The 113,795-nt window shown below is 64.7% G+C and carries 112 protein-coding genes (2 of these 112 running past the window's edge); 33 read left to right on the top strand and 79 right to left on the bottom strand.

From position 1 onward, the window contains the following. The 3 genes from SE91_RS25185 to SE91_RS25195 form a co-directional block, all read left to right on the top strand. Window positions 1-42, top strand: the final stretch of a protein-coding gene (locus SE91_RS25185) for a transporter substrate-binding domain-containing protein (protein ID WP_061849526.1). 795 nt of this gene lie to the left of the window's left edge; the window shows 42 of its 837 coding nt (coding positions 796-837); the start codon falls outside the window, past its left edge; its stop codon occupies window positions 40-42. 180 nt (window positions 43-222) lie between these two features. Further along, window positions 223-912 (top strand): aspartate/glutamate racemase family protein, encoded by a 690-nt coding sequence (locus SE91_RS25190; protein WP_061849527.1) that lies wholly within the window; start codon window positions 223-225, stop codon window positions 910-912. Window positions 913-929: 17 nt separating this feature from the next. After that, the gene (locus SE91_RS25195) at window positions 930-1,577 is read left to right on the top strand and encodes a TetR/AcrR family transcriptional regulator (protein ID WP_061851303.1); all 648 of its coding nucleotides are present in this window, start codon (window positions 930-932) and stop codon (window positions 1,575-1,577) included. A gap of 51 nt (window positions 1,578-1,628) precedes the next feature. On the opposite strand, the gene SE91_RS25200 is transcribed toward SE91_RS25195, so the two are convergent. The 6 genes from SE91_RS25200 to SE91_RS25225 form a co-directional block, all read right to left on the bottom strand. Next, window positions 1,629-2,414 carry an ABC transporter permease gene (locus SE91_RS25200; protein WP_061849528.1) on the bottom strand — a complete coding sequence of 262 codons (786 nt, stop codon included), beginning with the start codon at window positions 2,412-2,414 and terminating at the stop codon, window positions 1,629-1,631. Continuing rightward, complete coding sequence (locus SE91_RS25205) at window positions 2,411-3,223, bottom strand: ABC transporter permease (protein WP_061849529.1); 813 nt, start codon at window positions 3,221-3,223, stop codon at window positions 2,411-2,413. Before SE91_RS25205 ends, SE91_RS25200 begins: the two co-directional genes overlap by 4 nt. A 68-nt stretch (window positions 3,224-3,291) precedes the next feature. After that, a complete protein-coding gene (locus SE91_RS25210; protein WP_061851305.1) occupies window positions 3,292-4,341 on the bottom strand; it encodes an ABC transporter substrate-binding protein in 1,050 nt (349 codons plus the stop codon). 28 nt (window positions 4,342-4,369) lie between these two features. Continuing rightward, window positions 4,370-5,677, bottom strand: a complete 1,308-nt coding sequence (locus tag SE91_RS25215) for an NAD(P)/FAD-dependent oxidoreductase (RefSeq protein WP_061851304.1) — start codon at window positions 5,675-5,677, stop codon at window positions 4,370-4,372. A 16-nt stretch (window positions 5,678-5,693) separates the two neighbouring features. After that, window positions 5,694-6,410 (bottom strand): HAD family hydrolase, encoded by a 717-nt coding sequence (locus SE91_RS25220; RefSeq protein ID WP_061849530.1) that lies wholly within the window; start codon window positions 6,408-6,410, stop codon window positions 5,694-5,696. 50 nt (window positions 6,411-6,460) lie between these two features. Continuing rightward, window positions 6,461-7,540 (bottom strand): ABC transporter ATP-binding protein, encoded by a 1,080-nt coding sequence (locus tag SE91_RS25225; protein WP_061849531.1) that lies wholly within the window; start codon window positions 7,538-7,540, stop codon window positions 6,461-6,463. A gap of 210 nt (window positions 7,541-7,750) precedes the next feature. Between SE91_RS25225 and SE91_RS25230 the strand changes: the two genes are divergently transcribed. After that, complete coding sequence (locus SE91_RS25230; RefSeq protein WP_061849532.1) at window positions 7,751-8,689, top strand: LysR family transcriptional regulator; 939 nt, start codon at window positions 7,751-7,753, stop codon at window positions 8,687-8,689. A 143-nt stretch (window positions 8,690-8,832) separates the two neighbouring features. Here the strand turns inward: SE91_RS25230 and uxuA are convergent, their stop codons facing one another. From uxuA to SE91_RS25260, 6 genes are all read right to left on the bottom strand, one after another. Then, entirely contained in the window at window positions 8,833-10,023 is a 1,191-nt protein-coding gene (gene uxuA / locus SE91_RS25235) for a mannonate dehydratase (protein WP_082813798.1), read from the bottom strand. Window positions 10,024-10,095: 72 nt separating this feature from the next. Further along, window positions 10,096-11,145 (bottom strand): L-idonate 5-dehydrogenase, encoded by a 1,050-nt coding sequence (locus tag SE91_RS25240; RefSeq protein WP_061849533.1) that lies wholly within the window; start codon window positions 11,143-11,145, stop codon window positions 10,096-10,098. Continuing rightward, window positions 11,142-12,548 (bottom strand): TRAP transporter large permease, encoded by a 1,407-nt coding sequence (locus SE91_RS25245; RefSeq protein WP_061849534.1) that lies wholly within the window; start codon window positions 12,546-12,548, stop codon window positions 11,142-11,144. Before SE91_RS25245 ends, SE91_RS25240 begins: the two co-directional genes overlap by 4 nt. A gap of 4 nt (window positions 12,549-12,552) precedes the next feature. After that, the gene (locus tag SE91_RS25250; RefSeq protein ID WP_061849535.1) at window positions 12,553-13,131 is read right to left on the bottom strand and encodes a TRAP transporter small permease; all 579 of its coding nucleotides are present in this window, start codon (window positions 13,129-13,131) and stop codon (window positions 12,553-12,555) included. Between the two features lie 131 nt (window positions 13,132-13,262). Then, window positions 13,263-14,171 (bottom strand): sialic acid TRAP transporter substrate-binding protein SiaP, encoded by a 909-nt coding sequence (locus SE91_RS25255; protein ID WP_502687178.1) that lies wholly within the window; start codon window positions 14,169-14,171, stop codon window positions 13,263-13,265. A gap of 138 nt (window positions 14,172-14,309) precedes the next feature. Further along, window positions 14,310-15,122 (bottom strand): FadR/GntR family transcriptional regulator, encoded by an 813-nt coding sequence (locus tag SE91_RS25260; RefSeq protein ID WP_061849536.1) that lies wholly within the window; start codon window positions 15,120-15,122, stop codon window positions 14,310-14,312. A 143-nt stretch (window positions 15,123-15,265) separates the two neighbouring features. Here SE91_RS25260 and SE91_RS25265 point away from each other — a divergent pair, with 143 nt between their 5' ends. Continuing rightward, entirely contained in the window at window positions 15,266-16,750 is a 1,485-nt protein-coding gene (locus SE91_RS25265) for a mannitol dehydrogenase family protein (protein WP_197489512.1), read from the top strand. Between the two features lie 85 nt (window positions 16,751-16,835). Continuing rightward, window positions 16,836-17,243 carry a nuclear transport factor 2 family protein gene (locus SE91_RS25270; protein WP_061849537.1) on the top strand — a complete coding sequence of 136 codons (408 nt, stop codon included), beginning with the start codon at window positions 16,836-16,838 and terminating at the stop codon, window positions 17,241-17,243. Window positions 17,244-17,308: 65 nt separating this feature from the next. On the opposite strand, the gene SE91_RS25275 is transcribed toward SE91_RS25270, so the two are convergent. Further along, complete coding sequence (locus SE91_RS25275; RefSeq protein WP_061851309.1) at window positions 17,309-18,025, bottom strand: HAD family hydrolase; 717 nt, start codon at window positions 18,023-18,025, stop codon at window positions 17,309-17,311. A 142-nt stretch (window positions 18,026-18,167) separates the two neighbouring features. Here SE91_RS25275 and SE91_RS25280 point away from each other — a divergent pair, with 142 nt between their 5' ends. Together SE91_RS25280 and SE91_RS25285 are read left to right on the top strand one after the other, a co-directional pair. After that, entirely contained in the window at window positions 18,168-19,016 is an 849-nt protein-coding gene (locus SE91_RS25280; protein WP_061849538.1) for an SDR family oxidoreductase, read from the top strand. Between the two features lie 123 nt (window positions 19,017-19,139). Then, a complete protein-coding gene (locus SE91_RS25285; RefSeq protein WP_061849539.1) occupies window positions 19,140-20,405 on the top strand; it encodes a serine hydrolase domain-containing protein in 1,266 nt (421 codons plus the stop codon). 55 nt (window positions 20,406-20,460) lie between these two features. Here SE91_RS25285 and SE91_RS25290 read toward each other — a convergent pair whose 3' ends face one another. Next, complete coding sequence (locus tag SE91_RS25290) at window positions 20,461-21,348, bottom strand: dienelactone hydrolase family protein (protein WP_061849540.1); 888 nt, start codon at window positions 21,346-21,348, stop codon at window positions 20,461-20,463. Between the two features lie 684 nt (window positions 21,349-22,032). Here SE91_RS25290 and SE91_RS25295 point away from each other — a divergent pair. Further along, window positions 22,033-22,611, top strand: a complete 579-nt coding sequence (locus SE91_RS25295; RefSeq protein ID WP_061849541.1) for a MarR family winged helix-turn-helix transcriptional regulator — start codon at window positions 22,033-22,035, stop codon at window positions 22,609-22,611. A 13-nt stretch (window positions 22,612-22,624) separates the two neighbouring features. Here the strand turns inward: SE91_RS25295 and SE91_RS25300 are convergent, their stop codons facing one another. Further along, the gene (locus SE91_RS25300; RefSeq protein ID WP_061849542.1) at window positions 22,625-23,569 is read right to left on the bottom strand and encodes a hypothetical protein; all 945 of its coding nucleotides are present in this window, start codon (window positions 23,567-23,569) and stop codon (window positions 22,625-22,627) included. An 823-nt stretch (window positions 23,570-24,392) separates the two neighbouring features. On the opposite strand from SE91_RS25300, the gene SE91_RS25305 reads away from it, so the two are divergent. Further along, complete coding sequence (locus SE91_RS25305) at window positions 24,393-25,163, top strand: response regulator transcription factor (RefSeq protein WP_061849543.1); 771 nt, start codon at window positions 24,393-24,395, stop codon at window positions 25,161-25,163. A gap of 150 nt (window positions 25,164-25,313) precedes the next feature. Here the strand turns inward: SE91_RS25305 and SE91_RS25310 are convergent, their stop codons facing one another. The 37 genes from SE91_RS25310 to motA all read right to left on the bottom strand — a co-directional run bounded on the left by SE91_RS25310 (window position 25,314) and on the right by motA (window position 55,961). Then, window positions 25,314-25,772: a hypothetical protein gene (locus SE91_RS25310; protein ID WP_008560267.1), complete on the bottom strand. Its 459-nt coding sequence runs from the start codon at window positions 25,770-25,772 to the stop codon at window positions 25,314-25,316. After that, window positions 25,769-26,278, bottom strand: coding sequence for a hypothetical protein (locus SE91_RS25315; protein WP_061851310.1), 510 nt, complete (start codon window positions 26,276-26,278; stop codon window positions 25,769-25,771). Before SE91_RS25315 ends, SE91_RS25310 begins: the two co-directional genes overlap by 4 nt. A 39-nt stretch (window positions 26,279-26,317) precedes the next feature. Beyond that, window positions 26,318-26,797: a rod-binding protein gene (locus tag SE91_RS25320; protein WP_061849544.1), complete on the bottom strand. Its 480-nt coding sequence runs from the start codon at window positions 26,795-26,797 to the stop codon at window positions 26,318-26,320. After that, window positions 26,794-27,213: a hypothetical protein gene (locus SE91_RS25325; protein WP_061849545.1), complete on the bottom strand. Its 420-nt coding sequence runs from the start codon at window positions 27,211-27,213 to the stop codon at window positions 26,794-26,796. Before SE91_RS25325 ends, SE91_RS25320 begins: the two co-directional genes overlap by 4 nt. 6 nt (window positions 27,214-27,219) lie before the next feature. Further along, a complete protein-coding gene (gene fliR / locus SE91_RS25330; RefSeq protein ID WP_061849546.1) occupies window positions 27,220-27,972 on the bottom strand; it encodes a flagellar biosynthesis protein FliR in 753 nt (250 codons plus the stop codon). Continuing rightward, on the bottom strand, window positions 27,969-30,050 hold the full coding sequence (gene flhA / locus SE91_RS25335; RefSeq protein WP_061849547.1) for a flagellar biosynthesis protein FlhA: 2,082 nt from the start codon (window positions 30,048-30,050) through the stop codon (window positions 27,969-27,971). The genes fliR and flhA overlap by 4 nt, the downstream gene beginning before the upstream one ends. Before the next feature lie 166 nt (window positions 30,051-30,216). Next, window positions 30,217-30,483, bottom strand: a complete 267-nt coding sequence (gene fliQ, locus SE91_RS25340) for a flagellar biosynthesis protein FliQ (RefSeq protein WP_027572776.1) — start codon at window positions 30,481-30,483, stop codon at window positions 30,217-30,219. Beyond that, window positions 30,480-30,893 (bottom strand): flagellar hook assembly protein FlgD, encoded by a 414-nt coding sequence (gene flgD, locus SE91_RS25345; RefSeq protein ID WP_060735094.1) that lies wholly within the window; start codon window positions 30,891-30,893, stop codon window positions 30,480-30,482. The genes fliQ and flgD overlap by 4 nt, the downstream gene beginning before the upstream one ends. Window positions 30,894-30,908: 15 nt before the next feature. Then, window positions 30,909-31,319, bottom strand: a complete 411-nt coding sequence (gene flbT / locus SE91_RS25350) for a flagellar biosynthesis repressor FlbT (RefSeq protein ID WP_008560289.1) — start codon at window positions 31,317-31,319, stop codon at window positions 30,909-30,911. Beyond that, on the bottom strand, window positions 31,319-31,663 hold the full coding sequence (gene flaF, locus SE91_RS25355; RefSeq protein ID WP_061851311.1) for a flagellar biosynthesis regulator FlaF: 345 nt from the start codon (window positions 31,661-31,663) through the stop codon (window positions 31,319-31,321). Before flaF ends, flbT begins: the two co-directional genes overlap by 1 nt. A 50-nt stretch (window positions 31,664-31,713) precedes the next feature. Then, complete coding sequence (locus SE91_RS25360) at window positions 31,714-32,760, bottom strand: flagellar hook-associated family protein (RefSeq protein WP_008560293.1); 1,047 nt, start codon at window positions 32,758-32,760, stop codon at window positions 31,714-31,716. Window positions 32,761-32,763: 3 nt separating this feature from the next. Further along, window positions 32,764-34,242 (bottom strand): flagellar hook-associated protein FlgK, encoded by a 1,479-nt coding sequence (flgK, locus tag SE91_RS25365; protein ID WP_061849548.1) that lies wholly within the window; start codon window positions 34,240-34,242, stop codon window positions 32,764-32,766. A 34-nt stretch (window positions 34,243-34,276) separates the two neighbouring features. Beyond that, window positions 34,277-35,509, bottom strand: a complete 1,233-nt coding sequence (locus SE91_RS25370) for a flagellar hook protein FlgE (RefSeq protein WP_060735093.1) — start codon at window positions 35,507-35,509, stop codon at window positions 34,277-34,279. An 82-nt stretch (window positions 35,510-35,591) separates the two neighbouring features. Then, window positions 35,592-36,173: a transglycosylase SLT domain-containing protein gene (locus SE91_RS25375; RefSeq protein ID WP_061849549.1), complete on the bottom strand. Its 582-nt coding sequence runs from the start codon at window positions 36,171-36,173 to the stop codon at window positions 35,592-35,594. After that, window positions 36,124-37,452 carry a flagellar hook-length control protein FliK gene (fliK, locus tag SE91_RS25380; protein ID WP_061849550.1) on the bottom strand — a complete coding sequence of 443 codons (1,329 nt, stop codon included), beginning with the start codon at window positions 37,450-37,452 and terminating at the stop codon, window positions 36,124-36,126. Before fliK ends, SE91_RS25375 begins: the two co-directional genes overlap by 50 nt. Continuing rightward, window positions 37,449-38,630 (bottom strand): chemotaxis protein, encoded by a 1,182-nt coding sequence (locus SE91_RS25385; RefSeq protein ID WP_061849551.1) that lies wholly within the window; start codon window positions 38,628-38,630, stop codon window positions 37,449-37,451. The genes fliK and SE91_RS25385 overlap by 4 nt, the downstream gene beginning before the upstream one ends. Further along, the gene (locus tag SE91_RS25390; RefSeq protein WP_061849552.1) at window positions 38,627-39,886 is read right to left on the bottom strand and encodes a MotB family protein; all 1,260 of its coding nucleotides are present in this window, start codon (window positions 39,884-39,886) and stop codon (window positions 38,627-38,629) included. The genes SE91_RS25385 and SE91_RS25390 overlap by 4 nt, the downstream gene beginning before the upstream one ends. A gap of 6 nt (window positions 39,887-39,892) precedes the next feature. Continuing rightward, the gene (locus SE91_RS25395; protein ID WP_061849553.1) at window positions 39,893-40,588 is read right to left on the bottom strand and encodes a hypothetical protein; all 696 of its coding nucleotides are present in this window, start codon (window positions 40,586-40,588) and stop codon (window positions 39,893-39,895) included. Beyond that, the gene (fliF, locus tag SE91_RS25400) at window positions 40,585-42,210 is read right to left on the bottom strand and encodes a flagellar basal-body MS-ring/collar protein FliF (protein ID WP_061849554.1); all 1,626 of its coding nucleotides are present in this window, start codon (window positions 42,208-42,210) and stop codon (window positions 40,585-40,587) included. Before fliF ends, SE91_RS25395 begins: the two co-directional genes overlap by 4 nt. A gap of 291 nt (window positions 42,211-42,501) precedes the next feature. Continuing rightward, on the bottom strand, window positions 42,502-43,413 hold the full coding sequence (locus tag SE91_RS25405; RefSeq protein WP_008560347.1) for a flagellin N-terminal helical domain-containing protein: 912 nt from the start codon (window positions 43,411-43,413) through the stop codon (window positions 42,502-42,504). A 266-nt stretch (window positions 43,414-43,679) separates the two neighbouring features. Continuing rightward, on the bottom strand, window positions 43,680-44,585 hold the full coding sequence (locus SE91_RS25410) for a flagellin N-terminal helical domain-containing protein (RefSeq protein WP_008560349.1): 906 nt from the start codon (window positions 44,583-44,585) through the stop codon (window positions 43,680-43,682). 242 nt (window positions 44,586-44,827) lie between these two features. Next, window positions 44,828-45,568, bottom strand: a complete 741-nt coding sequence (gene fliP / locus SE91_RS25415) for a flagellar type III secretion system pore protein FliP (protein WP_060735087.1) — start codon at window positions 45,566-45,568, stop codon at window positions 44,828-44,830. After that, window positions 45,565-46,008, bottom strand: a complete 444-nt coding sequence (locus tag SE91_RS25420) for a flagellar basal body-associated FliL family protein (protein WP_061849555.1) — start codon at window positions 46,006-46,008, stop codon at window positions 45,565-45,567. The genes fliP and SE91_RS25420 overlap by 4 nt, the downstream gene beginning before the upstream one ends. Window positions 46,009-46,050: 42 nt before the next feature. After that, entirely contained in the window at window positions 46,051-46,746 is a 696-nt protein-coding gene (gene flgH, locus SE91_RS25425) for a flagellar basal body L-ring protein FlgH (RefSeq protein ID WP_502687179.1), read from the bottom strand. A gap of 12 nt (window positions 46,747-46,758) precedes the next feature. Then, complete coding sequence (locus SE91_RS25430) at window positions 46,759-47,508, bottom strand: MotE family protein (RefSeq protein ID WP_061849557.1); 750 nt, start codon at window positions 47,506-47,508, stop codon at window positions 46,759-46,761. Window positions 47,509-47,575: 67 nt separating this feature from the next. Beyond that, entirely contained in the window at window positions 47,576-48,706 is a 1,131-nt protein-coding gene (gene flgI, locus SE91_RS25435) for a flagellar basal body P-ring protein FlgI (RefSeq protein ID WP_060735084.1), read from the bottom strand. Further along, entirely contained in the window at window positions 48,703-49,155 is a 453-nt protein-coding gene (gene flgA, locus SE91_RS25440; RefSeq protein WP_061851312.1) for a flagellar basal body P-ring formation chaperone FlgA, read from the bottom strand. Before flgA ends, flgI begins: the two co-directional genes overlap by 4 nt. Window positions 49,156-49,192: 37 nt before the next feature. Next, window positions 49,193-49,981, bottom strand: coding sequence for a flagellar basal-body rod protein FlgG (flgG, locus tag SE91_RS25445; RefSeq protein WP_008560375.1), 789 nt, complete (start codon window positions 49,979-49,981; stop codon window positions 49,193-49,195). A gap of 18 nt (window positions 49,982-49,999) precedes the next feature. Further along, window positions 50,000-50,329: a flagellar hook-basal body complex protein FliE gene (gene fliE / locus SE91_RS25450; protein WP_061849558.1), complete on the bottom strand. Its 330-nt coding sequence runs from the start codon at window positions 50,327-50,329 to the stop codon at window positions 50,000-50,002. Between the two features lie 2 nt (window positions 50,330-50,331). Then, window positions 50,332-50,748 (bottom strand): flagellar basal body rod protein FlgC, encoded by a 417-nt coding sequence (flgC, locus tag SE91_RS25455; protein WP_061849559.1) that lies wholly within the window; start codon window positions 50,746-50,748, stop codon window positions 50,332-50,334. 11 nt (window positions 50,749-50,759) lie between these two features. After that, the gene (gene flgB, locus SE91_RS25460; RefSeq protein WP_008560380.1) at window positions 50,760-51,140 is read right to left on the bottom strand and encodes a flagellar basal body rod protein FlgB; all 381 of its coding nucleotides are present in this window, start codon (window positions 51,138-51,140) and stop codon (window positions 50,760-50,762) included. 86 nt (window positions 51,141-51,226) lie between these two features. Next, window positions 51,227-52,312 (bottom strand): flagellar biosynthesis protein FlhB, encoded by a 1,086-nt coding sequence (flhB, locus tag SE91_RS25465; protein WP_061849560.1) that lies wholly within the window; start codon window positions 52,310-52,312, stop codon window positions 51,227-51,229. 13 nt (window positions 52,313-52,325) lie between these two features. Beyond that, entirely contained in the window at window positions 52,326-53,366 is a 1,041-nt protein-coding gene (locus SE91_RS25470; protein WP_008560383.1) for a flagellar motor switch protein FliG, read from the bottom strand. Between the two features lie 2 nt (window positions 53,367-53,368). Next, the gene (gene fliN / locus SE91_RS25475; RefSeq protein ID WP_061849561.1) at window positions 53,369-53,758 is read right to left on the bottom strand and encodes a flagellar motor switch protein FliN; all 390 of its coding nucleotides are present in this window, start codon (window positions 53,756-53,758) and stop codon (window positions 53,369-53,371) included. Window positions 53,759-53,834: 76 nt separating this feature from the next. Continuing rightward, the gene (locus SE91_RS25480) at window positions 53,835-54,146 is read right to left on the bottom strand and encodes a hypothetical protein (protein WP_008560386.1); all 312 of its coding nucleotides are present in this window, start codon (window positions 54,144-54,146) and stop codon (window positions 53,835-53,837) included. Next, window positions 54,127-55,068, bottom strand: a complete 942-nt coding sequence (locus tag SE91_RS25485; RefSeq protein WP_008560388.1) for a flagellar motor switch protein FliM — start codon at window positions 55,066-55,068, stop codon at window positions 54,127-54,129. Before SE91_RS25485 ends, SE91_RS25480 begins: the two co-directional genes overlap by 20 nt. Continuing rightward, complete coding sequence (motA, locus tag SE91_RS25490) at window positions 55,065-55,961, bottom strand: flagellar motor stator protein MotA (RefSeq protein WP_060735081.1); 897 nt, start codon at window positions 55,959-55,961, stop codon at window positions 55,065-55,067. Before motA ends, SE91_RS25485 begins: the two co-directional genes overlap by 4 nt. Window positions 55,962-56,103: 142 nt before the next feature. Between motA and SE91_RS25495 the strand changes: the two genes are divergently transcribed. The 4 genes from SE91_RS25495 (at window position 56,104) to SE91_RS25510 (ending at window position 60,503) form a co-directional block, all read left to right on the top strand. Continuing rightward, window positions 56,104-56,892 (top strand): DUF1217 domain-containing protein, encoded by a 789-nt coding sequence (locus SE91_RS25495; protein ID WP_061849562.1) that lies wholly within the window; start codon window positions 56,104-56,106, stop codon window positions 56,890-56,892. Window positions 56,893-56,895: 3 nt separating this feature from the next. Then, window positions 56,896-57,624, top strand: coding sequence for a flagellar basal-body rod protein FlgF (flgF, locus tag SE91_RS25500; protein ID WP_061849563.1), 729 nt, complete (start codon window positions 56,896-56,898; stop codon window positions 57,622-57,624). Window positions 57,625-57,660: 36 nt separating this feature from the next. Continuing rightward, entirely contained in the window at window positions 57,661-58,986 is a 1,326-nt protein-coding gene (gene fliI, locus SE91_RS25505) for a flagellar protein export ATPase FliI (RefSeq protein WP_061849564.1), read from the top strand. A gap of 881 nt (window positions 58,987-59,867) precedes the next feature. After that, on the top strand, window positions 59,868-60,503 hold the full coding sequence (locus SE91_RS25510; protein WP_061849565.1) for a MarR family winged helix-turn-helix transcriptional regulator: 636 nt from the start codon (window positions 59,868-59,870) through the stop codon (window positions 60,501-60,503). A 1,170-nt stretch (window positions 60,504-61,673) separates the two neighbouring features. On the opposite strand, the gene SE91_RS25515 is transcribed toward SE91_RS25510, so the two are convergent. Beyond that, a complete protein-coding gene (locus SE91_RS25515; RefSeq protein WP_060735077.1) occupies window positions 61,674-63,245 on the bottom strand; it encodes a porin in 1,572 nt (523 codons plus the stop codon). A gap of 521 nt (window positions 63,246-63,766) precedes the next feature. Between SE91_RS25515 and SE91_RS25520 the strand changes: the two genes are divergently transcribed. Further along, entirely contained in the window at window positions 63,767-64,246 is a 480-nt protein-coding gene (locus SE91_RS25520; protein WP_008560426.1) for a MarR family winged helix-turn-helix transcriptional regulator, read from the top strand. 150 nt (window positions 64,247-64,396) lie between these two features. On the opposite strand, the gene SE91_RS25525 is transcribed toward SE91_RS25520, so the two are convergent. Next, entirely contained in the window at window positions 64,397-65,476 is a 1,080-nt protein-coding gene (locus tag SE91_RS25525) for an alpha/beta hydrolase family protein (protein ID WP_061849566.1), read from the bottom strand. A gap of 853 nt (window positions 65,477-66,329) precedes the next feature. Here SE91_RS25525 and SE91_RS25530 point away from each other — a divergent pair. Then, window positions 66,330-67,394 carry a ketopantoate reductase family protein gene (locus tag SE91_RS25530; RefSeq protein ID WP_061849567.1) on the top strand — a complete coding sequence of 355 codons (1,065 nt, stop codon included), beginning with the start codon at window positions 66,330-66,332 and terminating at the stop codon, window positions 67,392-67,394. 25 nt (window positions 67,395-67,419) lie between these two features. Here the strand turns inward: SE91_RS25530 and SE91_RS25535 are convergent, their stop codons facing one another. Next, window positions 67,420-68,004 (bottom strand): LysE family translocator, encoded by a 585-nt coding sequence (locus SE91_RS25535; RefSeq protein WP_061849568.1) that lies wholly within the window; start codon window positions 68,002-68,004, stop codon window positions 67,420-67,422. A 463-nt stretch (window positions 68,005-68,467) separates the two neighbouring features. On the opposite strand from SE91_RS25535, the gene SE91_RS25540 reads away from it, so the two are divergent. Beyond that, window positions 68,468-69,286 carry a hypothetical protein gene (locus SE91_RS25540; protein ID WP_061849569.1) on the top strand — a complete coding sequence of 273 codons (819 nt, stop codon included), beginning with the start codon at window positions 68,468-68,470 and terminating at the stop codon, window positions 69,284-69,286. Between the two features lie 105 nt (window positions 69,287-69,391). Then, window positions 69,392-70,906 carry a helicase HerA domain-containing protein gene (locus SE91_RS25545; protein ID WP_061849570.1) on the top strand — a complete coding sequence of 505 codons (1,515 nt, stop codon included), beginning with the start codon at window positions 69,392-69,394 and terminating at the stop codon, window positions 70,904-70,906. A 21-nt stretch (window positions 70,907-70,927) separates the two neighbouring features. On the opposite strand, the gene SE91_RS25550 is transcribed toward SE91_RS25545, so the two are convergent. The 9 genes from SE91_RS25550 to SE91_RS25590 all read right to left on the bottom strand — a co-directional run bounded on the left by SE91_RS25550 (window position 70,928) and on the right by SE91_RS25590 (window position 80,058). Beyond that, window positions 70,928-71,986: a HoxN/HupN/NixA family nickel/cobalt transporter gene (locus tag SE91_RS25550; RefSeq protein ID WP_245318522.1), complete on the bottom strand. Its 1,059-nt coding sequence runs from the start codon at window positions 71,984-71,986 to the stop codon at window positions 70,928-70,930. Between the two features lie 218 nt (window positions 71,987-72,204). After that, entirely contained in the window at window positions 72,205-72,945 is a 741-nt protein-coding gene (locus SE91_RS25555) for an ABC transporter ATP-binding protein (RefSeq protein WP_060735074.1), read from the bottom strand. Continuing rightward, window positions 72,942-73,781, bottom strand: coding sequence for an ABC transporter ATP-binding protein (locus SE91_RS25560; RefSeq protein ID WP_061849571.1), 840 nt, complete (start codon window positions 73,779-73,781; stop codon window positions 72,942-72,944). Before SE91_RS25560 ends, SE91_RS25555 begins: the two co-directional genes overlap by 4 nt. After that, the gene (locus SE91_RS25565) at window positions 73,781-75,604 is read right to left on the bottom strand and encodes an ABC transporter permease (protein ID WP_061849572.1); all 1,824 of its coding nucleotides are present in this window, start codon (window positions 75,602-75,604) and stop codon (window positions 73,781-73,783) included. The genes SE91_RS25560 and SE91_RS25565 overlap by 1 nt, the downstream gene beginning before the upstream one ends. A 53-nt stretch (window positions 75,605-75,657) precedes the next feature. Further along, a complete protein-coding gene (locus SE91_RS25570; RefSeq protein ID WP_061849573.1) occupies window positions 75,658-76,815 on the bottom strand; it encodes an ABC transporter substrate-binding protein in 1,158 nt (385 codons plus the stop codon). Between the two features lie 59 nt (window positions 76,816-76,874). Further along, the gene (locus SE91_RS25575) at window positions 76,875-77,453 is read right to left on the bottom strand and encodes an alkylhydroperoxidase domain protein (RefSeq protein ID WP_061849574.1); all 579 of its coding nucleotides are present in this window, start codon (window positions 77,451-77,453) and stop codon (window positions 76,875-76,877) included. Between the two features lie 13 nt (window positions 77,454-77,466). Continuing rightward, window positions 77,467-78,066 (bottom strand): CMD domain protein, encoded by a 600-nt coding sequence (locus SE91_RS25580; RefSeq protein ID WP_061849575.1) that lies wholly within the window; start codon window positions 78,064-78,066, stop codon window positions 77,467-77,469. 37 nt (window positions 78,067-78,103) lie between these two features. Beyond that, a complete protein-coding gene (locus SE91_RS25585; protein ID WP_061849576.1) occupies window positions 78,104-79,138 on the bottom strand; it encodes a putative FMN-dependent luciferase-like monooxygenase in 1,035 nt (344 codons plus the stop codon). A 137-nt stretch (window positions 79,139-79,275) separates the two neighbouring features. Further along, a complete protein-coding gene (locus SE91_RS25590; RefSeq protein WP_008560476.1) occupies window positions 79,276-80,058 on the bottom strand; it encodes a MetQ/NlpA family ABC transporter substrate-binding protein in 783 nt (260 codons plus the stop codon). Window positions 80,059-80,365: 307 nt separating this feature from the next. Between SE91_RS25590 and SE91_RS25595 the strand changes: the two genes are divergently transcribed. Together SE91_RS25595 and SE91_RS25600 are read left to right on the top strand one after the other, a co-directional pair. Further along, window positions 80,366-80,896, top strand: a complete 531-nt coding sequence (locus SE91_RS25595; protein WP_008560478.1) for a YciE/YciF ferroxidase family protein — start codon at window positions 80,366-80,368, stop codon at window positions 80,894-80,896. 149 nt (window positions 80,897-81,045) lie between these two features. Beyond that, window positions 81,046-82,836: a peptide ABC transporter substrate-binding protein gene (locus tag SE91_RS25600; protein WP_061849577.1), complete on the top strand. Its 1,791-nt coding sequence runs from the start codon at window positions 81,046-81,048 to the stop codon at window positions 82,834-82,836. A 57-nt stretch (window positions 82,837-82,893) separates the two neighbouring features. On the opposite strand, the gene SE91_RS25605 is transcribed toward SE91_RS25600, so the two are convergent. The 4 genes from SE91_RS25605 to SE91_RS25620 all read right to left on the bottom strand — a co-directional run bounded on the left by SE91_RS25605 (window position 82,894) and on the right by SE91_RS25620 (window position 85,264). Further along, window positions 82,894-83,751, bottom strand: coding sequence for an SDR family oxidoreductase (locus SE91_RS25605; protein WP_061849578.1), 858 nt, complete (start codon window positions 83,749-83,751; stop codon window positions 82,894-82,896). A 123-nt stretch (window positions 83,752-83,874) separates the two neighbouring features. Then, on the bottom strand, window positions 83,875-84,114 hold the full coding sequence (locus SE91_RS25610) for a DUF3551 domain-containing protein (RefSeq protein WP_156489783.1): 240 nt from the start codon (window positions 84,112-84,114) through the stop codon (window positions 83,875-83,877). 119 nt (window positions 84,115-84,233) lie between these two features. Further along, window positions 84,234-84,443 (bottom strand): hypothetical protein, encoded by a 210-nt coding sequence (locus SE91_RS25615; RefSeq protein ID WP_008560498.1) that lies wholly within the window; start codon window positions 84,441-84,443, stop codon window positions 84,234-84,236. Next, window positions 84,440-85,264 (bottom strand): AraC family transcriptional regulator, encoded by an 825-nt coding sequence (locus SE91_RS25620; protein WP_060735071.1) that lies wholly within the window; start codon window positions 85,262-85,264, stop codon window positions 84,440-84,442. Before SE91_RS25620 ends, SE91_RS25615 begins: the two co-directional genes overlap by 4 nt. Before the next feature lie 440 nt (window positions 85,265-85,704). Between SE91_RS25620 and SE91_RS25625 the strand changes: the two genes are divergently transcribed. The 7 genes from SE91_RS25625 (at window position 85,705) to SE91_RS25655 (ending at window position 93,569) form a co-directional block, all read left to right on the top strand. Further along, window positions 85,705-87,615 carry a PAS domain-containing sensor histidine kinase gene (locus SE91_RS25625; RefSeq protein WP_061849580.1) on the top strand — a complete coding sequence of 637 codons (1,911 nt, stop codon included), beginning with the start codon at window positions 85,705-85,707 and terminating at the stop codon, window positions 87,613-87,615. After that, window positions 87,612-88,283 (top strand): response regulator transcription factor, encoded by a 672-nt coding sequence (locus tag SE91_RS25630; protein ID WP_061849581.1) that lies wholly within the window; start codon window positions 87,612-87,614, stop codon window positions 88,281-88,283. The genes SE91_RS25625 and SE91_RS25630 overlap by 4 nt, the downstream gene beginning before the upstream one ends. Window positions 88,284-88,384: 101 nt before the next feature. Next, complete coding sequence (locus SE91_RS25635) at window positions 88,385-88,765, top strand: response regulator transcription factor (protein WP_060735069.1); 381 nt, start codon at window positions 88,385-88,387, stop codon at window positions 88,763-88,765. A gap of 163 nt (window positions 88,766-88,928) precedes the next feature. Further along, window positions 88,929-90,818 (top strand): FUSC family protein, encoded by a 1,890-nt coding sequence (locus tag SE91_RS25640; RefSeq protein WP_061849582.1) that lies wholly within the window; start codon window positions 88,929-88,931, stop codon window positions 90,816-90,818. Next, window positions 90,815-91,018 (top strand): DUF1656 domain-containing protein, encoded by a 204-nt coding sequence (locus SE91_RS25645; RefSeq protein WP_061849583.1) that lies wholly within the window; start codon window positions 90,815-90,817, stop codon window positions 91,016-91,018. The genes SE91_RS25640 and SE91_RS25645 overlap by 4 nt, the downstream gene beginning before the upstream one ends. An 11-nt stretch (window positions 91,019-91,029) precedes the next feature. Further along, window positions 91,030-92,310, top strand: a complete 1,281-nt coding sequence (locus SE91_RS25650) for an HlyD family secretion protein (protein WP_061849584.1) — start codon at window positions 91,030-91,032, stop codon at window positions 92,308-92,310. A gap of 245 nt (window positions 92,311-92,555) precedes the next feature. Continuing rightward, window positions 92,556-93,569, top strand: a complete 1,014-nt coding sequence (locus SE91_RS25655; RefSeq protein WP_061849585.1) for a helix-turn-helix domain-containing protein — start codon at window positions 92,556-92,558, stop codon at window positions 93,567-93,569. Window positions 93,570-93,780: 211 nt separating this feature from the next. On the opposite strand, the gene SE91_RS25660 is transcribed toward SE91_RS25655, so the two are convergent. The 9 genes from SE91_RS25660 to SE91_RS25700 all read right to left on the bottom strand — a co-directional run bounded on the left by SE91_RS25660 (window position 93,781) and on the right by SE91_RS25700 (window position 101,751). Continuing rightward, the gene (locus SE91_RS25660) at window positions 93,781-94,719 is read right to left on the bottom strand and encodes an ACP S-malonyltransferase (RefSeq protein ID WP_061849586.1); all 939 of its coding nucleotides are present in this window, start codon (window positions 94,717-94,719) and stop codon (window positions 93,781-93,783) included. Between the two features lie 9 nt (window positions 94,720-94,728). Further along, complete coding sequence (locus SE91_RS25665; RefSeq protein WP_061849587.1) at window positions 94,729-95,676, bottom strand: AEC family transporter; 948 nt, start codon at window positions 95,674-95,676, stop codon at window positions 94,729-94,731. Beyond that, window positions 95,673-96,554 (bottom strand): triphosphoribosyl-dephospho-CoA synthase MdcB, encoded by an 882-nt coding sequence (mdcB, locus tag SE91_RS25670; RefSeq protein ID WP_061849588.1) that lies wholly within the window; start codon window positions 96,552-96,554, stop codon window positions 95,673-95,675. Before mdcB ends, SE91_RS25665 begins: the two co-directional genes overlap by 4 nt. After that, the gene (gene mdcG / locus SE91_RS25675) at window positions 96,551-97,231 is read right to left on the bottom strand and encodes a malonate decarboxylase holo-[acyl-carrier-protein] synthase (protein WP_061849589.1); all 681 of its coding nucleotides are present in this window, start codon (window positions 97,229-97,231) and stop codon (window positions 96,551-96,553) included. The genes mdcB and mdcG overlap by 4 nt, the downstream gene beginning before the upstream one ends. Next, window positions 97,206-97,928, bottom strand: a complete 723-nt coding sequence (gene mdcE / locus SE91_RS25680; RefSeq protein WP_061849590.1) for a biotin-independent malonate decarboxylase subunit gamma — start codon at window positions 97,926-97,928, stop codon at window positions 97,206-97,208. Before mdcE ends, mdcG begins: the two co-directional genes overlap by 26 nt. Then, the gene (locus tag SE91_RS25685; protein WP_061849591.1) at window positions 97,915-98,850 is read right to left on the bottom strand and encodes a biotin-independent malonate decarboxylase subunit beta; all 936 of its coding nucleotides are present in this window, start codon (window positions 98,848-98,850) and stop codon (window positions 97,915-97,917) included. The genes mdcE and SE91_RS25685 overlap by 14 nt, the downstream gene beginning before the upstream one ends. Beyond that, a complete protein-coding gene (gene mdcC / locus SE91_RS25690) occupies window positions 98,847-99,164 on the bottom strand; it encodes a malonate decarboxylase acyl carrier protein (RefSeq protein WP_008560568.1) in 318 nt (105 codons plus the stop codon). Before mdcC ends, SE91_RS25685 begins: the two co-directional genes overlap by 4 nt. Window positions 99,165-99,173: 9 nt before the next feature. Beyond that, complete coding sequence (gene mdcA, locus SE91_RS25695; RefSeq protein ID WP_061849592.1) at window positions 99,174-100,820, bottom strand: malonate decarboxylase subunit alpha; 1,647 nt, start codon at window positions 100,818-100,820, stop codon at window positions 99,174-99,176. A gap of 145 nt (window positions 100,821-100,965) precedes the next feature. After that, a complete protein-coding gene (locus SE91_RS25700; RefSeq protein WP_061849593.1) occupies window positions 100,966-101,751 on the bottom strand; it encodes an alpha/beta hydrolase in 786 nt (261 codons plus the stop codon). Between the two features lie 183 nt (window positions 101,752-101,934). On the opposite strand from SE91_RS25700, the gene SE91_RS25705 reads away from it, so the two are divergent. From SE91_RS25705 to SE91_RS25725, 5 genes are all read left to right on the top strand, one after another. Then, entirely contained in the window at window positions 101,935-102,276 is a 342-nt protein-coding gene (locus SE91_RS25705) for a hypothetical protein (RefSeq protein WP_061851314.1), read from the top strand. A 276-nt stretch (window positions 102,277-102,552) separates the two neighbouring features. After that, window positions 102,553-103,032: a hypothetical protein gene (locus SE91_RS36505; RefSeq protein WP_156489784.1), complete on the top strand. Its 480-nt coding sequence runs from the start codon at window positions 102,553-102,555 to the stop codon at window positions 103,030-103,032. A gap of 20 nt (window positions 103,033-103,052) precedes the next feature. Further along, window positions 103,053-104,228, top strand: a complete 1,176-nt coding sequence (locus SE91_RS25715) for an efflux RND transporter periplasmic adaptor subunit (protein WP_061849595.1) — start codon at window positions 103,053-103,055, stop codon at window positions 104,226-104,228. Continuing rightward, window positions 104,225-107,368 carry an efflux RND transporter permease subunit gene (locus tag SE91_RS25720; RefSeq protein WP_061849596.1) on the top strand — a complete coding sequence of 1,048 codons (3,144 nt, stop codon included), beginning with the start codon at window positions 104,225-104,227 and terminating at the stop codon, window positions 107,366-107,368. Before SE91_RS25715 ends, SE91_RS25720 begins: the two co-directional genes overlap by 4 nt. A gap of 209 nt (window positions 107,369-107,577) precedes the next feature. After that, window positions 107,578-108,918: a PAS domain-containing sensor histidine kinase gene (locus SE91_RS25725; RefSeq protein WP_245318524.1), complete on the top strand. Its 1,341-nt coding sequence runs from the start codon at window positions 107,578-107,580 to the stop codon at window positions 108,916-108,918. Between the two features lie 34 nt (window positions 108,919-108,952). Here SE91_RS25725 and SE91_RS25730 read toward each other — a convergent pair whose 3' ends face one another. Then, window positions 108,953-111,250 carry an FdhF/YdeP family oxidoreductase gene (locus tag SE91_RS25730; RefSeq protein ID WP_082813801.1) on the bottom strand — a complete coding sequence of 766 codons (2,298 nt, stop codon included), beginning with the start codon at window positions 111,248-111,250 and terminating at the stop codon, window positions 108,953-108,955. A gap of 252 nt (window positions 111,251-111,502) precedes the next feature. Between SE91_RS25730 and SE91_RS25735 the strand changes: the two genes are divergently transcribed. After that, complete coding sequence (locus SE91_RS25735; protein WP_061849599.1) at window positions 111,503-112,750, top strand: oxalate decarboxylase family bicupin; 1,248 nt, start codon at window positions 111,503-111,505, stop codon at window positions 112,748-112,750. A gap of 99 nt (window positions 112,751-112,849) precedes the next feature. Here SE91_RS25735 and cydB read toward each other — a convergent pair whose 3' ends face one another. Further along, window positions 112,850-113,795, bottom strand: partial view of a cytochrome d ubiquinol oxidase subunit II gene (gene cydB, locus SE91_RS25740; RefSeq protein ID WP_061849600.1) — the 3' portion only. Its footprint extends 41 nt past the window's final position; the window shows 946 of its 987 coding nt (coding positions 42-987); its start codon lies beyond the right edge, outside the window; its stop codon occupies window positions 112,850-112,852.

The following is a 113,795-nucleotide window of genomic DNA, read 5'->3' on the forward strand; positions in this document are numbered from 1 at the left end:
GGTCTCGGCGCGGACGACATTCCCGGCGAAGTGCAGTTCTGAGCCGGCTGTCGTCGATCCAGGGCACAGCCTCCAGGCATCATGACGTCGCGATCAGCGGCCTCGATGATCTGATGTCCACATACCCGCAGCCATGATCGACGGGGGCGCCGCCCCCCTCAGCGTGCAAACTTCGGTTTCTTCCACTACGATCCGGTCGAACCAATCCTTGGGAGCACCGGAATGCGGACCATCGGCCTGATCGGGGGCATGAGCTGGGAGAGCACCGCGCTCTACTACAAGCTCATCAATGAGCGCGTCCGCGACCGCATGGGCAAGCTGCATTCGGCTCCGCTGCTGATGTATTCCTATGATTTTCAAGGGATCAAGGAGATGCAATATGCCGGCCGGTGGAGCGAGGCGGCGGCCAGCCTGGCGGAGGTGGCAGGGCGACTCGAAAACGCCGGCGCGCGTGCGATCGTGCTGTGCACCAACACGATGCACAAATTGGCCCCCGAGATCATTTCGAGCCTGACCGTTCCGTTCATCCACATCGGGGATGCAACGGCGCAGCGGATTCGGTCGAAGGGTTATCGGCGGGTCGGGCTGCTCGGCACCAAGTTCACGATGGAGGAGCAATTCTACATCGACCGGCTGCGCGCGCATGATCTCGACGTCCTGATTCCTCCCCCCGACGCCCGCGCCGACGTGAACCGCATCATCTACGACGAGCTGTGCCTCGGCCTGGTTGCCGATCCCTCGCGCCGGCGCTATCAGGACGTGATGGCAGCGCTCGTCGCCGCGGGCGCGGAGTGCATCATTCTCGGCTGCACCGAGATCACGATGCTGGTCGGCGCGCACGACACGTCGGTCGAGACATTCGACACGACCGCGATCCACGCCGAGACGGCGGCCGATTTCGCCATCGGATGACCTCCAACCAGACAGCGATGCTCGAACGCATGCCGCTCCCATCGAAGCGCACCAACGATCCCGAGCGCACCAAGCGCGACATCCTCGAGGTGGCGATGCAGGAATTCGCCCGCGAAGGCTATTCCGGGGCGCGGGTCGACGCGATCGCCGCCCGGACACGCACGTCGAAGCGGATGATCTACTATTATTTCGGCGGCAAGGAGCAGCTCTACCTCGCGGTGCTGGAGGAGGCCTATCGCAGCATCCGTGCGCTGGAGGAGCAGCTCGACATCGAAAGCTGCGATGCCCGCGAGGGCTTGCGGCGCCTGATTGAAGCCACATTCGACCATGACGAACGCAATCCGAGCTTCATCCGCCTCGTCAGCATCGAGAACATCCACCACGGCAAGCATCTGAAGCAGAACCTGCAACTGCGCCAGCTCAACGCCAGCGTGATCGCGACGCTCGACGGCATCCTCAAGCGCGGCCGCAGCGAAGGCGTCTTCCGCGACGACGTCGATGCCATCGATTTGCACCTCGCCATCAGCTCCTACTGCTTCTTCCGCGTCGCCAACCGCCACACCTTCGGCGCCCTGTTCGATCGCGACCTCAGCGAGCCCGGCGTGCTGGCGAAGAGCCGGACACAGATCGTGGAGATGATATTGGCTTGGCTGGGGGCGAAGTGAGACGGCACCGGCCCAGTGTCGTCCTGGCGAAAGCCAGGACGTCGATCATTCTCAACCACCCTTCTTCTGCCGCGCGCTCGCCAGCAGCACCAGCATGAAGGAGGTCGCCGTCATGAGCGTCGAGATCGCGGCAATGGTCGGATCGATCTCGTCGCGGAGCGCGGTGAACATGCGCTTGGTCAGCGGCTGGTACTGGCCGCCGGAGATGAACAGCGCGACGATGGTCTCGTCCATCGCCGAGATGAAAGCGAAGATGCCGCCGGCAACCACGCTCGACTTGATCTGCGGCAAGGTCACCGCGAAGAAGCTGCGCAGGCGGTTCATGCCGAGGCTGCGCGCCACCATCTCCTGCGCCGGATCGAAGCTCTGCAGGCCCGCCAGCACCGAGATCACGACGTAGGGCAGGCCCAGCATCACGTTCGCCAGCACCAGGCCGGGCATGGTCGCGACCAGGCCGACCTTGGCGTAGACGAAGAAGATGCCGACCGCGGTGATGATGATCGGCACCACCAGCGGCAGCAGCAGCGTCATGTGAATGATTCGCATGATGCGCAGCTTCGACTGGCTGATGGCATAGGCCGCGGCGACGCCACAGGGCGTTGCAATCACGACCGTGAGGAACGCGACCGTCAGCGTCACCCGCGTCGCCTGCATCCAGGCCGGATTGGCGAAATATTGCTGGTACCAGCGCAGCGAGAAGGACGGCGGCGGGAAGGTCAGGAAGCGCGCGCTGGAGAACGAGATCGGCGCGATGATCAGCACGGGCAGGATCAGATAGACCAGCACCAGCGCGCTGATCACGTAGAGGGCGATCCGTGCGGGCGAGGCGCGCATCATTTCTGTCCCAGCACGCGATCGAGCGAGATGAAGCGGCTGACGACGAAGAAGATCGCGAGCACGCTGACGAGCAGCACCACCGCGACCGCACTCGCTGCGCCGAACTGGTTGTAGAGCTCGACATTGCGGCTCACCAGCATCGACACCATGACCGTGCGGCCGCCGCCGAGCAATTCCGGCGTGATGTAGAAGCCCAGGCAGAGCACGAACACCATGGTGCAACCCGCGAGCACGCCCGGCATCGACAGCGGCAGGAACACGCGGAAGAATGTCAGCGACGGGCTCGCGCCAAGGCTGGCGCCGGCCTGCATCAGGTCGGCCGGGATCTTCTGCATGGTCGCATAGAGCGGCAGCACCATGAACGGCAGCAGGATGTGCACGGTCGCAACCACCGTGCCGAACGTGTTGTGGACCAGCGCGAGTGGCTCCGAGATGATATCGAGGTAACGCAGGAACTGGTTGATCACGCCGGTGCGCTGCAGCAGCGCCAGCCAGGCATAGGCCCGCACCAGCACGCTGGTCCAGAACGGCAGCACGACCAGCGACAGAATGAGAATGCTCCAGCCCTTCGGCACCGAGTTGGCGAGGTAGGCCACGGGATAGCCGAGCAGCAGCGCGATCAGCGTGACCGCGAGGCTGATCTCGAATGTCAGCGCAAAGCTGCGCCAGTAGATGTCTTCCGTGAAGACGCGGCGATAGTTCTCCAGCGTGAAGCCGTCATGATAGACCGACTGCCAGGCCAGCCATCCGACCGGCAGCACGATCAGGAGCAGAATCACGAGCAGCGCCGGCGACACCAGCGCCAGCATCAGGCCGTGCTCGCGGCGCTGATGCCTTTGCGATGAATCGGGCGCGGATGTGGTCAACGCCGCCTCGCTCACTTCTGCATGAACGACGCCCAGCGCTTCTCGGCGGCCTCACCGGCCGGCGAGGACCACCAGGCGTAGGACATCAGCGCCTGCTTGGCCGCATTGGACGGCTCGCTCGGTAATTGCGCAGCGCGCTCGGGCTTGATCACATTGGTCTCGAATGCCTTGGGATTGCCCGGGCCGTAATCGATGTGGAGCGGCAAATTGGCCTGGTGCACGGGATCGACGGCTTCGTTGAGGAATTTCACCGCCGTGTCGCGGTTCGGCGCGCCCTTGAGGATACAGAGCGAGGTGCTCTGCAAAATGCCCTGGTTGTAGGTGAAGGACACTTTTGCGCCCTCCTTGGCGACCGCACTGACGCGGCCGTTCCAGGCCATCTCCATGTCGACCTCGCCGTCGTTGAGCAGCTGTGCCGACTGCGCGCCCGAGGTCCACCACACCGTGATATGCGGCTTGATCTCCTCCAGCTTCTTGAAGGCGCGGTCGACGTCGAGCGGATAGAGCTTGTCCGGCGCGACACCGTCGGCCATCAGCGCGGCCTCAAGCGTTGCGAAGGGATGGTTGCGCAGCGCGCGGCGGCCGGGAAACTTCTTCACATCCCAGAAATCCGCCCAGCTGTTCGGCGCGTCCTTCGGAAACGTCTTCTGGCTGAAGGCCAGCACGCTCGAATAGAACTCGTAGGAAACCGAATAGGGGCTGCGATACGCCTCCGGCATCGCCGCGCCGTTCGGAATCTTCGAGTAGTCGAGCTTCTCGATCAGCCCCTGCTCGCCGCCACGCAGGCAGTTGCCGGTCGGGGTGTCGACGACGTCCCAGATCGGCTTGCCGCTGCCGACTTGCGTCTTGATCGCGGGCCAGGCATCGGGAATGGAATCCTGGTTGATGGTGATGCCGAGCTTTTTGGCGGAGGGATCGAGGATCGCCACCGTCTGCGCCTGCTGATAGGCGCCGCCCTGCGAGACGAAGGTGATCTGTTCGGCGGCGCCGGCCGCCGTGCCGCCACATGCGAGCGCACCCAGCAGCGCGCAGCCAAGTCCAACATTCCGTGTCGTCATCATCCTTGCCTCCTCCAGCGTCAAAGTGAACTCACCGACCGATCGCATCGAGAAACTGGTACCAGCCGGCGACCATGCGGACGGCCGGCTCGCGCAGCGGATAGAACGGAATGGACTTCATGCGGCCGACGTCGAGCAGGCCGACGTCGGGGCTCTCGCCGCGCACGAAGGCTGCGAGATAGCGGCCCATCAGGCTGGACATTGCAACGCCGGCGCCGTTGTAGCCGAGCGCAACCAGCGTGCGGTCGTCGATCCGACCGATATGCGGCACCGAGTCCAGCGTCATCGCGACGAGGCCCGACCATTTGTAGTCGAGCGGGACCTCGGCCAGATCGGGGAAGATGCCGACCATCGCCTTGCGTAGCGCGTCGAAGGCGGCTTGCGAATCCTGCTTGCCGAAGGCGCCGCGGCCACCAAAGATCACCCGGTTGTCGACCATACGGAACCAGCGCATCATGCGCTTGGTCTCGGTATAGGTTCGCCCGCTGGGCATCAGCTTTCCCGCGAGATTGCGCGGCAGCTGCCCGGTCGCGACCATGGCGCTGCGGAACGGGATCAGCGTGCGCTGCATGTGCGCGGTCGCGCCGGTGAGATCCGAATAGCTGTTGGTGGCGATGATTGCCTGCTTGGCGCGCACAGCGCCTTGCGGCGTCTCGGCGACGATGCCGCCGTTTTCGCGCCTGAGCTTGACGACCAGCGACTCCTGAAAGATCGGAACGCCGCGGCTTGCAACGCCATTTGCAAGGCCGCGCAGATAGTTTAGCGGATGAACGCCGCCCGAGCCGGGATTGAGCACGCCGCCGACGAAGATGTCCGAGCCGGTCTCCTCCCGCACGCCGCGCTTGTCGAGGATGCGGACCTCGGCAGAGCCCATCTCGCGCGTCATCCAGTTGGCTTCCTCGATCGCCGCCTTCAGCGTCGTTTCGTTATGGGCGGCCTTGACCTGGCCGCTGCGCGTCAGATTCGCGCTGGTGATGCCGAACTCGGACACCAGTTCCTCGACCATATCGGTCGATTCATGCGCGATCTCGTACATGCGCCGCGCCATGGCGCGGCCGTGCACGGCATCGATCTCACGGAACGAGATACGGAATTTTGCGGTGATCACCCCGCCATTGCGGCCGCTCGCGCCCCAGCCGGGCCGGTTGGCCTCGAGCACGACCGGCGACAGGCCGTCCTTGGCAATGTGATGCGCGGCGGAAAGTCCGGTGTAGCCGGCGCCGATGATCACCACATCCGCCTGCTGCTCGCCCGACAGCACGGGAAACATGCGCGCCGGCTCTGCCGTGGCTTCCCACAGCGAGTTGACCGATGGCAGTGCGCGCCAGTCCCGTGCCATGTCCGCCTTCACGGATTTACGCCGCCGGCCCGATCGCCGCGTCGGCGAGCGCCTTCAACGTCGGATAATGGAAGTCCGGCTTGGTCAGCGTCTCCACCGCAGGCGTGCCGCCGAAACCGGCGATGCCCTGACGGCGCTCGATCCAGCACACCTTGTAGCCGAGCTTCCGCGCGATCCCGATGTCGTGATACTGGCTCTGCGCGACGTGCAGGATGTCGGACTGCTTGTAGCCGAAGGCGGACTGGCGGCCCTTGTTGTAGGCGAAGAACTCAGGGTTCGGCTTGGCGACGCCGGTGTCATCCGCGCAGACCGTGTCGTCGAAGGGATCGCCTAGCGCATGCGCGTAGCAGGAGAGCGCGACCCGGTCGGCATTGGTCATCGCCACCAGGCGGAATTTGGTGCGCAGGCGCTTGAGTGCCTCGACCGAATCCGCGAACGGCCCCCAGCGCAGCACCGAGAGCTGAAACGCATCGCAGGCCGCGTCGTCGGCGGGCAGTTCGAGCTCGGTGGCGAGATGGCGATAGACATGGAACATCGCCTCGCTGGAGCGCTCGTAATGCTTGTCGCGGCCGCGCTTGTAGGGTTCGAAGATCTGGTCGTCGCTGAGCTCGGCTGGCGTCCTTCCCGAGATCTTGCGCACCGCGGAGATCACGCCGGTCTCGAAGTCGATCAAGGTGCCGACGACGTCGAAGGTGAGAACCTTGAAATTGCTGAACGAGGCTGCTGACGACATTTTTGGCTTCTTCTCTCGGTTGAACAAGGCTTGAGTTCAGTCCACCCTCTTCAGTCCACTCTCGGCACGACGATGGTGTCCTCGGGGTGAAGGGTGACGGTGAGGCTGCCGCCAAGCGGCGGGATGCGCCTGTAGGCCTGGTGATAGCTCGGCTGGCGCAGGCTGAGCGCGATACCGTCGGCCAGTGCCAGGAAGATGCGCAGGCTCTCGCCCTGATAGACGATGTCGGTGACCGTCCCGGTCAGCCGGTTGCAGGCGGCATCCTGCGCACCGTCGTCGATCAGAAGCTTTTCGCTGTGCACGGCGAGCATGAGGGCGTCGCCTGAGGGAATGGCGCGGGCACTGCGCAGCAATGCATTGCCGAGCGCGACGCTGGAGGCATCGACGCGGCGGACCGGCAACATCGTCGCCTCGCCGATGAAGCTCGCGACGAAGGAATCGGCGGGATGATCGTGCAGCCGTTCGGGCGCGTCGATCTGGATCAGCCGGCCATCCTTCATCACCGCGACGCGGTCGCTCATGGTCAGCGCCTCGCGCTGGTCATGGGTGACATAGATGATGGTGGCGCCGATGCGCCTGTGCAGCGTGCGCAGCTCGATCTGCATGGATTCGCGGAGCTGCTTGTCGAGCGCGGAGAGCGGCTCGTCCATCAGGATCAGGCGCGGCTCGAAGATCATGGCCCGCGCCAGCGCCACGCGCTGGCGCTGGCCGCCGGAGAGCTGGGCGATGCCGCGCTCCTCATAGCCAGCGAGGCCGACCATCGAGAGCGCGGCGCGCACCTTGTCGAGCCAGCCGGCCTTCGGCAGGCGACGCGCACGCAAGGGGAAGGCGACGTTCTCGCCGACGCTCATATGCGGGAAGAGCGCGTAGTTCTGGAAGACGACACCGATGTCGCGCTTGTGGGGCGGCATGTAAGTGACATCACGGCCGCCGAAGAGAATCGTGCCCGACGTCGGAAGGATGAAGCCGCCCAAAATGCCGAGCAGCGTGGTCTTGCCGGAGCCTGACGGGCCGAGCAACGAGACGAACTCGCCCGCGCCGACATTGAGGGAGACGTCGTCGAGGGCGCGAACGGCGCCATACGCCTTGCTCGCGGACCTGATCTCGACGCTTTCCGCTCGTTTGTCCAACGATCGACCTCGCCATGTCCCTAGCTGGCGTGCCTCACTGCGCGCCATAAGCCTGCTTTATAGACAGGGAAATTGGCCATTCGCGATCGAAGCGTGCACCGCACCATCTCTTCTCGCGCAAGCCCTGTCGCTAGGCTGTCATGCCAATGACACCAGACTTGCCAAAACCCGGCAATTGCCAAATTCTCACCGGCCTCATAACATGAGATTATGCCTGAGCTGCGCCGCATGTTGCCGTCCAGCAACGCCCTGTTCGTCTTCGACGCAGCGGCGCGCAACGGCAGCTTCACGGCAGCCGCCGCCGAGCTGAACGTCACGCAGCCGGCCGTGAGCCGGATGCTCGGCCAGTTCGAGGAGCATCTCGGCGTCCGCCTGTTCGACCGCAAGGCTGGCCGCGCCGTGCTCACCGAGGAAGGCGAGTTGCTCTATCGCCGCGTGCTCGAAGGCTTTCGCAGCATCGAGAGCGGCCTCGTCGAGATCGAGCGGCGGCGCAAGGGCACCGAGACGGTGACGCTGTCGGTCTCCTCCGCCTTCACGACGCACTGGTTGATGCCGCGCATCGACAAGCTCCAGAAGCAATTTCCGCAAGTCGACCTGCGCTTCCAGCTGATCTCCGGCGCGTTGCGCGGGCCGGTGGAGAATGTCGACCTCGGCATGCGCTTTCGCGACCGCGACGAGCCGTCGTCCGGCGGCACGCTGATCATGAAGGAGGTCATGCTGCCGATGTGCAGCCCCGCCTATCTCGGCGAGACCGATTCCGCCGAAGGCAACACCATCATCCGCCTCGCCGAGACGCCGGGCGACTGGGCCGCCGACTACGCATCGCTCCTCACCGGACGCCGCGGCGCCGCCAAGGCGCTGAGCTTCACCGACTACGCCGTCGTGGTGCAGGCCGCGCTGCTGGGTCAAGGCATCGCGCTCGGCTGGCTGACCGTTGCCTCGCACTGGCTCCTCACCGGCGCACTGGTGCCTGCCTCCGACAGGCTCACCACCACACGGCGCCTGTGTGAATTCCTGCCGCCGCGCAACCGCGCAATGCGCCCCATCGCTGCCGAGATCCGCGACTGGATCATCGCGCAGATGAAGAGCGAGATCGCCGCGATCGACCGGCTCTATCCGAAGCTCGGCGCGATGGCGGCGTGTTATTGAGGGAGCGATGCAATGCTCTCGCTCGAAGATGAAGTCGTCATGCCCGGGCTTGTCCCGGGCATCCACGTTCTTCGTGCGACGTGGTTAGGCGTGGATGGCCGGGACAAGCCCGGCCATGACGTTTTGAGACGCAGAGGCACAAATCACCGATGCTCGATTGCGCGGATCGCACCGCGGAGCTCGGCGAGGCCGCGCAGCCGGCCGATGGCGGTGTAGCCGGGATTGGTGCGTTTGGTCGCAGCGAGATCGTCGAGCATGCGGTGGCCGTGATCAGGACGGAACACGATCCTCTTGTCCGGCGCACGCCGTGCGTTCTCATTCAACAGCGCCTTGAGCACCGCGACCATGTCGACGTCACCGTCGAGATGATCGGATTCGTAGAAAGACAGGCCGTCGGCCTCGCGCTTGGTGGCGCGCAGATGGGCAAAGGCAATGCGGGAGCCGAAGCGTGCGGCCATGTCGGGCAAATCGTTCTCCGCGCGCACGCCGAGCGATCCCGTGCACAGGCAGATGCCGTTGGCCTTCGACGGCACGGCATCGAACAGCGCCTGATAATCGTCCGCGCTGGAGGCAATGCGGGGCAGGCCGAACAGCGGCCGCGGCGGGTCGTCCGGATGCAGCGTCAGCGACACCCCGAGCTGCTCGGCCACCGGCGTCACGCGCGCCAGGAATTCAGCGAGATGCTGCCGCAGGATCTTCGGCGTGATGTCGCGATAGGTCTCCAGTCTGTCGCGGAATTGCGGAATGGTCATCGGCTCGGTGGTCGAGCCCGGCAGCGCGCTGGCGATGACCATGACGAGATAGTCGATGTCGGCCTGGCTCATCTTCTCGAACAGCGCTTTCGCGCGCGCCTGCTGCTCCGGCGAATATTCCTGCACGGCGGCGGGACGCTTGAGGATATGCAGCTCGAATGCCGCAAAGCGGTCCTGGTCGAAGCGCATGGCGCGGGCGCCGTTCGGCAATTCCCATTCGAGGTCCGTACGGCACCAGTCGACCACCGGCATGAAATTGTAGCAAATGATCTTGATGCCGCTTGCAGCGACCGCTTCCAGGCTCGCAATCCAGGCTTCGATGGACTTCGTTGCCCTGCCCCCGAGACGCTTGACGTCGTCGGGGATTGGAATCGATTCCACCACCGACCAGGTCAGCTTCGAGCGGCCGGGCTGGCCGTTCTCGATGAAATTCTTGCGTTCCTCGACGTCCTTGCACGTCCAGGCTTCTCCGATCGGCACCTGATGCAGCGCCGAGACGATTTCCGTCGCCCCGGCCTGCCTGACATCGTCGAGCGAGACCGGATCGTCCGGTCCGTACCAGCGCCATCCCTCCAGCATCATGCGCGTTCTCCTAAAGCGTTTTCGAGCGAAGTGGATACCGGTTCGCGTGAAGAAAACGCGTCAAAACAAGAATCAATTCGCGGTCAGCACGACCTTGACGCTCTGTGAGCGGTCGAGCGCCAGCCTGAGCGCATCGGGCGCGGTCGACAGCGGCCGCTCGGCGGTCACCAGCGACAGCACGTCGACGCTGCCGTCGGCGATCAGCTCCGCCGCATTCATGAACTCGAACCCGAACCGGAACGAGCCCCGCAGGTCGATCTCCTTGGCCATCACCGCATTCGACGGCGTCGGGATCTGCCCGCCCGGCAGATTGCCGATCTGCACCACGACGCCGCCGCGCCTGACGATACCGATGGCGCTGGCAAGGCCCGCGGCCGTGCCCGAGACCTCGAACGCGACGTCATAGGCGCGCGAGGCGGCTTGCGCCTTCAGGCCCTCCTCCCCGCCCGCGACGTTCTCGACGTGAGAGGCGCCGAGCCGTGTTGCGAAGGCCAGAGGCGCCGGCGCGATGTCGGCCACGGTGACGTCGGCCATGCCGGCGCGGTGCGCGGCGAGCATGGTCAACAGCCCGATCGGGCCAGCGCCGAAGATGATGCCGCGCTTGCCTTCGATGTTGCCGGCGCGCGCAACCGCGTGCAGGCAGACTGCGAGCGGCTCGGCCAGCGCCGCGGCCTGATAGGAGACGTGATCGGGAATCTTCACGCATTGCGCAGGGATCGCGTCGAAGTAGTTGGCGAAGCCGCCCTGCATGTGCGGTGTCTTCGAAGCCGAGCCCATGAAATAGATGTTCTCGCAGAGGTTCGGCCGGCCTTCGCGGCATGCGACGCAATGGCCGCACCAGCGCGACGGATTGACGGCGACGCGGTCGCCGACCTTCAGGTTCGCAGCAGCCCCCCCGATCTCCACGACCTCGCCGGAAATCTCATGGCCGAGCACCAGCGGCGACTTCACCACGAAGTCACCGGTGCGGGCATGGCGGAAGTAGTGCATGTCCGAGCCGCAGATGCCGCCCGCGCCGAAGCGGACGCGCACCATGCCTTCCGCCAGCTTGTCGAGCGGATGCTCGACCATGCGCAAATCTTCGGGGCCGAACAGGGTTGCGGCGAGAGCAGTAGAGGTCATTTGGACAGTCCCATGTATTTCGGCAGCCAGAGGGTCAGTTCGGGAATGAAGGTGATCGCGATCAGCGCGAGCATCAGCGGCACCAGCCAGGGCAGGATCGCCATCGTCGTGCGCTCGACCGAGAGCTTGGCCACGCGGGCGAGCACGAACAGCACCATGCCGAGCGGCGGATGCAAGAGGCCGATCATCAGGTTCAGCGTCATGATCAGGCCGAAATGAATCGGATCGATGCCGAGCTTGAGCACGATCGGCAGCAGGATCGGCACCAAAATGGTGATCGCCGCCGTGGTGTCGATGAAGCAGCCGACGAACAGGATCAGGACGTTGGCGAGCGCCAGGAACACCCATTTGTTCTGGGTGATGCTGAGCATCCAGTCCGACAGCATCTGGGCGGCCTGCGACACCGTCAGCAGCCAGGCGAAGATCGAGGCTGCCGTGACGATGAACAGCACCGAGGCTGTGGTCTCGATGGTGTCGAACGTCGCCTTGGCGACGGTCCGGAACGTCATGGTTCGGTAGCGCACGAGGCCGAGGAACAGCGACCAGATCACCGCGGCGACCGCGGCTTCTGTCGGCGTGAACCAGCCGAGGGTCATGCCGCCGATCAGGATCACCGGCGCCATCAGCGCCATCACCGCGGAGAAGTCGAAATACCAGTCGATCAGGAGCAGCGTGCCGAGTCCGATCACGACCGCCATGTTGACCGAGAGGCCGGCAAGCACCATCAGCCAGATCGCCATCGGGAATGACAGCACGATCAGGATCTCGAGCCCGGCCGAACCGAGTTGCGGCCAGGAGAACGGCGTGTCGCTGCCCCATTTGTTCTTGTGCGCGAAATAAGTGACGGTGACCATCATGAATAGCGTCAGCACGACGCCGGGAATGACGCCGCCCAGGAACAGCGCGCCGATCGAGACGTTCGCCATCATGCCGTAGATCACGAAGGGCAGCGACGGCGGGATGATGGGCCCGAGCGTCGCCGAGGCCGCGGTGACGCCGACCGAGAATTCGGTGGAGTAGCCGTGGTCCTTCATCGCCTTGATCTCGATCGTGCCGAGACCGGCGGCGTCGGCGATCGCGGTGCCGGACATGCCGGAGAAGATCACCGAGCCGATGATGTTGACGTGGCCGAGGCCGCCGCGCATCCAGCCGACCAGCGCGACGGCGAATTTGTAGATGCGCCCGGTCACGCCGGCAATGTTCATGAGATTGCCGGCCAGGATGAAGAAGGGCACGGCGAGCAGCGGGAAGCTCTCGACGCCGGCGATCATGCGCTGCGCAAGCGTGACGTCGGGCGTCACGCCGCTGACCAGGATGTAGAGCAGCGACGACACCGCCATGGCGATCGCCACGGGAACGCCGAGCAGCATCAGGACGAGAAAGCCTCCGAGCAACAGCAGCATGATGTTATCCTTCCGATCCGTCGTAGGCACCGGGACGTTCGAGGACCGAGTAGCCCTGCCGCCAGTTCTGTATCGCCACCTGCACGGAGCGTGCGAACATCAGCACGAAGCCGAGCAGCACGGCGTAATAGACGTAATCCTTGGGAAGATTGATCGTGGTCATCTGCTCGTCGCCGATGATCTGGATGTAGACCCAGACCAGCTTGATGGCGTAGCCGAAGAAGGCGATCCGGATCAGGTCGATGGCCGTCGACAGCGCGCGCGCCACGAGGTGCGGCAGATAGCGATAGACCAGGTCGACCTGGATGTGCCGCGACAGCCGCACGCACATCGAAGAGCCGATGAAGACGACGCCGATCAGGCAATAGGTCGCGATCTCCTCGGTCCAGGCGTAGCTGTCGTTGAGCACGTAACGGGTGAAGAACTGGAGGAAGACGGCGAGCGCCATCACCCAGAAGATCGCGAGCGCCACCCAGTCTTCGAACGCGTAGACGCCGAGATCGACCTTCGGCGTCGCCTCTTCCTCGAACGTATGGGCGATCTCGTCCGCAGTGATCTGCCGGTGGATTTCGGCGGTGGACATGGGTTACCTCTCTTCAGATCGTCGTTCCGGGCCGCCGCCTCAGCGTCGAACCCGGAACCTCGAGATTCTCAGGTGCGCAGCTGCGCACCATAGTTCGGTCCTACAGACCGCCCGGAATGACGGCTACGCCGTCACTTCACCGCCTGGATCTTTTCCCAGTCGGCCTTGCGATAGCCGAAGGTCTCGAACGCGACGTTCTTCAGCACGGTGTCGCGGAACTCGTTCTTGTCGACCTCGGTCACGGTCAGGCCCTTTTCCTTGAAGAAGGCGACCAGCTTGGCCTCGTTCTGCTTGATCTCTCCGGTCGCCTTGGCTGCGGCTTCCTGGGCGACGTCGGTGAAGATCTTCTTGTCCTCGTCAGAGAGCTTCTTCCACAGCGCGCCGGCGATCACGGTGTTGAGGTGGTCGACGATGTGGCCGGTCAGCACGATGTGCTTCTGCACCTCGTAGAACTTCTTGGCCTCGATCGTGGTCAGCGGATTCTCCTGGGCCTCGACGGTGCCGTTCTGGAGCGCGAGATAGACTTCGGCGAAGGCGATCGGCGCGGTGTTGGCGCCGCAGGCGCGCGGCATGGCGAGATAGGCCGGCACGTCGGGCACGCGCATCTTCAGGCCCTTCAGGTCGGCGCAGGTCTTGATCGGCTTGTTCGACGAGGTCTGGCGCACGCCGTAATAGGTCACCGCGACGATGTGGTGGCCGCTCTTGTCCTCATAGCCCTTGGCGAGCTCTTTGAAGATGTCGCTCTTGGTGTAGGCGAGCAGATGATCGGCGTCGCGGAAGGTGTAGGGATAATAGGTCACGCCGATCGGCGCGAAGCTCTTGGCCGCGAAGCTGGAGCCCGAGATGATGATATCGACCGAGCCGAGCGAGAGGCCCTGGTTGATGTCAGCTTCCTTGCCGAGCTGGGAGGCCGGATAGACCTCGATCGCGTAGCGCCCGTTGGTGCGCTTGCCGATTTCCTGCGCGGCCCACACCGATGCGGTGTGGAACGGCTCCGAGGTCTCGTAGACATGGGCCCATTTGAGCTTGATCTGCGCCATGCCTGCGCTGGTCGCAGCCAGTAGCGTAGTGGCGGAGATCACCGCGGCAATCGTGATCTTCTTCAACATCGACTTTTCCTCCATCGTTCAAGTCTGCTTCTTGTTCACCCGCCCCAAGAGGATGCGGGCCGTCCAATCTCATCGCCGACGCGCATCTCTGCTCGCGGTTGGCTTCTTCGGCGCCTGCTTCGGCTTTACCGGTTTTGCCGCAGTTCGCACCGCGCGGCTGCGTCCGGACGACGATGCCGCCGCGGTCTCGGCACCGAAATTCTGCGCAAACCGCGCCTGGGAGCGCGCCAGATGCTCGCGCATCGCCTCGCGCGCGGCATCGGGGTCATGCGCCGCGATCGCGTCCCGCACCGCGCGATGCTCGTCGAGCGCCGTGCGCCAGGTGCCCGGGCTTTCGAAATAATGCGCCAGCTGCGCGAAATAGGGATTGAGGCGCTGGTCGAACAGCTCGCCGACCACGCGCACCAGAACGGCATTGCCGAGACTTCCGGCGATCGCGACGTGAAACGCGCGGTCGTGGACCATCGAGGCTTCGCCGGGATGCTCGACATTCTCCATCGCGACGAGCGACACATCGATGCGGGCGATGTCATCCCTGGTCGCGACGCGCGCGGCCTCTTCGGCGATGGCGCTCTCCAGGAATTCGCGGGCGCGCAGCAGCTCGAACGGGCCCTCAATGACGGCGGCGGGTGCGGGCGCGGTCACGGCTGCGGGCTCGATCACGTAGATGCCGGACCCGACGCGGATACGGAGGCGGCCTTCGACCTCGAGCGCGATCAGAGCTTCGCGCACCGTCGGCCGCGACACCTTGAGCTGCTCGGCGAGCTCGCGCTCGGTCGGCAAGCGGCTGCCGACCGCGTACTCGCCGCTGTCGATCAGGCTTCGCAATTGATCGGCGACCTGGCGATAAAGCCGTCTCGCCTCCACAGCTTCCAGCGGCACGCTGGTCCTCCCGAAAGGGTCGCGCGGCACCTCCCGGCGCCCGCGACCCGCCAATTTTGGAAAATTGGTCTTACCAATTGACCGGAGCATTGACCCGATACGGGCGCCATGTCAAGCAGTGGCAAAGCAAAGGGGAGACGTCCATGCGCCAGAGCTCGATGCGTCTTGGCCGTGCCAATCTCGATAGGCTGCCGGCTGGCATCTGGCGCCCAGCCTATGATCGATCACGCATGACGCCCGGAATCGTGCATCTCGGCCTCGGGGCCTTCCACCGCGCACACCAGGCGGTCGTCATCGACGATTGCCTTGCTGCAGGCAGCACATCCTGGGGCATCGTCGGCGCGAGCCTGCGCAGCCCGGATACGCGCGATGCCCTCGCCCCGCAGGACCATCTCTACACTGTTGCCATCCGGTCGGCGGAAGGCACCCAGCATCGCGTCATCGGCGCGCTGCTCGACAGCATCGTCGCGCGCGAGAACCCGGCGCGGCTGGTCGGGCAAATGGCCGATCCCGCCACCCGCATCGTCTCGCTCACGGTCACCGAGAAGGGCTATTGCCACACGCCGCAGACCGGCGATCTCGACGAGCGGCATCCCGACATCGTGCACGACCTCAACAACCCCGATGCGCCTCGCTCGGCGCCCGGCTTCCTCGTGGCTGCGCTGGCGCGCCGGCGTGCCCAGGGGCTCTCACCCTTCACGGTGCTGTGCTGCGACAACCTCGCCGCCAATGGTCACACCGTGCAGCGGATCGTGACGCAGTTCGCCGCGCTGCGGTCGAAGGATCTCGGCAAGTGGATCGCGGATACGGTCGCCTTTCCCTCGACCATGGTCGACCGCATCGTGCCTGAGACGACGGATGCCGACCGGGATGCGGTGTCATCGGCACTGGGCATGCGCGACGCCTGGCCGGTGATGACCGAGCCCTTCACGCAATGGGTGGTCGAGGATCGTTTCACCGCAGGCCGGCCCGATCTTGCCGCGGCAGGCGTCGAACTCGTCGCCGACGTCAAGCCGTTCGAGCTGATGAAGCTGCGGCTGCTCAACGCCAGCCATTCGGCGCTCGCCTATCTCGGTTATCTCGCGGGCTATGAGACTATCGCCGACACCATGCAGGATCCGCACTTCGCGCGCCTCGCCGCGCAGGTGATGGAGGAGGCTGCGGTGACGCTGACCATGCCTGTAGGCACCGACCTCGCCGCCTATCGCGCCTCGCTACTGAAGCGCTTCGCCAATCCGGCGCTGCATCACCGCACCTGGCAGATCGCGATGGACGGCTCGCAGAAGCTGCCACAGCGCCTGCTCGGCGCGATGCAGGATCGCCTGCGCAAGGATTTGCCAATCGCAACCCATGCGCTCGCGGTGGCCGGCTGGATGCGCTACGTCACCGCAACAGATGAGCACGGCCGCGCGATCGACGTGCGTGATCCGCTCGCCGCCGAGTTCGCGTCGCTGGCGCGCGAGGCGGGACCCGCCGCCGAGCGGCTCGCGCCCGCACTGCTCGGGGTTACGAAGGTGTTCGGGGCGTTTGGTGCCGAGCCGCGCCTGCGCGAGGCCGTCACCACGGCGCTCGGCCGCCTCTACAAGGATGGCGCGCGGCGGGCGGTGGAGGCGCACGTCGCGGCCTGACCACAGGGCATGCAATGCTGCACTGCGTTCAAAATCGACGGAAGTCTCGCTTGATTTTTGCCTGTCATTGCCGCACCCGGGAGGCATGGCAAAGGACAGCAAGGTCATCGCCGCGAACGCGGCCTTCTACGCCGCCTTTTCGGCCGGCGATTTCGAGGAAATGCAGCGGATGTGGGCGGATGACGACACCATTTCCTGCATTCATCCCGGCTGGCCGGCGATCATCGGGCGGGCCACGGTGATCGGAAGCTGGCGCGACATCCTGCAGAACCCGGAACGGCCCCAGATCGTCTGCGCCGAGCCGCAGGCCATCATCGACGGCGACAGCGCCCGCGTGCTCTGCATCGAGATCGTCGACGGCACCGCCTTGGCTGCTGCGAACCATTTTCGCCGCGTCGGCGACGGCTGGCGCCTGGTGCATCACCAGTCGAGCCCGATCGCACAAATTGTCGAGCAGTCTGAAAACGATAGGGCAAGCCATCGCGTCCACTGAGGACGGCGATCACGCCGGCGTGATCTACTGTGCATGGGGTTGTTTTCGGCGTTTGGTTTGGCGCCTCATCCAAGCCCGGACAGATCGTCCAGCACGGCCCGCGCATCGCTGAAATCATCGTCCCGGAAATATAGGCTGCGGGTGATGAGCACCGGAATGTTGGCCCGCGAGGCCGCGATCAGCCCGTTGGCGGAATCCTCGATCGCGACGCAGTCGGGCGCATCCAGCCGCAGCCGCGCCAGGACTTCGAGATAGACGTCCGGCGCGGGCTTCTTGTGCCTGACATCGTCGCCGGCGACAACCGCGTCGAAATCCCCCGTCCAACGCGGCCCCAGCGCCTGCGAGAGCAGTGCGTCGATGTTGGCGTGCGAGGTGGTGGTCGCGATTGCAAGCCGCTGGCCGCGCGCCTTCGCCGCAGCCAGCAGTTCCGCCACGCCCGGCCGTAACGGACAGCAGCCGGTCTCGATCAACCCGGCATAATGCGCGGTCTTGATGCGGTGGAGCTCCGCGATGTCCGCGTCGGATAGTGGCACGGCGATCTCCAGCCTTGCATGGTGGGCGCGCATGCGCTCCTTGCCGCCGGTCACTCGCAACAGGTCCTTGTAGACTGCGCGGTCCCATTCCCAACCGAGCCCATGGCGCGCGAAAGCATGGTTGAAGGCCTGCCGGTGCAGCTCCTCGGTTTCGGCGAGGGTGCCGTCGACGTCGAAGATCAGCGCGGCGGCCTGCCGGATCAGGTCGGCGGCGCCTGACGGCGCGATGGTGACCGCTTCTGCATGCATCATGATGCCCTCGATGAGGTGCAATCATCGCTCGAGGCGGCGGCCGAGACAAATCGCAATATCTTTTGCCCGCCCCAAAAATCTCTTATGAGCGGAGACGCGCGCAGCGGCGCGATGGAACTCCGACCGGCACGGCAAAGGCATGCGGCTCTTCATTCTCGGCTTCGGCTACAGCGCCGGGCATTTCGTTCGCAGATTCGGCGGCGCCTTCACGCATATCGCCGGCACCGTGCGCGATCCCGCGCAGCGGGATGATCTCCCCGGCATCGAGCTGCATGCTTTCTCCGGGAGAGGCCCGGACCGCGCGACAGCCGAACGCATCAGCGAGGCCGATGTCCTTCTCGTCTCGATTCCGCCCGGCAGCACCGGCGATCCCGCACTCGATGCGTTCGGTGACGCGCTGGCCGCGCGCCGCTGCAAGGTCATCTATCTCTCTACCATCGGCGTATATGGCGACCACGGCGGTGGACGGGTGGACGAGAGCACGCCGCCGCAGGCTGCGCTCGCGCGCGCGCAAATGCGGATCGCGGCGGAGCAGGCCTGGACGGATGCGACCGGTGGCGATGCCGCGATCCTCCGGCTCGCCGGCATCTATGGTCCCGGCCGCAACGCACTGGCGACGCTGCGCGCTGGCACGGCCCGGCGCATCATCAAGCCGGGGCAGGTCTTCAACCGCATCCACGTCGACGACCTCGCGAGCGCGATCATCGCCGCTGTTCATCACCCGAAGGGCGGCATCTGGAACGTCTGTGACGACCAGCCCGCGCCGCCGCAGGACGTGATCACCTATGCCGCGCAGCTGATGGGCGTTGCACCGCCGCCCGAAGAGCCGTTCGCTACCGCCGAGATGTCGCCGATGGCCCGCAGCTTCTATGCCAGCAGCGCTCGCGTCTCCAACGCGAAGCTGAAGCACGAGCTCGGCGTCACCTTGACTTGCCCGACCTACCGGCACGGCCTCGATGCGCTGTGGCGCGCGGGCGAAGGACGATAAGGTTCCCGCATTTCCCGCGCGTCCCAGACATGCCCTGCCTGCGCTTGACTTCATTCCGGTGCGGTCGTGATCTGGTTGTCGAGCGAGCCACGGCCTAACGAGCTCGCCTCTTGGGAGGATGCAATGAACAAGACGATCGCCATGATCGCAGCGGCTGCCATCATCACGTTCAGCGCAGCCAACGCTGCGCCGCTGCCCGAAACCAATCCCGACGACGCCGGCATCTCCAAGCCGGGGCTCGCACGTCTCGATAACTTCTTCGCGCGCGAGATCGCCGCCAAGCGCGTGCCCGGCGCGGTCGTCGCGGTGGCACGCGACGGCAGGCTCGTACACTACAAGGCCTACGGCATGCTCGACCCGGACAAGGGCACGCCGATGCCGATCGACGCGATCTTCGCGCTGGCCTCGATGACCAAGCCGATGGCGGCGGTAGCTGGCCTGACGCTGATGGAGCAGGGCCGGCTGCCGCTCCAGGCCAAGTTGTCCGACTACTATCCCGGCTTTGCCGACATGAAGGTCGGCGTGCCCCAGGCGGACGGGTCCCTCAAGCTCGAACCGCAGGCCTCGCCGATCTTCATCCATGACCTCTACCGCCACACCTCCGGTCTGATGTATGGCGGCCGCCCCGACAGCTCGAGTCCGGTGGCTCGGCAATATCCTGACGGGATCGCGCCGGCGATCGAAGGCGATACGCAAGCCTTCGTCGACCGCATCACCAAGCTGCCGCTAGCACAGCAGCCCTCGACCACCTTCGAATACGGCTTTTCGATCGACGTGCTCGGCGCCGTGGTCGAGAAGGTGAGCGAGCAGAAGCTCGGCGAATACCTCGCCGCCAATGTGTGGCAGCCGCTCGGCATGAAGGACGCGACCTTCCACCCGACCGATGCGCAGCGCCCTCGCCTCGCCCGCCCCTTTGCCAACGATCCGCTGACCGGAAAGCCGCAGGCCATCAAGCTCTTGGACACGCCGACCAAATTCGACTGCGGCGGCGCCTGCTCATTCGCCACGGTCGGCGACTACCTCCGCTTCGGACAGATGCTGCTCAATGGCGGCGAGCTCGACGGCCAGCGCATTCTCGGACCGAAGACTGTGCACCACATGACCACCAACCATCTCGGTCCCGAGATCAAGAACAACGTGGCAAACGTCGAGCCGCATCGCGGCGGCTTCGGCTTCGGCCTTTCGGTCGCGGTCCGCACCAGCGAGGGCCTGTCGTCGGTCCCCGGCAATCCCGGCGAGTTCACCTGGAACGGCGCGTATGGGACGCAATTCTTCTGCGATCCCAAGGAACGTCTCGTCGTGGTGGTAGGAACGGCAGCGCCGGGCGAGCTCAGGAAATATTATCGCGAGCAGGTTCAGGACATCGTCTATGGTGCGATGGTGAAGTGAGATCGTTGCGCTGAAATAAAAAGGGCGGCCGATCGGCCGCCCTTCGTGTCCAGCGTCAGCTCAGGACGCCATATTTCCTGAACCAGGCTTGCGCCTGCTTCCAGGCGTCTTCCGCGGCGTCCTTGCGGTAACTGCCGCGGTAGTCGGCATGGAAGCCGTGCGGCGCTTCGGGATAGATCTTGAACTCGGCCGTCTTCTTGTTCTGCGCGAGCGCGGCCTTCATCTGCTCGACTTGCGCGACTGGGATGCCGGTATCGGCACCGCCATAGAGGCCGAGCACCGGCGCCTTCATCTCGGGTGCGAGCTGCATCGGGCTCTTCGGCCACAGCGGATTTTCGGGGTCGACCACGGTGCCGTAGAAGGCAACGCCCGCCTTGAGTGTGCTGCTATGTGCGGCATATTCCCAAACCGTACGGCCGCCCCGGCAGAAGCCGATGATGCCGAGCTTCGCCGTATCGCCGCCTTGCGATCCCGCCCATGCCACCGTCGCGTCGAGATCGGACAGCAGCTCGGCGTCGGGCTTGGCATTGACGATCGGCAGCAGGTCCTTGATGTCCGAGACCTTGGTGAGATCGGTGCCCTTGCGGAAGTAATAGTCCGGCGCGATCGCGAAGGCGCCGAGCTTGGCGAGGCGACGCGTCACATCCTTGATGTATTCGTGCAGGCCAAAAATCTCCATCGCCACGATGATCACGGGAGCCTTGGTGTTGCCGGCCGGGCGGGCGAAATAGGCAGGCATCTCTTCGGAGCCGACCTTGATCTTGGCGTCACCGACCTGGAGGCCGCTGGTGTCCGTCGTGATCACCTCGGCCCGCACCGGACCTGCCGCCAGCGTGTAGCCGGCGGCCACGGCTGCGGTCGCGCTCATGAATCCGCGGCGCGAGACCGGCGCGACTTTCGTCAGCCCGACAACGTCGGATGTCATGGTAGTTTCGAAGCTCATTGGCTATTTCCCTTCCTGCTGCCTGGTACCCAGGGAGCGGCGCATTCGCCAATAATCGCTCGCGAAACGCAAATCACCAGCCCGCGAGTGCGCTGTCGTCAGACTTGTTCCAGCGCAGCTTCCCCGGTGCAGTTCTCTGGCATCGGGCTCATCGCAATCGATGTTGGCTGCAAATGCCGTACGCTTGACGTTGAACGGCGCTGCTGCTCTTTTCCAACGATACTCTGACTTTCCCGCACTCGCTCGTGCTGCGACTTAACCGTCCAGCCGCATCGCATCGCAACATCCATTAACCGAGAAAACGGTTCAGCCACCCCGCGCGGCGCTGCAGGGAATGCGTCGACTCACGCTTCTGGGACGCTTCGACCGCAACAAATGGACATCGCAGTGGCGATAATGACGCATCATGTTGCGCAATCACCGCACATCATCGTCAATCCGCGCGTGAGCCGACGTGATTTGATTGAAATTTTCGGATGAGTTGAGCCGAACGATTTACTCGAACTTTCTTTGTGGCGCTCTAGTTCCACGACCGGAAGTTCCATCTCCGGACACGAAGACGGTCTTCCCGCGCGATCCGCCGTCCGGCAGGACGAAAGACCGCTCGAGTGCTTCGAACTCGTCACCCAGATTGTGCTTACTCATGGCTCAATTGAATAAAGTTTTATCCCGCCCGGAATTGAAATGAATTTGGCTCGCGAATCGATTGAACTGTTGGAGCAGGTCGCGCGGATCCTGTGGTTCGAAGGCACCAAGCACGGATTGCGCGACCGCGAGTGGATGGCGCTGCGCTTCCTCTCCCGTGCCAACCCGTTCTCCCGAACGCCTTCAGCGCTGGCCAGTTACGTCGGCACCACGCGCGGCACCGCCTCGTTCATCATCGGCGAGCTCGAGCGGCTCGGCTATCTCGAGCGCAAGCGCTCGGCCAAGGACAAACGCTCGGTGACGCTGAGCGTGACGCAGCAAGGCAAGAAGTTCCTGGTGCGCGACCCCGCCAACGTTCTCGTCGAGGCAATTGCCGTCCTCGACTACGACGTCAAGATCCGCTTTCGCGACACGGTCCGGCATGTGCTGGATCGGTCGGACGCGGCCGAGCAGCGGCACCACACCGACGTCTGTAGGCGATGCATCTTCCTTCGAGAGGATCGCACCGCCACGGACAACAAGACCACGGTGGAGTTCAGCTGCCGCCTGTTTCGCGCGCCGATTGCGGAGACCGAGGTCGATCTGCTCTGCACCAGCTTCGAGCATCACCGCCAGTAGAAGGTCGCGCCGGTCACGGCGCCGCCTTGCGCGAGGAATAGACGACGCCTCCGCTGGACTCCACCACCAGACGCCCATTCTCGTTCCTGATGTCCTCGATACGGCCGAGCCCGGGCACCTGCTGTCCCAGCACGGCTTCGATGACGCCATTCGGGCTTTGCAGGATCGCAATTCCCTCATAGGCCTGCCGGACCGACCAGCCCTTGATGACCTTGCGCGGCGCCGACGGCGCAACCGAACCCGTCACCTCGGGCGCAGCGACCGAGGCCATCATCGGCATCGCCTGTGCCGGCGATGTCGGCGATGCAACGGTTGCAGGTGCCGGGGCCTGGACCTGAACCTGTGCTTGGGCGAGCCTGTCGAGCTTCGCCGTGGAGGACGAGCTCACCCGCTCGATGCGGTCCAGGTTCTCGGCGAACCTGCCGAAGCGGTCGTTGGTGGCCTTGCTCGACTGATCGACCGCGGTGCGCAGGCCGTCCAGATTTTCGGACACGCCCGACACCTGCTTGCGCAGCTGCGCCACCGTCTCGCGCAGATTCCTGATCTCGGCGTTGGCCGCAACGTTGCTTTGGACCGGCTGCGTGGTGGTGAGATAGGCGATCACGCCCGTGCAGGCGCAGACCACCAGAATGGCGGCAACCGCCAGCGTTGCGAGCGGCACGACCCATTTCGGGCGCGGCGGCGGCGGCTTGGCCACGATCACGGCCGGCTTGATCACGGCCGGCGCAGGTTTCGGTATCGCCATCTTGTCGAGGCGCGCCTTGGCGCGAATACGCTTCAAGCCCTCGAGCGCCTCTTTCGCCAGAGCTTCATCGCTCGCCGCAAGACGCTTTGCGCTCGCGGCGGGTTTCGCGGTTCGTGCAGCATCGTCCTTTGTATCGCGCGCCTCCGCAGCCGGCCTCGCCGCTGCTGCAGCATCAACGGTCACGTTGGGACGAGCTTGTCCATCGGACAACATGTGGCAATGCTCCGTTCGGTTCGATCTGTCGAACGGCGACGGTATGCGTCGAAGCTTGCCTGAAACGTGCGTTTCGAAAACATTTCATCGCGCGCGAAGCGACGTCACATGAGCAGAACGCGTCGCGCACGTAGCGCGAGTGCGACTCGAAAGCCACACACTCGCCAAGATTTCGCCAAGCTGGAGTCCAGACGCAACACATGAGTCGAATTGTCGCATGTGGAAACAGGACTTTGACCCTCAATCCCGGGTTGAAAATCCCTCGATTTGCATGACGAACCGCACCACCCAAAAGGGCTGTAATTGTACGGGGATGCAGAACTATAGACCGCCTACGGTGCAGAACTGGTTTAGTTTCCAAATCAACTGATGCGATTGGATATACCAAGAAACAACTCGAAGCGAACCAACAGCATCAAGCACAAATAGCAATCGCTTTGTGGCGCACGCTTGATCGGAAAACGGCAATCGTTACGGTCCTAATCAAGTGATTCTCGCCAGTTGGCGAGGAGATCGACACAGTTTCAGTCGCGTTCGGACGCAATGAGCAACTTGGCGCAACTGATCTAGGTCGTTTCTCGATCCGCTCCGCGAGGTGATCCGTAAGGCACCCGCCGAGCCTCACGCAGTAAGCGTTTCAGTATCGAGTTGGAAGTAGCAGGCCTGCGAGACGCAGGCACTGAATGCGTAGGGCTGCCCGCGAATATCGAAACCATAATAACGGTTCGCGGGATGGAATGTCGTCAAACAGCATCGTTGCCAAGCCGGGGCATCACAAACAACCAACCGGCCGCAACAAGTGCGAAACAGGGGCGAAAGACTGATGTATATTATCGTTGATGATCGCGAGAGCGTCGCGAACAGCTACGTCGGAGGGCTCGTTCGCGAAGGCGTATCGTCGATCGGCTTCTCTTCCGGAGAATTCTGGGACTGGCTGCAATCTGCGAGTGAATCGGACCTCGCGGCGGTGGACGCCTTCCTGCTCGGGGACTGCGACGGCCGCGGAAGCCTGCCGCGGGCGATGCGCAAGCGCTCCTCGGCTCCCATCATCGCCATGAGCGGCCAGAAGATGCTCAAGAACACGCTGGAGCTGTTCGAAGCGGGCGTGGACGACGTCGTGCACGTGCCGATTCACCTGCGCGAGATCCTGGCCCGGACGGCCGCGATCGCGCGTCGCCGGGTGGGTGAGCTGCCAAAGCCCTGCGAGAGCAGGATCCAGGTCTTCTTCAACGGCCGTGACCCCGAGATCGCGGGCCGCGCCCTCACCCTGCCCCGCCGCGAGCTGCGCATTCTCGAATATATGGTGAGCAACCACGGCAAGTGGATCACCAAGACGCAGATCTTCAACGCCGTCTACGGCATCTTCGAAGCGACCTTCGACGAGAGCGTGATCGAGAGCCACGTCAGCAAGCTGCGCAAGAAACTCCGCGACCGCCTCGGCTTCGACGCGATCGTGGCCCGGCGCTACGTCGGCTATCGTCTCAACATTCCGGCCGGTGAGACCTTCGACGTCCCGATGCAGGAGCTCGACGAGGTCGGAATCCTCCTGAACAGGGCACACGCCGCTCCGGCTGCGTATCCGGCCGGCAACTAACGCGGCACAGCGCTGCAAAATCGACGCACAGCGCTGCAAAATCGACAACGGCCTCTGCGGAGCACCCTTCGCAGAGGCCGTTTGAACATTCAGCAGCGGAGATCACGGAATCCAGGCCCGCCCGAGCGGAAGCATCGTTTCAGGGCGGTCCTATGGCTTCTGCTGGAATTCCTCCTTCGAGACGTAGTTGAAGTCCTCGACCAGGACGTCCTGGACCACGTCGGCCTGCATGCGCTCGTTGACGCGCTGCTTGATGGCGGTCGTGAGGATGGAGAGGTCGTAGCGCGCGAGCTTCCTGAAATCGAGCCGGTCGTCGGCGTAGATCCTGCGGAAGGCCTCATCGACGACGAACGGCTCCGGCGGAACGTTGAGCTGATGCAGGGTCCGCGCCTCCACGGTGTAGACGAAGCGCGCGACGATGTAGCCCTGCACGTTGCCGTTCTCGACCATGGGCACGCTCAGCGGCCGCGTCTTCTGATATTGCAGCCCGTCGAGATATTCGTCCTTCGCCGGCAGCAGGCTGCCGTTCTCCTTCCAATAGGCCACGGCATAGCTCGTGCCTGCCGTCAGGATGCAAACCCAGAGCCCGGCCAGCACCAGTCTGATCATTTTCCGTCCTGTGTTGCGCGGCCGGTATAGGTGCCGTCCGACTCGGCATCCCTGACCGCCTTGACGATGATGGTCGCGACCTCGCGCACCGCGTCGTAGTGCATTTCGAGCACGGAGCGATTCCGTTCCAGCTTCTCGCGCAACCGCTGGATCTCCTCGGTGATCTCGATCTCGCTGCCGAGGTGCATCCGTGCCCGCATCAGGCGGACGAATTCGAGCATGCTCCGACTCTTCCGGGCGCTGAAATCGTCGAAATCGACCTTCTTTCCGGTCGTAAGCGCGACCGTCTCCTCCTCGACGATGCTTTCGAGCCGGCGGATCGCCGCCAGCAGGCCGCGCATCTCGTCAGATTTCGCTGCGTCGGTGGCATCGATGATCACCTCGCCGCCGGGATTCGGCAGCAGCGCGGGCAACAGCGCATCCCCTGCTTCCGCTTCCGTCGTCGCCTCGATGTCCGCGACCGGCTGCTCCATCATCGAAGTCGCCGCGCTTTCTTGTGCCTGCATCACGAATTCACCCTTCAACTTTTGTCACCAATTGCCGGATCACCCGGCTTTCCCCGTCACGTCCGGTCCAGCCGGCTGCCCGGCGGCGAGCTGACTGGCAATGCCGATGCCCTTGCCCTTGGCCAGCTGGCTGCCGAGCTGTTCCGCCAGCATCGACTTCCAGATACCGCCAGCCGTGCCCTTGCCAAAGACCTCCTCCGACTCCTTCGGCAGCATCGCTTCGACGAAGGTCTGCAGAATGTAGGCCTCGAACTTCCGGTACACCTCGCCGGAGGCCGGCGCCTTGATGACCTGCACCGGCGCGCCGTTGACGACGCCCGACTGCGCCTCGGACATCGTCGCCGCGGACTGATCAGCCGCAGCAGCCTTGGCCTTGCCGGCCTCTGCCTCCATCGAGGCGGCGAAGTCCGCGCCGGTTGATTTCAGGGCGTCGAGCTTCGCAGTTGCCGCGCGCTGCGCCGCGGGGTCGGCGGCTTCGAGGACGTCGAGGACGAGGTCATGTGTCGCTGTCACGATCATGTCTTGTTCCGGCTGTCTGGCCGCGGCGTCCACTCGCGCACGGCTGGGCTTACGCCCGTCATTTCCTCGAGCGATCGCTTCTCCGCGTCACGGAGCTTGTCGGCGAGAGCCGCTTTTGCGACCTCCTCGAGCTGTTTCACGCGGCGACTTTCGCAGCGAACCTGGTCGAGCTGCTGCGAGGCCTGCTCCTTCACGGCGCGGGCGCCGACGCTCGTCCTGTTGAGACGCCGTGCGATCGAATCGCTCGACGATCCCGCCGGCGGCTTGCCGTCGTTCAGGGCCCTGACCAGCCATTCCTGCTCGTCATCCAGGCTGCGCTCCTGCTGCCGCAGATGCGCAAGCTGCCATTCGGACAGCCGCAGCTGAAGTTTCACCAGCGAAACCATCCGGCCGAGCTTGTCAGCGCGCGACGTCATAACCGGTCACTCCGCGAGCCACGAGGAGACGCCGAGCATGAACTGCGTCAGGAGCTCGTCGCTGGTGAGATAAAGCAGCAGGAAGCCGCCGAACAGCACGAACGGCACCGAGATGAAATAGACCGGAATAGCGGGCGTCAGCTTGTTGATCAGGCCGACCGCCAAGTTGACGATGACGGAATAGACGATGAAGGGGCTGGTGATCCGCAGCGTCAGCACGAAGGCTTCCGACAGGCGCCCGACGAGCTGGTCCAGCGCCATGCTGCCGCCGATCCTGTTGCCGGGATGCCAGACGTCGTAGGAGTTCATCAGCCCGCGCAGCACCTGCCAGTGTTGGTCGGTCATGAAGAACAGCGTGGTGACGGCGGCCATGATCAGCGGCACCAGGGCCGGCGCCGGGTCGGTGTCGCCGACCGGCGTGCCCGGGATGTTGCTCAAGCCTATCGCGCTCGCCATCACGGTCGCCATGGTCTGGAGCGCGAGGAAGAACACGCGGCCGCCGAGCCCGATCACGCTGCCGACAACGAGCTCGGAGCAGATCAGCAGCGCCAGCGTCAGCGGCGCCGCATTGTCGGTGAGAGGTTTGAGGATCGCGATCAGGACCGGCGTCAGCGCGAGCGTCGTGACCAGCGCGACGAACAGGCGAACCTGGGCCGGCACATTGATGCTCGAATAGCCGGGCACCAGCATCAGGCAGGCGCCGATGCGACAGAACACGATGAACGTCACCAGCACGCTGTCGGTAAGGCCGGAGATCACGACACGGCTCCGAGCGCCCTGATCTCGGCGCTGCGCGCGACTTCGACGTGCGACAGGATGGGCAAGGTCGGGAACACCCGCTCCAGGATCATCCGGACATAGGGCCGCGCTTCCGGTGTCACCGCCAGGACCACGCTGGTGCCGTTCTCGGTGAACTTGCGGATCGCAGCGCTGGCTTCGGTCGCGAACTGCTCGATCAGGCGCGGATCGGCGTCGAACTCGACGACGTCGCCTTTTCCGTCGCGCTTCAGGCTCTGGTGGAACGCGAGGTCCCAGCGATTGCCGAGGCGGACCACGTTCAGCACGCCGTTTTCGGAGAGGTCGCCGCAGATCTGCTGGGCAAGACGGGTGCGCACGTGCTCTGCGACCTGCTCGGAGCGCCGCACATGCGGCGCGATCTCGGCGATCGCTTCGAGGATGAGGTGAAGATTGCGGATGGAGACCCGCTCCGCTAGCAGGATCTTCAGGATCGCGAGCAGGCCCGAATAGGAGATCTGCGACGGACAGAGATCCTCGACGAGGCGCTTGTATTCGGGATCGAGCCGGTCGAGCAGGGCGCGCATGTCCTTGTAGGACAACAGCTGGGCGAGGTTGGCCCGGATCACCTCGCTGAGATGCGTGAGCAGCACCGACAGATTGTCGACCGGCTTGCAGCCCTGACGCCTGACCTCGTCGGTGAAGGCTTCCGTCACCCACAGCGCCTTCATGCCGAAGGCGGGCTCGATCACCTCCTCGCCGGGCACGTCGGGCTTGCCGTCCTTGTCGACCAGCACCAGCACCTCGCCGAGCCTGAGCTCGCCATGGGCGACGCGGGTATCGTGGATCCGGATCTGGTAGCCCTTGGGGTCGATCGAGAGATTGTCGCTGAGCTTGATCTCGGGAATGACGAAGCCATACTGCTTGGCGAACTTCTTGCGTATCTTGGCGACGCGGTGCGCAAGCTCCGTGCGCGAGCCGAGCAGATGGACCGACAGATGGCCGCCGAGCGCCAGCTCGATTTCCGCGGTCCTGAGCTGCTCCTTGACGGATTCCTTGGCGTCGGCCTGGGCGCGCTCGTCGGCTTTGCGCGCATCCTCCTTCTGCTTCAACGCCGCCTGCCGCTTCGGCAGGGAGTAGCCGACGAAGGCCATGACGCCGCCGAGCAGCAGGAACGGCGCCATCGGCAGCCCCGGCATCAAGGCGAGCACGAACATCATCAGCGCGGCGGCCGAGACCGCGCGCGGATAGCCGCCGAGCTGCCGCAGCACCGCCTGCTCGGCCGAGCCCCTGGTGCCGCCCTTGGAGACCAGCAGGCCCGCCGACAGCGATACGATCAGCGCCGGCATCTGCGACACCAGGCCGTCGCCGACGGAGAGCTTGGTGTAGACGTCGGCCGCGCGCGACAGCGTCAAGCCGTGATGGGTGACGCCGATGATGATGCCGCCGAAGATGTTGATCGCGGTGATGAGCAGGCCGGCGATGGCATCGCCCCGGACGAATTTCGAGGCGCCGTCCATGGCGCCGAAGAACGCGCTCTCCTCTTCGAGCTCGCGGCGCCGGCGCTGGGCTTCCTTGTCGTCGATCAGGCCGGCCGACAGATCCGCGTCGATCGCCATCTGCTTGCCGGGAATGGCGTCCAGGGTGAAGCGGGCGCCGACCTCGGCGATGCGCGTCGCGCCCTTGGTGATCACGACGAAGTTCACCGTGACCAGGATCGCGAAGATGATCAGGCCGATGACGAAGTCCCCGCCCATGACGAATTTGGAGAAGCCGGCCACGACGTAGCCGGCGGCGTGCTCGCCCTCCCCGCCGCGCGACAGAATCAGGCGTGTCGTCGCGACGTTCAGCGCCAGGCGCAGGATCGTCGCGATCAGCAGCACGGTCGGAAAGGCCGAGAAATCGAGCGGCCGCTGGATCCACAGCGCGACCATCAGGATCAGCGCCGACAGTGCGATGGAGAAGGCAAGTCCGAGATCGATCAGGATCGGCGGGATCGGCAGGAACAGGATCGTGAGCATGGTCACGATCCCGGCTGCGAAGAAGGCGTCCGCTCCGAGGCGTCGCGGGCTGGGCAGGCTAGCAGCTAACGTATCGGCCATGGGTCACCGGCAGAGGATCCGGCTCGCAATCTGCCGCCCAGAGCTTACGCGAGGGTGGTGGCCCGCGAAGCGCGATCAGATTTGGAATGATCGCGCTTCTGGTTGTTGTTTACGCATGATCTTTCCGGAAAACCGCTTCGCACTTTTCCGGATCATGCTTTGGCGATCAGAAGCCGTGCTCGATGCGCGAATAGACCATCTCGGTGAAGGTGGACAGATGCGCACCGATGAAGGAGCCAGAGACGGCGACGACGAGGAGAATGACGATGATCTTCGGGACGAAGGTCAGCGTCACCTCCTGGATCTGGGTCAACGCCTGGATCAGAGCGATCACGGTGCCGACCAGCATTGCGGCGCCGACCGCGGGCCCGGAGGCGACGATGATGGTCCAGATCGCGGCCTGGACGATGTCGAGGGCGTCCCGCTCGTTCATGACTGGCTGATCGTGAGGCCGGGGCCGACCGCAACCTTCGTGCCGTTCTCGAGGGTCGCGATGGACCCGTCGCTGTTGATGGAGACCGAAACCACCTTGCCGGTGAAGCTGGCGCCGGTCGCATCGGTGAAGCTGACGGTTTTTCCGATCAAGCCGTTGGCCTGTGACAGCGACTGCGAGGACAGCAGCGCATCCAGCTTCGAATTGGTCTGCATGGCCTGCTCGACCGTCGAGAGCTGCGCGAACTGGCTCATATATTGCGCGGTGTCCATCGGATTGGTCGGATCCTGGTACTTCATTTCCGCAACGAGCAGCTGAAGAAACGTGTTGTAGTCGACGCTGTTGCTCGACGTGGTCGTGGTCGAGTTGGACGACTTGCTGGTCGTGTCGGTCGCGCTGGTGACGTTCATCTGGCCTCTCCGCTGTCAGGCAGCCTGGAATGGGGAATGGGTCGCGGCGCCTGCCAGGATGGCCTGCTCCACCGGGAACAGCGCCCGGATGCGCTTGAGCGCCTCGAAGTAGCGCGTCGTCCCGACCAGTTCGTCGACCGCGGCGAGCCCGTCGAGCATCTCGCGGTTCTCGCACACGGCGAGCAGAGCGGCGTGGTGCTGCGCGTAGAGCACTGACGCGTCCCGGACGTCGGTCGGGTTCATCAGCATCAGCTGGACGATGAAATAGAGCTGCCGCATCGCCGTGGTGGCGTCGGATGCCTGCATGACCTGCCCTTCGAGCAGGAACATCACGTCGTTGACGAGCTCGACCGAGACCTTGCGGTCGACGCGCAGCACCGCGCCGTTGACGTAGATCCGTTCGCCGGCGCGCAAGGAGATCTTCATCAAAGAGCGTCTCGGATCAGGCGGTTGATTTCGATGAGCTGCATCACGTCGTTCGACTTCTCGTCGCGAACGCGGTCGGCTTCCTTGACCACCCACAGGCCGATCGAGATGATGTCGGCCCGCAGCTGGTCCGGAAGCCCGTTCTCGGGATGCGAGAGGTCCTCGATGAAGATGGTCCACAGCCGCCGGACATAGAGCAGGCTCTCGACCTGCTCCTCGATGTGGAATGCGCCTCGCTGAATCCGTTCGAGCCGGTCGATGCCGAGGCTGAGCGCCTGCCGCTCGCGGCCCCGCGCCTCATGGCCGCTCTCGTCGACAACCGCTTCATAGACTTCAAACGTCATCTGATCCACTCTGCACGGGAGACCAACCAACAGGACAAGATCGAGCTTTCTCAGAGATAGTTGATGAGACTGATCTGCTGGAGCTGCGAGGTCAGCGCGAGCGCCGTCTTGATCTGGGTCTGCAAGGTGTTGACCCGGACCGAAGCCTCGGTCGGGTCGACCGCCTCCAGCTTCACGATCTGGTCGTTGAGGATGTCCTTCTGGATCTTCAGCTTCTCGGTCGCGCCGGTGACCCGTTGCTGGATCGAGCCGACCGTGCCTCCGAGCACGGCGAGGTCGTTGATCGCACCGCTGACGAGGCTGATGGCCTTGTCGACGACGACCTGGAACGTATCCTTGCTCAGGCCAGTGTTCCCGAGATCGGTCAGCATGGTGTAGGCCTCGGCCAGCTTGCGGAAGCCGGGCTGGTTGGCGCTGACCGAGCTGTCGACGACCTCGGTCGTGGAGATGCGGCTCGACAGGGTCTGGTCGGTGGCTGAGGACCAGTTGGTGTCCCAAGCCGGGCTCGCGAACTCGGGATCAAGGGTGTTGTCGAGGAAATTTTGCATCTGCGCAGGCGTGATGGTGCTCACGCTGGCCGACGATTGCGCAAAGCCGAAGCTCGCCAGGAAGTCGGCATCGAGCTGGTTCTTGCTGGCCGAGCCCGCGACGTAGTTCGTGATCGGCTGGGTCTGCGTATTGATGCCGCCGAACAGGTACGAGCCGTTGTAGGAGACGTTGAGCGCGCCGACGAGATCCTGGAGATTGGCGGATGCGCTCGGCAGGATGATCCGCGCACCGCTGTCGGCGTCACGCGCTGCGATCAGGTTCTTGAGGAAGTCCGATGCCGTCTTGCCGAGTTGCGTGATCCGGTTCTGGGTCACGTCGAGGCGGCCGGCGACGAGCTCGTTGGTGTCGACGAGCTGGTCGGCGAAGTTGAACTCGGCGCGCAGGCTGACGTCGCGGCCCGTCCCCGTGCCGAGCTCGAGGCCGACATCGGCGAAACGGCCGGTGGTCGCCTCCTTCGTGGCCTTGCTCAGCGCGGCCTGATTGTTCGTGATCGAGGACCTCAAGGCCGAAGACAGCATCAGGGTCGAGATGTAGTTCGCGCTCATCATGACTTAGTTCCCCACGGCAGCCAGCAGGCTCTGCAGCATCTCGTCGACGGTGGAAATGATCTTCGACGATGCGGAGTAAGTGCGCTCGACCTGGAGCATCAACGCCATCTCGTCGTCCATGTTGACGCCGTTGACGTTGGACAATGCGGCGGCGCTGCGGTCGAGCAGCGTGTTCTGGTACTGGACGCTGTCGTCCGCGGTCTTGCGCTGGCTTTCGATCCAGCTTGCCGAGGACGAGGCGAACTCGATCACGCTGCCGCTTGGCTTGGCTTGCGCCGCGGCGGCGAATGGCTGCGGCGCGTCCATCTCGGTGATGAGCTGCTGGAGCCGTGCTGAGAAGCCGGCATTGCCGGTCGTGTTGTAGTTGAACGCCGCGTTGCCGCTGATCGCGCCGTCGCGCAGGAGATTGGGGTTGCCGCCCACGGCAGGATCGACTGACGCGGCCACACTGATCGTCCCGGCCAGGCCGACCGAGATGGCGGCCGTCGCAGGCGTTGCCGGCGCTCCGGGATAGGTGAACAGGCCGGGCCGGTCGGCCAGCGTCGGGGTTGCCGACTGATCGCTCTCCTTGAAGGCGTCGATCAGGCCGCGCGCGATTTCGTCGAGCTGGCTCTGATACGTGACCGTGGCCTTGTCGCGCAGCTCGGCGAGGCCGGCGAGCTTGCCCGTCTTGAGCGGCATCACGGAATTGGCGCCGGTGACCGGGACGCCATCGATATAGACCGCATTGCCGGTGTTGCCGGGCGTATAGACGTTGGTGGCCGCAAAGCTCACCGTTCGCGCCGTCTTGTCGAACAGCACGACGCCGCTATCGGTGTAGAGCGCTGCATCGCCATTGGCCCGGAGCGACATCGAGACACCGACCTCTTGCGACAGCCTCGAGACGATGTCGTCGCGCTGGTCGAGATAGTCGGTGACGTCGTCGCCGGAGATCGTCCCCTTCACGATCGCGGTGTTGACCTTGTCGAACTGCGCGAGGAGCTGGTTGATGTTGGCGACCGATGTTGCCATATCGGCATCCGCACCTTCGCGGACGGACTGCACGGTCTTGGTCGCCTGGTTGAGCGTGGTCGCCATGTCCTTGGCTGAGGTCACCGCGGCCTGCGCCAGGGTCGCATTGTCGGTTGAGTTCGCATATTGCTGGAGCGCCTGCTTCAGCTTGGTGAGCTGGGCGGTCGGCGATTGCTCCAGTTCGGGATCATCGACCGTCGCGGCCGCGATCTTCTGGAGACCGTCATAGATCACGCCCTGCTTGGCGGAGGCAGACGTCGCGGTCAGGACGTTATTGAACAGGCCGCCGCTCGCGGCGCGCTGGATCGCCGCGACATAGACGCCCGTGCCGGGAAGGTTGTCCAGCACCGCGATCTTGCGCGAATGGCCGGCTGCGCTGGCACCGGCGATGTTGCGCGAGATCGTCGAGGACTGGATGCCCGATGCCATGAGCGAGGCGCGGGCGGAATCGAGAGCGGCGGTAAGGGACATGATGTGCTCTTGCCCGGGACGGGCGCTTCAGGATTCAGCGCTTCAGGTTGACGACGACGTCGAGCAGGTCGGCGCCGGTCTGGAACGATTTCGAGTTCGCGGTGAAGCCGCGCTGCGCCTCGATCATCCCGGTCAGCTCGTCCGCGAGATCGACGTTGGAATCTTCCAGCGCACCGGACTGGATCGTTCCGAGCCCGCCGGTGCCGGCGTTGCCGGCCTGCGCGTTGCCGGAGTTCATGTTGGTCGAATAGACGTTGCCCGGCTCCGGCGTCAGATTGTCGGGACTCGCCACATCGGCAAGCATGATCGTGTACAGGGTCAGCTGCTGCCCGTTCTTGAGGATCGCCGTCACGTGGCCGGCCTCGTCGACGTCGACCTTGTCGATGGCCGCGGGAACGCTGCCATTGACGGTGGCCTTGAAGCTGAAATCGGCTCCGACCTGGGTCATGTTCGACAGGTCCAAGGTCATCGCCGCGCCGCCCGGGACGGTGAAGGCGAGGCCCGTCGGGCTCGCTCCAGCCAGCGCGCCCCTGCCGGCCGCGGTGGTGTCGAAGGTGAAAGTGGTGGCGGCGGCGAGCGACGTGCCCGTCGCCGAATCATAGACTTGAACCTGCCAGGTATCCGAACCCGCAGCCGTCGCGGTATGGGACATGTAGACGTCGAGCGTCACCGCCTGGCCGATATTGTTGTAGGCGACGATCGAGCTTTTCGACGAATAGGACGCCGGGCCGGGCGGACCGGCGATGACGGCCGCCTTCGGATCCAGATTGCCGGTCGTGAGCGTGCCCGCCGTCGATGGCACCGGCACTTGCGAGACCTGGGCGATGTTCACGATCTGCATGCCCGCCAGGCTGTTCTGCGAAAAGTTGGTCACGAGGCCGGGTTGGCCCAGAAGGTAATAGCCGGCGGCGTTGACCAGGTTGCCCTGGCTATCCGGGACGAACGATCCGGCGCGCGTCAGATATTGCTGCGTGTTGTCGGCATTCGATACCACGAAGAAGCCGTTGCCCTGGACGGCGAGGTCGGTCGTCGACGTGGTGAACTGGGTATGACCTGCGTCGCTGATTGCGTAGCGGACGGTCGTCTCGACCGCGCCGGAATCGTAATTGCCCGAGCCGCTCTTCAGGATCAGCGAGGAGAATTCGGTCGAAGCCCGCTTGTAGCCCGTGGTGTTGACGTTCGCGATGTTGTCCGAGACCGTCGACAGCTTGTTGGACTGCGCAGACATTCCGGAAACGCCGGTGCGCATAATGCCGTAGAGGCTCATGGATTGGGCTCCTGTGGTAGGGTGGAGTTACAATGAGGGTTCTTGCTTGCGCGGGGCTGATGGTGAGGAACCATGCACAACTTCACGTCGTCTTCGGCTGACAGAACGAGCGCGCCTTGTCGGTCCACGCGCCGAAGCCGCTGGAGACGAGATGGGCGACGATGTGACAGACGTAGCGCTTCTGAGCCGGCTGGTTGTTCGGTCCTGCATTGTAGCGGGCGACCGCCATGGTCCAGCTACCTTCGCGCTGTTTGAGCTCTTTCAAAAAGCGCGCGGCGTATTCGACGTTTCGGGCCGGATCGAACATCGCGCGCACCGACGCGAACTTGTCGCCGTGGTAATAGTGGTTGATCTGCATGCAGCCGAGGTCGATCAGCTTGATGCCCTTGCTCCGCATCGTCTCGAAAGCCGCGATCGCGTCGTTGATGTCCTTGGCGAACACGGTCTGCCTGTCGGCGCCGAGCGCGTAAGGATGCAACGCGCCGCGGCGTCCGGTTTCGGTGAGACCGACCGCATAGAGAATGCCGAGCGGAATCCCGTGCTGCCGGGCCGCACGCGCCATCTCGCGCTCGCAGGGGCGCGCGCCGTCGGCAGCTGCCTCGGCAGCACCCGCGTTACAGATAAACAGGGCCGCGACGAATCTGCGGCGCCACGTCCTGCTCATGAGGCGTCTCCTGGTTGGACTGGCGCTCCTGCCGGGTCTGCGTCGCCTCGCCGTCCGACTGCCGCGACGACGAGCTGGCGCCGCCGAACGAGCCTTGCGACTGCGACGGCGGCTGCTGCTGGCTCGAAAGCTGCGACTGCGATTGGCCGGAGCCGCTCTGGAATCCATCCAGCGTGCCGTGCTGGACCGGCGCGACGTCGGCGACATAGCCCGCCGACTGCATGAGATCGCGGATCGAATCGCGCTGCTGGTCCAGCATCTGGCTGGTATCCTTGCGTTCGGCCGCAAGGTGGACGGACACTTCGGTGCCGACGAGACGCAGGCGCACGGTGACGTTGCCCAGCGCCGGTGGCTCGAGATTGATGGTCAGGATCTTGAGCGGCTGGTCCGGCGCATTGGTCTGCGACGCCGCGGGATCGGGGAGAGCGGAGGCCGCCGCAGATTCCTTCAGCTCGGCGACCACCGCGCTTGCAACCTGTTGCGGAGCATTGAACTGCGCCGGCGGCAGATGGGTTTCCTGCTGGAGCACGGTGACCTTGGTCGCCTCGGGCAACGCCTCCCGCGCCGAAGCCTTGACCGCGCGCTCCACATTGGCTGTGACGGCCTCGAAGCCGGATGCCGCCGGCATTGGTTTCGAGGTGGCATCGCTGCCTAGCGGCGCGGCTGCGACCGCCTGTGACGCCATGGCCTGTGAGCGTGCGCCTGCAGGAGCGGCCGCGGACGGCGCTGAATCGGCCACGTCGATTCTAGCTGTATCCGCAGCCCGGCTTTCGCGCCGGGTCGTGGACGAGCGTTCGTCGCGCACGGCCGCCTCTGCCCTGTCGTCCACCGGCGATAGCAGCTGCGATCTCACCGCCGGCGCAGCAGCGAGCTCCTGTCCGGCCGTCGCAACAACGCTGGAGCGGTCCGCGACGTCCGCCCTGTGGTCTGCCGGACGTTCCGACGGTGGATCAACATTGCGGCCGGACGACTTGCGACCGGACCCGGCTTCGTCGGTTGGCTCGAGCCGTTCGTGAACCGTCTCGCCCTTTGTCTTGCTCTCTTCGGTGGGATGCGCCAGATGCGTCCGCAACGATGCGGCCTTCACGCTCGCGTCTGCGTTCTCCTCCTTGAGCGCCTTCTTCGCCAGATTGGAGACGTTGCGGAGCATATCGTTGAACGACGAGTCCGCCTGCGATTTTGCCCCGGCGCCTTTCGCCGAGCGCGACGTCCCGCGCATGTTGAGAGTTTCGGCGAGGCCCGAGAAAGCCTGTCCGGAGGTTCCGTTGAGCTTGGTCATGGACGGCGATCCCTGGTGAGACGTTCGAGCTCGCCGAACTGCTTCTGCGCACGCGCGACGGTCGCGGTCGACGATGCGAGGTCGAGACGGGCCGGCGTTGCCGGAGGCTTGTCGGCCGTGGTTGCTGATCCTGCGGCGAAGGGTTTGCGGATGTCGAGCGCGAGCTGAACCGCCGCATTCAGAAGGGGAACGTCGCGCTCAGGCAGTTTCGACCGATCGAGCGCCTTCAGTTCGGCGAGACCGCCGTCATACTCGTCGGTGAGCGTCCGCGAGGCGCCACGGAAGAGATGCGCACGCTCGCGGTCCACCGACGCATCGGCGCTGAGCGTCAGCGCGCGCTCGCTGGCGAGCCGGGTCACGACCAGCCGTCCACGCAGCATCGCGGCGCGTGCGATCACGAGATAGAGCTTGAGACGGCCGGCGCGATCGATCTGCTCCAGCAGCGTCGTGATCCGGGCAAATCGACGCTCGTCGAACGCCAGGCTCGATTGCGTCAGGCCCGTGGAGAAGCGCTGCCAGAAATCGCCGGCATAGATCGAGTTGCGGTAATGGCGGATATAGGCCAGCGTCAGGAACTCGAACTTGTCGAAATCCTCCGCCTGCCCGACCAGCAGGATCTCGCGCCGCAGCGCCGCCTCCTCCACCAATGTGCCGGGCAGGAGCAGGCGCGCATCGTCGAGGCGCTCGATCGCGAACGAGGCCTCGCTGCGCGCGAACAGCGCACCCTGGACCAGCGCGACCTGTCCGCCGAGACCTGAGGGAAGCGCGCGCGGCTTGACGTCCTTGAGCAACTCGCGCGCCTCGTCCTGGCGGCCCTCGACATAGGCGAGCGCACCGTTGAACAGCCGCTCGTCGATGGTCATCCTGTCGCGCGGCAGCTTGCGGACGATCTGCGGCGCGCCGCCGCTGAGCAGGTAGACAACGACGGCCTGACCGTTCTGCGGACTGCTCCACACGCCGGCATCGGCGGCGAGAAATTTCTCGCCGATCTGCCGGATCAGCGCGATGTGGCTGCCGTGCGCCGCAGTGTCGCCGTTGGCAATGCCGTCCTGCACGGCCTGCAACGCGCGCACCAGCTCATACGGCTGTTCGCCTGACGGCGGCGCCGGCTCGGCAAACGCATTTGCCGCCGCGAGCGGCAGCATCAGCAACACGGCGCGGAGAAACGTCCTGATCAAGAGCGCTTCTCCCGGATCAGGATCTCGATCCGACGATTCTGCGCGGCTCCCGGATCGTTCGGCAGCTTCGGCCGCCGGTCGGCGTAGCCTTCGATGTGCTCGATCCGCTGCGCATCGACGCCGGCGCGGACGAGCATGTAATAGGCCATCTGCGCCCGCGCGGTCGACAGCCGCCAATTGTCGTAGGCTTCCGACCGGTACGGTCGGTTGTCGGTGTGGCCGCGGACGATGATCATGCCGGACCGCTTCGTCAGCAACGGGCCGATCTTGTCGATCACGCGAATGAGCTCAGGCCGCGGCTCGGCCGAGCCGACGGCGAACATGCCGAAGCTCGCATCGTCGGTCAGGCTGATCAGAAGCCCCTCCTCGACTTGACGTACTTCCGCCGCCGGTCCCGCGCCGGCCTTGATGTCCGACAGCGCATCCGCGATCGCGGATTGAAGCTGCTTGACGGTCGGCTGCTGCGTCTGCGCCGCATCGCGCGGTTCGGCCTCCTTCGTCGTATCGCCGGGACGCGCCTGCGCAGCGGCATTGGCCTGAGCGCCGGCCTGGGCATTGCCCTCGCGTGACACCTGCGGCGGCGCCGGTCCTGGCGGCAACAGCGGCGACAGGCTCGCGGACGCGCTATCTGCGTTCGGCGCCACGCTTCCGCCGGCGTCATCCGCCTTGGCACGGCGCGCCTGCGGCTCGCTCTCGATGATGCGATCCCCGTCCTTGGACGCCTGCGGCGTCAGCTTCCAATAACCGGGATCGAAGGGATCACGGTAGGCGTCGCCGCCCTTGAGGCCGTCTTCTTCCGCGGACGTCAGCGCGCCCGCGCGCCGCTGGCCCGAGGCCTGGTTCGCGCTGTTCGCGATCTCGGCAAGCGTCGCATAGGGATCGCGGAACAGGACCTTCTCTTCGTAGGAGGCCGGCTTCTCCGCCGTCGGCGAGTCGCCGCGCCGCTCCTCGTTCGGCCCGGCCGGCTTGCGCCTGCCGTCCTGCCCCTCGAACGACGACGGCTCCTTCTTGGAGAGATCCTTCAGGCCCTTCGGGGCCGGTGCATTCTCCGCGAGCTTGATCGGATTGAAGTAGCTCGCGACCACCTGCTTCTGGTCCTGGTTGAGCGCGTTGAGCAGCCACATCACCAGGAAGAACGCCATCATCGCGGTCATGAAATCCGCATAGGCGATCTTCCAGACGCCGCCATGCGGCTTTTCATCCTCGAAGGCGCTCCTCCGACGAATGATCACGAGCTCTGGCTTGACCTCATTCATGGCGGGCTACCGGCGCGCCTCCTTGAGGCGTTCGCTCCAGGCCGAAATCTGCGTCTCAATCACGGTCTGGTCGGCCACGGCGCGGACCTCGAAGCTGTCGGCGGCCTCATAAGCGATGCCCGTCCGCCGCGTCTTCTCGAGCTGCACCTTCACGAGGTCCAAAAGCTCGCTCGGGCCGGTGACCTTGAACGCCGGCACGGGTGAATTGCCGGTTAGCGCCGCGATCTGTTCGACCAGCGATCCGATCGCCTTGTCGCGGACCGCCTCGTTGAGGAAGGGCAACAGGATCCGCGCAACGGAGCTCGCGATATTGGTCTCGATCTCACGGCAAGCCGCCTCGAAACCGTTGACGATCGTGGCCGCCTGTTGATCGGACCATTTCGCGCGCTCCTCGCCGAGCCGGACCGCGCTGCGGACGCGTTCCTCCGCGAGCCTGGCGTCGCCTTCCGCGACGCCGGCCGCATGGCCGCGCCGATAGGCATCGTCGAGAAGATTGGCCGGCGGAGCTTCCAGCGCGGGCAACGGCGACTGCAGCTGCGGTTGGGCGTGCGGCTGCGGCTGAGGTTGCGACTGGGCTTGCGGCTCGCGCCGGACCTCCTTCCTTGTCAGCACGTCCTGGATCTTGGGCGGCGGGGGCGGCGGCGACTTGGCGCGGCCGTTCGCGTCGAACTGCGTCAGGAGTTTTCCGATTGCCGCGTTCATGCCGCCTCCTCGCGTCGCATCCAGTCTTTAAGGATCGCTGCCGCCTGCGCTTGATCGAGCCGCACGATCTGCTCCAGCCGCTTCTGCGGCGTTCGCTGCATCTTGCCCTCGAGGTCCTCGACGAGGTTGAGCTCGGGGTCCTGACTTTCGGCCAACGCCAGCGCCGTGGCAGCTTCGAGCTCGGCGACCTCGGCCGCTTCGGCCTGCTCCTGCTCGGCGCGATGGGTGAGAATGCCGTTGACCGCGGGCCGAAGTCCGAACCAGACCAGCATCGAGGCAACGGCGAGAATGGTCACCGCGTTGATGATGCTGCCGAGCTGCTTGTTGATCATCTCGACGAAAGTGATCGGCGGCACCGGCGCCAGCTCGCGCGAGCCTTCGATGAAGTCGACCGCCGAGACCTGAATCTGGTCTCCGCGCTGCTTGTCCAACCCACCCGCCGTCGCCGCGAGCTGGCTGATCTCGGCGAGCTTGCTATCGACGATGGCCTGGTTGCTCTTGTCACCGAGATCGGCGACGAGACGGGCTCGGTTGACGAGGACCGCGATGAAGAGCTTCTTGACAGAATAACCGTCGCTCACCGTCGTCGTGGTCTTCGACGACACCTCGAAATTGGTGACGTCCTCGCGCCGCGTCTTGTCCTCGCTCGAATTCTTGCCGCCTCCGGCATTGACCTGCTGATCCGGAAGGTTCTGTTGCACCGTGGTCGGCGTCGAACGGTCCGCGTTCTGCGAGGACTCCTTCTCGCGCACGTTCCGCACCGAACGTTCGGCGCGGCTTTCGGGATCGTAGACGGTCTCGTTGATCTGCCGCTTGTCGGTGGAGAGCTGCGGCGCGACGCTGACCTCGAAATTGTCCAGACCCAGATACGGCGTCAGCGCCTTGCGGATGTTCTCCTGCACCATGCCGCCGACGGTCTTCTGCAGGCTCGCCATCTTGGTCGGCGCGGCGCTGGCCTCGTCCTCCTCCGCGAGCAGCATCGAGCCGTCGGCATCCAGCACCGTCACCTTGTCGCGGTTCATACCGGGGACGGCGGCCGCGACGAGATGGCGGATCGATTGTGCGGTGCGCGCCTCGATCGCACCATCGGTGCGCAGCACGACCGAAGCGGATGGCGGCTGCTGGGTCGCGCGGAACGAGCCGCGCACCGGGAGAACGATGTGAACCCGGGCCGCCTTGACGCCCTTCATCAGCTGCACCGTGCGCGCGATCTCGCCTTCCAGCGCCCGCAGCTTGGTGACTTCCTGCATGAACGAGGTCAGGCCGAGCGAGCCGATCTTGTCGAACAGCTCGTAGCCGGAATTGGCGCTGGTAGGCAGCCCCTTCTCGGCGAGCAGCATGCGAGCCTGCATGGTCTGGCTTGGCCGCACCGAGATCGCATCACCGGCCGTGTTGACGTCGAAGGTGACGTTCTGCTCGCGCAGCGCCGCGCCCATGCGCGTCACGTCCTCGCGGGTGAGGCCGGTATAGAGCGTCTCGAATTCGGGCCGGCTCAGATAGTAGGCGCCGCCGACGACGGTGACGAGAACGGCGAAGCCGATCAATCCCAAGGCCATCAGGCGTCGCGGCCCGAGCTCCAGCAGATTGTTGAGCAGTTGCTGTATCTGCGCGCGACTGAGCATATGACCTCGTGGCAATGCGAACGTAGGCGACACTCCGCTGCCAACCTTGTCTGAAGGTTGCGCGACGACGCAAGCACGCCGGTTCGCGGACGAGGCGCTGCAATTTTACAAGGGTTCGGTGAAGTGATCGATGTCGGCAACCGCGGGCCGGACGATGGCGGCTCGAACGGCCGCGCCAGGTCATCGTGCGTCGGGAAGTCGATGTCCGGGCACGCCTCGTGCCCTCATATCCGCCGCTCGCGGCGGTGACCGTGCTCCCCAGGGGAGCACGGTCGTCTTCGAAAGCGCCGCTTAGCCGCGGAACAGCGACAGGATGCTCTGGCTGTTCTGGTTGGCGATCGAGAGCGCCTGAACGCCGAGCTGCTGCTGGGTCTGGAGCGCCTGCAGGCGGGTCGATTCCGCGTTCATGTCGGCGTCGACGAGCTGGCCGATACCACGATCCACCGAGTCCATCAGCGACTTCACGAACTCCGTGTTGTTCGAGATGCGGTTCTTGATGGCGCCGAGATTGGCGGCGGACTGGCTGACCGTGTTGATCGCGGCGGTGACCTGCGCGATGTAACCATCGATCGTGGTCTGGTCGGCCGCCGAATCGGTCAGAGCGCCGATGTTGATGGTGTCGACCGACGCGCTGCCGCTCACCGTATCCAGGATGCCGCCCGTGGTCGAGGTGTAGAGCGAGTAGTTGGCAACCGTCACCGTGATGGTGTTGATCGTCGGCGTGCCGCCGACGCGCGAGAACGACGACACCAGGTTGACCGTCGCCGGCGTGGTGGCGTTGGTGCTCAGCCAGTTGACGCCGTTGAACGTCGCCGCGTTGGCCACGTTCTTCATGTCCTGCTGGATCTGAGTGATTTCGGCCTGGATCTTGGTGCGGTCAATGCCGGCGGTCTTGGCTTCGACCAGCAGCGCCTGGAGCTTGGTGAGGCCGGAGTTGCTGTCGCCGATGACCTTGTTCAGAGCGGTGTATTCGGTGTCGACGGTCGCAGCCGACAGACCGAGCGAGTCGGACACCGCGGAGAGCGCGGCGTTGTCGGCGCGCATCGAGGTAGCGATCGACCAATAGGCCGAATTGTCCGAAGCGGTCGCGACGCGCTGGCCGGTCGAAATGCGATTCTCGGTCGTCTGCAGGCTGGCGCTGACATTCCGGAGGGTCTGGAGCGCAGTCATTGCAGCGGAGTTGGTAAGCAGGCTGGAAGCCATCTTTGATGTCCCTTTGAAAGCAGATTGGATTTGGGGACATACCGGGCTTGCACCGGTACGACGGGGCGGCATCATGCCTTTGGGCTGGGCAAATGCGCGCGTGAGCCCAATCCGTCGTAGCGGCGAGACTAGCCAGCGAAGCTTGTGCGGGGCTTGTGGCGTTGTGATCCGGCCGCAACAGGGCAGCCGGAATCATGGCGCGGTCATGCCAAACGAAAGGGCCGCGCTTCGCGAGAAGCGCGGCCCTCCCGGGACTGTCCTAGGGCTTAGCGGAACAGCGACAGGATGCTCTGGCTGTTGTTGTTGGCGATCGACAGAGCCTGAACACCGAGCTGTTGCTGCACCTGGAGGGCCGCCAGACGGGTGGACTCCTGGTTCATGTCGGCATCGACGAGCTGGCCGATACCGCGATCCACCGAGTCCATCAGCGACTTCACGAATTCGGAGTTGTTTGAGATGCGGTTCTTGATGGCGCCGAGGTTGGCCGCACCGGAGGAGACCGTGCCGATCGCCGCGGTGACCTGCGCGATGTAGCCATCGAGCGTGGTCTGGTCAGCCGCCGAGTCGGTCAGTGCGCCGATGTTGATGGTGTCGACCGAGGCACTGCCGCTCACCGTGTCCAGGATGCCGCTCGTGGTCGAGGTGTAGAGCGAGTAGTTGGCGACGGTGACGGTGATTGAGCCGGTGGTCGGCGTGGCGCCGACGCGCGAGAACGACGACACCAGGTTGACCGTCGCCGGCGTGGTGGCGTTCGTGCTAAGCCAGTTGACGCCGTTGAACGTCGCCGCGCTGGCCACGTTCTTCATGTCCTGCTGGATCTGGGTGATTTCCGACTGGATCTTGCTGCGGTCGACACCGGCGGTCTTGGCCTGGACCAGCAGCGACTGGAGTTTGGTCAGGCCGGAGTTGCTGTCGCCGAGCACCTTGTTGAGAGCGGTGTACTCGGTGTCGACGGTCGCAGCCGACAGACCGAGCGAGTCGGACACCGCGGAGAGCGCGGCGTTGTCGGCGCGCATCGAGGTCGCGATCGACCAATAGGCGGCGTTGTCGGAAGCGGTCGCCACGCGCTGTCCGGTGGAGATCCGGGTCTGCGTGGTGGAGAGTTGCGAGCTGACAGACCGCAGGGTCTGGAGCGCGGTCATGGCGGACGAGTTCGTGAGCAGGCTTGACATTGCGAATGTCCCTTTATGTACGCGTTACATTTTCACTTGGGGACATACCGGGCTTTCACCGGTACGGAGGGGCGGCATCATGCCTTTGGACCGATGTGGGTGAGGTCCAACCCGCCGTGACGCCTTGCTACCACGCCGAATCTTGCCGCCGGATTAAAATCGCCTTGAATTTCATGGCTGTAACGGGGGTCTTGCGGTTACCATCCGCTAACCATGATGGCGCGGTTCGCAACCGCGCTCCGTCACGAGAACGAGCGCACCAGTCCGGACGCCAGCAGATTCCAGCCGTCGATCAACACGAAGAACAGCATCTTGAACGGCAGTGCGAGGATGGTCGGCGGCATCATCATCATGCCCATCGACATCGTCAGCGTCGCCACGATCATGTCGATGACGAGGAACGGCAGGATGATGAGGAATCCGATCTCGAACGAACGCCGCAGTTCGGAGATCATGAAGGCGGGAATGATGACGCGCATGTCGACGCGCTTGTCGTCGAACTTCTTGCGGAAGCTCTCCGCGGCGAGCGCCTCGAAGGTCTGGAGATCCTTGTCGCGGACATGGGCCAGCATGAACTCGCGGAACGGATCGGTGATCTTCAGATAGGCCTCCTCCTCCGAGATCTCGTTCTTCATCAGCGGCTGCACGCCGCTCTCCCAGGCACGGTCGAAGGTCGGCGCCATCACGTAGAAGGTCATGAACAGCGCGAGGCTGATCAGCACGAGGTTGGCCGGCGTGGTCTGGAGGCCGAGACCGGCGCGCAGGAACGACAGCGCCACGGCGAAGCGCGTGAAGCTCGTCACCATGATGAGCAATCCCGGTGCCACCGACAGCACCGTGATCAGCGCCATCAACTGGATGATCCGGCCGCTGGTGGAGCCGTTGCCGGGCGGCAGCAGCGAGTTGAGGTCGGGAATCTGGGCCAGCGCCACTTCGGGCAGAACGGCCAGGATCAAGGCGAGGAGCAGGACTCTCACTCTCACTGGATCACCAACGTCTCAATGATCAATTCGCGGACCTTTCCAGAGGAGCGGATATTGGCGCGCTCGATGAGATCGTCGCGCAGGTGCTGGAGCCCGCGCGATCCCTCGAACTGAGCGACCGAGGCGGACCGCAGGTAAGTGACGATGTCCTCGCTGATGTGCGCAGCCAGGATGCCGGCATCCTCGTCGCTCATGCTCTCGGTCACCATGGAAGCCTCGACGCGGGCCCAGTTGTTGGCCGGTGCGGCCAGATTGGTCACGATCGGCGACAGTTTTCGAAGCCGTGCGCTGCCGGTGTAGCTCGAGGCCAGCGGCGGCGGCGCGGCGCTCTTCTTCGCGTCGGCGGCACGCTCGGCCGCCGCAAACAGATGCAGGCCGGCCAGCGCACCCGCACCGATCGCGACGAGGGTCAGCACGACGATGGCCGCGATCAGGCGCATCACGTCCCCTGCCCTCGCGATACGGCCCGGCCGGCGCGGATATCAGAATGGAGCCACGGCGTCATAGATCCGATGTCCCCATCCAGGCTGTTGCACGTCAGACAGATTTCCGCGACCGCCATAGGACACGCGCGCCTCGGCGATCTTGTCGTAGGAGATCGTGTTGGCCCGCGAGATGTCGCGCGGGCGCACGATGCCGCCGACGTTGAGCACGCGCATCTCGGTGTTGACGCGAAATTCCTGCGAGCCGCTGATCATCATATTGCCGTTCGGCAACACGTCGGTGACGATGGCCGCGATGGACAGCTTGATGTCCTCGGTGCGATCGATCTGACCGTTGCCCTTGATCTGGGTGTTGGTGCTGAGATTCGCGTTGGCCGAACCCGTGTCTTTCCATCCGGCCACGTCCATCAGCCAGTCGAGCCCGAACTTGATCTGCGAATCGCGTGAGCGGTCCGTCTTGTTGTCGAGCTTGGCCTTGTCCTGCATCGAGATGATCACCGTCACGACGTCGCCGGTGCGCCGTGCCCGGGGATCGCGATAGAGATCGGTGCCGTCGTCCCAGGTCGAGCGATAGCTGACGGGCGTGCGCATGCGCGGCGTCACCGGAATCGGATCGGCCTGCGTCCGCAGGCCGCTGCCGACCGGGGACAGTCGCGGGCCGGTCAGGACTTCGGCCGGGTCGTGGTAGCATCCCCCCAGGGCCACAGATGCGAGCGCGAGGATGAGGATGAGGATCGGCTTCTTCATCTATCTGGTCTTTCCGTCGTCCACGCGGCGCATCCCGCCCAGCAGGTCCGCAAGGTGCGCCGCGCGCGCCGTATCCATCTCGTTGAAGATCGCGCTCGAGCTCCGCGGGCTCAGCTTGGCCAGCACGGCGGCGGCGGTCTCGTCGGCCATTCCGGCGATCTGGGTCGCCGCAGCCTCCGGCTTCATGCGCGAATAGATCTCGACGACGCTGGCCTCGGCCTTCTTCAGGAACTCGTCGCGTAGCGCCATCCATTTCTCGTATTCGGCGCGCTTGGTTTCCACCTCGGCGATGCGCTCGCGGAGCAGGCTCTCGGCCTTCTCCAGCTCCTTGAGCTGCCAGGCCAGCCTTGCATCGACGGCGGGATCGGCGACGTTGCTACAGAACAACGCGACCTCGTTGTCGGCGGGGACAGTGGCCTGTGGCGCTGGGGGCTTCGGCGGCGCTGTAACGGCACCGGGCTTGGCTGCACGGACGGGCGCCGGCGCCGGCGCGGGCGTCTCGGCAGCCGGTACTGCGCCGGTGACGGCGGGGCTTGAATCCTCGGCCGCCCACGCGGTGGCACGGATGCCGTCTGCGCCCGGAATTGGGGTCGCCGGCTTCGGCGGCCCGGCTGCGCGGGCGCGCGCGAAGGACAACAGGTTGAGCGGCTTCGACGGCTTCGCCTCGTCCAGCGCCAGCACGGGCGAAGCGCCCGCAAGCGTCCACGCCGCGACGAGGAGGAGTTTGGCTGTGTGATCCAGCTTCAGCATCGGGCCGTGCGCGATTCTCGGTCGAGACCAGAGCATTGAGCGACCAAGCTTGCACGACGCTTATGCATCATTGCACGATGACGTCGGCCTGGAGCGCGCCGGCCGTCTTGATCGCCTGGAGGATGGCGATGATGCCTGACGGCTTCAAGCCGATTTGGTTGAGCCCGCGGACCAGGCGCTGGAGGTCAACGCCGCTGAGGATCGCCACCTGCGATCCGGCCTCGTTAGCCTCGACCACCGTCTGCGGAACGACGACGGTCTGCCCACGCGAGAACGGCGCCGGCTGCGAAACCACCGGCATCTCCGTGACGCGAACCGTCAGATTGCCGTGCGTCACGGCAACGGTCGATATCCTCACGTCGCGTCCGATCACCACCGTGCCGGTGCGCTCGTTGATCACCACCCGCGCCGGCGTATCCGGCTCGACCGTCAGCTCGCCGATTTCCGCCAGGAACCGGACCGGGCCGATGTGGCGCGGCTTCGACAGCACGATCGTACGATAGTCGCGTTCGAAGGCGATCTGTGCGCGATACCGGCCGCCGGCATAGCGGTTTATGGCGTCGAGGATGCGCGTCGCGGTGACGAAGTCGGGGTTCTTGAGCTCAAGCACCAGGAATTCCATCTCGTGGAGACTGCCCTGCACCTCGCGCTCGACCAGCGCGCCGTTCGGGATACGCCCCGCGGTCGGCGTGCCCTGGCTGACGTTCTGTGCCTGGCCGCCGACACTATAGCCGGCCACCGTGATCGCGCCCTGCGCCACCGCATAGACCGCTCCGTCCGCCGCCCGCAGCGACGTCATCACCAGCGTGCCGCCGAGCAGTGAGGTCGCATCGCCGAGCGACGACACGGTCACGTCCATCCGCTCGCCGGCGCCGATCGACGGCGGCAGGTCCGCGGTCACCATCACGGCCGCGACGTTGCGCGTGCGCAGCGTGGTCGGCCGGGTGGGATTGTTGGTGCTCGTCGCCTCGTTCCTGACGTTGATGCCCATGTTCTCGAGCATCGATTGCAAGGACTGCTCCGTGAACGGCGCATTGCGCAGCGTGTCCCCGGTGCCGTTCAGGCCGATGACGAGGCCATAGCCGACGATCTGGTTCTCGCGCAGTCCCTTGATGTCCGCGATGTCCTTGATGCGGACGGCGGCGTGGGCGCTGGTGGCGGCGAAGAGGAGGACGAGCGCGAGCAGGATTCTGGTCATGACCCGTCCACGACCTTGACCGTGCCGTCCGGCTGCACGACACCCCTGATGATCACGCCGGTGTCGGTATTGCGCACCGGAATGAGCGCGCCGGCCGCGCCCGACTGCATCGCCGAGCCGTAGGTGACGATGGACAGGCCGCTGTCTTCGACCACGACCTTGACCATGGCGCCGCGGGCGACCGTCCAGGGCTCCTCCACTGCATTGGTCGGGATCGGCTGGCCCGGCAACAGCGTGCGCCGGGCCATGCGGCCGACCAGGACCTGACGTCCTTCGATGAACATGGCGACGCCGAGCAGATTCGGCGCAAAGCCGCGCTCGATGATCATGTCGTCCCGGATCAGCTCGCCCGTCCGGATCGAGACGGCCGGCACCGGCAGCCGCTTCTCCTCGGCCGCGGCAAGGCGCGCCGAGACGAGCACCAGCAGCACGGCGGCCACCCCGCGCATGATCCAGCCCATCCTTTTCAACATCCAGACACCGGAACTAGCGCATGCCCTTCGAGACCGTCGAGGCCATTTCATCCGAGGCCTGGATGACCTTGGCGTTCATTTCGTAGGCGCGCTGGGCCGAGATCAGCTCGGTGATTTCCTTGACCGGATCGACGTTGGAGGCCTCGAGGTAGCGCTGGTTGATCTTGCCGTAGCCGGCGTCGCCGGGCAGCCCGACCACGGGGGTGCCGGAGGCCGTGGTCTCGCGGTAGAGATTGCTGCCGAGCGGCTCGAGGCCTGCTTCGTTGGCGAAATTGGCGAGATTGAGCTGGCCGATCTGCCGCGGATTGATTTCGGTGTCCAGCTTGGCGAACATCTGGCCGGTCTGGTTGACCGTGACCTCGACCGTTCCCTGCGGCACCGTGATCGCGGGATCCAGCAGATAGCCGTCGATCGTGACGAGCTGGCCGTTGGCATTGGTGTTGAACGAGCCCGCGCGCGTGTATTGCACCTCGTTGTTCGGGCCGAGCACCTGAAACCAGCCGCGGCCGTTGATCGCGAGGTCGTAGGGATTTCCGGTCTGCGTCAGCGCACCCTGGATGTGCAGCTTTCGGATCGCCGCCGACTTGACGCCGAGGCCTAGATTGCTGCCTTCCGGGATCGGCGAGGAGCCGTTGACGTTGGCAACGCCCTGCATACGGTCCATCTGATAGAACAGATCGGTGAACTCCGCACGCGCCCGCTTGTACGAGGTCGAGTTAATGTTGGCGATGTTGTTGGCGATGACCTCGACGTTGGTCTGCTGGGCATTCATGCCGGTGGCCGCGATGGCGAGCGATTTCACGATCGTCACTCCTTCAGATCAAATCGACATCCGAACGACTTCCTGGTAGGCCTGCACGACCTTGTCGCGAACCGCGACTGCCGTCTGCAACGCCTGCTCGGCCGACATCAGCGCCTCCACGACGCGCCGCGTCGATTCCTTGCCCTGCATCGCCGAGATCGACGCCGCCTCGCCCGCCTTCAGCGTTCCGATCGCGTCCGTCGTCACCTGCTTCATCACCGATTCGAAGCCGACATCGTCGCCGGACTGGATCGCGGTCGTCGCCGCCGGCGAGATCGCCTGCGTCTCGGTCGCCCGGCTTGCCGCCTGGCCGGCGGAGACCGCCGTGGATGAAATTGCCTCAAGCATTGTCAGCTCCTCAGGAGATCGATGGTCATGCCCAGCATCGATCTCACCTGCTTCACGACCTGGAGATTGGCTTCATAGGACCGGTTGACCTCGCGCATGTCGGCCATCTCGATCACCATGTTGACGTTCGGCAGCTTGACGTAGCCGGCCTTGTCGGCGGCGGGATGACCCGGATCGTACTCGACGCGATAGGGCGTGGTGTCGACCCCGATCTCCTTGACCTTCGCCAGCTGCGCGCCCGAAGCGCGATCCATGGCGGCATCGAAGGTGATGGTCTTGCGCTGATACGGATCGGCACCGGCGGCGCGCCCGGTCGAGGTCGCGTTCGCGAGGTTTTCCGAGACGATGCGCATACGGATCGATTGCGCTTCGAGCCCGGAGCTTGCGACCGTCAATGACGATTGTAGGGAGTCCAGCATGTCAATTCACCTCAGGCCTTTGCGCTCGACAGGACCATGCGGTGAAACGAGCGCACGATCGCCGAATTCATCGAATAGTCGCGACTGACGTCGCTGCCCTTGATCATCTCCTGCTCAAGGCTGACGGAGTTGCCGGAGTGCACGACTTCCCAACTGTCCTTCTTGTCGATCTTGCGCGTGTCGGTCTCCGCTGCGGACAGCTGCATGTGCGATGGCGACGTCATCGCGAGCCTGACCGGCATGCCATCGAGCACCTTGTTGAAGGGCTCGACGTCGCGCGCCTTGAAACCCGGCGTGTTGGCGTTGGCGACGTTGGTGGCGATGGTCGACTGGCGGAGCTCGAGATAGCGCGCCTGCGACGATGCCAGTTCGAAGAGATAAAGCGGTCCCACGACAGCGCCCCGTTATGTTCTGTTGGGGCAAGCTTAGGGTGGCAAGCTTTCGTCAGGCTGATGCGGCCCGCGCCGTCCTCCGAAATCTATGGGACCTTCTCGGACCGCGCCGCCTGCTTGGACTGGAGGAAATAGATGATCTCGGCGATGGGACGGAAGAATTCCGCCGGGATCACCTGATCGACCTGAACCGCTTCGTAGAGTGCGCGCGCCAGCGCCTTGTTCTCGATAACGGGAATTCGGTTCTGCTCGGCGACTTCGCGGATCTTCAGCGCGATCACGTCCATGCCCTTGGCGACCACGAGCGGCGCGGCGTTCTCCTCGCGCTTGTAGCGCAGCGCGATCGCGAAGTGCGTCGGATTCGCGATCACCAGCGTCGCGCGCGCGGCGGAGGCGATCATGCGCTGGCGCGAGCGGTCACGCGCGAGCGAGCGCAAACGTGCCTTGATCAGCGGATCGCCTTCCGCCTGCTTGTGCTCGTCCTTGATCTCCTGCTTGGTCATGCGCAGCTCGCGCCGCCAGTGGAAGCGCGACCAGGCGAGATCGATCGCGACCAGGACGATGGTCGCGATGCAGATCGCCGATACGATCCGCATCGCGATGTTGAGGATCATCTCCGGCAGCGCAACCGGATCGGTGTACATCGCCTCGAATGCCTTCGCTTCCGACAATCGCAGCACGAAGGCGACGACGGCGGTCACCGAGGCAAGCTTGAACAGCGACTTGGCGAACTCGACCAGGCCTTGCGATCCGAACAGCCGGCTCCAGCCGCTGACCGGGGAGATGCGCGACAGGTCCGGCTTGATGCGCTCCAGCACCAGGCGAGGCGCATTCTGCAGCAGAGACGACGCCAGACCGAAGGCCATCAAGATGACGACCAACGGCACCAGGAATCGCAGCGCCTGAAGCCCCACCACCGCGAGCAAATTCTGCGCATCCGCCCCGGTCGCGAGAGGAAAGCCTTCGGGATCGTCGAGAAAGCTCTTCAGCGTCGGCGTCAGTTGCTGCACGCCCTGGCCGATCAGGAAAGACAGGATCACCATCAACGCCGCCATCGAGGCGAGGATGGACGCCTCCCGAGAGACCGGGATTTTGCCCTGTTCGAGCGCATCACGGACTTTCTTCTCGGTCGGCTCTTCTGTTTTGCTCTCCTTATCGGATGTTTCTGCCATGCCCGTTCAGCGGTCAGCGGAAGACCAGCTCATCCTCCTGCTCGGGATTGAGCTCGATTTCACCCTTCTCCGCGAGGTCGAGCGCGAGATCGGTGATCACGCGCCGCGCCTCCAGCACGTCGCGCTGGTTCGACGGCTCGCCGATGGCGAGCTCGTGCTCGACGACGCGGCGGACGCGCGAGGCGACCGAGGACAGGATCAGCTCGCGGAAGTTCTTGTCGGTCCCCTTCAGTGCGACGACGATGCGGTCGGTCGGCACCTGGTCGAAGATCATGGTGCGCGCCTTCGGCGTCAGGTTTGTGACGTCGTCGAAGGTGAAAAGCAGTTCCTTCAGCACTTCGGCCGATTTCGGCCGCTTCTCCGACAGGCTCTTCAGCATGTCCTCGATGTGGCCACGCTCCATCTTGTTGATGATGTCGGCGACGCGAGCGTAGGTGTCGGCGCCGAGGTTACGGGCGAAGTTGAGCGTCAGGTCCTCATGCAGCGTCTTCTCGATGATGCGCATGGCGTCGTCGACGATCGGCTTGAGGCTCAACACGCGCCGCATCAGCTCGTTGCGCAGGCTCGAGGGCAGCTGGCTCATGACCTTGGCAGCGCAGGCCGGCTTGACCTTGGACAGGATCAGCGCCGCCGTCTGCGGATGCTCCTTGGAGAGATAGCTCGCCAGCGAGTTTTCGGACACCGACGATACCCGGTCCCAGACCGACCGGCTCGAATTGCCGAGCAGGTCGGACATGATCTGCGAAACCTGGTCGGCCGGAAGCACGTCGCCGAGCACGGCTTCCAGGCCGCCGAGCGTGCCGAGGATGTTGGCGCCCATCGAGAATTGCTGGGCGAACTCCTCGACGATCCCCTCCAGCTCCTGCGCCGTGATCGGCCGCAGCTCGGCCGCGGCCTTGGTGACGATGCGGATCTCCTGCGGTTCGAACTGCTGAAGCACGCTCGCGGCCGCCTGCCGCCCCATGGCCAGCAGGAGCGCCGCGACCTTCTCCGTGCCGCCCAGCGTGGCGACGCCTCGCGGCTTGACGGGAGCGATGCCGACCTGTGCCGCCATGGTCAGGTGTCACCCTGCCCCAGCGGACCGACGATCTCCGTCAATGAGACGCCGAAGCGGGAATTGTCCTCTTCGACCACGACCACCTCGCCGCGGGCCACGATGCGGCCGTTGACGACGACGTCGACGGGTTCGCCGACCCGGTGATCGAGCGGCACCACGGCGCCGCGGCCTAGCTTCATCAGGTTCGCCACCGGAATGGTCGCGGACCCCAGCACGACCTGCATGGTGACGGGAATGCGCAGGATGGCATCGACATTGGCGAACTTGCCGGTCTCCTCCGCCGTCCGCGCGGCGATCTCCGCCAGCCGCTCCAGTGGAGATGGGTCGGCATGCCCCTCGTCGGATGCCGATGCTCGCGTGGCAGAGTCATAGTCGAAGGATTGCGCCATTTGGTATCGCCTCTTGGTATTTCCGCTGCCGGAGCGCCGTGGCGTTCCGGCCGTATCGTCTTCGCCGGCTTCGGCTTCAATGCTTGTTCACTTCGACACCGGCGCTCGCGGCGGGCCGGAGCCCGGACCTCGCATCGAGTGCCGCGATCGCCTCGTGGGCCTGATCGATCTTCGTGCTCAGCACATTGGCGAGCCGTCCGAGATTTGCGGTGGAATCGTGCGCCGCATGGATGACCGTGTCGAACGCACCCGCCGTCTCCTGGACGATGGTCGAGAACTCCCCCTGATAGCTGCGCAACCGCGCCAGCTCGCGGTGCATCTTGGTCACCCGCATGCTGGTGAAGGCGAGCGCGATCAGCAGCACGGCATCAACGAGATAGGATATCATCGACGAACTCCCGTTTCTGATCGACGGGATCGGCCACCTGCATGGCGTAATAGCCGTCGAGCTGGCCGATCTGGCACCAGAACAGCACCTGGTTGTTGCTTTCGAGCCGGGCGAGCGTGCGCGGCGTGGCTTCGAGCTCGAGCACCTGCCCGACCTGGAATTTCACGACGTCGCCGAGGGTGATCATCTTCTCGTCGAGCACCGCGCTCAGCGTCACCTCGGTGCGGTGAACCTCGCTCTCCATCTGCTCGCGCCAGCGCGGATCGGACGCGCGGCCGTCGCTGACGACGACATGCGCCAGCTTCTGCCTGAGCGGGTTGAGCGCGGAGTGCGGAATGATCAGGAACATCTGGCCGCCGCGATAGAGCGCCTGCAACATGATGTTGGCGCAGATCGACATGTTGCCGCTGCGTCCGATCGCCAGCGAGGCCATGGCCGTCTCGACCCGCTCCACGCGGAAGGTGACGTTGGAGGTTCCGGCAAAGGCGGATTGCAGCGCCTTGGCGAACCGCTCGAACAGCGCCTGCACCAGGCGGATCTCGATGTTCGAGAATGCGCGCTCGACGTCGAGCGGGGGTTCGGCGCCGTCGGACCCGAACATCGCCTCGACCATGGTGAACACGAAATCGCGGTCGAGCATGATGATGACGCGGGAATCCCATTGCTCGGCATAGAGCACGGCCGCGACCGCATTGGCCTCGTAGGGGTTGATGATGTCGCCGACGCGGTCATTGGTGATGCCGTTGACCGAGAAATAGCACGGCGTTCCGGCCATCGGCTGCAGGCTGTCGGTGCACGATGCGGCCATGCGATCGAAGATCACATTGAGCATCGGCATGCGCTCGATGGAGATACCCGCCGCGTCGAGCAGGTAGTTCGGCAGCTGCTTGCGCTGATCGACCTCGACGTCTTCCATCATCATGCGCGGGCAGCCTTCGGTTCAGCCTCGGTCGGGACGGCCTTGGGACCCGCAATCGTCTCGTTCTCGACGACGTCGATCGACGGCCGCTCGGTGCTCGCGATCATCTTGCGGCCGTGCTCGACGGCGATCTGCGGCATGGCACCGTTCATGAACGCCAGCAGCGTCTGCTTGACGATGATGTAGGGCCGGCACTTCTTCTCGCGCGTCATCTTGATCTTGATCGCAAAGGGCGAAAGGACGCCGTAGGACAAGAAGATGCCGGCGAAGGTGCCGACGAGCGCCGCGCCGATGTAACCGCCCAGCAGCTTCGGCGACTGGTCCAGCGCCCCCATGGCCTTGATGACGCCGAGCACGGCGGCGACGATGCCGAGCGCCGGCAGCGCCTCGGACACCGTCACCAGCGCATGGTAGGGCGACAGCTTGCTCTTCACGATGGTGTGGATCTCCTCGTCCATCAGCGCCTCGATCTCATGCGTGCGCGCGTTCCCCATGATGATGAGGCGGACATAGTCGCAGATGAACTGGAGCAGCGCCGGGTCGGAGAGCACGCTCGGAAACGCCTTGAAGATCTCCGAGGAGGCGGGATCGTCGATATGCGCCTCGACCTCGTTGCGGCCCTTGCCGCGCAGCTCGCGCATCAGGGCATGGAGCGCACCGAGCAGGTCGAGATAGTAGCGCTCGCCGGGCACTGCCCCGGTGATGGCCTGCATGCAGGCGACCCCGGTGTCCACGACCGTCTTCCACGGATTGGCCACGATGAAGGTGCCGACGGCGGTGCCCATGATGATCACGAACTCCCACGGCTGCATCAGCACGGCCAGATGCCCGCCCATGGCGGCAAAGCCGCCGAGCAGTGCCGCCACCGTGATGAAAATCCCCACGAAACTGCCCAACGCGCCGCTCCATCACCGATCCCACCGGAAATATCTAGTCGGCGAGCCTTGCGCGAAGCTGGCTTGCGGATCGCCAGCCCCGCGCAAGCAATTCGCGGCAGCTTGCGACGACGTCGCGGGAGCGGCCAGAGGAACGCGTCTCATGCTATCCACCATCGCGGATTACACCAGACTGACCAAGGACATGGGCAAGTCGCTGACGCAGGTCGCGACGCAGCCGGATGTCAGCCGCGAGACCGACTATTTCCTCAGCCACATCGGCAACGTGAAGACGATCGACGATTTCCTGAAGGACTACCGCCTCTACTCCTACGCGATGAAGGCTTACGGCCTCAGCGACATGACCTATGCCAAGGCGTTCATGCGCAAGGTGCTGACCGAGGGGGTCGGCAACAAGAACACCTTCGCCAACAAGCTCACCGACGTCCGCTACCGCGAATTCGCCAGCGCCTTCAACTTCGCCGCCCTCGGCAGCAACGCGACGAAGACCAGCCAGGCCACGACCGGGACGGCGACGCAATATGTCAGGCAGACGATGGAGCAGAAGGCCGGCGACCAGAACGAGGGTCTGCGACTGGCGCTCTATTTCACCCGCAAGGCCTCCACCGTCACGACCGCCTACCAGATCCTTGCCGACAAGGCGCTGACGCAGGTGGTCCAGACCGCGCTCGGCCTGCCGTCGACGATCAGCGCGGCCGACATCGACGCCCAGGCCAAGATGATCACGGACAGGATCAAGCTCACCGACTTCCAGGACCCGGCCAAGGTCACCAAATTCGTGCAGCGCTTCGCCGCGATGTGGGATGCGACCCAGGCCCAGAGCGACAACTCGACCAACCCCGCGCTGGTCCTGATCGGCGGCGCCTCGTCGATGTCCAGCATGGACATCGACATGCTCTCGAAACTTCAGTCCATCCGCTTCGGAAAGTAAATCATGCAATCGGCTCTCTATGTCGGATTGTCGGCGCAGGTCGCCCTCGAAAAGCGCCTCCAGACGATCGCCAACAACGTCGCCAACGTCAACACCGCGGCGTTTCGCACCGACGTGGTGAAGTTCGAGACCGTGCTGTCCAAGGCGGGCGCCAGTCCGGTCGCCTTCTCCTCGCCCGGCGACAACATCATCTCCCGAGAGATGGGCAACATCACCGAGAGCGGCAACCCGCTCGACGTCGCCGTGGTCGGACAGGGCTGGATCGCCTTTGCCGGTCCGAACGGCACGGTCTATACGCGAGACGGCCGCCTCCAGATCGCCCCCAACGGCGACCTTCAGACCGTATCGGGCTTTCCCGTGGTCGATTCCGGCGGCGCGCAGATCACGCTCGACCCGAACGGCGGACCGATCTCGATCGCGCGCAGCGGCGCGATCACCCAGGATAACAACGAGATCGGCACCATCGGCCTGTTCAACATTCCCGCGGACGCCAATCTCGAGCGCTACGGCAATTCCGGCGTCACGCCCGACCGTCCGGCGACCGCCATCGCCGATTTCTCCCGCGACGGCTTCAAGCAGGGCTATGTCGAGGGCTCCGGCGCCAATCCGATGATGGAGTTGACCAAGCTGATCGCGGCCTCACGCGCCTTCGACGGCACCAATTCGATGATCGAGGGCACCGAGGGCTCGCTCCAGAATGCAATCCGGACGCTGGGCGAACCCGGCAAATAGGCGGCGCCTCGCGCGCATTGAGGTTGGACGGTTTCCTTGAACGCTCTTCGGCAACTCGAATGGGCGCTGCTGGAGCTTCAGCAGAGCACCCCCCTGGCAAGCGTCAGTGGCGCGATCTCCGAGATCGCGCCGACGCATTTCCGCGTCTCCGGCCTGTCGCGCTTCGTCAGGCTCGGCGAGCTGATCGGCGTCAATTCGGCCGGCACGCCCCAGATCGGCGAGGTGGTGCGGATCGACAGCGAGGGCATCATCGCCAAGCCGTTCGACCGCCAGTTTGCCGGCGGCCTCGGCTCGGTCGCCTACCGCATGCCGCCGCTGTCCTTTGCGCCCGATCCGAGCTGGAAGGGCCGCGTCATCAATGCGCTCGGCGCGCCGCTTGACGGCCAGGGTCCGCTCACCCCGGGATCGCGCGCAGTCTCGGCGGAAGCCGAGGCGCCTTCGGCCATAAAGCGCTCGCGCGTGCACAAGCCGCTGCGCACCGGCGTGCGCGTCATCGACCTGTTCGCGCCGATCTGCGCCGGCCAGCGCGTCGGCATCTTCGCCGGCTCCGGCGTCGGCAAATCGACACTGCTTGCGATGCTCGCCCGCAGCCAGGGTTTTGAGACCGTCGTGCTGGCGCTGGTCGGCGAGCGCGGCCGCGAGGTGCGCGAGTTCATCGAGGACGTGCTGGGCGCTGACCGTCATCGCGCCGTCACAATCGTATCGACGGGCGACGAAAGTCCGATGATGCGGCGGCTCGCGCCGAAGACGGCGATGGCGGTGGCCGAGTATTTCCGCGACCGCGGCGAATCGGTGCTGCTGATGGTCGATTCGATCACCCGCTTCGCCCACGCCGCCCGCGAGGTCGCACTGGCCGCCGGCGAGCCTGCCGTTGCGCGCGGCTACGCGCCGACGGTCTTCACCGATCTGCCGCGGCTTCTGGAGCGCGCCGGCCCCGGCGAGGAAGGATCCGGCACGATCACCGGGATCTTCTCCGTGCTGGTCGACGGCGACGATCACAACGAGCCGATCGCCGACACCATCCGCAGCACGCTCGACGGGCATATCGTGCTCTCCAGGCACATCGCCGACCAGGCGCGCTATCCGGCCGTCGACGTTCTGGCCTCGGTCTCCCGCCTCGCTCACAACGTTTGGGATCCCGAGGAGCGCGAATTGGTGAGCAAGCTGCGGGCCATGATCGCGAAATACGAGGACACGCGCGACCTTCGCCTGATGGGCGGATATCAGTCGGGACGCGATCCGGGCCTCGATCAGGCGGTCGAGATGGTGCCGAGAATCTACAACGCCATGCGCCAGGACGCTTCGGCGCCGCCGAGCGCCGATCCGTTCCGCGAGCTCCGGGACATGCTCAAAGGCGACTAGAGCGCGTTGAGAATCATCATCGCGCTTCAGGTTGCTGCATAGTTTTCCCACTCCTGCGCCGACGCGCGATGCGAGCGCACGTCGCTCGATGTTTTCGACAGGTGTTTGCGCATGCCGCCACGCTTCCAGCGCATGCACGGACGTGACCGTCACTGGCGTTCGCCTTTTTTGCGTGTCCACCGTTCGGGTGAGAGCAGCGAGCGGCCGCGATCGACGGCCATTCCGAGCCAGAGGCAACAACAACCGGCACGTGCAATTCCTGCGAATTCCCTCGGATGTTCCCTGACGGATCGTACAAGTTGTGGATGACATGGCGGCGCGCATCGTCTTCGTGCACAACCTTCGATCAACTTGCATCAACGGCAGACAATGACGTGGCGTGCAATCAAACCGTTGCAGAGTCGCGTGCATGCTGCTCGTGCCAGCGTATTGCGTTCACCTTCATGTGTTCGGACGCGTGAGATTGTCTTGAACGTTACATTCGCCTGCTTCGACATCCAATCTCCGCGAGTGTCTTGACTTGATTTTGTTGAGAAGCTCATTCATCGTTTCGGTTGAATACAAGAAACGTCTGCTCGTGACTTGAACTTTAGGGGCTTCGGTTGAACTACTCCGATCCATCGTCTGCTGGCGACGGCAACTCGGCCCCCGTGCGACGACGGCGCCATTGGTGTGCCGCAAGCGACCCGACCTCTCGCTCCAGACCACGCGACTCCCGTCGGTTCAGGTCGGGTGCGTCGTGAATCGCGCCTTCGAGCGAGAGCGCGCTGCGGTTTTCTCATCGCGCACCTCCAGCGCTCTGACGCCTCGCGATGGAGTCGCGAGCCAGGACGCAAAGCGGCTTGACGCCGCAGACGAAGTTCCGGGGACGAGGTAAATCCATGCCATTGGCACGAGAGGCCGTCGAGCTGCTGATTCAGGCGGCGAGGGCCTGGTATTTCGAGGGCAATCAGCATGGACTGCGCGACCGCGAATGGATGGCGCTGCGCTTTCTCGGACGTGCAAACCGATTTTCGCGCACGCCCTCCGCGCTCGCCGGTTTCATCGGCGCCACCAGAGCGACGGCATCGCAAATCGTGAAGACGCTCGAGAGCAAGTCCTATTTGGTGCGAAAGCCGTCGCACGAAGACAAACGCTCCGTCGTGCTCCACGTCACCGCGCAGGGCGAGAAATGCCTGAGTCAGCACGACCCGATCAATCACGTGATGAACGCGGTCACCGCGCTCGGACCCGAGGAATGCATCAGGCTTCGCGACTCGCTGCGGGAGGTTCTCAATCATCTCGACGCGGCCCATCAGCGACTGGATGCGAGCATCTGCCGGGATTGCATGTTTCTCGCCGAACGCGGCCCCGGCACCGGCAAGGGACGCGCAACGGCCGAGTTCATGTGCCGGTTGTATCGCGCTCCGATATCGCTCGAGGAGACGGAGCTGTTGTGCACGAGCTTCGAGCGCACCCGCGACCGTCCGAAGATCGAGGAACATCTCGGTCGCGCGCGCGTGGCGAGCCAGGGGTGAGGTGCGTGCGCGGTCGTTCCCGCGATCACGCGAGCCTTGGCGACCGCTTCAAAATGACGAAGCAAGGTGAGTCAGGGGCGGCACGGTCCATGCGGAGAGATGGGCCCCGGCTCTGCAGCGCAACGTCGAAGGGACGCTGCGCTGCGTCCGGGGCACGAGAGCGGAATGTGGCGCACACTCTCTCCACGTCATTGCGAGGAGCCCTTGCGACGAAGCAATCCAGAGTCCTTTCGTGGAGGGATTCTGGATTGCTTCGTCGCTTCGCTCCTCGCAATGACGGAGTATGGAGCGATAGCTGGCTCTCCAACCTCCACTGTCATTCCCCGCGAAGGCGGGGAATCCAGTACGCCGCGGCTTCTCGATTCAATCACGAACGTCTCGGAGTACTGGATCGTCCGGTCAAGCCGGACGATGACACCGAGTGCGTGGCTACGGACACGCCTTCGCAGCCTCGCGGCGCTTTTCGCCCGAGCTTTGCTTGGTCGCTCCACCCCTCCTATCCAAGAGGGTGCAGGGAAGGCCGGGTGCCGGCGGCACCCGCGGTCCGCTGCGCATGGAGCACACGCAGGAAGAACCGCACAGCAGCATACAGGTGAAGCCCAACACACGGCCTTCCCTGCGCGATGGTCGGACGGCTTATGCCGCGCTCTCCCGGGAGCCGAGTTCCTTCTGGCCTCCCTCACCCTCACGGAATTCACCGGCCCTGCGCCGGTTGACGCTAGTGCCGCCTCCGCAAGAGCTTGACCGTAGCAACGACGGCCAGGACCACACGGTTTTGCCGTACGCACGGCCCGTTGGCGCCACAGGGTCCGACGGCGTTGTGCACCTTGCCCTCGGAATATGACGCGACGAACCTGACAGCGCCGCTCGTCCACGCGATGCGAAGGGCTCACGGAGAGCAATCCGCCCTGCCCTTGGCTTTCGCGCACGACGCTGCTGCGTCCACCGCAAGCCCGGCTCTGCGATCACACGACAACATGACCGCCCCTCAAGGGTGAGCCGGGATGGACGACACATACGCCGTTTCCGAATTTCGGTAAAGTGGAATATTTTTCCGATTCTGGATTGACAGAGGGCGACACAGGCGAATGCGGTAGCCCATGGATCGCTGCACAATAAAAAACACCCGGCGGTTTCCCGCCGGGTGCTCGTTCAGCCGTTGCGAAGATATTACCAGTTGCGCTGGGCGCGGAGCAGCAGGGTGACGCTGTCCTGATCCTTCAGCTGGTACAGGGCGGCCGGCTTGGCCGTCGTACCGGCACCGGCGTAACCGACCGTGCCCGAGTACTTCTGGTCGAGGCGGGTCCAGTTCAGGTCGCCCGAGAACGTCAGGTTCTTGACCGGGGTCCAGCGGGTGATGAGGCCGATCTGGCCGATGGCGAAGTCAGGGTTACAACCCGTGACACCGGCGAGACCGCCGAACACGCCGCCTGCACCGCCAGCGCCGCAGAGAGCGGTCTTGGCGAGCGAGCCGTACTGCGCCTGAGCGTAGGCACCGTACAGCGCGGTGTTCCAGTAGGGATCCCAGTTGTGGGTGTAAGCGCCACGGAAGCCCCAGGTCTTGACCGTCTCCTGCTGGCTGCCCGTGATGAACACGGTGTCCGGAGCATAGGCGAAGCCGACGCTCTGGTAGGCAACGCCCGAGTTGCCGAACATCGAGTAGGAGCTGCCCGCCAGGTTCTGGAAGTTGTAGCGGGTCGCACCGTCGGTGTAGACGCCCGAAATGTTGATCACGTCACCCGCACCGGTCGGGATGTTCTTGATCGACAGAGCGAGCTGAACCGCCCAGCCCCACTTGTCGTCGGGGTGGCCAGTTGGCTCGGTCGCGCCGTAGTAAGCGACGTGGTTGTCATGCGCAGCGACCGACGCCTGGAACATACCCCAGGCCTGGTCGACACGGACCATACCGACGAGGTTCGGCGAACGCGAACCGCCGATGGCGTTGGTGCCATACGTACCACCGATCATGCCGCCTGCGGTCGCGCCGGTCAGGTTGACGTTGCCGGCCTGATAGTAGGCCGTCGCGTCTTCAGCCGAGAACGACGCCGTGATGCCTTGACCGAAGTCAGCGGTGTAGGTGAACTGGTTGACACCAGTGACCGTGCCGGAGCCGCCGACGAGGCTGTCGATGTTGTTGCCGGGATAGTTGGTCCAGGGCGCGTCGAACTGCGACACGGCCTTACCCATGGTGAAGCCGGCGAACTGGATGAAGGCGTAGTACACGCCGAGCGAACCGGCCGAGGTGTTGCCGTCGGTGCCGTTGACCGACGAACCAACGAGCGCCGGCGTCGCGCCGGAGGTGTTGAGGCCGAGGTTGCCGGTATAGACCGTGCCACCCGTCGCAGAGCCGGAGCCCTGATAGCCGCCGGTGGTCCAGGTGAACACGCCGTCGAAGAAGGTACGGACGACGCCGTATTCGGTCGCGGTGCGCGTGTCGATGTTGAGATCCTGACGAGCACGCATGTTGTAGTAGTTGCTCAGGCGGTTGTGCGCACCGGCCGGAGAGCCATTCGAGATGCCGTAGTTGCTGTTGGTGTTGAACGCGACTTCAGCGCGCAGATAACCACCCAGCTTGATGCAGGTGTCGGTGCCCGGGATGTAGTAGAAGCCGGCGCCGTACAGCGAGCAGATCTTCACGTATTCGACCGCCTTGGCCTTCACGGGGAGATCGGCAGCGAACGCCCCGGAGGCGGCCATCAGGCCGGCAGCCGAGCCGAGCAAAAGCGTCTTCGTTAACTTCATTAGGTAAACCTCCAGGTCGATTCAGGGGGCTCGGCTCCTCGGAGGACACCGCTTCACCCTCATATTTCCGTTCAATTCAGATCCGCACTGAAGGTCCGGTCTGAAACGACAGCGAGGTGCCCCCCCTCCGTCGTGCTTCACGTATAGTTTATAAAAACAACCGCCTCAATTTATTGATTTGGTGAACTGAAAGTTCGGCGAGAGATGTTGCTTGAGAGCAACAGAGACACGAGAAGGCCATCTAACATGCTGAATAAAAAGTAAAAAGCCCTCAGGGGGGCATCCCGAGGGCTTTCTTGGAGATCTCACATCGCTGTCCGTCGACGGGGTCAAGAGCAGCAAAGAATGAGTACGTGAATTAATTGATTTTTGCAAGCATCAAATCATCGGGCCATTTCGACAATGTCACACCTAGTGCCCTTGTCAGGGCGCGACATAGGAGACGTGCTCGCGATATCCCGATAGAACATTGACCCAAGAACAAGAAGAAAGGATCAACGCCAAACGGGGGGCAACGCGGCATGATCGAAAAGAAGCTCGACAAAACGATCAGGGAATTCATCTGGAACATCGTCGAAATCCACGCGCAGCTGGACGACATTCACACCAGCTGGGCCGGACTGTTGGGCATTACCCAGCCGCAATGGCTGATCTTGATGGCGATCACCGAGCTGGACGAAGGACGAGGCGTTGCCGGCATCGAGATCGCGAACAAGTTGCGGGTCCACCCGGCCTTCGTGACCAACCAGACCAAGATCCTGGAAAAGGGCGGCTTTCTATCGCGGCAGCCGGCAACGGACGATGCCCGCTTCATTCTGATGTCGTTGACCGCGAAGGCGACGGCGGAAATCGAGAAACTGTCCAAGAGAAAGCTCGCCTTGAACTCGACCATGTTCAACGAGCTCGACGAGAAGACCTTGAGTGAACTGAATGCCGCGCTCGCAACCATTGCGAGGAACGCTCGGCTGGCGGCACGATTGCTGGCTATCGACGCCTCGTGATCGGCCGATGCCGGGGCGAGACCGAGTGCCCGGGCCGAATGCTGGCTATCGTCGTGCTGCGTCAGGATCGGCCTTCCATGGCTCGCGACATCCACTCCAGCGGACTCTTCACGACGAGGCCAAATCGCGCACCGCCATGGCCTGACCGCGCTACAGGTATGTCACGGGCTGATGCTGACGGGCAGTCCCGAGCTTGCTGTCGAGCCAATCGAGCACGAAGTTGTCGACAGCGATGAAGTTCTCGACCTCGCCGAGCGGGTGCGGCACGTTGTTGGGCACGACGACCGAGCAATCCGCTCCACTCTCCCGATAGCCGGCTTGCAGGTCGAGAGCATCCTGCTCCCAGATCATGGAGCGAGTCCCGACGACCATGAGCAGCGGGCACGGAAGCCGACGCGACGGCAGCAACGAACCGGCCGAGGCTCCGTCAGGGACGGCCGGCCCGAAACTGGTCATCCTCCGCATCGCTCTCCGCATGACCGGCGTCGAGACACCGCCGTCGCACACCGCGGCCGCGATCCTGCGATCCGAGAGGGCGAGACGCGACGCGTGACACGCGCCGGCCCCTTCACCATAGATCGCGATCCGCCGCGAATCGACATCGGGGCGAGCTTCCAGATAGTCCAACCAGCACTGAAGCCTGTGCTCCGGCTTGAAGGAGCGATGAACAGTCGAATTGCCGGCATTGACGAGCAACAGCGACATGCTCCCGCAGAGCGAGGCCGGCAACAGCCTGCTCATCATCGAGCCCAAGGTGATGTCCCCGTCGCTCACGCAGATCACCGCCGGCGCCGTAGGTCCACGACGGAGCGCCGGCAGGAAGAAGCCGGCCAGCCCACCTTGATCGAAGAAATCGATCTTGACGCGCTCAATCGCCAGACCGGCCTCGGCCTCGAAGCCTCTCAGGCCGATACCGACCTCGTCTGCGAGATCGGCACTTTCGACATCCCCCGGGCAGGACAGAGTCCTGACGACTTCGAGGGCCGTCAACGAGCAGAGCCATGCTTCCCGCGCAATCTCGGCAGACCCAACGTCGCGCGCGCTTTCAGCCAATGTGCGGTAGTCGTCCGCGAGCCTCAACCAGTCCGAAATCCACAGATGCCGGTGCGTCTCACGCACGAGCTCGGCGACGGACAGACTTTCGAAAAATTGTGACGCGCGATCCCGCAAGCGCGCCAGGTTTTGGCCCGCACCGTCGCATGCGCCGCAAGGCCAATGATCCCCTTCCATCTCAGCCCCCCGAGCGACGCCGTCAACAACTGCCCGGACTTGCGTCCGGACCGACGGACTTCGCGTTCTGCACAGCGCCCTGCGCAACTGCTCGATGCGATCGCAGGCGCACCGTTTCATCTACGCGTCGCGCAGCGGGGGCACTGCGCGAGACGGCCGGCATCCCGAACGAGCCAACTTGGGCACCAAGTCGGGGCCGGCTCAACTCAATCGTCACGTCCCAGCTCCATCGCTGTTGCACAGTCATTGCCGCGCACACTTGCGACGCGGGCCTCGTCGTTTCTCGTTGCGATCGGCGGATGAAGACAACTTCACTTCGCCGATAGAACAGACATGCCTGTCTGTGCCGTCATTGTGAAACCACGATATGGTGAGCGATGCGGCGGTTTGCCGCTTCATCGAAGCCAACCGGCGACATGACAGGACGATGACAGCGCCCCCGCCAACTTGCTGATCTTCCGCACGCGAGGTGTGACGACGTATGATCGCACCATACGGTGTGCCCGAACGGACGGACATCCGACAAATCGAAATTCGGTGAGGTCAATTTCGGGACGCCTGCGGGATTGAGCAAGCGGACCGGGCGGCATGTGCCGAAGCCGCGAGCGCCTTGACCCGTCCCGCGACAAACGAGCGTCCGTGACCAGATCGCGCGAGGCAGGCCGGCGTTCGCGCCGGCGAACGAAAGGTCGGCGGATTGCGCCTCCTCCATCCGGACGCCCCAGACTCCGGCGCGGCCTTGTATGCATTATCCCAGTTGCCATCCCCGCGGACTTCGCTTTACATGCCGGCAACTCGCCCGCGGATGACGGCCGGGGCTCAAAAATCACACACATTCTCAAGGGGACGGAGCATGGCGCGCAACATATTGATTCTCGGGGCTTCTTACGGCTCCCTGCTGGGCACGAAGCTGCTGATGGCGGGTCATAACGTCACCCTGGTCTGCCGCGCCAAGACGGCGGAGCTGATCAACCGCGACGGTACCGAGGTGCGCATTAAGCTGCGCGACGAGGCGGTACACCGGGCGATCTTCTCGCGCAACCTGCCCGGCAAGCTGGATGCGGTGACCCCGGCCAATGTCGACCCCTCCCGCTACGATCTGGTCGGCCTTGCGATGCAGGAGCCGCAATACACCAACCACACGGTGCGCGTTCTCATGGTCAAGATCGCCGCGGCGAAGCTGCCGTGCTTGTCGATCATGAACATGCCGCCGCTGCCTTATCTGAAGCGGATTCCGGCGCTCGCGGACATGGATCTCGAGGAGGCCTACACCAATGCGCAGGTGTGGGAGCGCTTCGAGCCGGGGCTGGTGACGCTGTGCTCGCCCGACCCGCAGGCATTCCGTCCGCCGGAAGAGGCCGCCAACGTGCTTCATGTCGGCCTGCCCACCAACTTCAAGGCGTCGGTGTTCGCCGACGAGAAGCACAACAAGGTGCTGCGCGAGCTGGAGGCCGACATCGACGCGGTGACGCTCGACGGCCTCGATGTGCCGGTGAAGCTGAAAGTGTTCGATTCGCTGTTCGTGCCGTTGGCGAAATGGTCGATGCTGCTGACCGGCAATTACCGCTGCATCACGCCGCACGAGCCGCAGTCGATCCGCGATGCCGTGCACGGCGATCTCGAGCGCTCGCAGACGATCTACGACCATGTCGACGCGATCGCCCGCAAGCTCGGCGCCGATCCGCAGGACCAGGTGCCGTTCGCAAAATACGCCAAGGCCGCGGAAAGCCTGCTCAAGCCGTCCTCGGCGGCGCGCGCGGTCGCGAGCGGCGCGCCCTTCATCGAGCGCGTCGATCTCCTGGTGAAGCTGATCTCGCATCAGCTCGGCGTGCCCAACCCCGAGATCGACCGCACGGTCGAGACCGTGGACCTGAAGCTGAACGAGAAGATCGTGCAGGGCGGATCCGGCGCGCAGTAGCGCGCCGTTCCGGCGGACGCCGGTCTCACGCGCCCAGGAGCGATTGAACCCAGATCAGGCCGGTCACCGCGACCAGCGTGACCGCGCCGGTGCGCGTGACCAGGTCGGGATGGCCGAGGCGGCGAGCACCGCGGCCGAGCGTTGCGCCAAACGTCACCCACGCCATGCCCGCCATGACGATCAAGAGCGCGATCACGGCGAGCCGGGGCACCAGCTCGAACGGCCCTGCCTGGAGCGGCAGAAGCAGGAAGGCGAACACCAGCGCCTTGGGGTTCAAGAGCGTGGTGAGCAGCACGTGATTGAAGGTCACCGGTGCGCCGCCGCGCAGTTCACGCGACCGGAAGCGCCAGAGCATGACGGCCAGGCACAGGATGTAGACCGTCACCGCCACGCGAAGCACCATGGCCGCGATCGGGATATCGCTGACGATCGGACCGAGCGCGAGCCGCAGCAGCGCGATCGCCAGCAGATAGCCGGCGAGCTCGGCCGCGAGGAGATGCAGCGAGCGCGCGATGCCGACCCCCGCCGCCGATGTCGCGAGCAAGGTGTTGGTCGGCCCCGGCAATGCCAGCAGGAAGCAGGTCGCGGTGAAGAAGGTCAGAAAACTCATCGGCCCAGCTAACAGGTTGCGGGCTCACGGACCTTGATCTGCATCATTCTCCGCCGCGGATGGTGATCCCTCGTCTGCACCGCCGCTTGCTTCCAGGCGCGGCGCTGTTCCCGGTGTGGCGCAAACCCAACGACCATCACCGCCCCTGGTCGCGCGACGGATCGCCTTCGTGCTCAGCGTGCCGGCGAATATCACGACTGCGTGAGACGATCGCAGGGCGCACGTCACATCCCGGCGTCCGGTAACCAAAGCGAACCGATTCCGCGCGAAATCGGCGCCCTTCACTTGCACGCCCTCCATTCGCGCAAACGTTGCATGCGTGCAGCACGGACCCGGCTTCTTGCCCAGCTGCGGCAGAAATGAGCAACATATCTTTTCAAGTCAGGTGTCTGTGACCTGTTTTCCAGTCTGTGTTTCCGGCTGGAATCGCAATGCACGGCTGAAACCGAGAAGAACAACAACAATGGATCAGGCGATGCTGACCGTCGTCCGCGCCGTGGAGGCGGGCGCGACGACGTTGAAGGGCGTGATCGACGCCACCGGACTGTCCCGTCTCAAGATCGAACGTGCGTTGAATCTGCTGGAGAAGCAGAAGCTGCTGGTCCGCAAGGGCCAGGGCTTTCGCGCGACCGGCCTGCCGAAGGCGACGCGTCCCGCCCGGCAGTGCGGCTCATGCAACGCCTGCTGCAATATTCTGGAGGTGGCCGCCGTCGACAAGCCGGTGAACCAGCTTTGCAAGCACTGGCAGACGGGTACGGGCTGCACCATCTACGATCGCCGGCCGCCGATGTGCCGCTCGTTCGTCTGTGCCTGGTTGCAGGGCCATCTCGACGAGTCCTGGTTTCCCGCACAGGCGGGCCTCGTGGTGCATTTCAGCCAGGACGCCGTCAACGTCACCGTCGACGACGAATGCCCCGATCGCTGGCGCGAGGAGCCCTATTTCAGCAAGCTCGTCGAATGGTCGCTGAACGGCATCCGGCGGATCGGCAACCGCGGCTATGCGACCCTGGTCGTCTCCGGCGCGCACCGCTTCCTGCTGCTCGGACGCACCGTCGTTCCAGAGCCGACGCTGTTCGGAACCGCGTTCCTGCCGCTCACCGCCGATACATTCCGGTTCTGGCGGGCGACGTCGCCGGAGCATTTGCAGCGGTTGCACGAGCGCATCGCCGAGATCGAACGCATCAGGCAGGAATTCGGCTCCTGCGCCATCCCCGAGAACGAAGACGACAATCCGCACGCGCCGTATCGGCCCGCACTTCTACGGTTGTCGCATCACGCCTGAACTCCGCCGTGGGCAACGCTGCCTGATTCGCGCCGTGGCGCTCGACGCGCGCCGGCCGGGTTGATAAGCCGCTGTCCGCGAATGACGGGGACTTGAGTCGGGGACATGACGGTTGCGATCGAGATGGGGCAGACCACGGCGGGCGCCGCGGCGGCCATGGACCTCGAGGAACTGCTGGCGACCCGTCTCCTGGTGCAGGGCAATTCGGGCTCCGGCAAATCGCATCTGTTGCGGCGGCTGCTGGAACAGAGCGCGCCCTGGGTGCAGCAGGCCATCATCGACCCCGAGGGCGATTTCGTCACCCTGGCCGAGCGCTTCGGCCATCTCGTGATCGAGGCCGAGGATCACACCGAACGCGGCCTTCAGGTCGCCGGTGAACGCGCGCGGCTGCATCGCGTCTCCACCGTGCTTAATCTCGAAGGCCTCGATGCCGAAAACCAGATGCGCCGTGCGGCCGCATTCCTCGGCGGCATGTTCGACGTCGACCGCGACCATTGGTACCCGATGCTCGTAGTCGTCGACGAGGCGCAGCTGTTCGCGCCGGCGGTGGCGGGCGAGGTCTCGGACGAAGCGCGCAAGCTATCGCTCGGCGCGATGACCAATCTGATGTGCCGCGGCCGCAAGCGCGGCCTCGCCGGCATCATCGCGACCCAGCGTCTGGCAAAACTAGCCAAGAACGTGGCGGCGGAAGCCTCCAACTTCCTGATGGGCCGGACCTTCCTCGACATCGACATGGCGCGCGCCGCCGATCTTCTCGGCATGGAGCGGCGGCAGGCCGAGGCGTTTCGAGATCTCGAGCGTGGACAGTTCATGGCGCTGGGACCTGCGCTGTCGCGCCGTCCGCTGCGTTTGAACATCGGCCCGACCGCGACCTCCCCGCGCAATTCGACGCCGCGGCTGATGCCGCTGCCGGAAGCGACGTTGGAAGATGCGCGCGCCGTGATCCTGGCCGCGCCCCCGCCCGATGCCAGCCGTCCGCAGCGGCGGCCCGCGCCGGACCTGCTCGAGCAGCTCCGGGCGGCGAAGGCCGCCGCGATCCCGGAGATCCAGCCCGAAACCGTCGAGGTGCCGGTCAGCGCCGAGGAGCTCGCGCAGCGGCGCGAGCGCGTCGATCGCACGCTGCGCGCCGTGCTGGCCGAGCCCGATGCCGGCTTCCGCGCCATCGGCGTGCTCTATCAGGAGTTCGTGGTCCGCTGCCGCATCGAGGGGCTCGGCGCGGCGGTGCCCGATCTCAACGAATTCCGCCGCATGCTGACGCATGCGCGGGCTGGGCTCGGGACGGATCTCGCCGAGGACGACGCCTGGCAGGACGTGTCGCTGCGCGCCTCGATCCTGCCCGATGACATGCAGGGCGTGTTCATGATGATCGCCCGCGCGGCCAGGGAAGGCTGGCCCTGCCCTGGGGACGCCGCGATCGCCCGCGCCTATGGCTCGCATTCGCTGCGCCGCGCGCAACGGCTGCTCGGCTATATGGAGGAGCAGGGCCTGATCGTCGTCCAGCTCGACGGCGGCGGCCGCCGGATCGTGACGCTGGTGGAGCTGGCCTGGGCGACGGCGCCGGGCGATCCCAATGGCGACGATGTGCCGGCGGAGCCCGCGCGGAGCGCGGCGGCGCTCTGATCCCGCCGATTTAGAATCGTCTCAGGCCGCCTCGAAGCCGCGGGCTGCATCGGGCGAACGGCGCGCCCCATCCGCAAACATGCGGCGATAGAGCAGCACCGAGACCAGCCAGGCCAGCGCGAACAGCGCGACCACGACGAAGCCGACATTCGCCAGCGATTCGTTGAGCCCTTCCACCACCGCCCAGAAGCCGCCGGACAAGCCGAGGCGTTCCGCGATCAGGCCGAGCGCCTCGACGCCGCCGATGAACAGCGCGACCGCGACGGAGGCGCCGGTGATCGTGAGATTGTACCAAAGCTTGCGCAAGGGATCGACGAAGGCCCAGCGATAGGCGCTGACCATCAGCGCGGAATCGGCGGTATCGACCAGCGCCATGCCTGAAGCGAACAGCGCGGGGAAGACCAGGACGTCGGCGAGCGAGGTACCGCGCGCAGCTTCGCCCGCGGAGATGCTGAGCAGGCCGATCTCGGTCGCGGTGTCGAACCCGAGGCCGAACAGGAAGCCGAGCGGATACATGTGCCAGGGCTTCGTCACCAGGCGGAACATCGGGCCGAGCAGCCGCGCCAGGAATCCGCGCTTGGCGAGCAGCGCATCGAGGCCGGCGGCGTCGTGAATGCCCTGCTCACGCGCCATGCGGAACGTCCGCCACAGGCCGGCGAAGATGGCGAGATTGATGGCCGCGATCACCAGCAGGAACAGCGCCGAGACCGATGTGCCGATCAGGCCGCCGATCTGCTCGAGCAGGCTGTCGCCGCCGAGGCTGACGACGCCGAGCGCCAGCAGCATGGTCGCGACGACGACGACGGTGGAATGGCCGAGCGCGAAATAGAGCCCGACGCTGCGCGGCGCGCCGCCCGCCTGCATCAGCTTGCGCACGACATTGTCGATGGCGGCGATGTGATCGGCATCGACGGCGTGGCGCAGGCCGAACACCCAGGCCAGCAGCGCGGTCGCCATCACCGTCGGACGGTCGCCGAACGCCGCGAAGGCCCAGGCCCATGCGGCAACATTGGCGGCGACGAGCCCGCCGAACAGCAACACCACGCCGGGCTCGACCGCCCGCAAAGACCATCTCGTCACGATATCATTCCGTCCGCTGCACGCCCGGTCGCCACCGGTATGATATTTTCATAGAATTCTCACACTAGCCAGCCCCGGCATTGGCCTGCCGAACGCCTATGCGAGTATGCGGGACGTCATGCCTGGGCTTGTCCCGGGCATCCACGGTCTTCGTGCAGCAAGGAAAGCCTTGGATGGCCGGGTCAAGCCCGGCCATGACGTTGTGGGGGCATTTAGGACTACGCCGCCTCGGAACCGCCGAGATAGGCGTCGCGGATGCGGGGATCGTCCTTCAATGTCCGCGCCGGGCCTGACAGCACGATCTTGCCGGTCTGAAGCACATAGGCTTCGTGCGCGATCTCCAGCGCGAGGCTGGCGTTTTGCTCGACCATGAACACCGAGACACCCTCCTGGTTGATGGTGCGGATCAGCTCCAGCACGCGATCGACATAAAGCGGCGACAGGCCCATGGTCGGCTCGTCCATCACGATCATGCGGGGGCGGCTCATCAGCGCGCGCGCCATCGCCACCATCTGCTGCTCGCCGCCGGAGAGTGAGCCGGCGCGCTGCGACAGGCGCTGGCCGAGTTTTGGGAACAGCGTGAGCATCCTGTCGAGATCCTGCGCCACCGCCTCGCGGTCGTTGCGCACGAACGCGCCCATCAGGATGTTCTCGCGGACGCTCATGTCGGCGAACAGCCGCCGCGCCTCCGGCACCGAGGCGATGCCGCGGCGGACGATCTGCGGCGTGGAGAGGCCTAGCAACGAAGCACCATCGAACGTCACGTCGCCGGAGCGCGGCTTCACCAGGCCCAGAATGATTTTCATCGTCGTCGATTTGCCGCTGGCATTGCCGCCGAGCAGACAGACGATGTGGCCGCGCGCGACCGTGATCGAGAGGTCGAAATGCACCTGGGCCTGGCCGTAGAAGGTATTGACGTTCGACAGCGCCAGCAGCGGTTCGGCGGAAGCGTTGGTCATGCCGCGCTCTCCTGCTTGGTCGCGAGGCCATGGCCGAGATAGGCCTCGATCACCTTTGGATCGCTCCGCACCTCCTCGCCCGGCCCTTCCGCGATCTTCTTGCCCTCGTCCATGACGATGACGCGGTCGGAGAGGCGCATCACCATCTCCAGCTTGTGCTCGATCAGGAGAATGGTCAGCCCTTCCGCTTTCAGCTCGGCGACGAGCGCCTGCATCTCCGCGGTCTCGGTCGGGTTCATGCCGGCGGTGGGCTCGTCGAGCAGCAAGAGGCGCGGCTTCAGTGCGAGCGCGCGGGCGATCTCGACGCGGCGGCGGTTGGCGTAGGACAGGCTGTAGGCCGGCTGGTCGATCCGCGGCAGCAGCCGCTCGCCGAAGCGCGCGACGATGGTCTTGACCTCCTCGCGCAGCCGTTCCTCTTCGTCCCGGACGCTGCCGGGACGCAGCAGCGCGAGGCCTAATTCCAGCAGTGGGCCGATCACCGGCACCGTCGGCTTCACGGCGCGCAGCCGCGTGTGCGCGCCGATCAGGACGTTATCCATCACGCTGAGATTGCCGAAGACGCGGCCGAGCTGGAAGGTGCGCGCGATGCCTTCGGCCGCAATCCGTTCCGGCGGCAGCCCCGTGATGTCCTGTCCCTCGAAGCGGACCTCGCCGGCATCCGGCCGATCGAGCCCCGTCACGAGGTTGAACAGCGTGGTCTTGCCCGCGCCGTTCGGGCCGATGATGCTGACGAGCTCGCCCTTGGTGAGGTCGAGATCGATGGCATCGACCGCGGTGAGACCGCCGAAGCGCCGGGTAAGACCGCGCAGGGACAGCATGGGCGCGTGCTCCGCCATCAGACCGTCCCCAGCAGGCCCTGCGGCCTGAACCGCACGAGCAGCAGCAGCACGATGCCGTAGATCAGGATGCGGTACTCCGCCGCGACCCGGAAGACTTCGGGCAGGCCGACCAGCGCGACCGATCCAAGGATCGCACCGACGACGTTGCCGAGGCCGCCGAGGATCACGACGGTCAGCGCCAGGATGGATTGCTGCGTGTTGAAGGTCTCGTGGTTGATGTAGGAATAAAGATGCGCGGCGATGCCGCCGCTGATTCCGGCGGCGAATCCGCCGAAGATGAAGGCGAGCGATTTGTAGCGGTTGAGGCCGAGGCCATAGGCGCGTGCGGCGATATCGTCGTCGCGGATGGCGCGGAAACTGCGGCCGAGATGCGAGCCGAGCAGGCGCCCCTGGAGCAGCGCGAGCACGACCATCACCGCGAGGCTGAACCAGTAGACCGACGTCGGGCTAATCAGATCGTAGCCGAACAGCGACAGCGGCGGGATGCCGGAGATGCCGATCGGCCCGCGTGTCACGCTTTCCCAGTTCAGGATCACCAGTGCCGCGATCTCGCCGATGGCGAGCGTTGCGATCGACACGTAGTGCCCGCGCAGGCGGAACGACGGCGAGATCAGGAGCGTGCCGAGCGCGGCACTCATCAGGCCGCCGCCGATGACCGCGAGCCCCACGGGAACGGCCAATGTCAGCGACAGCAACGCCGAGGTGTAGGCGCCGATCGCGAGCAATGCGGCATGGCCGAGCGATACCTGCCCCATCGTGCCCGCCACCAAAGTCAGACTCAGCGCAAGCATACCGAGCAGCCAGGCGTTGATCAGGGTCTGGAGCACGTAGAAGGACACCGGGAGCAGCGGCAGGATCGCGAAGCCGGCAACCGCGACCAATAGCACCCAGCGCGGAATATGCACCGGGCGACTCGGCGCGATGAACGTGCCGGTCAGCGGCTCGGGCGGCGCCTGCCGCGCGCTGACGAATAGGCCGTTCGGCCGCAGCACGAGCACCACGACCAGCAGCAGGAACGCGAATAGATTGCGATAGCTGGTGCCGAGCATGGCCACGCCGTAGCTCTCGACCAATCCGAGCAGAAGGCTGCCGATGACCGCGCCCGGCACGTTGCCGGCGCCGCCGACGACCTCAGCGACGACGCCCTTGAGCGTCGCCTGAAGGCTCATCGCAGTGTCGATCTGGTTGTAGTACATGCCGACCAGCAAGCCGGAGACGCCGCCGAGCGCCGCCGCAATGCCGAACACGGCTTGATTGACGCGGTTGACGTCGACGCCCATTTGCATGGCGGCATCGCGGTCCTGCGCAGTGGCACGCACGGCCCAGCCCAGCTTGGTGTAGCGCAGGAACACGAACAGCAGCAGCGCGCTGGTGAGGCCGACGCCGGCGATGAGCAGGTCGAGTGGTCCGATCGTCCCGCCACCGACCTGGAAGCGAACGTCGGGCAGCTGGCTCGGCAGCGCGCGCGGATTTGGCGAGAATGTCAGCATCACCAGCTGGTCGAGCACGAAACTGATGCCGATGGTCGCGAGCAACGGCGCGATGCGCACCGAATTCTGCAGCGGCCGCAGGCCAAAGCGCTCGATGATCAGCCCGACGACCGCCGCTGCCACGGCGACCACGATGATGGTGAGGGGCAACGGCGTGTGCAGCTGCACGACCGCGACCCAGCCGATATAGGCACCGACCAGATAGATCGACCCTTGTGCGAAGTTGATCAGCCGGCTGACGCCGAAGATCAGCGCGAGCCCGACCGCAACGAGCGCGTAGACATTGCCGACGATCAGCCCGTTGATGGTGTAGTCGAGCCAGGAGGACACGCAGCGTTCCTATCAGGGAGAAAGCAGCCGGAGCGATCGCGCCGGCCATTACATCAGGTCGGCTTGCCATCCCAGAGCGCGAACTGGCCCTTGCGCACGACGAGCTCGGCATTCATGGCGCCCTTGACGCGGCGGCTCTCGACGTCGAACGTCGCCTGGCCGAAGATGACGCTGGAGACGTCCTTCACCTTGGCGAAGGCGTCGCGGATGGCGCGGCGGTCGGTGCCGCCGATCTTCACCACGGCGGCCGCCATATTCATGGCGTCATAGGAATAAGCGTTGAACGCATCGGGCTCCTGCCCGTTATATTTCGCCTTGAAGCCCGCGATGAACTTCTTCACCTCTGGCCGCGGGTCTTCCGGGAAATAGCGCGTGCCGAGATGCACGTTCTCGACCGCTTCCCCGCCGAGCTCCAGGAATTTTGGCGAATAGACCGAGCTTGCGGCGCACATGGTCTGCTTCAGGCCGACCTGGCGCGCCTGACGCGCGATCAGCGCGCCGTCGGAATAATAGGAGATCAGGATCAGACCGTCGGGATTGGCATCGCGCACACGCACCAGCGTGGAGCGGAAGTCGCGCTCCTCTGCGATATAGCCCTCGGTCACCGCGATCTCGGCGCCATATTCCTTCGCCGCCTTGACGAAATAGTCCCGGCTGGTGCGGCCCCAATCGGTGTTGAGATGCAGCACCGCGAGTTTCTTCAGGCCGAGCCGCTTTACGGCGTAGGACGCCAGCAGCGGCTGCTCGTCGGCCTGGCTCACCGACGTGCTCCACATGAAGTCGCCGCCCTTGGTGAAATCGGGGTGCGAATTGGTGAAGCCGAACTGCACGAGGCCGCCGCGCTGATAGATCGGCGAGGCTGCCATCGAGGCGGGGCTGGAGAAATCGCCGAGCTCCATGACGATGCGGGGATCGGACACGAACTTCTGGGCGATCGCCACCGACTGGCGCGGATCGCTCTGGCTGTCCTCGAAGTGGTAGGCGAGCTTGCGGCCGTTAATGCCGCCGGCCGCGTGGATCTCGTCGAGCGCGAGATCAAAGCCCTGTTTCCACTGCGCGCCATATTGCGCATTCGGTCCGGTCAGGGGTCCGCTGACGCCGAGCAGGATCGGCTCGGAGGATTGCGCGAAGGCGGCGCGCGAGACCGCGGCTCCTGCCATCATGGTAGCAAGCGAGCCCTTGATCAGGGACCGACGATCGATGTTGCTCATGCACGGCTCCATCCATTCAGTGTTGATACAGTCAGCAATTCTTGTGCCGGGCGGCTTGCTTATTTCGAAGGCTCGCCGAGCGACAGCATCAGCCGGTTCGCCCAGCTGAAGAACGAGGCACCGTTGATGACGTCGACGATCTCGGCATCATCGAGACCAGCGCGGCGCAGCTCCTCGACATTGTCAGGGCCAAACGCGATCGGCGTTGCGGCCAACGCCACCGAGGCCTTGACGATTGCGTTCCAGCGCTCGCCGAGATCGGTCCCGACGCCCTCATCGAGCAGCCGCTGCACGTCGTCGCGGCGCTTGGAATAGGTGCTGGCAAAACGCGCATGCACCGAGGCGCAGTAGATGCAGCCATTGTAGCGCGAGGTCGCGGCCGCCGCGAGCTCGCGCTCGGCGCGCGGCAGGCCGTCGGCGACGTTGTAGAAGATGTCCTTGTCGGTCTTGGTGCGCGCTTCCAGCACCTCGGGATCGCGCACCAGCAGGCGGAAATATTCCGACTTGGCGCGGGCGCGGTCGACGAGGCCGGCGAAATGCCGTTCAGTCAGCTCGGCCTCGGGCAGCGGATCGATCCACGAGACCCAGCCGAGCTCGTCCTGGGTGAAGACGGCGGGTGGATTGACGGGAGCGCTCATGTGCAGACTCCTCTCATGCGCTCGCAGCGGCGAGCGTGCGCAGGCCGCTGACGATGCGCAGCTGGAACGACAGGAACGCAACCAGCTGGGACAAGGTGACGATGCCGGTGGTCGACCAGCTGGCGGCCAGCAGCGCCTTCATGTCTGCGGAGGCGGCATCGCGCGGACGAAACACCAGGAGATGCGCATGCTCGAACGCCGCCACGAGCCGGGCGCCGAGTTCGGGCTTGCGCTCCGCGCTGACGCGATAGATCAGACCGGCCTTGTTCTCGATCGACAAGGGGCCAGCCGGAAAGGCGCCATAGGGGCCCGAGGTCCGGCCGCGCTCGATCTCGACCTGGATCGCCTCGGCAAGCGCCGCGCCATCCGTAGTCGCGGCAAGCTTCTCCCGATAGAAGGACGCGACGGGCGACTCGCGATGCAGTCCGGTCACGAAGGCCGCGACCGCGAAGCGCTCCGCAAGCGAGAAGTCACTCGCATCGATCGGCTCGAACAAGGCGAGATAGCTCTTATGCGCATTCTCGCGCGCCTGCAGGCGGTGTGCGCGGATGGCATCCAGAGCCGAGCCCGGCTCGATCCCGGCGAGCGTGTCGATGATATCCTTGGTGCTCATCCTTCAGCCTCGTGCAACGCGATCCCATTGATTCCGACTAGCCCGCCAACGCCACGCCAGGTGCGGTTCGGGTCCAGCCCAGCGCCGGTGCGACCTTCTCCGCGACCAGCTCGATCGAACGCAAAGTATAGGGGTGCGGCGCGTCGACCGAATGCGCCTGGAACACCAGATCGGTCACCCGATCGAGCGTGGCGTCGGCGCGGAGCGAGGCGATGACACCTTCGACAGCGCCGACATGGGTGTCGAACGCTGTGATCATCTCCTCGAGCGTCTCGCCCGGCCTGGCGTGACCGCCTTTGAGGAATTGCGGCAGCGCGCGCCGCAATCCAATGTCCGCAAGCCGCATCGCTTCGGCATGGTCGTCGGCGACAAAGACGCTGCGCGAGGCCATGATGCGGGGCTCGCATCCCGCCGGCAGCGCCGCGAGATAGGCATCGATGATCGGATTCTGGATTTCGGCCAGTGTCGCGCGCGGCGCCTCCTTGGTTCGCGGCTGCGTGCGCGACAGCAACAGGCCATCGCCCGCCTTGCCGGCCCGGGCGCCGCCCGCGACGGAGAATGTCGCCTGCCAGATGCGCCCGTCCATTTCCGGCCGTTGCGGATAGAGCGTGTCGCCACCATCGAGAGGCTTGCCGACCAGCGCGGCGCGGACCACCTCCAGATTGCGGGCGAAGATCTCGTTGCGCTGCGCGCTGTCGAGGCCGAACGCGGCGAAGGCCGACGGATTGCCGCCGGTGCCAACGCCAAGCTCGAAGCGGCCGTTGCAGAGCAGGTCGAGCACCGCGGCGTCCTCCGCGACCCGGACCGCATTCTCCAGCGGCAGCGTGACGATGCCGGTGCCGAGGCGGATGCGCGAGGTCTGCGCGGCGACGTAGCCGAGGAAGGCAAAGGGCGACGGCAGGCCGCCTTCGCGCTCGTGGAAATGGTGCTGCGCGATCCAGGCGGAATCGAGCCCGGCCTCCTCCGCGCGCACGATCTGTTCGGCGGCGAAGCGATAGCGCTCGGCCGGCGACGCCTCGTCGAGCAGGCGCGTGAAGAAGCCCAGTCGTTTCAGGTTTGCAAAGCGTTTCATACGACCCCTGTCGGGCGAGGATGGGCCCCGATGATGTCGGTTGCCGCAGGTCCAGACAAGCGGGCATTGCGCAAGGCTCATACGCAAGGCTGCCCGCCGGGATCGTCCCCGCACTGAAGCCGGACTGGGCAGACTGCCTACCAGCTCGGCAGCACCGCGCCCTTGAACTTGGTCAGGACGAACTCCTTGACCTCCGGCGTGCGATAGCTGTCCACGAGAGTCTTGACCCAGGGCTTGTCCTTGTCCGCGGTGCGAACGGCGATCAGGTTGACATAGGGCCCCTTCGGGTCCTCGCGCAGGATCGGGTCCTTGACGGGATCGAGGCCCGCCTGAGTTGCGTAATTGGTGTTGATCGCGGCGGCATCGACGTCGTCCAGCGCGCGCGGCGCCTGCGCCGCATCGACCTCGATGAATTTCAGCTTCTTGGGATTGTCGGTGATGTCGAGCACCGTCGGCTTGAAGCCGGTGCCGTCCTTCAGCTTGATCACGCCCTTGTCGCGCAGCAGCAACAGCACGCGGCCGCCATTGGTCGGATCATTTGGGATGGAGACCTTGCCGCCCTCGGGGATGTCGGCGAAGGCCTTGTGCTTCTTCGAATAGACGCCGATCGGGAAGTTCACGGTGAGCGCGACAGCCTCGATCTTGTAGCCGCGGTCGGCCTTCTGATTGTCCAGGTAAGGTTGGTTCTGGAACGAATTGGCCTGGATCTCGCCGGCATCGAGCGCGGCGTTGGGCACGACATAGTCGGAGAACTCGATCAGCTGGAGGTCGAGGCCCTGCTTGGCCGCGATCGGCTTCACCGCCTCCAGGATTTGCGCGTGCGGTCCCGGCGTGACGCCGATTTTGATGGTCTCGGCGCTCGCGGCGGCGGACCAGGCAGCGAGCAGGATCGAGAGGATCAGCGGTGAACGAAACGACATCTTGGTCTCCGTGCAATCTTCGGAAATCGATGGAACCGTATTCGCTTCTCTGCAGTGCGAAATCAATGAAATGGAAATCCATATTAGGCGCCTGTCGCGGGCACGCCTTCTCCATTCGGCGGCAAACGGGAAACGAATTCGCAGGCGCTCTCGATCAGAACCTCCGGTGTCCCATGGCCGCCCCGAGCGCTTGGCAGAATGTTCCTCTGCGTTGCCCGCCGGATTGCAGGCATGTCGCTCACTCGGACGGGAACAGCTGCCGGCCTGCGGCGTTCCACTGCCATCATTGTAGAACAGGAGTCTTTTTATGGGTTTCTTCACCAAGGACATCAAATCGATGGAGGACTTGCTGATCCACGGCCTCCAGGACATCTACTATGCCGAACAGCAGATCCTGAAATCGCTGCCGACGATGATCGAGAAGGCCACCAACAGGGACCTCGTCGCCGGCCTGAAGGCGCATCTGGAGGAGACGCGCAAGCAGGTCGAACGGCTCGAGAAGGTGTTCGCCAAGCTCGGCAAGGAGGCGAGCGGAACCCACTGCCCGGCCATCGACGGTCTCATCAAGGAGGCCGACGAGACCGCCGGCGAGATCGAGGACAAGGCCGTGCTCGATGCCGCCATCGTCGCGAACGCGCAGGCCGTCGAGCACTATGAGATGTGCCGCTACGGCACGCTGATCGCATGGGCCGAGGAGCTCGGCCACGACGAGATCGTGCGCTTCCTCACCACCAATCTGAACGAGGAGAAGGCCGCGAACACCAAGCTCAACACGGTGGCGCTGCGCAAGGGCGTCAATGCCAAGGCTTCCGACGCGAAGGCTTCCAACGCCGCGTGACGACGAGATGGCGGCTCCCCCTGCGGAGCCGCCACGGTCGCGGACGAGGTTGCGCCGTCTCGCTGCGACATCTTCGACTCCCCCATGCTCCCCTCCTGAGCTAGAGTGCGTCACGGCCGGTGACAACTTTCAAGCGTGGGGAGCATCCGATGAACGAGAAGGACATCCGCAATCTGATCGCGGAGGTGAAGCAAGGCACGCTGTCGCGACGCTCCTTCATCCAGCGCGTTGCCGCGATCGGGATCACCGCGCCGATCGCGAGCCAGATCCTGGTCTGGCACGACGTGGCGATGGCCGACGCCAGGCTCCCATACAAACCGACCAAGGCCGGCGGCGGTGGCCCGCTCAAGGTCCTGCTCTGGCAGGCCCCGACCTTGCTCAATCCGCATTTCGCGATCGGCACCAAGGACCAGATCGCCTCGCGAATCTTCTTTGAGCCGCTCGCCGGCTGGGACAAGGACGGCAACCTCATCCCCTGCCTTGCCGCCGAGGCTCCGACGAAGGCAAACGGCGGCATTGCGGCAGACGGCATGAGCGTGACCTGGAAGCTCAAGCAGGGCGTCAAGTGGCATGACGGCAAGCCCTTCACCGCCGACGACGTCGTGTTCACCTGGCAATACGCCGCGGACCTCGCGACCGCGGCCTATACGACGGGATCGTACAAGGACATCAAGGTCGAGAAGATCGACGACTACACCGTCAAGGTGATCTTCAAGGCGCCAACGCCGTTCTGGGCCGATCCCTTCGTCGGCGGCTCGGTCGGCCAGATCCTGCCGAAGCATCATTTCGGCGACTATGTCGGCGCCAAGTCGCGCGAGGCGCCGGCGAATCTGAAGCCGGTCGGCACCGGTCCGTACAAGTTCGTCGAGTTCAAGCCGGGCGACCTGATCCGCGCCGAACGCAATCCCGATTATCACATCAAGAATCAACCGCATTTCGACACGCTTGAGGTCAAGGGCGGCGGCGACGCGGTCTCCGCGGCGCGCGCAGTGTTGCAGACTGCCGAGTACGACTTTGCCTGGAACATGCAGGTGGAGGAGGAAGTCCTCAAGCGCATGGAGGCGGGCGGCAAAGGCAAGCTCGACATCACGCCTTCCGGCAATGTCGAATTCATCATCCTCAACACGACGGATCCCTGGACCGAGGTCGACGGCGAGCGTTCGAGCGTCAAGACCAAGCACCCGACGCTGTCAGATCCCGCCGTTCGCCGCGCGATCAACCTGTTGATCGATCGCGATTCGATCCAGAAGTTCATCTACGGACGCGGCGCCATCGCAACCGCGAGCTTCGTCAACGCGCCCAAGCAGTTCAAGTCTCCCAAGCTGAAATACGAGTTCGACATCGACAAGGCCAACAAGATCCTCGACGAGGCCGGCTGGACCAGGGGCGCGGACGGCATCCGCGAGAAGGACGGCAAGAGGCTCAAATACGTCTTCCAGACCTCCACAAACGCCCCGCGGCAGAAGACCCAGGCCATCATCAAGCAGGCCTGCCAGAAGGCCGGCATCGACATCGAGATCAAGGCGGTCACGGCATCGGTGTTCTTCTCATCGGACGTCGGCAACCCCGACACCTATTCGAAATTCTACGCCGACATGGAGATGTACAATACGACGCAGCCGCAGCCCGATCCGGAGCGGTTGCTGAACCAGTGCGTGTCCTGGGAGATCGCCACCAAGGACAACAAATGGCTGGGCCGCAACAATTCGCGCTATTCCGATCCCGAAGCCGACAAGGCCTACAAGGCCGCGCAGAACGAGCTCGATCCCGCCAAACGCGCCGCGCTGCTGATGAAGGTTGACGAGATCTTCTGCGGGGCCAACGTGTTCCTGCCGCTGCTGTCGCGGCACATCGTCAACGCCAGCGTCAACAATCTCATGATCGACATTTCGGGATGGGACACCATCACGTGGAATCTGGCGGCGTGGCATCGCAGCTGAGGCCGGCACGACCGCGGGGGGTCCTCCCCGCAGTCACGCCTTCCTGTATGCCGAGAGTTAGATAAACGGCTTGCCACCGGTGACGGCGAGCGTCGCCCCCGATGTGTAGCTCGAGAGCGGATCCGCGAGCATGACATAGGCCGTGGCGAGCTCGGCCGGCTGGCCGGCGCGCTGCATCGGGACCTGCTTGCCGAAATTCTTGACCCTGTCCTCCGACATCGTGGAGGGAATCAGCGGCGTCCAGATCGGACCCGGGGCGACCGCGTTAACCCGAATGCCCTTCTCCGCCAGCATCTGGGCAAGCCCGCCGGTGAAGTTCTGGATGGCTCCCTTGGTGGTGGCATAGGCGAGCAGGCTGGGATTCGGCATGTCGGAGTTCACCGAGGCCGTGTTCACGATGGCCGCGCCCGGACGCATATGCGGGACGGCGGCCTTGGTCAGATAGAACATGGCGTGGATGTTGGTCTCGAACGTGAGCTGCCATTCCTCGTCGCTGATATCGGCAATATCCTTGAACGTCGCCTGATGAGCGGCATTGTTGACGAGGATGTCGATGCCGCCGAGTTCCTCGACGGTGCGCCGGACGATGGTGCGGCAATGCTCGGGATTGCGGATGTCACCGGGGATCAGGACGGCTTTGCGTCCCTCCCGCTCGACCAGCGCCTTGACCTCGGCGGCATCCTCGTCCTCGTTCAAATAGGAGATGACGATGTCGGCGCCTTCCCTTGCATAGGCGATCGCGACGGCGCGGCCAATCCCGCTGTCACCGCCAGTGATGATCGCTTTCTTTCCAGCCAGGCGTCCCGCCCCCTTGTAACTCTCCTCGCCGTGATCCGGCTTCGGATCCATCGCCCGGGTCGAGCCGGGCATCGGTTGCTGCTGCGCAGGAAAAGGGGGTTTTGGATAGTGGGTCATGTGAGCGCTCCGGGCGTTTGTTCCGCTAACGGGGAGCGGAAGGAAGCGTTCCTCCGACGTCCAACGGCTGTGCGAGAGCGCACTTGGACGATTTGACAATCGTAGCCTCGGCCAGACGCAGCCTCAATGCTCGTGCCGACCCGCCCGATCTGCGTTCTTGTCGTCGGCGGCCTCACGGACGCACTCCGCTTCCGCACCCGTCATGCTTTTCATGCACAGGGCCAGTGTTGCAAAGCCGCAGGTTTGATGCCCGTCATCGAGGAGGCAGAAGCGGTCGCCATACGGCTCCGGCGGCTCGAGCGTCGCCTCGGAAATGCCGATGATCGCAACGAGCGCACCGCCGAACATCAGCGATGAAATCACATGTCGTCGCCTCGCCATCATCATTCTCCTGGTTCGCATTCCGGCCCGGCGTCGTTCGGGTATTGCGCCGCCGCTGCATCGTTGCAGGCCGATCGCACGATCGGCCGATCCGTTGCCTGCTATCGCGCGACAACTGCGACGGTGGCTCTGCAGAAGCTGAAGATGAAGCGGCCATAGAGCGCGCCGAGCCCCAGCCCTGAAGAAGCCAGACGGTAGGAATTGCCAAGAGCACGGGCAATTTCGAGCCAGCCCGTGACCTCGTTGTGCGCGGGCGTCATGTGGATGCCGGCCAGCGGCAACATCAGCAGCTGAATTGCGATCTCGGTCATGACGGCACAGCTTCCGCGCGCGGCAGCGGCATGAATTGCGCCAGATAGGCGCTGCGCCATTGATAGGGCGTATCGCCGACGAACCGCTTGAACACCGTCGTGAAGTGCGCCTGGGTCTGGAATCCCACCGTCAAGGCGGTGTCGACCAGCGAGACGTCGCCTTGCTTCAGCAGTTCCTGGGCACGCTCGATCCGGCGCTTCAACAGAAATTCGTGAGGCCGCATGCCGACCGCCGCCCGGAACTGCGCGGCAAAGTGCATCCGGCTGAGCCCGGCAACGGCGGCGAGCTGCTCCAGCGTGATCTTCGCGCCCAGATTTTCGTCGACATATTGCATCACGCGCTTGAGGCGCCATTTCTGCAACGACCGTACGGTGCGGCACGCACGGCCTTCACGCTCGTCGTTATCGGGCTCGGCCTCACTGCGCTGAGTCACGGTCTGTGCGCTGGCGCGGCGGGTCACAATGGCAAGACGCAACGCATCGGCGAGGATGGCCGAATGGGGATGGTGCATGATCTCGGTCGCCGCGAGCGCGTCCGAAAGCCGCCGCATCACGGGATCCGTGGACTCCTCTGCACCGCATTCCCGATCGAGCCGCTTGGCAGACACCCTGAAGCCGGACTCGCGAGCGGACCTCTGCATATCCGGCGCCTCGATGGCGAGTGCAACATCGAGGTGAACCAGAGACATCGTCGTCCCCTCCTTGCCGGCCTGACCGGAATATCCCGAGCGCCGGCGCCTGCTGCCGTCGATCTCCGAGACATCGATCGAGCCGAATGCATGATCCTTGGTGGTAAGCGGCTGTGACAGCTGTAGCGACATCGTCGAAGCTCCTTGTCCCGTTTCGATCCGGCGAAAGCCTGGCCGGCTTGTCCGAACGTCATGGGAGCAGAGTAATTCGACGGGCCGCGCGCTCCATTCTACGCGCGGGTGGACCGATAGGTTCTCGGGTTGATCGCATCATACCTAGGTATGATCGCAGCGAGGCCGCTGAGTTGACCAGCGGCCGGACGCCGTCCAAGCATTGACGAATCGACCGACGGCGCTGCGCGATGCACCTGCGGTAAGTTGACGCGCCACCGCTGGGGAAAATCGCGGAGAATCGCTGTTTTTCGAGAGATTGCCTGCCCCATTGGCCGCGCGGCCTCCGACCGGTCATGCGGTCTTCCAAGAGAGCACGAAAATCACGCATCCAGATGTTGTCGGCGCGGTGAAATCGCGGCATCAACGCCGTGAAATGACGCGAACGACGACCAGCGACGATGACGACTCCTGATCGGGCCACGGGCTCGTCCATGAGCCGCGCCGGCCTGCGGTTCTGGTCCGCAATGCTCGCCGTCGCGGTTTTCCTCATCGATGTCCTGACGCCGCTCGAAGGCGCGGTCGCCGTTCTCTATGTCGTTGCGATCCTGCTCGCTGCGCGGACGAACCGGCGCAATGACATCGTGGTCGCGGCGAGCGGCTGCGCGGTGCTGACGATCACGGCCTATCTGCTCTCGCATGATCTCCAGCACATCGCCTCGCCGGCCCTTCGTGCCGTGGTGAGCCTTGCGGCCATCACCATCACCACGCTGCTGGCGCTGCAGAACCATGCCGCAACCAACCGCCTGGCGGCGCAGGCGCGCCTGCTCAACCTCTCGCATGACATGATCTTCGTCCGCGATCGCGCCGGCATGATCAGCTTCTGGAACAAGGCCGCGGAGCAGACCTATGGCTGGCCGGCCGGTGATGCGCTCGGGCGCTCCGCCGACGCGTTGCTGCGGACCACCTATCCCGACAAGCGAGAGGCAATCGAGCGTGTTCTGCTCGAGACCGGCCGCTGGGAAGGCAGAGTGGAGCAGCGCACGAAGGACGGTGCTACACTCATGGTCGATGCCCGCTGGGCCGTGCAGCACGACGATCTCGGCAAGCCGGTCGGCGTGCTTGAAACGCACACCGACGTCACGGATCGTGTGGCGGCGCACAGCGCCCTGGTGCAGAGCGAGCAGCGATACCGCCGGATGTTCGACGCAAGCCGGATCGGCGTGGTGGAGGAGGACTGGACCGAGGTACGGGCCACGCTGAACGCGCTGGACACTGGCGGCGCCGGCTTGCGCAATCATTTGGCGCGACATCCCGATATCGTCCGCTCTGCCCGCCGGCTCGCCAAAATCACCGATGTCAATCCGGCCATGCAGAAGATGGCAGGCGCGGACGGCTCTTCGGCCTTCATCGCCAATGTCGACAAACTCCTCGGCCAGAACGACCGCAGCTTTCTCGGCGCATTACTGGCATTCGCCGAAGGCGAACCCTTTTACGAAGGCGAGACTGAGATCGTCAGGCTGGACGGACGCAAGGTCCCCGTGCTGTTCACGATCACCTTTCCGGCAGAGCCGGATGGAGATCGTAACGTGCTCGCCTTCGTCATCGATATCACCGAGCGCAGGCAGGCGCAGGATGCGCTGCTCGCCGCGCAAGCGGATCTCGCGCATGCGGCGCGCGTCGCCACCTTGGGCGAGATCAGCGCCTCCATTGCCCACGAGGTGAACCAGCCGCTGGCAGCGATCGTCACCAGCGGCGAAGCCGGCCTGCGGTGGCTGCGGCGCGACGTGCCCGATCTGAAGGAGGTCGCGACCACGATGGGCCACGTTGTCGCTCAGGGCCGGCGAGCCAGTGAGATCGTGGCCCGCATCCGCAATTTCCTCAAGAAAGCACCGCCCCAGAAGGATCAGCTGCAGATCAGCGAGATCATCGAGGAAGCCACGTCCCTCGTGGCGCGCGAGTTCGCAAAGGACGACGTCGTCCTCGCCATCGAGACGGAACCTGGCCTGCCGCCGATCCGTGGCGACCGGATCCAACTGCAACAGGTGCTCGTCAATCTGCTGATCAATGCCGGCCAGGCCATGTCGGGCCAATCCGGTTCCCGCGTCGTCACGCTGCGCACCGGCACCGCCGATGGGGAGAGCATCGTCATCACGGTGCAGGACAACGGCCCCGGCATCAGCCCTGACGACCTGCCGCGCCTGTTCGATCCGTTCTTTACGACCAAGCGCGGCGGAATGGGCATGGGACTTGCGATCTGCCGAACGACGGTGGAAGCTCATGGCGGCCAATTGTCGGCAGAGAGCATCCCCGGCTCGGGAGCGACATTCCGCCTGACACTGCCCTTCAGCCAACAGCAAGCCTCGCCATGACACGACCAAGCCAGCCGCATTCGCCGGCCCCCCCCTCCCGTTCCGTCGTCATCATCGTCGATGACGACGCGGGCATTCGCGCCTCGCTCGACAGCCTATTCCGGTCCGTCGGTCTGGAGACACGCCTGTTCGGCTCACCGGCCGAACTGCTTGGCGGCACGCTGCCTGACGGCCCCGGCTGTATCGTGCTGGACGTCAGGCTCCCGGGCGTGAGCGGGCTCGACCTCCAGGGCCAATTGACCCGCCAGGGCATCAACTATCCCATCATATTCATGACCGGCCATGGCGACATTCCCATGTCGGTGCGCGCCATGAAGGCCGGCGCGGTCGACTTCCTCGCCAAGCCGTTTCGCGACCAGGACATGCTCGACGCCGTGACCGCGGCGCTCGAACGCGATGCGCAGTACCGGGCTGAAACCTCGGCGAAGGAGGATATCCGGACCCAATACGAGACCTTGACTGCACGCGAGCGCGAGGTCATGGGCCATGTTACCGCCGGGTTGATGAACAAGCAGGTCGCCGGCCTGATCGGCCTGAGCGAGATCACGGTCAAGATCCACCGCGGGAACGTCATGCGCAAGATGGGGGTTAAGTCGCTGGCCGACCTCGTTCGCAAGGCCGAGGCGCTCGGGGTTTCCCAGACCCGCAGGACTACGGACCAAACCTGAGTATAGTTTCGGCAAGGCTGCTCCGCGGTCATATAAGGAGCTATCGGCCGCGCAATGGGAGATGTCCTCCTTGCGGAACACCGCGGTCAGGATGTGTGCCAATGGCCAAGACCCCGGTGATTGCGATCGTGGACGACGACGAAGGCGTTCGCACCTCGCTCGCGAGCCTGGTGCGTTCGCTCGGCTATGAGGCGCATGCCTATGAATCCGGAGTCGATTTCCTGCGGCAACCGCCGGGAAACGATCCGGAATGCATGATCGCCGACGTCCAAATGCCGGCCATGACCGGTGACGAGATGCAGGCGCAGCTGGTTGCCTCCGGTCGCCGTTTCCCGATCATCTTCATGACGGCGTTTCCGAGCGAGACGGTGCGCCAGCGGGTGATGGCCGCAGGCGCACACTGCTATCTCGGCAAGCCCTCGAGCGGCGACGAGATCATCCGCTGCCTCGAAGAGGCGCTGGCGGGCGACGCACCGCACTAGCCAGTTCCCCCTTTTGATGAACGCAGACCGTCTTCGGATGCCCGACGTGCATTCCGGCAATCGGATGGGTGGCGCGGAAAGACCGACGGGGAATACCAGCCCAATAGTCGCGTGAAGTCACGACATTGGCGGTGCCACCTGCGCCGCCAAAGGACGCTCCGCGATGCAAGTGAACTCCAGCAGTGCCGTTGCCCAGGCGCGCCCATGGCTCCTCGCCGGCTTGCCGGCGAGGTCCTGGGTCTTCGCGCTGCGCGTGTGGCTGGCAATGCTCCTTGCGCTCTATGTGAGCTTTTGGCTCGAGCTCGAATCCCCCTCCTCGGCGGCCCTGACTGTCGCGGTGCTGGCGCTGCCCACACGCGGCCAGGGCATGGAAAAGGCTGGCTACCGGCTGCTCGCCACGGCCATCGGCGTGGCGGCATCGATCGCGATCGCCGGCATGTTTTCGCAGACCGGCGGTATGCTGCTGGCGGCATTTGCCGTCTGGATCGGCCTCTGCGTCTATGTGGCGGGGATGCTGGATGGGAACCGCGCCTATGCGGCGGCTCTCTCCTGCATCACGGTTGCCCTGATCGCCATCGAGCAGATCGACAGCCCGCTGCAAGTGTTTCCCACCGGTGTCGCGCGCGGCGCCGCCATCGGCATCGGTGTCCTTGCGGTGGCCCTGGTCAACGAAGTGCTGGCCGCGCCTGACTATCATCCGGTTCTCGCAAGCCGCCTCGAGGCGCTGCATCGCCGCGTCATGGATTTCGCGCATGCCGCCATCCGCGGCGAAGCTGCATCCACACAGGACGCAGCACACCTGCTGCGTGACATCGTGGCACTGCGTCCGGAGATCGCGAGCCTCACCACGGAATCGAGCGTCGGCACGGCACGAACGGCAGCCGCGCGCTCGGCCATGGTGCACCTCGTGAACCAGCTGGCGCTCGCCCGCGTATTTGTGGCGCTGCCGGCCGTATCCGTAACCCCGGATGATCGTCATGGCAGCCTGCTGGCGATGTCCAGGGCTCACCTACGCAGCGAGATCGCCCGCGCGAATGACGAGCCGTGCCGCAGCCTCGCGGCGATGCGGGCCGGCGAGCATCCGTTGCGGCAATGGCGCGCGCCGCTGTACCGCTCGCGCCGCATCGCGGGCGAAGGCGCGGTCAGGGCCGCGATCCACTTCATGCTCGTTGCAATCATCTTCGTGATGGCGGGATGGCCGTCCACGGAGCTCTGTCTGGCGCTCGCTGCGGTCATCATCGGCTTGAGCTCTACGGCTCCAGATCCGCGCGGCTTCACGATGCTGGCGGTCCTTGCCATGCCGCCGGCCTGTCTGCTCGCCGGCGGCCTGAAGTATCTGGTCTTCAACGGCGTTTCCGAGTTTCAGCTGCTGGCGATCGGCCTTGCGCCTGTCGTGATCGGCCTGGCGCTGCTGATTGCGTCGCCGAACCCCGCGCGATCATCGCTCGGCCGACTCATCCTCGTCTTCACCCTCGCCGTGCTCGCGCCGAGCAATCCCCAGAACTACGATCCCGAAACATTTCTGGTCACATGCCTGTTTGCCCAGCTGTCCGCGGTTCTGGCGTTTGCGACGCAGCTCGTGCTGCCGTCCTTGTCCAACGATCGGCGCACCAGCCTGCTGCTGGGCGCGGCGCATCGCGAGCTGAACCGCCTGGTTTCCGGAGAAGTCCGGCACTTAGCGCCCGAGGAAGCAGCGTTTCGCGATGCCGCGCGTGTGGGACAAATCTTGGCCGCCAGCGCCGACTCGGCGGCCCACCAGCGGGCCGTCGCAGAGGCCATGCGCTGCTTCGATCAGGCAGTGGCGCTACGACGGTGCCGCGCCGAGCTCGACCGGCTGGCGGCAGGCCCACTCACCGAAGCCGCACGCGCCGCGAGAACCGCCCTCGCTTTTCGGAATGACCGCGCAACGCTGGCCGCCGCCGAGGCGCTGCGTCTGGCGGCATCGGAGCGTCACCTCACCGTCGAACCCGCGCTTGCCGCACTCGTTTCGACGAGCGTCGCGTTCGGACCGCAACAGACTTTCGCCGGCCCCCGCAGGGAGGAGCGGCAGTGACGAACACCTATCGCGAGCTCGTCATCGGCGGCGTCCTCATCGCGCCCATCGTGTCCTACGCCGTCATAGCGCTGATGGCGTTCCTGCTGCTTCGCCCCGTGCTGCGGCTGGTCGGATTCGCCAGATTGTTCAGCAACCCGTCGTTGGCCGAGCTCAGCCTCTACGTGGCGATGTTCGGGTTGCTCGCCTTGTTGCTCTAGCGAGAAAAGCCATGGCTACTGCCCTGCCCCAAGATTCTGCGTCGGTCGATGACGAGGCACGAGCCGGCGCCGCCGACACGATCGACCGCGCCGGCCTCGAACAGCCCATGGCGCGCGATACCGGCGACCGCAGCACCGGCGGCAGCGCATCTTGGCAATCCGCATCGTCCCCGAAGTCGCAGCGCAGGACCATCCGACGGCTGATGGCCGGGGCCAGCAAGCATCTTGCGACCCTCGGCATCGCGCTGGTCGCCGTCTGGATCGCGGTCGCGACATGGGAGCACTACGTAAGCGCGCCCTGGACACGCAATGGCAGCGTTCGCGTGCAGGTCGCCAACGTCGCACCGCAGGTCTCGGGCAAGATCATGGAGCTGCGGGTGGCCGACAACCAGTTCGTCAACAAGGGCGACGTCCTCTACGTCATCGATCCCTTCGACTTCGATGTCGCCGTCCGCATCGACAAGGCGCTAGTCGACCAGCGGGCGGCGGATCTGGAGGTGAAGCAGGCCGAGTTCGACCGTCGCCAGCACCTCTCGGACCTGGCCACGACGCCGGAGGAGCAGCAGATCTTTGCCGGCAATGCAGCGCAGGCAAAAGCTGCCTTCGAGGCCGCGGCGCACCAGCTCGCACAGGCCGAGCTAAACCTGAAGCGGACCAATGTGGTCAGCCCTGTCGACGGCTACGTCACCAACCTGCTGTTGCGCGTCGGAGACTATGCGACAACAGGCGTGAGCAATATCTCCGTCATCGATTCCAACAGCTTCTGGATCGACGGCTATTTCGAGGAGACCAAGATGGCGCGCGTCTGCGTCGGCGATCGCGCGGAGGCCCAGCTCGTCGGCTATTCCAGGCCCATTCTCGCACACGTGAAAACCGTGACGCGCGGCGTGAGCGTGTCGAACGCCGCAGTCGGCACGCAAGGCCTTCCCAATGTCGACCCGATCTACACCTGGGTGCGGCTTGCCCAGCGTGTTCCAGTGCGCCTCGCCATCGACACGGTGCCGCCGGACGTGCCGCTCGTCTCCGGCATGACCGCCACGGTGACGATCCGGCAGCCCGGCGCGGATGATCGGCAAACCTGGACCCGACGCCTCCGTGCGGCGCTCATCGATCCGATCTTCGATGTGTTCGGCGCCGGAAATCCATCCCGCCCGGATTGCCTCCAATCTGCGTCCCAACAGCCTGCCGAGGTGAGCACGCTTCCCTATGCGCGGGTGCCAGCGATTCCGTCGGCGGAGAAGCTCGCGCCGGGCCTCACGCCCGGCATTGACGCCTCGCCTCGGCTGCCCTGAACCGCCCGGTTTTCGGAGCGCGGGATTGCGGCTCCTGAACCGCCCGGCCTTATGCATAGGCCTTTGATTTTTTTGCTTAATCGGCAGTCTTGAGCCTCCGGCCGCACCTGCCGCATTCGCAAAATCTAACACGATTTAAGCAACTCTAACGAGCCTTGCGACGGCTTCAGACCTATCGTTCGAGCATGGATCAACAACGTTCAGCTGCGGTCACGCCGCCAGTTGGACCAAGGATGGGACGAACGATGTTCACCGATATGCAGGCGGCGGGTGCCCGGTTGACGTATCAACCCAGTCCTCGCGAACCGGATTTTCCTCAGGGTGCACGCGCGTTTCTCCGCGAGCAAAAATGGCGCCAGCCGGAGCAACGCGTGGGCAGCGGGCGCGAGGACATCATGATCTCGCGCTGGACCTCCACGCAGGCGGCGGTGAGCCGCGAGGAAGCGACGACGCCTGCCGACCGGTACTTCTTCGCCATCGCCCTGAAGACGACCCGTCTCAAGCTGACCAGAGGCCCTCAAACCATATTCGACGGCATCATGCCGGCGGGGACGCTCTATGTCGGCGCACCGTCGAAGCAGCTTTGCGCGCAGTTCCAGGCGCCGTGCGATTTCCTGCACTTCCACGTTCCGGCCAATTGCCTTCCGCCGCCGGAAAAGGGAAAGCATCCGGTCACGACCGATGGCCTGAACGATCTGGTTCTGCTGCGCGATCCATTCGCCGAGCAGCTTGCAAAGGCGCTGACCGAACACGGCCATCTGGTCGACCAGGATTTCGCGCGCTGCATCGCCCAGACCGTGGCAATGCATGTGGCCCGGCGCGAAGTGCCGCGCACGAAAGTCAACGCTCTGCCGAAATGGCGTCTGCGCCGCATTGAGGACTATGTCAGGACGCATTTCGACCATTGCATCAGCCTGTCGGACCTCGCCGGCGTCGCGGGGCTATCGCGGATGCATTTTGCGGCGCAGTTCCGGGCCGCAACCGGATATCGGCCGCGCGAATATCTGCTGCATCAGCGCATCGAGCAGGCGAAAACCCTGCTGCTGAATTCCGAGACATCCCTGGCCGAGGTGGCGCTGGCGGTGGGCTTCTGCACGCAGGCACATTTCTCCACCGTCTTCAAGCGGATCACGGGCAACACCCCGGCACGCTGGCGATGCGCGAGCCGGAATGCGCAGGTCTCGCCTGTGCCGGCCGGCGACGACCCAGCTTCGGGGCGCAAGGTCGTGTCTCACCTTCCGCCCGCTGCCCTTTCGTGAATCATGCGAAGTGAGAAACAACCTGATTACTTGAAATACTTCTTCCGCCCGATCGGCGATGCTGGAGATGTTAGTGACTGAGACCCCAAGTCACGGCTCGCGTCTCTCCTCCCAGGCGTACGAGCATTAGGGTCGTCCTCTCTCCCAAGGAGGACGGCCCCTTTTTTTGTAGCTCGCACGTACCATTCGAAGCTGGAAGGAATTGACGTGTCTAATCGCCGAGTTGGCGCGCAAGCCAGGTGCGGACTCCGTCGAGACTCCTGAAATCATCCAGCGAATGCGCCGGCAGATCGGGCCGGATACCCCTGACCATCGCGCTCAGCGCGTGCCCCGGCCCAAGTTCGAGAAACGCCGTGGCGCCCGCTTCCAGACAGGCCTGCAGACAGCTCTCCCACTGCACGGTTTGAGAGATCTGCGCGGCGAGCTTGTCGAGACCCGCTTCCGCCAAGGCGATGGGCGCACCGTCGATGCCACTCAGGACACGAGCGCCGCCGGCGGGCGGGAACGCAACGGATGCTGACCGCAGGATGTTGCGAAACTCGGCCGATGCTTCGACGAGCCGTTGCGTGTGGGAGGCAACCTCGACCGGGACATCGACGATCCTTGGCCCGTGCATCGCCCTTGCAGCCACAGCGATCCCGCTCAATGCCTCGCGGCTGCCCCCGATCACAAAGGCACCGCCCGGATTGACGATGGCGATCGCCGCACCGTAGCGCTCGCAGAGACGGTCGACGTCGCCGCGCGAAAGTCCGCGCACGAACACCAGTCCATCGCCGGCGGTCGTGGCCGCATCCATGGCTTCTGCCCGGCGCGCGACGATATCGAGCGTGACCGCCGGTTCGAACAGGCCACCGACGCCCCACGCGGCAACCTCGCCGACACTATAGCCGGCGACGATGACGCCATTCGGAATTGAAGCTTTGAGCGCGGCTGCGGCGGCGAGCGCCTGAACTGTGCACAGGATCTGGCCGGCGCGGTTGCGATGCAGAGACTCATCGGCCTCGCTGCGCACGAACCCGCGCGGATCGCAGCCGCCCAGCAATGTCGCCGCGTGCGCAAACAGGTGCGCAGCCTCCGGCACATCGCCAGTCAGAGCGAACATGTCGCGGTGCTGCCTGCCTTGTCCCGCACACAGGATCGCCAGCGTCATGGTTGCGGCCTAGCTAGGAAAGAGCATGGCGATCGCGATCGCCAGAGTGACCGCACTTACGCCAGTGCTCGCGATGACCACGGAGCCCACCGTCGCGGAATCCAGCCGATAATTCACGGCAAACAGGATGCCGAAAAAGCCGGAAGGTACCGCGGCGAGCAGAACGGCCGTCCTCGCGGTATCGGGCGAGATCGGGACGACATGAGTGACTGCAATGGCAGCGAGCGGCCGAACGATGTCCGCAGTCACCGTTGCGGCTGCGACCTTCAAGTTCAGCTGGAACCGGTGCGCCGACAGAATCGCGCCGGTTAGAAACAGGGCGACGCCCGCGGCCGAGCTGCCGATCAGCGCGAGGCACGCATGGGCGAGCGCATCAAGGCTGACATTCGATAGCGAGAACATGATGCCTAGCGCGGGCGCGAGCACCACGGGCTTTGTGACTGCGCGCCCGATGGCGGTCAGGATCTGCCGTAATGCCATGACTTCGCCGCGCGCCTTGGCGGCGTCCATTTCCGCGATGATCAGGGTCACCGGGCTGATCAGGATCGAACCGGTCGCCAATGCGACGGCGACCGGAACGACTCCGGCCGGTCCGACGATGGAGGTCAGGATCGGAAGACCGACGCCAGCAAGATTCGGGAAGCCGATCGTCAATGCCTGGATCGACGCATCGGGCCGCGAGATCTTCAGGCCGCGCGCGGCAAGGTACCAAGCGGTATAGAGCAGCGCCATCGTCAAGGCCAGGACGACGAAGAGCGGAATTTGCTCGATCATCGCCGTGCGCGACGCAGATGCGGTCGCCGCGAACAGCGACGCCGGCACGGCAAAATCCATCACGAGGGCAGCGAGCGCACCGACGTGCAGATTGTCGACGATATGAAGCCTGCCGGCGGCGTATCCCAGCAACAGGACGAAGAACACCGGCACCAGCGCCATCAGGATTGCATTGGACATCATGCCCCCGCTGCGTCGTGAGCGTCGACGAAGAGCGACATGGCGAGCAGGTCTGCCGATCCACCGGGGCTGAGGCGGCGGGCGACGAAACTGTCATGGATCGATCGTGCGCGTTCACGCCATCCCGCGGCACGTATGCCGCCGGCATCGATGAACTGGCGCGCCGCGCGATGCGCAAAGTGAAGCCCGTCGAGCCCGCCCCGATGCAACAGGTTGGTGTCTTCCACGGACGCAATCAGGGCAAAACACGCCTCAACCCGAGCTGCTTCTCTATCTTCGGGGGCAGCGGATATCGCCTGCCGCAAGGCGGGCAAGCCGATCCGGTAGATACTGGGAAATCCGTTCGCCGCTTCGCGACTGGCACCACCTGCATGAAAACGACGGCGCGCAGCGTTGCCGTGGCTGTGCAGCAGCATCGGACCATCGAGGATGTCGACGCCCCAGCGGCGAGCCACGACATCGCCGAGCCGGAGCGCCGGATCGACCAGCCCGCCAGCCCGCGCACCGGCCGCCGCACACAACAGGCCAAGCCCGAAGATCGCGCCGCGATGCGTGTTGACGCCGGACGTCGCTGCAAACATCGCGCGCTCAGCGTCGAGGCCGATGATCCGCAGCCGTCCCATGCCGCAACCGCGCGCGCCCGCATCGGCAAGCGATTGAAGATAGGGCTTGATCGCCTCGGCGCTGCGACGAAACGTGCCAGCATCCATGTCATCGTGACTGCCGTTGTCGACGTGGCTCACCAGCCCCGGCTTCGGCCAGGTTTCCAGCTCCTTGACGAGACAATCGGCAGCGAGATCGCCGATGGCGGAGACATCGGTCGCAATTCGCGCCCGGCGTGGAGCGAGCGGTTCGGCACCTCGCAAGGCTGCAGCAATCATGGTCCCGTCGCTCCCGAGATGAACTGGGCCCTGTCCAGAAGGGATACGCCGTCGATGCTCTTGACCAGAAGCTCGCTCGCACCTGCACTGAATTCCCGCCAATTCACCGCCGCGCCATCGGCGCGCATCAGCTCGCCATCGAGCCGCATCGGAGCTTCGATCTCGACCTCAGCCAGATCGGCGACGAGACGATCCAGGTCGGTTTCGGGTCGCGTCTCGAACAGGAGGTCGAGATCCGAGCCCGTGGTGACGTAGTCCAGTCCGGTCAGCGACTGCCATGCGAGGCTGCCAAACACGCGTGCGGGCGCCGAATGGCGGAGCGTGAGCTCCTCGAGCCGATCGAGTGTGGGCCGCCAGCACGGCGGCGCGGACAAACGCGCTTCCCTCAGCGACGGAGGCCTCGCAACCGCGATGATGTCATCGAGCCCGGCGAGAAGGGAGAGCCGCTTCTTGCCGGCGGATGGCGGCAGCGGCAAGCCCAGCGCAAGACCGGCTACCTCGGATGGCAGCGCACGCCGCCTGATTGTCGGCCAGCCGAGTTCTGCCCAGTGAAGGACGAGGCGATCGCACGCGAGATCGCCATGCGGGTCGAGCATCGCGCGCCAGCCTCGCGGACTGACGAAGACGAGGTCATGACGACGGGCCGGGCGCTCAGCGGATTTGCAAGGCGAGATCACGAACGCGCTCCGCTATATCGGCGGCCTTCGGCCGGCCACCACGTTCCTTGCCGAGCACGTCCCTCCGATCGCGCACCGCCGGCATATCGGCGAGCAGCGCCTCCAACTGATCGACGAGTGGAGCGGCATCGGTCCAGATCATGTGAACGGCGCCCATCTGTTCGAGATTGGACAGGCCAGGGGCGAAAACCGGCGTCGATTTCGCCTTCTCTTCAAGCGCCTCCATCGACAGCTTGGTCACCTTCGCCATCGATGGCAGGTCCATCACCGCGGGGCTGGCGCCGGGCAGTCCGACCAGCACGCGGGTCGCAAGGCCCGTCGCAAGCAGGGCCCCTGCCGCCGAGTGGCCATAGAGAAGCCCGATGGTCGGACGTCCCTGCATGTCGGCATGGATCAGCACCTTCGCCAGATGCGCCAGGAATTCGTTGAGACCGAGCAGCTCGTCACGCTTGCTCATGCGCTGACTGTCGCTGTCGACCAGCACCAGGACCGGTCCCGTGTCCCGGTCGATCGACTCCAGGACATGTCCGGACAGCCTGATCGCCTCGTCGACACCGAGCGCGGTCCGATCCGCAACGCCGATGACGAGCATACTGCCACCGGATCGCAGCGTCGCCGAGCCGGCGATGACGCCGCCATCGTTCCTGATCTGATGGCCGTCGGGAAACAGCGAAGCGAGAATGTCATCGAGCGTCACGGCTTGTCCTCCCGATCCTGTTGGCGAGCGCGATGAACTGGTCGGCCGGCAATTCCGGCACCATGTCCGCATGCGCGATGCCTTCGGCGGTCCAGATGTCGATGGCGTCCTCGCAAGCACCGAAGCGGCGCAACCGGTCGGTCAGGCGCGTCTGCTCCGCCGTCAGCCGATCGAGGGCGAAGGAGCCGATCGAGCCGATAAGCTCGCGCGCAGCCTCGCGAAAGTCCTGCACGGTGTCGTCGGCAAAGACGTCGGCCGCGCCGAGCAGCCGCCGATGCTTGCCGCCCATGGTGCGCCAGACCAGCGCTCGTTCGCGGGAGTCGAACTCCTCGACGCCGCGATTTGTCTCGATCACCTCCGGGCCCGAGACCGCGATGCGGCCCGGCTCCGACACCGCGAGCGCGGAGCAGCAGCCGGCGATCAGGCCGCCGCCGCCGTAACAGCCGGAGCGCCCGCCGATCAGGCCGATGATCTTCACGCCGGCGCTTCGCGCCTCCATCACCGCGCGCATGATCTCGGCGATGGCGAGCTCGCCCGCATTGGCTTCCTGCAGCCGGACGCCGCCGGTGTCGAACAGGATGAGGACCGGGATCGTGCCGATCTCGCGCGCGCCGCGCAGCAGCCCGGTGAGCTTGGCACCGTGCACCTCGCCGAAGGCGCCGCCCATGAAGCGTCCCTCCTGCGCGGCGACCAACACCGGCGCACCGTCCAGGCGGCCGTAGCCGATGACGATGCCGTCGTCGAACTGCTCGGGCAGATCGAATATCTTCAGATGCGGACTGATCTCGCGCTGCTCCGGCCCGATGAACTCGACGAAGCTGCCGGTATCGAGCAGCAGCTCCAGCCGCGTGCGCGCCGACGCCTCGTTGAAGCTGGTGCTGCGGGCCCGTTCGGTCGGCGCGAAGTCTTTTGTGGCAGTCATTGGCCGTTCTCCGCGATCAGGCGCACCGCCTGTGCCAGCCGAAGCGAGACCGTATCGGGACGCGCGCCGCCATCATTGATGGAGAACTTCAGTCCGCCCGGCGAAAAGCGCTCGACGAAGTCGTCGACCACGGCGGTCCAGACCTCACTGAAGCCCACCGCCGCCGTCCTGATGACGACGGCGCATTGCGCATCCGGCAGCACGCGCTCCACCAACACTTCCAGATTGCCCGAGGCGACCACGCCGACGAGCGCGCTCCGCCTGGTGCCGTCCGCGCGTGCGCTAACCTGATGTTGAAAGCTGAGATCTTCCATGATCCGTCCTCACCAGTTCCTGAATTTCGAGGGCGGCGCATAGAGCCCGCCCGACCAGCGCACGAGATCTTTGATCGACCGCGCCGCCAGCAGGCTGCGGTTGGCGTCGAGCGGATTGATGCCGAGATCCTCGGGGCGGCAGATCACGCCGCACTCACGCAGGCGCGCGACCATGGCATGATCCCGCCTTCGGCCGACGTCGGTGTAGCCGGCGACGCCGCGGATCGCCTGCTCGCGCTCCAGGGCGGTGCGGCAGAGCAACAGATTGGCCACGCCCTCCTCGGTGACGACGTGCGTGACGTCGTCGCCATAGATCATGACTGGCGCGAGATCGAGCTTCAGCTTCTCGGCGAGCTCAATCGCATCGAGCTTCTCGACGAACAGCGGCACGTTCTTGTCGCCGAACGTCTCGCCGATCTGCACCACCAGCTTGCGGCCGCGGCGCATCAGAGCCGAGCCGTCGGGATCGGCCTCCGCGCCGGCCTTCAGCCAGGGCTCGCTCGGGTGGCGCCGACCGCGCGCATCCGCCCCCATGTTCGGCGCGCCGCCGAACCCGGCGATGCGCGAGGCGGTGACGGTCGACGAGTTTCCTTGAAGATCGATCTGCAGCGTCGAACCGATGAACATGTCGCAGGCATAGAGCCCGGCGGTCTGGCAGAAGGCGCGGTTGGAGCGCAGCGAACCGTCGGGGCCGGTGAAATAGACGTCGGATCGGGCGCGGATGTAGTCGTCCATGCCGACTTCCGAGCCGAAGGAGTGGATCTGCCGGACCCACCCTGACTCGATCGCAGGAATGAGCGCTGGATGCGGATTCAGTGCGAAATGCGTCGCGATCCTGCCCTTCAGCCCAAGCCGCTCGCCGAAGGTCGGCAACAGAAGCTCGATCGCCGCCGTGCTGAAGCCGATGCCGTGATTGAGCCGCTGCACGCCATAGGGTGCATAGACGCCCTTGATCGCGAGCATCGCGGTGAGGATCTGGCCTTCGGTGATCGCAGCCGGATCGCGGGTGAACAGCGGCTCGACGAAGAACGGCTTGTCGGACTTGACGATGAAGTGGACGCGGTCTCCAGGGATATCGACCCGCGGAACTTGGTCGACGATCTCGTTGACTTGGGCGATCACGACGCCGTCCTTGAAGGCCGTCGCCTCCACCACGGTCGGCGTGTCCTCGGTGTTCGGACCGGTGTAGAGATTGCCGTCGCGATCGGCGCTGACGGCGGCTATCATCGCGACGTGAGGCGTGAGGTCGATGAAATACCGGGCGAACAATTCGAGATAGGTGTGGACCGCGCCCAGCTCGATCTTGCCGCCGAACAGCATGCGCGCGATGCGCGCCGATTGCGGTCCGGAATAGGCATAGTCGAGCTTCTTCGCGACACCTCGGTCGAACAGATCCAGATGCTCGGGGAGAACGACGCCGGACTGCACCATGTGCAGATCGCTGACCTTGGAGAGATCGACGGCAAGCAGCGCGCGGCTGAGCAGATCGGCCTGCTTCTGGTTGTCACCTTCAAGGCAGACCCGGTCACCTGGCCGGAGCACAGCCTCGAGCAAGTGCGTGGCGTCTCGGGCTTCCACGACTTTGCCGCGAGCCAGCGCGGCGCCTGCGGCGATGCGGGCATCACGCGCCACGCGGTTGTTCTGCCAGCTCGTCATGGCCTTCGCTCCTCGCGACTGGCGTCGGTCGTCTCGACCAGGTTCATGGAATATCTCGGATGGGGCAGTCAGGCCGGCGGGAGTGCTGTCTCTCCCGCCGTCCTTCCCTTCGCCGGCCGTGCGTCAGGACCGGCAAAATACGTGGTCAGCGCGCGGCCTGCTGATCAAGGCTGCGTGCCGCGCGCGTGATGACAGCCGCCACTTCCTTAGGATGCGATTCGTAAACCGAATGGCTCGCGCCGGGGATCACCGTGGTGTGGCTCTTGGCACGCTCGTAATACCAGCGCTCCAGGTCGGGATTGATGATCTGGTCGCTGCCGGCAACGATGCCCCAGCTCGGCTTGGTCTTCCACGCCGCCGCCGAGAGCGGCGTGCTGAACACCTGTGCCGCAGCCGGAACCTGGGAGCGTGCGACGAACTCGGCGCGCTCACGCGGCAGATCGGGCGCGAACAGCTTTGGGAATTGCACGGGATCAAGATAGGTGAACTTGTCGGGCGTGACCTTGATGACGCCTTCGGTCTTTCCAAGCACGCTCGGCGTCTTCTTGCCCAGCGCCGATTCGTCCTCGCCGACGTCGGGGGCGTGCGCGGCGACGTAGACGAGCCCGACGACGCTCGGATGAACGCCTGCTTCGGTAATGATCGAGCCGCCGTAGCTGTGGCCGACGAGAAGCGTCGGGCCGTTCTGGAGATCGAGGATCCGTTTCGCCGCCGTGACGTCATCGGCGAACGACGTTTCCGGCTCCTGGACCATGGTGACGTGGAAACCTTCCTTGGTCAGGATCTCGTAGACGGGCTTCCAGCCGGACGCGTCCACCCAGGCACCGTGCACCAGGACGATGTTCTTCAGGGGCTCCGCGCGCGCCGTGTCGACGGTCGCGAACAGCGAAAGGGCGGCGGCGAAGGCAAGGCAGGCGCTATGAGGTTTCATGTCGGGATCACTCCGTGTTGGAATGATGCGACACTAGGTCGAGACCGGTCCCCACGTATTTCCCCAAACAACTATCCTTGCCACTTCGCACGTCCGGACGGGATCATTGCGGCGATGGCCCCTCGCGATTTCCGAGACCGCGACCTAGCTATGCGCGCATCCCGCATGCACAGGATCGAACCGATGACATCGACCGCAAAATTACCTATCGCACTTCTCATTCTGCTGGGCGCTGCATCGCCGGTCCGTGCAGGCACCTGCGCGGACGAGATCGCTCGCACCCAGGTGCAGCTGGATCGCGCCATCGAAAATAATGCCGGCGCGCAAGGCTGGAAGCCGGAGAGCCTCAGCGCGCTGCGCAGCCATCAACCGACGCCCCGCTCCCTTGCTCAGACCGAAGGCAACGCCGGCGTCGACTTCACGGCCGCGTTGGATTCGCTTGAACGAGCGCGCGCCGCGGATCACATCGGCGACATGCGCGCGTGCCGCCGGCAACTGGCCCAAGCGCGGGCTATTCTGAGATAGCGAAAGCAAAAATCAGAACCGACGCCGCGCTGCTGCCAATGCAGCGCGGCCGCTTATTCGTGCGACGGAGGGCGCAGCCGCCCGGGCGTAAAGACTCGCTGTCTTCGTGCAGCCCGGGAGTGGGACGTGCGTTCTGGAAATACCCGCGCTCGCGCACCTTTCTAAGGTTCGACGGCATTTAGCGCGGAGCAATCGTCCATGCGGGACCAGCATTCACCGAACTACATCATCACAAAGAGATCGGGATCGCACCGGTGCGCTTCCATGCGTCCAGGCATGCTGCTTGCAGCCGGCATTCTTTGGCTGACCTCGGCTGCGGCCATCGCTCAGACGACGGTGCCGGGAGCACCACCCTCTCCCGGCATGCTCGCGACGTCGCCGCTCAACCCGCAATCGACCCGGCCGGTAGGCATTCCGCTGGGATCGACCGAGATCGCAACGCCGGGCATCTCGCCGCTCAATCCCGCACAGGACATGACGAACTGTCCGACATCGACAAATTCGGCTGCGCCAGGCGCATTGTTCGATGGCGGCGGACTGGCCAGCAACTCATCGAGCGCCTGCGCCGGCAGCGCGATGGCCCCGTCGCCCCTGTCCTCACCATCGACGGTTGGACGCGTCGGGATTCCGTTAGGGGCCACCGAGCTCGGCGGCGGGGGAATCAGTCCGTCCGTTCCAGTGCCCAGCCCCGCCCCTGCCGACGGCACGACACCGATCAACGGCATGCCGTCGATCAGCGGCGCGGGCCTTCCCTGACATCATCGAGGATCATCATCGTGAAACGTCCCCTCACTTTCGCGCTCGTCGCTCTCGCCGCCATCGGGGCAGGAGCAGGTTTGTGGTTTTTCGCGGACCGCAAGCCGGTGGTCGCGGCCACGCCCGTGCCGGTACCTGCTGCCGTGCCGGTGGTTGCGGCCACCGTGACGGGCAAGGACGTGCCGATCTATCTGCGCGGCATCGGCACGGTGATCGCGTACAACACCGACGTGGTGCGCAGCCAGATCCAGGGGCAGATCGTCAAGATCGCCTTCACCGAGGGACAGGCCGTCAAGGCCGGCGACCTGCTCGCCCAGATCGACCCTCGACCCTATGAAGCGCAGATCGAGCAGCTGACCGCCAATCGCGACAGGGACCAGGCCCAACTCGCGAACGCCGAGGCCAATCTCTCCCGCTACAATCAGCTCGGCGACAAGGGCTATGCGACGCCGCAATTGATCGACACCCAGACGGCGCAGGTGGCCCAGCTCAAGGCGGCCGTGAAGGCCGACCAGGCGCAGATCGACCAGGCCAACGTCCAGCTCAGCTATACGCGCCTGACCTCGGCCATCCCCGGCATCACCGGCGTCCGCCAGATCGACGTCGGCAACGTGATTCATCCGACCGATCCCAATGGCCTCGTCGTCGTCACCCAGATCGAGCCGATCTCGCTGCTCTTCACCTTGCCGCAGACAGACCTGCCGTTGATCCAGGAGCACGCCGCCAAGGGAGCGCTGAAGGTCATCGCCTACAGCCAGGACGACAAGATGAAGCTGGACGAAGGCAAGCTGCTGCTGGTCAACAACGAGATCGCGGGAACGACGGGCACCGTCCAGCTCAAGGCGGAGTTTCCCAACCATGAGCATCGGCTGTGGCCGGGGCAGCTCGTGAACGCGCGCCTGCTGCTGGAGGTGCGGAGCGATGCGCTGACGGTGGCCGGCTCGGCAGTCCAGCAGGGCCCAAACGGCAGCTACGTCTATGTGGTATCCCCAGACCAGACGGTCGCCTTGCGACCGGTACATGTCGCACAGATCAGCGATGGTCAGGCGCTGATCGACCAGGGGCTGAAATCGGGCGACGTCGTCGTGGTCGACGGGCAATACCGACTCACGGAAGGAAGTCGCGTTCACGAATTGCACGGCAAGGCCGCGCGTGAGGCCGACCTGCAAAGCGCCGTGCAGGACGCGATCCCATGAACCTGTCTGCACCCTTCATCCTGCGGCCGATTGCGACCGCCCTGCTGATGGCAGGCCTGCTGTTGCTCGGCCTTGCGGCCTATCCCCTGCTGCCGGTCGGCGCGCTGCCGAACGTCAACTACCCCACGATCCAGATCTCGGCGCAGTTGCCGGGCGCAGACCCCGGGACCATCGCCTCGTCACTGGCCACCCCGCTCGAACAGCAGCTCAGCCAGATTCCCGGCATCACGCAACTCACCTCGTCCAGCGCGCTCGGCGTCGCCCAGCTCACGGTGCAATTCGAGCTGTCACGCACGGTTGACAGCGCCGCCGTCGACGTGCTCGCCGCAATCAACGCCGCCAGCCCCTTCCTGCCGCCGAACATCCCCTATCCGCCGACGATCCGGAAGGTGAATCCCGCGGAGACGCCGATCATGCTGATCGCGCTGACCTCGGATTCGCTGCCGCTGACCACGGTGGACGCCTATGCGGAGAACATCCTGCTGCCCAAGATCTCGCAGGTCCCGGGCGTGGGCCTCGTCGGACTTGGCGGCCAGCAGAAGCCCGCCATCCGCATCCGCGTCAATCCGCAGGCGCTTGCCGCCCGCGGCATCGGCCTGGAAGACGTCCGCAACGTGATTGCCGGCGCCAATGTCGATCTGCCCAAGGGCACGCTCAACAGCCCGCGGGTGACGTATACACTCAACACCAACGATCAGCTGCTCAAGCCTTCGGCCTATGAGGACCTCATCATCGCCTATCGCAACGGCTCGCCGGTGCGGCTGCGCGACGTCGGCACCGCGATCGAAGCGCCAGAAAACGATCTTCTGGCAGGCTGGTACGGCAAGGACCCCGCCGTCATTCTGGCGGTCCAGCGCGTCCCCGGCGCCAATGTCATCGAGACCGTCGACCGCGTCAAGAAGCTGCTGCCGCAGCTGCAAGCCTCCGTTCCGCCCGCGATCAAGGTGACGATCGCGGCCGATCGCACCGCCACGATCCGCGCCGCCGTCTCCGACGTGCAGTTCACGCTGCTGCTGACGGTCGTCCTGGTGGTGATGGTCATATTCCTGTTCCTGCGGAACTTCTGGGCCACCGTCATTCCGGCGATCACGGTTCCCCTGGCGCTGATCGGGACTTTCGCCATCCTCTATGTGCTCGGCTACAGCCTCGACAATCTCTCGCTGATGGCGCTGTCGATCGCGGTCGGCTTCGTGGTCGACGATGCCGTGGTGGTCATCGAGAACATCGTCCGTCATCTCGAGCAGGGCATGACGCCGATGGAGGCGGCGCTCAAGGGCTCCAGCGAGATCGGCTTCACGATCGTCTCGATCACGCTGTCGCTGATCGCGGTGTTCATTCCGCTGTTCCTGATGGGCGGCTATGTCGGCAAGCTGTTCCAGGAATTCGCGATCACGATCACGGCCTCGCTGCTGCTGTCGCTTGTCATCTCGCTCACGCTGACGCCGATGATGTGCGCGCGTCTGCTGAAGGACGAGTCGCGGAAGAAGCACGGCCGGCTCTATCTCCTGTTCGAGCGCGGCTTCGATGCCCTGCTTGCGCTCTATGCGCGGGGCTTGCGCGTCGTGCTGCGCCATCGCTTCGTAACGTTGCTCGTGATGCTCTCGACCGTGGCGCTGACCGGCTATCTCTACGTCATCATCCCGAAGGGCTTCTTTCCGCAACAGGACACAGGTCAGATCGTCGGCATCACCGAGGCGGCCCAGGACATCTCCTTCCCCGCCATGTCCGAGCGCCAGCAGGCCATCGTCGGCATCCTCCTGAAGGATCCTGCCGTCCAATCGGTGGCCAGCTATATCGGTCCGGGCGGCCCTACGGCGACGCTCAACCAGGGACGCATCTTCATCGTCCTGAAGCCGAAACCCGAACGCAAGGCGAGCGCCGACCAGATCATCAACCGGCTGAGACCCCAGCTCGCCCACATCCAGGGCATCACGCTCTACATGCAGGCGGCACAGGACATCACCATCGGTGCGCGCCTGTCGAAGACGCAGTATCAGTACACGTTGACGGACGCCGATTCCAACGAGCTCACCCACTGGTCGGCGATCTTCCTGGAGAAGCTCCGCGCGCTCGACATCATCACCGACGTCGCGAGCGATCAGGCCAATGCCGGTCCGCGACTGCAAGTCACCGTCAATCGCGAAGTCGCCTCCAGCTTCGGCATCCTGCCGACGACGATCGACAACGCCCTCGACGACGCCTTCGGCCAGCGCATCGTCTCGACCATGTTCACCTCGCTGAACCAATATCACGTGGTGATGGAGGTCGATCCGAAATTCCAGTATGGCCCCGAGGCGCTCAAGGACATCTACCTGAACTCGGCCAGCGGCCAGCAGGTCCCGCTCAGCACGCTGGTTCACAGCGTCATCGAGCCTGCGCCGATCCTGATCAACCATCAGGGCCTGTTTCCCTCCGTCACGATCTCGTTCAACTTGCGACCCGGCGCTGCACTCGGCGATGCCGTGGCGGCGGTCCAGAAGATTGAGAAGGAGACCGGCAAGCCCGCTTCGCTCTCGACCTCGTTCCAGGGCAACGCGCAGGCCTTCCAGTCATCCTTGTCGGGCACGCCGCTGTTGATCGGGGCGGCGCTGATCGTGATCTACATCATCCTCGGCGTGCTCTATGAGAGCCTGATCCATCCGATTACGATCCTGTCGACGCTGCCGTCCGCCGGCATCGGCGCTCTGCTGCTGCTGCTTGCGGTCCACATGGACCTCAGCGTCATCGCCATCATCGGCATCATTCTCCTGATCGGCATCGTCAAGAAGAACGGCATCATGCTGGTCGACTTCGCCCTCGATGTGGAGCGCCAGCACGGGCTGAGCCCCGAAGAGGCGATCTACCAGGCCTGCACGCTCCGCTTCCGCCCGATCCTGATGACGACGATGGCGGCACTGCTTGGCGGCGTGCCGCTGATGCTCGGCACCGGCACCGGCGCGGAATTGCGCCAGCCGCTCGGCTACACCATCGTCGGCGGCCTAATGCTCTCGCAGATCCTGACGCTGTACACCACGCCCGTGGTCTATCTGTATCTCGACAAGCTCGGCAACTGTTTCACCGGCCGCAAGGCGGGCGCAAGCGAGACGCCCAGCCCTTCCCAAACCAACGCAGATACGGGATTGACCCACGAATCCCCTTGAGGTGATCCGACCGCGGCGTCGTGCATTTTGGCAAAGAACCTGCGGAAACGCAAAAGACGGCTCTCCCGCACTGCGGTAAACGTCCGCCCATGACGTCTGAACGCCTGGATGGCTCCCACCGCGTACAGCTCCGGCGATGGTGGCGCCGCGTGCTGCCAACCGAGACCAGGCAGAATCGCGTTCTCCTGTGGGCCTGGGGGAGCGTCGCCTTGAGCCTGTTGACGCTCGCCTGCTTGCTGCTCGAATACGATTTCACGGTGATCGCGGTCGCAGCTTTTCTCGCTGCGACGCTGACGCTCGTCGCAGCGGTCATGGACATCGCCGCCAGGAATAAGGCGATCGCCGAGCTGGAGCGGAGCGAGCAGCGTTATCGCCAGCTGTTCAGCCGCATGCCGATCGCGCTCCGGCAGCTCGACGCCACCAAGCTTGTGGTGCTGTTCCGGAAGTTGCGCGCGGAAGGGGTCGAGGATCTAGGCAGCTATTTCGACGCGCATCCCGATTTCCTCAAGACCTGCATGAATGCTCTCTCGTTTCAGGAGGCCAATGAACGGGCGATCCAGATGTTCGGCGGCGATTACGCCGGACGCTCCATGTCCGACACCTGGCGGGAGCGGCCGGATACGTTCCGGCGGGCCATGGAATCCCGTTTTCGCGGCGAGACGAACTTCGAGGAGGAGACCAGGATGGTCACCTGGGACGACCGCGTCCTCGATGTCCTCTTCACGACGGCGCGCGTCGGTCCCGTCAATGATCTCGAACTGAGCCTGGTCGGCACGATCGACATTTCCCAGCGCGTTCGCGCCCAGGAGAGACTCCGGCAGGTACAGGGGGAGTTCGCGCATGCTGCGCGGATCTCAATGCTCGGCGAGCTCACCGCCTCGATCGCCCATGAGGTCAACCAGCCACTGGCCGCCATCACGACCAATGCCGCCGCCGGCCTGCGTTGGCTGAACAGGCCCAATCCCGACATGGCCGAGCTGCGCAAGGTGATCGAGAACACGGCGACGGATGCCAGACGTGCCGCGAGCATCGTGGCGCGCGTTCACGGGATGGCGACGCGAAAGGCGCCGGAGCGGATCCCGCTCTCGCTCGACGACGTCGTTCGGGAGGCCATGCTGTTCCTCCGGCATGAGCTGGAGTCTCACGACGTCGCAATCCAGCACCGCCCCGGTCCGGCAACGCCGCTTGTGCTGGGCGACCGCACGCAGCTTCAGCAGGTGATCGTCAATTTGGCGATCAACGCCATGCAGGCCATGATCCAGGCCGGCACGGAAGGCTGCCGGATCATCATCGCCACCACCTCTCCGGAGGAGAGCACAATATGCTGCTCCGTGGAGGACAACGGCCCGGGCATCGACACCGAGCACGTCGGCCGTCTCTTCGAAAGCTTCTTCACGACCAAGGAGAGTGGCATGGGCATGGGCCTACCGATTTGCCGCTCCATCGTCGAATCGCATGGCGGCCGGATCAATGCCGAGGGCAAGGGCGCCGAGGGCGGCGCACGGTTCTGGTTTACGCTGCCAATCTCCGGCTCGACGCATCCGGGCTGATCGGAAGGGAAGGCACGGACCGACGCCGTCCGGTCTATTGCTCGGGCACAGCGCCGCTCGAGCGCACTAGGCGGATCGGAAGACCCTTGAACGAAGGCGTGAAGCTCATGGGATCGCGGGCATAGAGCGGCACCAGCGGATTGGTCTCGGGATAATAGGCCGCACAACAGCCGGCCGGAAACGAATGGCCGACGACCCGGAAGTTGCGCACGATCCGCTCGACGCCATCGGTCGATTCCGTGATGAGGTCCACGCGGTCGCCCTCGGCAAAGCCGCGCTTCTTCATCTCATCCTCGTTGAGGAAGACCACGTCGCGTTGCCCGAAGACGCCGCGATAGCGGTCTGACATCGAATAGAGCGTCGTGTTGTATTGGTCGTGGCTGCGGATCGTGCTGAGCCACAGGAAATCGGGATCGCATTGCTTTGGATCCTCGCCGCAGCCCTCGAACACCAAAAAATTGGCCTTGCCCGACGGCGTCGTCCAGATCCGCTCGCGCGCCGTCGAGGTCAGATGGAAGCCGCCGGGAACGCGGATCCGCGCATTGTAGCCCTGGAAGATCGGGAAGACCGCCTCGACGGCATCGCGAATACGGTCGTAATCGTCGACGAACCCATCCCAGTCCACCACGGTGCGGTCGCCGAGCGTCGCCTTCGCGACGCCGGCAATGATCGCGACTTCGCTGAGGAGATGCTCCGACGCAGGCGTGTTGCGGCCGCCCGAAGCGTGGACCATCGACATGGAATCTTCCACCGTGATGGATTGCGGTCCCGTCGCCTGGACATCGATCTCGGTGCGGCCGAGACAGGGCAGGATCAGCGCGGCCCGGCCGTGGATCAGATGGCTGCGATTCAGCTTGGTGGAGACGTGCACAGTCAGGTCGAGCTTGCGCAAAGCGGCCTGCGTCGCCTGCCAGTCCGGAATGGCGGCGGCGAAATTGCCGCCCATGGCGAAGAAGACCTTCACCTCACCGCGGATCATGGCCTCCAGGGCCGTCACGACGTTATGGCCCGGCTCGGACGGCGGGTTGAAGCCGAAGTGCTGTTCCATCCGCTCGAGGAAATCCGCCTTAGGGACTTCCGTGATTCCCACCGTGCGATCGCCCTGCACGTTGGAATGACCGCGAACCGGGCAGACGCCGGCGCCCTCACGTCCGACATTGCCGCGCAGGAGCGCCAGATTGGCGATTTGCTGCACGTTGTGCGCGCCGCGCTGATGCTGCGTGATGCCCATGCCATAGACGAGAATGGCGCGCTCCGACTTCATGTAGGCGTTGGCCGCGTACTCCATGTCTTCGCGCGTCAGACCCGACTGCCGTTCGATGTCGGGCCATTGCGTTCGCTCGAGATCGTCGATCAACGCTTCGATCCCGACCGTGTGTCCCCTGATGAAATCCCAATCCAGGATCTCCGGCCGATCGGCGGCGCGTGCCGCTTCGTCCGCCTCGACCAGGATCTTCATGATGCCCTTGAGGACGGCGACGTCGCCGCCGACACGCACCTGGAACAGCTTCGAGCTGATCTTGGTCGACGTCAGCGTGATCATCTCGACGGGGCTCTGTGGCGCCTGAAAGCGCTCGAGCGCCCGCTCGCGGAAAGGGTTGAAGGATATGATCGAAGCGCCGCGGCGCGCGGCATTACGCAGGCTCGTCATCATTCGCGGGCTGTTGGTGCCCGGGTTCTGGCCGAAGATGAAGATGCAGTCGGCCTTGTCGAAATCCTCCAGCAGCACGGTGCCCTTGCCGACGCCGAGCGATTGCGGCAGGCCAACGCTGGTCGCCTCATGGCACATGTTGGAGCAGTCGGGGAAATTGTTGGTGCCATATTCGCGGACGAAGAGCTGATAGAGGAACGCAGCCTCGTTCGAGGTCCGTCCGGACGTGTAGAAGTCCGCCATGTTCGGATCCGGCAACGCCCTCAGCTCGCGGCCGATCATGTCGAACGCATCGCGCCACGCCACCGGAAGATAGCGGTCGGAGGCCGCATCATAAGCCATGGGATGCGTGAGCCGGCCGACCATTTCGAGATCGTAGTCGCTCCAGGTCGAAAGCTCGGTGACGGTATGCTCGGCAAAGAACTCGGGCGTGCAGCGCTTGGACGTCGCCTCCCAGGCGATCGCCTTGCCGCCGTTCTCGCAGAATTCGAATGACGAGGTATGCTTCGGATCGGGCCAGGCGCAGCCGGGACAATCGAATCCCTGAGGCTGGTTCATGCGGCTCAGCGTCGCCGCGCCCTTCATTGGAACCCGCTGCACCAGCAAGGCCTCACTGAGCGCCTTGAGCGCCCCCCAGCCTCCGGCAGGCTCATGATAGGGACGAACCGATTTCCTGGTCATCGACGATATCTCTGAATGTGACGTTTCCGGCGCAGTTAACGATCGTAGCCTCTGTAGCGTCTTTTCAAATCGGACTTCGAATTTCGCAATTGCACAGCTTCGGTTATGCCGCGGTCCTGCCTACCGCGCCGAGACCGATAGTGCATTCCGGAAAAAACATCGTCGTTCGCGGAAGCTGGGCGGTCAGGGTGACACTAGGCTGCGACGCTGGAGTCTCGCTGGAGGCTCAACATGCATTGAGGAGCGACCAACATGTTTTCACGACGGGAATTGCTGGCCATGTCGGCAGCGGGCGCTGCAATGGTCAGCTCCGGTGCGCAAGGCGCGACCTTCGGCAATCCGGACGAGCCGCCGCAAGGTGCGATCAATACCAAGAACGCCAGCAGCCTGAGCGATCCCGGACCGCAAAATCCGGCTCTTGCGAAGCAATTCCCCTCGGCGCAGACGCCGCCGGCGACGGACGTCGGCGGCCTGCCGATGAACTGGGCCTCCTTCAACAACGCACCCAGGCGCATCCAGAACGGCGGCTGGGCCCGCCAGGTCACGGTCGCCGACTTTGCGATCTCGAAGGAGATCTCCGGCGTCAACATGCGGCTGTCCGCCGGAGGCATACGCGAGCCGCATTGGCATCAGGCGGCCGAATGGGCAATCATGACCTACGGCGGCTGCCGCATCACCGTGCTCGACGTTCAGGGGCGGCCGTATGTGGCCGATCTCAAGCCCGGCGACCTCTGGTACTTCCCACCCGGCGCGCCCCATTCTCTGCAAGGACTTGGTCCCGACGGCTGCGAGTTCGTGATCTGCTTCGACGACGGCCACGCCAACGAGTTCAATACGCTACTGGTGACGGATTGGCTCGCCCATACGCCGCCGGAGGTGCTGAGCAAGAACTTCGGCGTGCCGGCCGAAACCTTCGCCAAGATTCCGCTGCACAATCTCTGGATCTTCCAGGGGACGGTCCCCGGCGATCTCGCCGCAGATCGTGCCGCGGTCGCCAAACATGCCGAGGCGCCGCCCTATCCGTTCGTCTACCCGCTGAGCAGCTCGGCTCCGCTCAAGGAGAGCGCGGCGGGCAGCATCCGCGTCGCCGACAGCAGCAATTTCAAGGTGGCCACCACGGTTGCGGCGGCGCTGGTGACGATGCCGCCGGGCGCGGTCCGGGAGATGCACTGGCATCCGAATGCGGACGAGTGGCAATACTACATCAAGGGCAAGGCGCGGATGACGGTGTTCGATACGGGGCCCAACGCACGCACGACGGATTTCTCCGCGGGCGATATTGGTTATGTCCCACGCAATCTCGGTCACTATGTCGAGAATGTCGGCGACACAGATGTGCAGTTCGTCGGCGTCTTCCGCGCCCCGCGTTACGAAGAGGTCTCGCTTTCCAACTGGCTGGCGCATACTCCGCCCAGGCTCGTCGCCCAGCACCTCAACATCGACGAGAAGCTGATCGCGCAATGGCCGGACACCGGTCCGGGCGTCATGCCCAAGACTTGAACGAAAGAGACCTAAAACGGAAAGGCGCCCAAACCGGCGCCTTTTTTGCTCGTTTGAAGATACCCGCCGCCCGACGGAAAGCCGCCACAACGGCGGCTTTCAATAGTGGGCCGATTCCGAATCGAACTTGCCCTTGAAGACGCGGAAGCCGATCGCGACGTAGATCAGCATCAGCGGGAAGATGAAGAGACCTTCTCCCCAGAACATGAAGGCGAGGCTGGCATGAGGCGCAGCGGCTTCGTCGATGGTGATGGCGAAGGGAACCATGTAGGGCCAGAACGAGAGCGCCAGCGTCCCGAACGCCGACATGAAGATCAGCGAGACCATGTGGAACGGCCAATAATCATCGTGCCGCAGAATGCTGGAGGCGAGCATGCAGGCAGCCCCCGCACCGATCGCGGGAAAGACGAACAGATAGGGCCGCTCGATCCAGCGATGCAGGATCGGCAGATGCTGCAACAGCGCGTGGCTGAAGACGAGGATCAGGAACAGGAGAACCCCGGTCGCCAGCACCGGGATCTGCGTCCGCGCCAGGTCGCGAACCGCGCCGCCGCGCTTGCGCACCAGCCAGCAGGCGCCGAGCAGCGCATAGCCCAGGCATAGGCCGATGCCGCACAGCACCGAGAAGCCGCTCAACCAACCGAATACGCCGCCGGCATACTCGCCGTCGATGATCGGCAGCCCCTGCACGAGCGCGCCGACCATCACGCCTTGCATGAAGGTCGCGACCAGGGAGCCGCCGCCGAAGCCGAGATCCCAGATCCACCGTGAGTGCTGCGACTTGGCGCGGAATTCGAACGCGACCCCGCGCAGGATCAACCCCAGCAGCATGAAGATGACGGGGATGTAAAACGCCGAGAGCACCGTCGCATACACGACCGGAAACGCACCCCACAGGACCACGCCCGTCACCACGAGCCAGGTCTCGTTGCCGTCCCAGAACGGCGCGATTGCGCCCAGCATGGCCTGCCGGCGCGCTTCGCTGTTCGGCAGCAGGAACAATATTCCGACGCCGAGGTCGAAACCGTCGAGCAGAAGATAGATC

It is taken from the genome of Bradyrhizobium sp. DOA1 (assembly GCF_001593325.1).
GTDB lineage: Bacteria > Pseudomonadota > Alphaproteobacteria > Rhizobiales > Xanthobacteraceae > Bradyrhizobium.

Coding starts and splice junctions, on each gene's coding strand:
- SE91_RS25190 (WP_061849527.1), top strand. CDS start 223: ATGCGGACCATCGGCCTGATCGGGGGCATGAGCTGGGAGAGCACCGCG.
- SE91_RS25195 (WP_061851303.1), top strand. CDS start 930: ATGCTCGAACGCATGCCGCTCCCATCGAAGCGCACCAACGATCCCGAG.
- SE91_RS25200 (WP_061849528.1), bottom strand. CDS start 2,414: ATGATGCGCGCCTCGCCCGCACGGATCGCCCTCTACGTGATCAGCGCG.
- SE91_RS25205 (WP_061849529.1), bottom strand. CDS start 3,223: ATGCTGGCGCTGGTGTCGCCGGCGCTGCTCGTGATTCTGCTCCTGATC.
- SE91_RS25210 (WP_061851305.1), bottom strand. CDS start 4,341: ATGATGACGACACGGAATGTTGGACTTGGCTGCGCGCTGCTGGGTGCG.
- SE91_RS25215 (WP_061851304.1), bottom strand. CDS start 5,677: ATGGCACGGGACTGGCGCGCACTGCCATCGGTCAACTCGCTGTGGGAA.
- SE91_RS25220 (WP_061849530.1), bottom strand. CDS start 6,410: ATGTCGTCAGCAGCCTCGTTCAGCAATTTCAAGGTTCTCACCTTCGAC.
- SE91_RS25230 (WP_061849532.1), top strand. CDS start 7,751: ATGCCTGAGCTGCGCCGCATGTTGCCGTCCAGCAACGCCCTGTTCGTC.
- uxuA (WP_082813798.1), bottom strand. CDS start 10,023: ATGATGCTGGAGGGATGGCGCTGGTACGGACCGGACGATCCGGTCTCG.
- SE91_RS25240 (WP_061849533.1), bottom strand. CDS start 11,145: ATGACCTCTACTGCTCTCGCCGCAACCCTGTTCGGCCCCGAAGATTTG.
- SE91_RS25245 (WP_061849534.1), bottom strand. CDS start 12,548: ATGCTGCTGTTGCTCGGAGGCTTTCTCGTCCTGATGCTGCTCGGCGTT.
- SE91_RS25250 (WP_061849535.1), bottom strand. CDS start 13,131: ATGTCCACCGCCGAAATCCACCGGCAGATCACTGCGGACGAGATCGCC.
- SE91_RS25255 (WP_502687178.1), bottom strand. CDS start 14,171: ATGGCGCAGATCAAGCTCAAATGGGCCCATGTCTACGAGACCTCGGAG.
- SE91_RS25265 (WP_197489512.1), top strand. CDS start 15,266: ATGCGCCAGAGCTCGATGCGTCTTGGCCGTGCCAATCTCGATAGGCTG.
- SE91_RS25270 (WP_061849537.1), top strand. CDS start 16,836: ATGGCAAAGGACAGCAAGGTCATCGCCGCGAACGCGGCCTTCTACGCC.
- SE91_RS25275 (WP_061851309.1), bottom strand. CDS start 18,025: ATGCATGCAGAAGCGGTCACCATCGCGCCGTCAGGCGCCGCCGACCTG.
- SE91_RS25280 (WP_061849538.1), top strand. CDS start 18,168: ATGCGGCTCTTCATTCTCGGCTTCGGCTACAGCGCCGGGCATTTCGTT.
- SE91_RS25285 (WP_061849539.1), top strand. CDS start 19,140: ATGAACAAGACGATCGCCATGATCGCAGCGGCTGCCATCATCACGTTC.
- SE91_RS25290 (WP_061849540.1), bottom strand. CDS start 21,348: ATGAGCTTCGAAACTACCATGACATCCGACGTTGTCGGGCTGACGAAA.
- SE91_RS25295 (WP_061849541.1), top strand. CDS start 22,033: ATGAATTTGGCTCGCGAATCGATTGAACTGTTGGAGCAGGTCGCGCGG.
- SE91_RS25300 (WP_061849542.1), bottom strand. CDS start 23,569: ATGTTGTCCGATGGACAAGCTCGTCCCAACGTGACCGTTGATGCTGCA.
- SE91_RS25305 (WP_061849543.1), top strand. CDS start 24,393: ATGTATATTATCGTTGATGATCGCGAGAGCGTCGCGAACAGCTACGTC.
- SE91_RS25310 (WP_008560267.1), bottom strand. CDS start 25,772: ATGATCAGACTGGTGCTGGCCGGGCTCTGGGTTTGCATCCTGACGGCA.
- SE91_RS25315 (WP_061851310.1), bottom strand. CDS start 26,278: ATGCAGGCACAAGAAAGCGCGGCGACTTCGATGATGGAGCAGCCGGTC.
- SE91_RS25320 (WP_061849544.1), bottom strand. CDS start 26,797: ATGATCGTGACAGCGACACATGACCTCGTCCTCGACGTCCTCGAAGCC.
- SE91_RS25325 (WP_061849545.1), bottom strand. CDS start 27,213: ATGACGTCGCGCGCTGACAAGCTCGGCCGGATGGTTTCGCTGGTGAAA.
- flhA (WP_061849547.1), bottom strand. CDS start 30,050: ATGGCCGATACGTTAGCTGCTAGCCTGCCCAGCCCGCGACGCCTCGGA.
- fliQ (WP_027572776.1), bottom strand. CDS start 30,483: ATGAACGAGCGGGACGCCCTCGACATCGTCCAGGCCGCGATCTGGACC.
- flgD (WP_060735094.1), bottom strand. CDS start 30,893: ATGAACGTCACCAGCGCGACCGACACGACCAGCAAGTCGTCCAACTCG.
- flbT (WP_008560289.1), bottom strand. CDS start 31,319: ATGAAGATCTCCTTGCGCGCCGGCGAACGGATCTACGTCAACGGCGCG.
- flaF (WP_061851311.1), bottom strand. CDS start 31,663: ATGACGTTTGAAGTCTATGAAGCGGTTGTCGACGAGAGCGGCCATGAG.
- SE91_RS25360 (WP_008560293.1), bottom strand. CDS start 32,760: ATGATGAGCGCGAACTACATCTCGACCCTGATGCTGTCTTCGGCCTTG.
- flgK (WP_061849548.1), bottom strand. CDS start 34,242: ATGTCCCTTACCGCCGCTCTCGATTCCGCCCGCGCCTCGCTCATGGCA.
- SE91_RS25370 (WP_060735093.1), bottom strand. CDS start 35,509: ATGAGCCTCTACGGCATTATGCGCACCGGCGTTTCCGGAATGTCTGCG.
- SE91_RS25375 (WP_061849549.1), bottom strand. CDS start 36,173: ATGAGCAGGACGTGGCGCCGCAGATTCGTCGCGGCCCTGTTTATCTGT.
- fliK (WP_061849550.1), bottom strand. CDS start 37,452: ATGACCAAGCTCAACGGAACCTCCGGACAGGCTTTCTCGGGCCTCGCC.
- SE91_RS25390 (WP_061849552.1), bottom strand. CDS start 39,886: ATGAATGAGGTCAAGCCAGAGCTCGTGATCATTCGTCGGAGGAGCGCC.
- SE91_RS25395 (WP_061849553.1), bottom strand. CDS start 40,588: ATGAACGCGGCAATCGGAAAACTCCTGACGCAGTTCGACGCGAACGGC.
- fliF (WP_061849554.1), bottom strand. CDS start 42,210: ATGCTCAGTCGCGCGCAGATACAGCAACTGCTCAACAATCTGCTGGAG.
- SE91_RS25405 (WP_008560347.1), bottom strand. CDS start 43,413: ATGGCTTCCAGCCTGCTTACCAACTCCGCTGCAATGACTGCGCTCCAG.
- SE91_RS25410 (WP_008560349.1), bottom strand. CDS start 44,585: ATGTCAAGCCTGCTCACGAACTCGTCCGCCATGACCGCGCTCCAGACC.
- SE91_RS25420 (WP_061849555.1), bottom strand. CDS start 46,008: ATGCGCCTGATCGCGGCCATCGTCGTGCTGACCCTCGTCGCGATCGGT.
- SE91_RS25430 (WP_061849557.1), bottom strand. CDS start 47,508: ATGCTGAAGCTGGATCACACAGCCAAACTCCTCCTCGTCGCGGCGTGG.
- flgI (WP_060735084.1), bottom strand. CDS start 48,706: ATGACCAGAATCCTGCTCGCGCTCGTCCTCCTCTTCGCCGCCACCAGC.
- flgA (WP_061851312.1), bottom strand. CDS start 49,155: ATGCGCGGGGTGGCCGCCGTGCTGCTGGTGCTCGTCTCGGCGCGCCTT.
- fliE (WP_061849558.1), bottom strand. CDS start 50,329: ATGCTTGAGGCAATTTCATCCACGGCGGTCTCCGCCGGCCAGGCGGCA.
- flgC (WP_061849559.1), bottom strand. CDS start 50,748: ATGCTGGACTCCCTACAATCGTCATTGACGGTCGCAAGCTCCGGGCTC.
- flhB (WP_061849560.1), bottom strand. CDS start 52,312: ATGGCAGAAACATCCGATAAGGAGAGCAAAACAGAAGAGCCGACCGAG.
- SE91_RS25470 (WP_008560383.1), bottom strand. CDS start 53,366: ATGGCGGCACAGGTCGGCATCGCTCCCGTCAAGCCGCGAGGCGTCGCC.
- fliN (WP_061849561.1), bottom strand. CDS start 53,758: ATGGCGCAATCCTTCGACTATGACTCTGCCACGCGAGCATCGGCATCC.
- SE91_RS25480 (WP_008560386.1), bottom strand. CDS start 54,146: ATGATATCCTATCTCGTTGATGCCGTGCTGCTGATCGCGCTCGCCTTC.
- SE91_RS25485 (WP_008560388.1), bottom strand. CDS start 55,068: ATGATGATGGAAGACGTCGAGGTCGATCAGCGCAAGCAGCTGCCGAAC.
- SE91_RS25495 (WP_061849562.1), top strand. CDS start 56,104: ATGCTATCCACCATCGCGGATTACACCAGACTGACCAAGGACATGGGC.
- flgF (WP_061849563.1), top strand. CDS start 56,896: ATGCAATCGGCTCTCTATGTCGGATTGTCGGCGCAGGTCGCCCTCGAA.
- SE91_RS25510 (WP_061849565.1), top strand. CDS start 59,868: ATGCCATTGGCACGAGAGGCCGTCGAGCTGCTGATTCAGGCGGCGAGG.
- SE91_RS25515 (WP_060735077.1), bottom strand. CDS start 63,245: ATGAAGTTAACGAAGACGCTTTTGCTCGGCTCGGCTGCCGGCCTGATG.
- SE91_RS25520 (WP_008560426.1), top strand. CDS start 63,767: ATGATCGAAAAGAAGCTCGACAAAACGATCAGGGAATTCATCTGGAAC.
- SE91_RS25525 (WP_061849566.1), bottom strand. CDS start 65,476: ATGGAAGGGGATCATTGGCCTTGCGGCGCATGCGACGGTGCGGGCCAA.
- SE91_RS25530 (WP_061849567.1), top strand. CDS start 66,330: ATGGCGCGCAACATATTGATTCTCGGGGCTTCTTACGGCTCCCTGCTG.
- SE91_RS25535 (WP_061849568.1), bottom strand. CDS start 68,004: ATGAGTTTTCTGACCTTCTTCACCGCGACCTGCTTCCTGCTGGCATTG.
- SE91_RS25540 (WP_061849569.1), top strand. CDS start 68,468: ATGGATCAGGCGATGCTGACCGTCGTCCGCGCCGTGGAGGCGGGCGCG.
- SE91_RS25545 (WP_061849570.1), top strand. CDS start 69,392: ATGACGGTTGCGATCGAGATGGGGCAGACCACGGCGGGCGCCGCGGCG.
- SE91_RS25555 (WP_060735074.1), bottom strand. CDS start 72,945: ATGACCAACGCTTCCGCCGAACCGCTGCTGGCGCTGTCGAACGTCAAT.
- SE91_RS25560 (WP_061849571.1), bottom strand. CDS start 73,781: ATGGCGGAGCACGCGCCCATGCTGTCCCTGCGCGGTCTTACCCGGCGC.
- SE91_RS25570 (WP_061849573.1), bottom strand. CDS start 76,815: ATGAGCAACATCGATCGTCGGTCCCTGATCAAGGGCTCGCTTGCTACC.
- SE91_RS25575 (WP_061849574.1), bottom strand. CDS start 77,453: ATGAGCGCTCCCGTCAATCCACCCGCCGTCTTCACCCAGGACGAGCTC.
- SE91_RS25580 (WP_061849575.1), bottom strand. CDS start 78,066: ATGAGCACCAAGGATATCATCGACACGCTCGCCGGGATCGAGCCGGGC.
- SE91_RS25585 (WP_061849576.1), bottom strand. CDS start 79,138: ATGAAACGCTTTGCAAACCTGAAACGACTGGGCTTCTTCACGCGCCTG.
- SE91_RS25590 (WP_008560476.1), bottom strand. CDS start 80,058: ATGTCGTTTCGTTCACCGCTGATCCTCTCGATCCTGCTCGCTGCCTGG.
- SE91_RS25595 (WP_008560478.1), top strand. CDS start 80,366: ATGGGTTTCTTCACCAAGGACATCAAATCGATGGAGGACTTGCTGATC.
- SE91_RS25600 (WP_061849577.1), top strand. CDS start 81,046: ATGAACGAGAAGGACATCCGCAATCTGATCGCGGAGGTGAAGCAAGGC.
- SE91_RS25605 (WP_061849578.1), bottom strand. CDS start 83,751: ATGACCCACTATCCAAAACCCCCTTTTCCTGCGCAGCAGCAACCGATG.
- SE91_RS25615 (WP_008560498.1), bottom strand. CDS start 84,443: ATGACCGAGATCGCAATTCAGCTGCTGATGTTGCCGCTGGCCGGCATC.
- SE91_RS25620 (WP_060735071.1), bottom strand. CDS start 85,264: ATGTCGCTACAGCTGTCACAGCCGCTTACCACCAAGGATCATGCATTC.
- SE91_RS25625 (WP_061849580.1), top strand. CDS start 85,705: ATGACGACTCCTGATCGGGCCACGGGCTCGTCCATGAGCCGCGCCGGC.
- SE91_RS25630 (WP_061849581.1), top strand. CDS start 87,612: ATGACACGACCAAGCCAGCCGCATTCGCCGGCCCCCCCCTCCCGTTCC.
- SE91_RS25635 (WP_060735069.1), top strand. CDS start 88,385: ATGGCCAAGACCCCGGTGATTGCGATCGTGGACGACGACGAAGGCGTT.
- SE91_RS25640 (WP_061849582.1), top strand. CDS start 88,929: ATGCAAGTGAACTCCAGCAGTGCCGTTGCCCAGGCGCGCCCATGGCTC.
- SE91_RS25650 (WP_061849584.1), top strand. CDS start 91,030: ATGGCTACTGCCCTGCCCCAAGATTCTGCGTCGGTCGATGACGAGGCA.
- SE91_RS25655 (WP_061849585.1), top strand. CDS start 92,556: ATGTTCACCGATATGCAGGCGGCGGGTGCCCGGTTGACGTATCAACCC.
- SE91_RS25660 (WP_061849586.1), bottom strand. CDS start 94,719: ATGACGCTGGCGATCCTGTGTGCGGGACAAGGCAGGCAGCACCGCGAC.
- SE91_RS25665 (WP_061849587.1), bottom strand. CDS start 95,676: ATGATGTCCAATGCAATCCTGATGGCGCTGGTGCCGGTGTTCTTCGTC.
- mdcB (WP_061849588.1), bottom strand. CDS start 96,554: ATGATTGCTGCAGCCTTGCGAGGTGCCGAACCGCTCGCTCCACGCCGG.
- SE91_RS25685 (WP_061849591.1), bottom strand. CDS start 98,850: ATGACTGCCACAAAAGACTTCGCGCCGACCGAACGGGCCCGCAGCACC.
- mdcC (WP_008560568.1), bottom strand. CDS start 99,164: ATGGAAGATCTCAGCTTTCAACATCAGGTTAGCGCACGCGCGGACGGC.
- mdcA (WP_061849592.1), bottom strand. CDS start 100,820: ATGACGAGCTGGCAGAACAACCGCGTGGCGCGTGATGCCCGCATCGCC.
- SE91_RS25700 (WP_061849593.1), bottom strand. CDS start 101,751: ATGAAACCTCATAGCGCCTGCCTTGCCTTCGCCGCCGCCCTTTCGCTG.
- SE91_RS25705 (WP_061851314.1), top strand. CDS start 101,935: ATGACATCGACCGCAAAATTACCTATCGCACTTCTCATTCTGCTGGGC.
- SE91_RS36505 (WP_156489784.1), top strand. CDS start 102,553: ATGCTGCTTGCAGCCGGCATTCTTTGGCTGACCTCGGCTGCGGCCATC.
- SE91_RS25720 (WP_061849596.1), top strand. CDS start 104,225: ATGAACCTGTCTGCACCCTTCATCCTGCGGCCGATTGCGACCGCCCTG.
- SE91_RS25730 (WP_082813801.1), bottom strand. CDS start 111,250: ATGACCAGGAAATCGGTTCGTCCCTATCATGAGCCTGCCGGAGGCTGG.
- SE91_RS25735 (WP_061849599.1), top strand. CDS start 111,503: ATGTTTTCACGACGGGAATTGCTGGCCATGTCGGCAGCGGGCGCTGCA.